Origin of the sequence: Streptomyces sp. NPDC005551, assembly GCF_042871785.1 — a bacterium.
Lineage (GTDB): Bacteria > Actinomycetota > Actinomycetes > Streptomycetales > Streptomycetaceae > Streptomyces.
In genome coordinates this window covers 574,488-680,054 of sequence record NZ_JBIAJE010000004.1, presented here as the reverse complement: position 1 = coordinate 680,054, position 105,567 = coordinate 574,488, and the positions used below count along the sequence as shown (strand labels likewise).

Here is a 105,567-nt window from a genome sequence, read left to right as displayed (position 1 = left end):
GTTTCCGACTCTATCAGACCGTTTCCGGTGCCGATTTCCTCGGTGCTTTCCAGGTTCCCGCTTTCGCGTTTCCCTTTCCGGCGGTTCCGACTCTATCAGATCCTTTCGGGCCTGATTCCCAGTCAGGGGGCTTGTCGTCCCGGCTTTTGGGCCGTTCCGACGAGTGAGACTTTAGCGGAATCTCGGCTCCCGAGCTAATCGGGCCGGCGCCCTTTCGAACGCGGATTCCTCATTTCGCAAGCACGCATGAAAACGACGCGACGACTGAACGTCGTTCGTTGGATGCTTGCTGCGGAATGGCCGTCCGGGGACCGACCGGAGTCGGCGCTCACGTCGGACAGCCCGGAGAACATTACGTACGGGGCAGGGGCGTGTCAACTCCGCCCCTGGGGGCGTCCTGGAGCCGTGCATCGTGGATCTGCACGCGCTGATCGTGGACCACGATGCGCGGAGGGGCGGGAGGTCCGGGGCCGGGGGTGGAAGGCCCCGGCTGCGGGGGCGGGGTCAGCTGTTGCCGGAGGCGAGTGCGCGGCTGCGGTCGCAGGCGGCTTCCAGCGCGGCGATGAGAGCGGCGCGCACGCCGTGGTTCTCCAGCTCGCGGATGGCGTTGATCGTGGTGCCAGCGGGGGAGGTGACGTTCTCGCGGAGCTTCACGGGGTGCTCGCCGCTGTCGCGGAGCATCACGGCTGCGCCGATCGCGGACTGGACGATGAGGTCGTGGGCCTTGTCGCGGGGCAGGCCGAGCAGGATGCCCGCGTCCGTCATGGCTTCGACCAGGTAGAAGAAGTACGCCGGTCCCGAGCCGGAGAGCGCGGTGCAGGCGTCCTGCTGGGACTCGGGGACGCGGAGCGTCTTGCCGACGGCGCCGAAGATCTCCTCGGCGTGGGCGAGGTGCTCGGCGGTGGCATGGCTGCCCGCGGAGATCACGGACATGGCCTCGTCGACGAGCGCGGGGGTGTTCGTCATGACGCGGACGACGGGAGTGCCCTCGGCGAGCCGCTCCTCGAAGTAGGAGGTGGGGATGCCCGCGGCGCCGCTGATGACGAGGCGGTCGGCGGGGACGTGCGGGGCGAGCTCGTCGAGGAGGGTGCCCATGTCCTGGGGCTTGACCGTGAGGATCAGCGTGTCGGCGGTCCTGGCGGCCTCGATGTTGCCGACCGGGGTGACTCCGTGGCGCTGGTGGAGTTCCTCGGCGCGCTCGGGGCGGCGGGCGGTGACCAGTAGGTCGGCGGGGGCCCAGCCGGCGCGGATCATGCCGCTGAGCAGGGCCTCGCCGATCTTGCCGGTACCGAGGACTGCGACTTTCTGGCTCATGTGCGGGTGCCCTCCGAGGCTGCGTCGTCCGGCGTCCATCCTCGCACCCGGGGTGCCGGAGGGGCCGTGCTGTCCGTTGGGCGGGACGGGGGCCGTCCCGCCCGCACTTCCCGGGTCGTGCGCCCGCGGCGGGTGGCGGCCTTCAGTTCGTGCGCCTGCGGAGCGTGGCCGCGCCGAGTGTCAGGACCAGGAGGGCGCAGCCCGCGACGATCAGGGCGTCGCGGACGAAGGCGGCCGTCATGTCGGGGTGCGTGAGGACCTCGTTCATGCCGTCGACGGCGTAGGACATCGGGAGGACGTCCGAGATCGCTTCGAGGACGGGGTGCATGTCGGAGCGCGGGGTGAACAGGCCGCAGAGGAGGAGCTGGGGGAAGATCACGGCCGGCATGAACTGGACCGCCTGGAACTCCGAGGCCGCGAAGGCGGAGACGAAGAGACCGAGGGCCGTGCCGAGCAGCGCGTCGAGCAGGGCGACCACCAGGAGCAGCCAGGGCGAGCCGGTGACGTCCAGTCCGAGGATCCAGACGGCGAGCCCGGTGGCGAGTGCGGACTGGACGATCGCGAGGGCACCGAAGGCGAGGGCGTAGCCGGCGATGAGGTCGCCCTTGCCCAGGGGCATGGCGAGGAGGCGTTCGAGGGTGCCGGAGGTGCGTTCGCGCAGGGTGGCGATGGAGGTGACCAGGAACATCGTGATGAGCGGGAAGATCCCGAGCAGCGAGGCGCCGATGGAGTCGAAGGTGCGCGGGCTCGCGTCGAACACGTAGCGCAGCAGCAGGAGCATCACGCACGGGATGAGGATCATCAGCGCGATGGTGCGCGGGTCGTGGCGGAGCTGGCGCAGTACGCGGGTCGCGGTGGCGGTGGTGCGGGAGAGGTTGACGGCGCTCGGGCGGGCCGCCGGGTCCGCGCCCGGGCGGGTGGCTGTGGTGGTGGTCATCGGGCGGTCTCCTTGCGGGGCCGGTCGTCGTGCGCGGCCGGGGTGCCGGTGGCGGGCGGGGTGCCTGCGGGGGTGGGGCGGCCGGCGGTGACCGCCTCGTCGACCAGGTGCAGGAAGGCGGCCTCGACGGTGTCGGAGCCGGTGCGCTCGCGCAGGGCGTCGGGGGTGCCGTCGGCGAGGATCCCGCCCTCGCGCATCAGGAGCAGCCGGTGGCAGCGCTCGGCCTCGTCCATGACGTGTGAGGACACGAGGAGGGTGGCGCCGCGGTCGGCGGCGATGGAGTGGAAGAGGCTCCACAGCTCGCGGCGCAGGACGGGGTCGAGGCCGACGGTGGGCTCGTCGAGGACGAGTAGTTCGGGGGTGCCGAGGAGGGCGACGGCGAGGGAGACGCGGCTGCGCTGGCCGCCGGAGAGGTTGCCCGCGAGGGAGTCGGCGTGGGCGGTGAGGTCGACGTCGGCGATGGCCCGGGTGACGTGCTCGTGGCGTCGGTCGGCGGCCGGCCGGCCGGGGTCGAGGATGGCGGCGAAGTAGTCGAGGTTCTGGCGGACGGACAGGTCGTCGTAGACGGAGGGGGCCTGGGTGACGTAACCGATGCGGGAGCGGAGGGCTGCGTCACCGGCGGGGCGGCCGAGGACTTCGAGGGTGCCGCTCACCCTGGCCTGGGTGCCGACGGTCGCGCGCATCAGGGTGGACTTCCCGCAGCCCGAGGGGCCGAGCAGGCCGGTGATCTGTCCACGGGGTACGGCGAAGTCGAGTCCGCGCAGGACCTGGCGGGTGCCGCGTACGACGGTGAGGCCTTCGGCGCGGACGGCGGGGGGCGCGGTGGAGTCCGGTGGCCGTCGGTTGTTATTCACCATGTGATGATTATTGCGGGCCGGAGTGCTCGCTCGTCAAGGCCTGGTTGCCGTGCCGCAGACGCCGCGCTGAACGCACGGGGTGGACGCGCGGCCTGGTCGTGGCGGCCCGGTGGGAGTGAGGCGGGGGTCGTGGGGGGGCGTCGGCCGGGGTCACGAGCGGGTGGCGACGATCAGCATGACGTCGTAGATCTCCTCGACCAGTCCGTCCGGGAAGACCTCCCGGAGGTGCGTGCGCTCCTCGGCTAGGAAGTCCGACGTCCCCTCCTCGCCGAGGACCAGGAAGAGCGAGTGGCTGCCGATGTTGGCGAGGTGGGTGTCGAGGGGGACCGTGCGGCTCCAGCGGATCCGGCGGTGTGCGAAGCCAGGGACGTGCGGGGCGCCGGTGAAGGCCGCCTGGGCGCGGGGGCCGCCGCCGCTCTTCTTGCCGATGCCCGCCCCGAAGCGGCGTTCCACCCGGCCCGCCTGGGCGGCGATCCACGGGACGTCCTGGGCGTCCATGTTCCACCACAGGGCGAGGGCGCCGCCCGGACGCAGCACCCGCATCGCCTCCGGGACCGAGCGGGCCGGGTCGGTCCAGTGCCAGGCCTGGGCGTAGGTGAGGAGGTCGGCGCGGGCGGCGGCGAGCGGGAGCGCGTCGCCGTCGCCGCGCACCAGTGGGACGCCGGGGAGGGCGCGGCGGAATTCGGCCGCCATGCCCTCGCCCGGCTCGACGGCGAGCACGTCCGCGCCCCTCGCGCGCAGCAGCGCGGTCGCGATGCCGGTGCCGGCGCCCACGTCTACGACGCGGGCGCCGGCGAGGGGGCGGCCCGCCAGGTCTTCGAGGGCGTCGAAGAGGGCGGGCGGGTAGGAGGGGCGGTTCGCGGCGTACTGCGCGGCGGCGGCGTTGAAGGAGTGGGCCCGGGTGTGGTGGGAGGAGGGGCGGGCTGTGGGGTTCGAGTCGTGGTCCGAGTCGTGTGTGGGGGCGGCCATACGGTCATCGTGGCCGGGGCGGGACGGGAGGGGCAGCTGATTTCGTGCCGACCGGTGGTGCGCCGACGGGTTTTCGTCCCCTCCGCCCCTTCCCGTCCCGAGGGTCTCGCCCCCGGCCCCGCATCGCCTGCGGACTCGCCCTCGGACGCCGGACGGGCCGAAGTGCACGCGTCGGCCGCTTCGCCGGGAGGGCTGCGGGACGCGCGCCGGCTGTGCCGCTGTCCCCGACGGGACGCGCGCCGGCTGTGCCGTTTCCTGGACGGGCTGCGGGGCGCTAGCCGTGCCGCTTCCTGGACGGGTTGCGGGTGCGGCGCTCGGTGCGGCGTTCGTACTGGGTGCGGGCCGCCTCGTACTCCCCGCGGTGGAGCTTCTCGCCCGGGGCCTCGGAGAGGGAGCGGAAGAAGTAGGCGAAGAGGGAGCCGACGAAGCCGACGGCGAGGAGTCCGCGGAGCGAGGCCTGCCGGTCGGGGTCAGGGCGCTCGCCGAAGGTCTCCCACGTGTGGCGGAAGGCGAGCGCGCTGCACACCGCGAACATCACGACGACCAACAGCGTCACGGCCCGGCCCACATCCGCGATCGCCAGGCCCTGGTAGGCGAAGCGCAGGACGAAGCAGGCGGCGACCGCGGCGGCGAGGGAGCCGGCGGCCACACCGGCCCGGCGGGCCGCGTAGCCGCCGTCGTGCCGCACCCACGTCGTGCCGAAGAAACGGATGGGCTCGGGCTGGGGGCCCGCGGGGGTACCGGTCTCGTCGCTGCTCACGCGACGATTATCGCCCCCGCGACCCGGTCCCCCCGCGAACCCCGCCCACCGGCGTTCAGCCGCAGCGCGGCGCGACGTAGCCGTCGCTGCCCGTCTTCACGTACGCGTCCGACACGTACTCGCCGCTCGCGATGTTGTCCCAGATGCTCGTCGTCCCGTACGGGCCGCTGATCGTCTCGCCCGGGCGCTGGCAGAAGATCGCCACGCGCGAGCCCTCGGGCAGGACCCGGACGATGCGGTACGAGGTGCCGGGACCGCTGCGGACGTTGACCGTCCGGCCCGGTGCGATCGCGTAGTACTGCAGCGCCGCTTCCGCGGTGCTCGCGGCCGTCGTCGTGGCCACGGCCTCGGCCGCGGCCGCGGTGCTGCGGGTTTCCGTTCTCTCGGTGCCGGTGCTCTCGATGCGGTCAACAGCCATGAAGGCCTCCCCCGTTGAATGTGACTGGATGAATGTGACTGGATGAATGTGACCGGATTGATCCGACTGGAAGTCGCGTCCGTCCCACGGACGACCGTCGACATCACGCCAAGCACAGTTGTTCGCCTGTCGCACGCGGAGGCTAGCAAGCCGCCTCTGTCTCGCACGAAGCATCGACTAGGCTCCGTGCGTCGCGCGCGGACGAACAGCACGGGGGTGGGTTCCATGGCGCCACAGCGGAACGCCGGAGCGGATGCGGAAGCGGAACTTCCCGAATACGCCGGCCGGTACCGCCTGGAGGATCGCCTCGGGTCCGGCGGGATGGGCGTCGTCCATCTCGCCCGCAGCGAATCCGGGCTGCGCCTCGCGGTGAAGGTCGTACACGCGGAATTCGCCAAGGACCCCGAGTTCAGGGGGCGGTTCCGGCAGGAGATCGCCGCCGCGCGCCGGGTGAGCGGCGCGTTCACCGCGCCCGTCGTCGACGCCGACCCCGACAGCGGGCGTCCGTGGATGGCCACGCTGTTCATCCCCGCGCCGACCCTCGCCGAGCACGTGAAGCGGAACGGGCCCATGGCCACCGGTCAGTTGCGCCGCCTGATGGCCGGACTCGCCGAGGCGCTGCGGGACATCCACCGGGTGGGGGTCGTCCACCGCGACCTCAAGCCCAGCAACGTCCTGCTCGCCGAGGACGGCCCCAAGGTCATCGACTTCGGCATCTCCCGGCCGTCGGACAGCGAACTGCACACCGAGACCGGCAAGTTGATCGGCACGCCGCCCTTCATGGCGCCCGAACAGTTCCGGCGTCCGCGGGAGGTGGGTCCTGCCGCGGACATCTTCGCCCTGGGGTCGGTGATCGTGCACGCGGCCACGGGCCGCGGCCCCTTCGACTCCGACAGCCCGTACGTCGTCGCGTACCAGGTCGTGCACGACGAGCCGGACCTGACCGGTGTGCCGGAGAACCTCGCGCCGTTGGTCACGCGCTGTCTGGCCAAGGAACCGGAGAACAGGCCCACTCCCGACGAGCTGATGCGGGAACTGCGCTCGGTGGCCGCCTCGTACGACACCCAGGCGTTCATACCGGCACAGCGGGCGGCTCTGCCTTTCGGTCCCGAGGACGCGGCCCGCGAGGGTGGCTGGGGCGGCAGTGCCGGTGATGGTGACCGTGACGGTGACGGTGACGGGCGAGGAGGGCGGGGCGGCGGCGGTCGGGAGGAGGGCGCGTCCGGCGGGAGTGGCCGGGGGGCGGACGCGCCGGGCGGCGGCGACCGAAGGGCCGACGCGGTGCGCGGCTCCGCGGGGCGGCCGCGCAACCGGCTGCTCCTCGCCGTCGGAGCGCTCGCCCTGGTCGTGGGCGGTGGACTGGCCTCGACCCAGTTGGTCTTCCAGGACCGCGGCGCTTCCCACGGTGACCGGCCGCAGCCCGCGTCGACGGTCGTCAGCACCTGGGACACCAGGCCGGCGTCCGACCCGGCGGGCCCCACCGGCACCGACGGCTCCCCAGGGACGCATTCCTCCGGAGAGGCCTTCGGGACGCCGCAGTGCGCGTACGCGGCGGACAGGCTGCTCTGCGCGCAACCCGGGCTGGTCTCCGCGCTGGACCCGGCCGACGGCACGGTGCTGTGGCGGCACACGTCCACCGAGCGGGCCGGCCCGGTCCCGTCGCCGGTCCTCTCCGGCGGCCTGGTGCACGTCGTGACCCACGAGGGGCGGCGGCTCGAGGCGCTTGATACGGCCACGGGCAAGACGCGCTGGAAGCTGGACCTGTCAGCGTACGGCGGTGTCGGGCACGCGGGCGGCACCGTGCTGCTCACCGATGCCGACGGCACCGTCACGGGCGTCGACGGCGCCTCCGGCCGGGAGCGCTGGCGCCACCGGCTGTCCGGGCACCTCTCACCGGCCGTCGTCGCCTTCCCCGGCGGCGGGCCCGCGTACGCCACGAGCCTGACGGCCGACGGGTCCGGTACGCACGTCACCGCGGTGGATCCCGGGACCGGGGCGGTGCGCTGGGACACCCGGCTGGCGGGCAGGCTGACCCCGGCCGGCACCCGGCACGACGCCCTGGTCCTCACCGCCGACGACCTGAACGGTGAGACGAACGCCCTGGTCAGGTACGACCCGCGCACGAAGACGTCGCGCCGGGCCGCGCTCCCGGTGGCGCTCCCGCAGGCCCAGGCCACCGTCCGCGGGGACACCGTCCATCTGCTGGCCACCGGTGGCGGGATGGTCGCCGTCGACCTGGACACGCTGAAGCAGCGGTGGCGGCTGGAGACATCCGTCAGCCGGGGCTCGGCACCCGTCGCCGACGCCCGGCACGTGTACTTCACCTCGGCCGACGGGCGGCTGCTCGCCGTGGACAGCCGCGTGGGCCGGCTCGTCGGCCAGACCTCGATCAGGCTCGGCGCCCGGTCCGACCGGGTCGTGGCGCAGCTCCCGGCGCCCTCGGTGGCGGGCGGACGCGTGTACGCGAGCGCCCCCGACGGAACGGTGTTCGCGGTGGCGGGGAACGACCCGGCGGGGTGGTGAGCGGGGGACGCCCGCGCCCGGGATGATCCGGTGGCGCCGGGAGCCTCCGAACACGAGCCGGGGTATGGGGTGGTGGAGCCCTGTCGGGCGGTGCTCGTGCCGTCGGGGCGGGAGCCGTGAAGGGGCCGCTCCCCCGAGGAGCGGCCCCTTCCCGTGGACCCGGTGCCGGGCGTCACCCGGGTGCGGGCGTCAGCCCAGCATCGAGACGTCCCGGACCGCGCCCTTGTCCGCGCTCGTCGCCATCGCCGCGTAGGCGCGCAGCGCGGCGGAGACCTTCCGGTCGCGGCCGACCGGCGCGTACACACCGTTCAGCGCCGCGCGGCGGGCCGCCAGGTCGGCGTCGGAGACCAGCAGTTCGATGGAGCGGTTAGGGATGTCGATCCGGATGCGGTCACCGTCCTCGACGAGGGCGATGGTGCCGCCGGACGCCGCCTCGGGCGACGCGTGGCCGATCGACAGACCCGAGGTGCCGCCGGAGAAGCGGCCGTCGGTGATCAGGGCGCAGGTCTTGCCGAGGCCGCGGCCCTTGAGGAAGGACGTCGGGTAGAGCATCTCCTGCATGCCCGGACCGCCCTTGGGGCCCTCGTAGCGGATGACGACCACGTCGCCGTCCTTGATCTGCTTGTTGAGGATCTTCTCGACGGCCTGCTCCTGGGACTCGCAGACGACCGCCGGGCCCTCGAAGGTCCAGATCGACTCGTCGACGCCGGCCGTCTTCACGACACAGCCGTCCACGGCCAGGTTCCCCTTGAGGACCGCCAGACCGCCGTCCTTGGAGTACGCGTGCTCCGCGGAACGGATGCAGCCGTTCTCGGCGTCCTCGTCGAGGGCCTCCCAGCGCTCGGACTGGGAGAAGGCCTCGGAGGAGCGGACGCAGCCGGGGGCCGCGTGCCACAGCTCGACGGCCTTCGGGGACGGGGAGCCGCCGCGCACGTCCCACGTCTTCAGCCAGTCCGACAGCGACGGGCTGTGCACCGAGTGCACGTCCTCGTTCAGCAGGCCGGCCCGGTGCAACTCGCCCAGCAGGGCCGGGATGCCGCCCGCGCGGTGCACGTCCTCCATGTAGTACGTACGGTTCTTGGCGACGTTCGGCGCGACCTTGGCGAGGCAGGGGACCCGGCGCGAGACCGCGTTGATCTCCTCCAGGCCGAAGGGAACGCCCGCCTCCTGGGCCGCGGCCAGCAGGTGCAGGATCGTGTTGGTCGAACCGCCCATCGCGATGTCCAGCGCCATGGCGTTCTCGAAGGCGGCGAGGGTGGCGACGTTGCGCGGGAGGACCGACTCGTCGTCCTGCTCGTAGTAGCGGCGCGTGACGTCCATGACCGTGCGCGCGGCGTCCTCGTACAGCCCCTTGCGGGCGGTGTGCGTGGCGAGGACCGAGCCGTTGCCCGGCAGCGACAGGCCGATGGCCTCGGTGAGGCAGTTCATCGAGTTGGCGGTGAACATGCCGGAACAGGAGCCGCAGGTCGGACAGGCGTTCTCCTCGATACGGAGGATGTCCTCGTCCGAGATCTTGTCGTTCACCGCGTCGGAGATCGCGTCGACCAGGTCGAGCGTGCGGACCGTACCGTCGACGAGGGTCGCCCGGCCGGACTCCATCGGGCCGCCGGAGACGAAGACCGCCGGGATGTTCAGCCGCAGGGCGGCCATCAGCATGCCCGGGGTGATCTTGTCGCAGTTCGAGATGCAGATCAGGGCGTCGGCGCAGTGTGCCTCCACCATGTACTCGACGCTGTCCGCGATCAGGTCGCGCGAGGGCAGGGAGTACAGCATGCCGCCGTGCCCCATCGCGATGCCGTCGTCGACCGCGATGGTGTTGAACTCGCGCGGGATGCCCCCGGCCGCCGTGATGGCCTCGCTCACGATCCGGCCGACCGGCTGGAGGTGGGTGTGGCCGGGCACGAACTCGGTGAACGAGTTGGCGACCGCGATGATCGGCTTCCGGCCGATGTCCGCGCCCGGTACACCGGAGGCGCGCATAAGGGCGCGTGCGCCCGCCATGTTGCGGCCGTGGGTGACTGTGCGGGACCTCAGCTCGGGCATCGTCGCTCGCTCCTTCGGAGAGTAATGACTGCCGTCGAGCCTACGCCGGTGCTCCAGGATCCGGACGGGGTGTCCGGAATGCGGGATGCGTGTCTCGGGTGGCGGTTCCCGGTCCGGGGCAGCGGGTGCAGGAGGCGGTCGGGGGTGGGGGCCGGTCCGGGATGCGTCAGGGGCTGGTGAGGTGGGCCTGGACGACCGGGGCGATCCGGGCGATGACCTGTTCCGGGTCCGCCGAGGCGAGCGGCTCGACCTTGATCACGTAGCGCAGCATCGCGACGCCGACCAGCTGCGCCGCCGCCAGCTCCGCGCGCAGCTCCGGGTCCGGGACGTCCAGCTGCCGGGCTATGCGGCGCATCAGCTGGGCGGCGATCATGCGGCGGAAGACGGCCGCCGCGGTCTCGTTGTTCACCGCGGAACGGACGATCGCGAGCAGGGGCGTACGGGTCGCCGGGTTCTCCCAGACGCCGAGGACGAACCGGGTCAGGCGTTCCCCGACGCCCTCCGGCGGGCCGTCCTCGACGGCGTTCGGGGCGTCCAGGGCGGGCGCGAAGGCGACCTCGACGGCCGCTTCGAAAACCTGCTCCTTCGTGCCGAAGTAGTGGTGCACCAGCGCGGAGTCCACGCCCGCCGTCCTGGCGATGCCCCGTACGGACGTCTTCTCGTAGCCCCGCGCGCTGAACTCCTCGCGGGCCGCGGCGAGGATGACCTCCCGGGTGGCCGGGGAGGCCGCCGTCTCCGTACGGGACGGGCGCCCGCGGCGGCGGGGGGCGGGGGCCGCCGCGGTCACGACCGGGGGACCCGGACGGACGAGGCGAGGTGGAGCCGGGTGAAGGCGAGGGCCTCGGCGAGGTCGGCCTCGCGCTCCGCGCTGGACATGGCGCGGCGGGTGTTGACCTCTATGACGACGTGGCCGTCGAAGCCGGTGGTCGCGAGGCGCTCCAGCACCTCCGCGCAGGGCTGGGTGCCGCGGCCCGGGACGAGGTGCTCGTCCTTGCTGGAGCCGTTGCCGTCCGCGAGGTGGACGTGTCCGAGGCGGTCGCCCATGCGGTCGATCATCCGCACGGCGTCCGTGCGGGCCGTCGCGGTGTGGCTGAGGTCGATGGTGAAGTGACGGTAGTCCTCCTTCGTCACGTCCCAGTCGGGTGCGTAGGCGAGCATCTCGCGGTCCCGGTAACGCCAGGGGTACATGTTCTCGACCGCGAACCGGACGTCCGTCTCGCCGGCCATCCGCCAGATGCCGTCGACGAAGTCCCGGGCGTACTGGCGCTGCCAGCGGAACGGGGGATGTACGACGACGGTGCCGGCGCCGAGCTTCTCCGCGGCGGCCTGGGCACGCTGGAGCTTGGTCCACGGGTCGGTGGACCACACGCGCTGCGTGATCAGGAGGCAGGGGGCGTGGACCGCGAGGATCGGCATCCGGTGGTAGTCGCTGAGTCTGCGCAGGGCCTCGATGTCCTGACTGACCGGGTCGGTCCAGACCATGACCTCGACGCCGTCGTAGCCGAGGCGCGCGGCGATTTCGAAGGCCGTCGCCGTCGACTCCGGATACACGGAGGCCGTGGACAGCGCGACCTTCGCATCCGGGATGCGCACCACTGGTTCTGCCACGAGGGACAGAGTACGGGGCGGGTGTCTGGCGGGGGCGCCTTGGGTGGGGCGCCCCGCTCCGGGGCGGGGGCGCCTTCGCTGCGGGCGTCTTCGGGGCGGGGCGGGGCGCCTTCGCTGCGGGGCGCGGGCGCCTTCGGCCGGTGGGTGGGTCGCCCACGCTGCGGTGGGTGGTCGGGGTGGGCGCCTCGGCTCCGGTGGGCGGTCGGGGCCGCGCCGGTACATCCGCCCGTCGCAGGTCGGGCGTGCACCTTGGTCACAGGGGTGGACCGGCGCTTCCTGCCCGACCTGCAACGGGCATCTGATGTACCGGCACGGCCCCTCAGGTGGGAGGGCGGGTGCGGGTCGTGCCGGGCACGGGGCCGCCGGGCGGGAGGGTGGGTGCAGGCGGGCGCGGGCGGGTGCAGGTCGTGGCGATCGCGGTGCGGGGCGGTGGGCGCAGGCGGGTGCGGGCCGCCGGCCGCGGGGGCGGCGGCCCGTTGGTGCCGGTCCGCGCCGGCGCCGGGCGGCCTACGTCGGGGGCATGTGGTCCAGGTGGCGGAGGATCACGCCCTCCCGGAGGGCCCAGGGGCAGATGTCCACCGTCTCCACGCCGAAGAGATCCATGGTGGCCTCCGCCACCAACGCCCCGGCGACCAGTTGCCCGGCCCGCCCCTCGGACACGCCGGGTAGGTCGGCCCGCTCGCCGGTGGTCATGGCGGCGAGCTTCGGTACCCACCCCTCCAGCGACTCCCGTTTCAGCTCACGCGGGACGTAGAGCCCGTCCGCGGAACGCGCGGCGCCGGCCAGCCGGGCGAGCTGCTTGAAGGTCTTCGACGTGGCGACCACGTGATCGGGAGGACCGAGGCGGGTGAACTCGCCCACGCTGCGGGCGATCTGCGCCCGCACATGGCGCCGCAGGGACTTGACGGCCCCCGGCTCCGGCGGATCCCCGGGCAGCCACCCGGCGGTCAGCCGCCCCGCCCCCAGCGGCAGCGACACCGCCGTGTCCGGCTCCTCGTCCACCCCGTAGGCGATCTCCAGGGAACCGCCGCCGATGTCCAGGACGAGCAGCTTCCCGGCCGACCAGCCGAACCAGCGGCGGGCGGCGAGGAAGGTGAGCCGGGCCTCCTCCGCTCCGGACAGGACCTGGAGCTCGACGCCGGTCGCGTCGTGCACGCGGGAGAGCACGTCGTCCGCGTTGCTGGCCTCGCGCACCGCGGAGGTCGCGAACGGCAGCAGCTCCTCCACGCCCTTGTCCTCGGCGGCCTGCATCGCCTCATGGACGACCGATATCAGCCGGTCGACGCCGTCCGGGCCGATGGCACCGTCCGGGTCGAGAAGCTGGGCGAGCCGCAACTCCACCTTGTGCGAGTGCGCGGGCAGCGGGCGCGCGCCGGGGTGCGCGTCCACCACCAGCAGATGCACCGTGTTCGAACCCACGTCGAGGACACCGAGTCTCATGTACGGAACGCTACTGCCCGCCGTGCGGATGGCAGTGCCCGGAGCGGACTCCGGCGACTTACCCTGGACGGGTGCCAAAGACGAAAAAGGCGAAGCCCGACAAATCGACCAAGGAACCTTCGCAGGCGAAGGCGTCCAGGTCCAAGAAGCTCCTGAAGGCGGACGAACAGGGGCTCGACTTCGCCCGCGCCTGGGTGGAATTCCCGGATCCGGCCGACGACGAGCAGGTGTTCCGGTGTGACCTGACATGGCTGACCTCCCGCTGGAACTGCATCTTCGGAAGCGGCTGCCAGGGCATCCAGGCGGGCCGCGCGGACGACGGCTGCTGCACGCTGGGCGCGCACTTCTCCGACGAGGACGACGAGAAGCGCGTGGCCGGGTATGTGGCGCGGCTCACGCCGGACATCTGGCAGCACCACGACATCGGCACCGCGACCGGCTGGGTGTCGGAGGACGAGGACGGCGAGCGCCAGACCCGGCCGTACAACGGGTCGTGCATCTTCCAGAACCGGCCCGGCTTCGAGGGCGGCATGGGCTGCTCGCTGCACATCCTGGCCCTGCGGGAGGGCCGCGAGCCGCTGGAGACCAAGCCCGACGTCTGCTGGCAGCTGCCCGTGCGGCGGACGTACGAGTGGATCGACCGGCCCGACGACACCCGCGTGCTCCAGGTGTCCATCGGCGAGTACGACCGCCGCGGCTGGGGTCCGGGCGGCCACGACCTGCACTGGTGGTGCACGTCGGCGACCTCGGCGCACGGCGCGGGCGACCCCGTCTACGTCTCGTACCGGCCGGAGCTGATCGAGCTGATGGGCAAGGCGGGATACGACCGGCTGGTCGAGCTCTGCGAGGAGCGGCTCGCCTCGCAGCTCCCGCTGCTCGCGCCGCATCCCGCGGACCCGGTGGGCTGAGCCCCGCCCGCTACGAGGACGGACTCGGCCCGCCGCCCGGCGGCTCCGAGCCGCCCGGGTCCGGGCTCGCCGAGTCGCTCGGCGCCGGGTCGCTCGGCCGCGGACCGGGGTCGGAGGGCGTCGGGCCGGGGTCCGAAGGGGTCGGGGTGCCGGGCCGCGGACCCGGGTCGGACGGCACCGGGTGGCTCGGCCGCGGGTCCGGGTTCGACGGTCCCGCCGTGCCGAATCCGGTGATCGTGACCACGGCTCCCGCCGGGGCGATCGCCACCCGCGCGGTCCAGGAACCGGCCGGCTCCCGCAGATGGTCGACGTACACCCTGAGCGTCAGCGACTCGCCCGGCTCGAGCGTCCCGGAGGACTGGCTCAGGTAGAGCCAGGGGGCGCCCGTGGACGCGGACCAGCGGACCGGTGAACTCCCGGTCGCGGTCAGGGTGATGAGCGTCGTGTCGCCGGTGTTCCCGGCCGTCACCCCGAGCTGTCCCGCGCTCTTCCCGCCGCCCGCCTTCGCGCTGACGACCTCCACGGAGACGTCCGACGAGCGGTCGCCCCCGGAGAAACGGCCGTCGGGCCGGGTGCTGGCGTTCCCGGCGTTCTCGTAGCCGGTCCCGTCGCCGTCGGGGCCGTGCGCCTCGTTCGCGGTGACCGGGCGGCCGTCCGTGCCCTCCCCGGTGAGGGGCGCCCCCCGGTAGGCCGCCCACAGCGCGAGGACGGGCGCGGCGACGACCGTGGCGACCACGGTGGTCGTGACGGCACGCGCGCGGAGCCGGTCCCGGCGCGCGGCGTGGTCCTTCGGGTCCATCGGGAAGCCCCGCCGGTCGAACCGCGGACCGTGACTTCGCGCGCGCGGGACCATCGCGAGGCGCAGGGCCGCGCGCGGGGCCTCGAGGACGGGGAGCGCGGCGGGCGTGACGCTGGTCCCCGGCCAGGCGCCGGGCACCGCGCGCTCGGCGGTACGGCGGCAGCGCGGGCAGTCGTCGACGTGCCGGACGAGTTCACGGCGCAGGGTGGTGCTCAGGACGAGCCGGTTGTCGCCGGTGAGGCGGGCGACGCTCGGGCAGGCGCCGGTCTCCACGACGGCGAGGGCGGCGCGCGTGCGCTCCACCTCGCAGGCGGCGGTGGCGAGCAGCTCCCGCGCGGCCGCCGGTTCCCTTCCGAGGACTGCGGCGACCTCGTGGGCGGCGAGCTGGTGGCGCACGGCCAGTTCGAGCGCCTCACGCTGCTCGGGCGTGGTGCCGGCGGCCTCCGGCCAGGCCAGCAGGGCGAGTTCGTGCCGGCGCCGCTGCTGGACCTCCTCGGGGACCGAGCGGCTCACCACCTCGGCCGCGCGCCGGTCGGCGGCCTCCTTGAGAGCGTCCTTCCCGGGGGCGCCGTCCCCGGCGGCGCCTTTCCGGGAGGCGCCGTCCCGGGGGGCGCCATCCCGGCGGGCGCCATCCCGGCGGGCGCCATCCCGTTGGGCCACGCGTCTGCCGGAGGCGTGCGCCGCCTGGCGCCGGCGCCGGGTCTCGGCGAGCTGGCGCAGACAGGCCCAGCGCGCGAGTGCGTACAGCCACGCCCTGCGGTCGCCCGCGGAGTCCGGTCCGCGCGCCCCCCGGCGCTCGGCGAGCACCAGGACGTCGCCCAGTGCCGCGGTCGCCGCGTCGTGGTCGCAGAGCACGGACAGGCAGTACGTGAACAGGCCGTCCAGATAGGGCTCGTAGCGCGCGGGAGGGCCGGGAGGGCGATGCGCCGGGGGGCGGTTCGAGGCGCCGCGGGGAGCCGTCACCCGCTTGCGAGCGTCTGGGTGCGCCCGGTGCGCGCCGGTGGTGTGCGTCGAGGTCTCCGGACTGCTGCTCTTCACCCGTGCGACCGTAGGCGCCGAGTGGTGGCCCCTTCCTCCGCCTTGAGCACATTTAATCCGTACGGGTGAAACGATCCCTCATAAGGGGACAGCGGCCCCCCATCCCGTGGCCCACACCCTCACGGGCGGCGATCACCGGCAGCCAGGCACCCGGCACCGGCCGGGGCAATGTCGGTGGCCTCGGCTACGGTTCCCCCCATGGCTGCCCGTACGAAAACCGCGAAGGACCGGCCGTCCTACCGCTGCACCGAGTGCGGCTGGCAGACGGCCAAGTGGCTCGGCCGCTGCCCCGAGTGCCAGGCATGGGGCACGGTCGAGGAGTACGGCACGCCCGCGGTCCGTACGACGGCAGCGGGCCGCGTCACCACGTCCGCGGTGCCCATCGGCCAGGTCGACGGCCGCCAGGCCACCGCGCGCAGCACCGGCGTGCCCGAGCTGGACCGTGTCCTCGGCGGCGGTCTGGTCCCCGGCGCCGTCGTCCTGGTCGCGGGCGAGCCGGGTGTCGGCAAGTCCACGCTGCTCCTGGACGTGGCGGCCAAGTCGGCGAGCGACGAGCACCGCACGCTGTACGTGACCGGTGAGGAGTCGGCGAGCCAGGTCCGGATGCGGGCCGACCGCATCAAGGCGATCGACGACCACCTGTATCTCGCCGCGGAGACCGACCTGGCGGCGGTCCTCGGCCACTTGGACGCCGTCAAGCCGTCGCTGCTGATCCTCGACTCCGTGCAGACCGTCGCCTCCCCCGAGATCGACGGCGCCCCCGGCGGCATGGCCCAGGTCCGCGAGGTGGCGGGCGCCCTGATCCGCGCCTCGAAGGACCGCGGGATGTCCACCCTGCTGGTGGGTCACGTCACCAAGGACGGCGCGATCGCGGGACCGCGCCTGCTGGAGCACCTCGTGGACGTCGTCCTCAGCTTCGAGGGCGACCGGCACGCGCGCCTGCGTCTCGTACGCGGCGTCAAGAACCGCTACGGCACGACGGACGAGGTCGGCTGCTTCGAGCTGCACGACGAGGGCATCACGGGTCTGGCCGACCCCTCCGGCCTCTTCCTCACCCGCCGCGCCGAGCCGGTCCCGGGCACCTGCCTGACGGTCACGCTGGAGGGCCGCCGCCCGCTGGTGGCCGAGGTGCAGGCGCTGACCGTCGACTCGCAGATCCCCTCTCCCCGCCGCACGACCTCGGGTCTGGAGACCTCCCGGGTGTCGATGATGCTCGCCGTTCTGGAGCAGCGCGGCCGGATCACCGCTCTCGGAAAGCGGGACATCTACTCCGCGACGGTCGGCGGCGTGAAGCTCTCGGAGCCCGCCGCGGACCTCGCGATCGCGCTCGCGCTGGCCTCCGCGGCGAGTGACACCCCGCTCCCGAAGAACCTCGTCGCGATCGGCGAGGTGGGCCTCGCGGGCGAGGTCAGAAGGGTGACGGGCGTCCAGCGCCGGCTGGCCGAAGCGCACCGCCTGGGCTTCACGCACGCCCTCGTCCCGACCGACCCGGGGAGGATCCCGCCCGGTATGAAGGTGGTCGAAGTGGCCGACATGGGCGACGCCCTGCGCGTCCTTCCGCGCTCCCGTCGGAAAGAGGCCCCACGGGAGGACGAGGAGCGCCGGTAGACTTTGCCCAGGTCTCGCCCGTCCGTACGAACCGAGGGCGACCGGAAACCCGCGACCGGAGGAGTGCAGTGGCAGCCAACGACCGGGCAGCAGCTCCCGGAAAGTCCGGTGGGAGCTCCGGTGCCGATGGCCTGATGCGCGCCTCGCTGAGCGCCGTGGCACCCGGCACGGCGCTGCGCGACGGGCTCGAGCGGATTCTCCGCGGCAACACCGGCGGACTCATCGTGCTCGGCTGGGACAAGACCGTCGAGTCGATGTGTACCGGCGGTTTCGTCCTGGACGTCGAGTTCACCGCGACCCGACTGCGCGAGCTGTGCAAGCTCGACGGCGGCATCGTCATCGACAAGGACATCACCAAGATCCTGCGGGCCGGCGTGCAGCTGGTGCCCGACCCGACCATCCCGACCGAGGAGACCGGCACCCGCCACCGCACCGCGGACCGGGTCTCCAAGCAGGTCGGATTCCCGATCGTCTCGGTCTCCCAGTCGATGCGGCTGATCGCCCTGTACGTGGACGGTCAGCGCCGTGTTCTGGAGGACTCCGCGGCGATCCTCTCCCGCGCCAACCAGGCCCTCGCCACCCTGGAGCGCTACAAGCTCCGTCTCGACGAGGTCGCGGGCACGCTGTCGGCGCTGGAGATCGAGGACCTGGTCACCGTCCGGGACGTGTCGGCGGTGGCCCAGCGGCTGGAGATGGTGCGCCGGATCGCCACCGAGATCGCCGAGTACGTGGTCGAGCTCGGCACGGACGGACGTCTTCTGGCGCTCCAGCTCGACGAGTTGATCGCGGGTGTGGAGCCGGAGCGCGAACTCGTCGTGCGGGACTACGTGCCCGAGCCGACGGCCAAGCGTTCGCGCACGGTCGACGAGGCGCTCTCCGAGCTGGACGCGCTGTCGCACGCGGAGCTGCTGGAAATGCCGACGGTGGCCCGCGCGTTGGGTTACACCGGCTCCCCGGAAGCGCTCGACTCGGCGGTCTCGCCGCGCGGCTTCCGGCTGCTGGCGAAGGTGCCGCGGCTGCCCGGCGCGATCATCGACCGGCTCGTGGAGCACTTCGGCGGCCTGCAGAAGCTGCTCGCCGCGAGCGTCGACGACCTGCAGACGGTCGACGGGGTCGGCGAGGCGCGCGCCCGCAGCGTCCGCGAGGGCCTCTCGCGCCTGGCGGAGTCGTCGATCCTCGAGCGGTACGTCTAGGGCCCGTCCGACGGTTTCGCGCCGCGGAGTTCCGCCCAGGGGGATCCGAACGACAGGCCCCAAGCGCCCCTGGGCTTCCGTCCCGTCAGTCCTTCTCCAGTACGAAGGACGTCTGCGCCTTCGCCAGGCCCGGCGCCTTCGCCTCCACCAGGTAGGTGCCGGCGGAGGCCGAACCCGCCGGAGGCGTCGCGCACTCGGGGGCGCTCGCCTTGCGGTCCCATTCCAGGGTGCGGGTCACCTGACCGTCGGCCGGGACGCGCAGGAGGAGGCTGCCGGACCCCTTGGGGCAGTCCTTCGAGGACCAGAAGGCGTCGTCGCCGCCCGCCTGAGTGATCGTCAGAACGGTGTTCTTCGGGCCGAGATCGACCTTGCAGGCGCCGGAGGCGGAGTTCTTCACGGTCAGCTCGATGGTCGGCTTCCTGCCGGGCGCGTAGGTGTTGTGGACGCTGCGCAGCGTCAACTTGACCGATCCGCCGGTGCAGTTGGCGAGTCCGGAGCCGGCCGGGAGCTGCTCGCCCGACCCGCCGTCCTTGAACCCGCTGCCGGATCCCCCCGCGGAGCCGGTGGAGCCTGCGCCGCCCCCGGTGCCCGCGCCGGCGCCGCCGCCGGCTCCGGAGCCGCCGCCCCCGTCGCCCCCGTCGCCCGAACCGCTCGACTCGTCGCGCCCGCCCGGGTGTTGACTGATGGCGGGCCCGGAGCTGGAGGGCCCCGGTGTGATCGAGGGGGCCGGGTTCTTCCCGTTGGAACCGTCCCCGTTGTTGTTGCCGCCTCCGCCGCCGGAGGCGATCACCCACAGGACGAGGAGCGCCAACAGGCCGACCACGGACAGCAGAACGGCCCTCCGTCGCCAGTAGATGGAGGAGGGAAGCGGCCCGACCGGATTGCGCAGAGATCCCACGGCGCAAACTGTACGAGAGATCGTCCCCGTACCTTGCGCCACCCGCCGCCCGAAGCGGCAACTTTTCCGGATCATCATCCCGGTCGGGCGCCGCACACCCCCACTTCCGCCGCACCGGGGCTCCGCCGGTGGCAGTGCGTGACGAGAACGGACACTCGCACACCGTCCGTGACCATCGCTTCCTCCGCGGACCGGCCGGGGCACGCCTGTGCCGATCGTCGGGTGTGACGACCCACCCCCGTGGTTGGCCGCGGCCGGGCACTCCCCCGTGGCAGGATCGGTTCCGTCATGACTGCACCCACTTTGCCCACGCCCAGCACTCCGTCCGCCGCGGCGCCCGGCGCCGCCGGTGAATCCCTGCACGAGCCGGTCATCGACTGGTTCGACGAGCACGCCCGCGATCTGCCGTGGCGGCGTCCCGACGCCGGCCCCTGGGGCGTGATGGTCAGCGAGTTCATGCTGCAGCAGACGCCGGTGAACCGGGTGCTGCCCGTCTACGAGCAGTGGCTGGCCCGCTGGCCGCGCCCCGCCGACCTGGCCGGGGAGGCACCGGGCGAGGCGGTCCGCGCCTGGGGCCGGCTCGGCTACCCCCGGCGCGCCCTGCGGCTGCACGGCGCCGCGGTCGCCATAACGGAACGGCACGGCGGCGACGTACCGGCCGAGCACGCCCAGCTGCTGGCCCTGCCGGGCATCGGCGAGTACACGGCGGCGGCCGTGGCCTCGTTCGCGTACGGGCAGCGGCACGCCGTCCTGGACACGAACGTGCGGCGCGTCCTCGCCCGCGCGGTCACCGGCACGCAGTACCCGCCGAACGCGACGACGGCCGCCGAACGCAAGCTCGCCCGTGCCCTCCTGCCCGAGGACGAGCGCACGGCGTCGCGCTGGGCCGCCGCCTCCATGGAGCTCGGCGCGCTGGTGTGCACGGCGAAGAACGAGTCGTGCCACCGTTGCCCGGTCGCCGCCCTGTGCGCCTGGCGGCTGGCCGGGAAGCCGGAGCACCAGGGACCGCCGCGGCGTGGCCAGACCTACGCGGGGACCGACCGCCAGGTCCGCGGGCGGCTCCTCGCCGTCCTGCGGGAGGCCCTCACACCGGTCCCGCAGGCGGCGCTCGACCGCGTGTGGGACGAGCCGGTGCAGCGCGCCCGCGCCCTGGACGGTCTCGTCGCCGACGGGCTGGTCGAGCCGATGCCGGGCGGTCTCTACCGGCTGCCGCTCGGCTGAGTCACAGGGACCCATGGGTCCCCGACAGGCTCCCGGCCGTCGAAATCACCTCCAAATCCGACAACTCGGCGCCTCCCCTTACCCGTCTCCTACTTCCGTTACACAACCGACGGACAGCCGAGCGCTCGCCGCAGGCTGCCTCGGACACCCCCGTGACAACCCCTCCGTAGCTTCATTCCCGTACCGCGGGGACAGCGGCACGCAGGTGACGGACAGCCGGCGGCGATCGAGGCCGGCAACGGGGATGGAGGCGGTCGGCATGGCGCAGGGAGAGGTGCTCGAGTTCGAGGAGTACGTCCGCACCCGGCAGGACGCGCTGCTGCGCAGTGCCCGCCGCCTGGTCCCCGACCCGGTCGACGCCCAGGACCTGCTGCAGACCGCGCTCGTCCGGACCTACGGCCGCTGGGACGGCATCGCGGACAAGCGGCTGGCCGACGCCTATCTGCGCCGCGTCATGATCAACACGCGGACCGAGTGGTGGCGGGCCCGCAAGCTCGAAGAGGTGCCCACCGAGCAGCTTCCGGACGCGAGCGTCGAGGACGCAACCGAGCAGCACGCGGACCGCGCCCTGCTGATGGACATCATGAAGGTGCTGGCTCCCAAGCAGCGCAGTGTCGTCGTGCTGCGACACTGGGAGCAGATGTCCACGGAGGAGACGGCCGCCGCCCTCGGCATGTCGGCCGGAACGGTCAAGAGCACGCTGCACCGCGCGCTGGCCCGGCTCCGCGAGGAGCTGGAGAGCCGGGACCGGGAAGAGCGCACCGCCCGTGCGCTCGAACGTGAGGAGCGGGAGCGTTGCGCGGCCTAGATTCAGGGGCCACCGGGCCCGGTGGGGCCTCCAAGGCGGTGATCACGGCGACGGCCGTCTTCGCCGCCCTCACCCTTTTCGCCTCGGCGTGCGCCACCGGCGGCACCGGCGCCCGGGACGAGGGCCCGGCGGGCGCCGACTCGGTCGCGGGCGCCACGACCCCGGTCTCCACGCCGAGCGGGCGGGCCGGCCGCGTCGACGCCGTCGAACTCGTCAAGGACGACCCGAAGGTCAGTACGGCGGTCAAGCGCGATCTGAAGCCGTGCGTCGCCGACGAGTACCCGGTCGACGTGTCCTACGGGAACCTGACCGGAGGATCCGCGGACGACATCGTGGTGAACGTGATGACCTGCGGCGATGCCGTCGGCATCGGTGCGTACGTGTACCGCGCGCAGGACGGCGGCTACCGGAACGTCTTCAAGGCCGAGGCGCCCCCGGTCTACGCGGAGATCGACCGGGGCGACCTGGTGGTCACGCAGCAGCTGTACGGGAAGGACGACCCGGTCTCGTATCCGTCCAGCGAAGAGGTGATCACCTACGGCTGGTCCGCGGGCCGCTTCGCCGTGCAGTCCCGGATCCACAACGACTACAGCAACGCGGTGGGCGGCACCGACTCGCCCGCCCCCGACGCGAACTGAGAGCAGAGGGATGGCAGAGCAGACCCACGTCCTGTTCGTCGAGGACGACGACGTCATCCGCGAGGCGACCCAGCTCGCCCTGGAACGCGACGGGTTCGCGGTCACCGCCATGCCCGACGGGCTCTCGGGCCTGGCGGCGTTCCGCGCCGACCGCCCCGACATCGCGCTGCTGGACGTGATGGTGCCCGGGCTGGACGGGGTCAGCCTGTGCCGCCGTATCCGCGACGAGTCCACCGTCCCCGTGATCATGCTGTCGGCGCGCGCCGACTCCATCGACGTGGTGCTGGGCCTGGAGGCGGGCGCCGACGACTACGTCACGAAGCCGTTCGACGGCGCCGTCCTGGTCGCCCGGATCCGCGCGGTGCTCCGGCGTTTCGGGCACGCGAGCGGACCTGCGGGGCCCGTGACCGCTGAGGCGGACGAGCTCGACGGCGGTGTGCTGTCCTTCGGCGACCTGGAGATCGACACCGAGGGCATGGAGGTACGGCGGGACGGGCGGCCGGTGTCGCTCACCCCCACCGAGATGCGGCTGCTGCTGGAGTTCTCGGCCGCGCCCGGCACGGTCCTGTCCCGCGACAAGCTCCTGGAGCGCGTGTGGGACTACGGGTGGGGCGGTGACACGCGGGTCGTCGACGTCCATGTGCAGCGGCTGCGTACGAAAATCGGCCAGGACCGGATCGAGACGGTCCGCGGTTTCGGCTACAAGTTGAAGGCCTGAGCAGCGGTATGCGGGGGACATTTCGGCGCCTGGTCCTGGCCGGCACGGCGGTCGGCGGGGACAGAGGCATCCGCACGGGCATCAGGTGGAAGCTCAGCGCGGCGATCGCGCTGGTCGGCGCGCTGGTGGCGATCGCGCTCAGCCTGGTCGTGCACAACGCGGCCCGGGTCTCGATGCTCGACAACTCGCGCGACCTCGCGGACGAGCGCATCCAGGTGGCGCAGCGCATGTACGAGTCCGGCCGCACGCAGTCCTTCGGGGTGGAGGTCGACGACCCGACCATCCCGCGGGACCTGCTGGTGAAGGTCGCGCAGGGGCGCCGCGCCACCTACGTGGCCGAGGGGCCGGGCGGGGTGCCCGACATCTGGGCCGCCGTGCCCCTCAAGGACGGCCGGGTGCTGTCGCTGCACACGCGGTTCACCGACCGCAGCGCGACCGTGATGAAGGACCTCGACCAGGCGCTGCTCATCGGCTCGATCGCGGTCGTCTTCGGCGGCTGCGCGCTCGGTGTGCTCATCGGTGGCCAGCTGTCGCGCCGGCTGCGCAAGGCGGCGGCGGCCGCGAACCAGGTCGCCAGGGGTGACACGGACGTACGGGTGCGGGACGCCATCGGCGGTGTCGTACGCGACGAGACCGACGATCTCGCGCGGGCGGTGGACGCCATGGCGGACGCGCTCCAGCAGCGGATCGAGGCCGAGCGCCGGGTGACCGCGGACATCGCGCACGAGCTGCGCACCCCGGTGACCGGGCTGCTGACGGCCGCGGAGCTGCTGCCCCCGGGCCGTCCGACGGAGCTGGTGCGGGACCGGGCGCAGGCCATGCGCACCCTCGTCGAGGACGTCCTGGAGGTGGCGCGGCTCGACGGGGCGTCCGAGCGGGCCGAGCTGCAGGACATCACGCTGGGCGAGTTCGTGTCCCGGCGGGTGGCCGCGAAGGACCCGGACATCGAGGTGCGCGTGGTGCACGAGTCGGTGGTCACCACGGATCCGCGCCGCCTCGAACGCGTGCTGTTCAACCTGCTGGCCAACGCCGCGCGGCACGGCAGGCCGCCGATCGAGGTGTCCGTCGAGGGCCGGGTCATCCGCGTCCGCGACCACGGCCCCGGCTTCCCCGAGAAGCTCCTTCAGGAGGGCCCGAGCCGTTTCCGCACCGGCAGCGCCGACCGGGCGGGCCGCGGCCACGGCCTTGGCCTGACCATCGCGGCCGGCCAGGCCCGTGTGCTGGGCGCCCGCCTCACCTTCCGCAACGTGCGCCCCGCCGGAGCTCCGCCCGAGGTACCCGCCGAGGGAGCGGTGGCGGTCCTGTGGCTGCCCGAACACGCCCCCACGAACACGGGGAGTTTCCCGATGCTGCCCGTGTCCGGCACACGGGACTCGTGAGCGGGATCCAGGTCCCGGCGGCACCGCCGCTGAAGTACGGGGACGGGGACGTGCCCGGCATCCGTCCCGTGGTGCGTCCGGGGGTGCGTGGCCGGGGAGCCCGGGACGCGGCAGGGCCCCCGGGGCGGACAACGCCGGGGGCCCTTCCCACCGAGGTGGACTCCGGCCGGGTCAGACGGCCTCGGGAACCGCGGGCTTCGCGTCCCCGCCCGGCTTCGCCGGCCCCGCCCCCTTGAGCGGGACCTCCTTCACGAACACCGAGGCGGCCAGCGCGACCACCGCGACGACCGACCCGAGCAGGAACGCGGAGTGCGTACCGGAAGCCACCGCGTGCTGGTAGGCCTCGCGGGCCACGGCCGGCAGCTTGGCGAGGCCGGCCGCGTCCAGCTGCGCGGACCGCTCGGTCACGCTGGAGCCGATGGCACCGGCCCGCTCGGTCATCACGTCCTGCACCCGGTGGTTGAACAGCGCGCCCATGATCGCCACACCGAACGACGAGCCGAGCGTACGGAACAGGGTGGTCGTCGAGGACGCGACGCCCATGTCCTTCATCTCGACGCTGTTCTGCGCGACCAGCATGGTGATCTGCATCAGGCAGCCCATGCCGGCGCCGAGCACCGCCATGTACAGCCCGGAGGTGAGGCGGCTCGTGCCGGTGTCCATCTGCGCGAGCAGGAAGAGACCGAGCGTCATCAGCACACTGCCGGCGACCGGGAACACCTTGTACTTGCCGCTGTTGGTGGTGACCCGTCCGGCGATCATCGAGACGACGAGCATCGCGCCGAGCATCGGCAGGAGCAGCAGCCCGGAGTTGGTCGCGGACGCGCCCTGCACCGACTGCTGGTACAGCGGCAGGAAGAGCACGGCACCGAACATCACGAAGCCGGTGATGAAGCCGATGACGGACATCAGCGTGAAGTTGCGGCTGCGGAAGATGTGCAGCGGCATGATCGGCGCGGCGGCCTTGGTCTGCACGAAGAGGAAGCCGACGAGCGCGGCGACGCCTATGCCGATCAGTTCCATGATCCGGGCCGAGCCCCAGGCGTACTCGCTGCCGCCCCAGGTGGTGACGAGCACGATGGCCGTGATGCCGAGCGCCAGCAGCCCGGCGCCCAGGTAGTCGATCCGGCTGTCGACCCGCTTCTTCGGCAGGTGCAGCACGACACTGACGGCGATCAGCGCGACGACGCCGAGCGGCAGGTTGATGTAGAAGGACCAGCGCCAGCCCCAGTGGTCGGTGATGGTGCCGCCGACGAGGGGTCCGGCGATCATGGCGAGTGCCATCACGCCGGCGATCATGCCCTGGTACTTGCCGCGCTCGCGCGGCGGGATCAGGTCGCCGATGATCGCCATGACGCCGACCATCAGTCCGCCGGCGCCGAGTCCCTGGATCGCCCGGAAGCCGATCAGCTCCCCCATGCCCTGGGCCATGCCGCTGAGCGCCGACCCGATCAGGAAGACCACGATCGAGGTCATGAAGACGCCCTTGCGCCCGTACATGTCGCCGAGCTTGCCCCAGATCGGGGTGGAGGCGGCGGTGGCGAGGGTGTACCCGGTGACGACCCACGACAGGTGTTCGAGGCCGCCCAGGTCGCCCACGATCGTCGGCATCGCCGTACCGACGATCATGTTGTCGAGCATCGCGAGCATCATCGCGATCAGCAGCGCGCCGAGGACGACCCGCACGCTGCGGGGCTGCGGTCCGCTCTGCGCGGCCTCCTGCGCCGGCCGTCCGGCCGTCGCCGCGGCGTCCTCTGGTCGTTCGTCGGTCTGTGCGACCGCATCTGTCGTGTCCGCCATCGTTCCCACTCCCCTGGAACGGCCACCCCATGGTTCCGGCCGATCCCGCTCGGTCTACTTACTTGCCGCCCGGCAAGTTCACTACACTCAGGAACGTAGACGGCTAACTAGCCGGGCGTCAAGTAAGTTTCCGGTGGCTTTACCAGCCGGTCGTCAAGTAAGTTTTCAAGGAGCGCAAGGAGTACGAGGATGGGCGGCACCATGGACGGCACCAAGCGACAGCGCCGCGGCGACACCCGCCAGCGCATCCAGGACGTGGCCCTCGAACTCTTCTCCGAGCAGGGCTACGAGAAGACCTCTCTGCGCGAGATCGCCGAGCACCTCGACGTGACGAAGGCGGCGCTCTACTACCACTTCAAGACCAAGGAAGAGATCCTCATCAGCCTCTTCGAGGATCTGACGAGGCCCCTGGACGAGCTGATCGACTGGGGCAGGCGGCAGCCGCACTCCCTGGACACCAAGCAGGAGGTGCTGCGCCGCTACAGCCAGGCCCTCACCGGCGCGTCCCCGCTCTTCCGCTTCATGCAGGAGAACCAGGCGACGGTACGCGAGCTGAGCATCGGCGAGACCTTCAAGGACCGCATGCTGTCCATGCTCGACATCATCAAGGAGCCCGAGGCGGCGCTGCCCGACCAGGTCCGCTGCATCAGCGCGCTCTTCACGATGCACGCCGGGATGTTCGTCCTCAAGGACGTCGAAGGCGACCCCGAGGAGAAGCGCAAGGCCGTCCTCGAGGTCGCCATCGATCTGGTGACGCGGGCGCACGGCGCCGCCACGTCGTAGCCACCGGCACCCCGCGGTGCCGCGTGGCCCTTCGGTGCCGTCCGTCAGACGGTGACGCCCTGGGCGCGCAGGAAGCTGACGGGGTCGATCGCGGTCCCGTAGTTCGCGGTCGTACGGATCTCGAAGTGCAGGTGGGGGCCGCTGGAGTTCCCGGTGTTGCCGGAGAGCGCTATGTGCTGGCCGGTGGAGACGACCTGCCCGACCCTCACGTCGACCCGGGACAGGTGCGCGTACTGCGAGTAGGTGCCGTTGCCGTGCTTGACGACGACGGCGTTGCCGTACGCGGGACCGTCGCCGGCGCCGTTGCCGCCGGTCTTCACGACGGTGCCGCCGTGCGCGGCGACGACCTCGGTGCCCTGCGGCACGGCGTAGTCCTGGCCGGAGTGCTTGTGCGACCACATGCCGCCGGCCTGGTTGAAGCTGGCGGAGAGCTTGTACTTCTTCACCGGGTCGACCCAGGAGGTGACCTTCTTGGCGGCGGCCTTCTTCGCCGCTGCCTTCTTCGCCGCGGCCTGCTTGGCCGTCTCGGCGGCCTTCTTGGTCTTCGCGGCGGTGTCGGCGGCGGCCTTGGCCTGAGCCGCGGCCTGGTTCTGCACCGCACTGGCCGTGGTGCTGGAGGCGGCGACGTTCAGCGTGGTGTCGGCGGCCGCGACCCCGGCGCCCAGCGCGACCGAGGCACCCAGCCCGGCGGCCAGGACGGCTGCCCGCATACGGAGCTGGGACACACGGGAGTGACGGGGCGAGACGCGCTTCGACATGGATACCTCTTCAAGACGGGGACGGGGGCACACAGGACCACCCGGCGCACAGGCACCTGCCGGATGGACCATCCCTTGGTAACCCGCGTCCTCCCGAAGCCCCAAACCGCCTATCTACGAAGCAATGCCGTAGTTCGCCTCAAAACTTTCGACTCCTTGACAGACCCGCCGTGATGCAGTGATTCCAGCCCGTTTCGGTCACAAGTGGAGGTTTAGCCCCACTTCGAGGCCTTCCTTCCACGGGAAAACCGCCCTGGACGCCTCACCTTCGCCGACCCCGTGCCCTCGGTCCCGACCCACGGGCCAAAGGTCCTTTTTGTCCGTTCCTGCCTGTCCACTAATCCGCCTAGTAACGGACAAATCGCCTGTGCGTCATGTCACCGGCGGGCATGATCCAGGCCGCTGAGGATGTGACGGGGGCTACCTCGCCGACCCCCGTACGCGCACACGAAAACAGGGGCTGCCCCGGGACCGAAGTCCCGGGGCAGCCCCTGTGAAGCGAACCCGGAGGTTACGCGTCCTTGCTCAGGTTCGGACCGGCGCCGCCGGCCGCCTGCTCGATCGGCGGGACGTCGGGAAGCGACGACTTCTCCTCACCCCGGAAGGTGAAGGTCTTCGTCTCTCCCTCGCCCTCCGTATCCACGACCACGATGTGGCCCGGACGCAGCTCGCCGAAGAGGATCTTCTCGGACAGCGTGTCCTCGACCTCGCGCTGGATCGTGCGACGCAGCGGACGCGCGCCGAGCACCGGGTCGTAGCCCTTCTTGGCGAGGAGCTCCTTCGCGGACTGGGAGAGCTCGATGCCCATGTCCCGGTCCTTGAGGCGCTCGTCCACCTTGCTCACCATCAGGTCGACGATCTGGAGGATGTCGTCCTGGGTCAGCTGCGGGAAGACGACGACGTCGTCGACACGGTTGAGGAACTCGGGCCGGAAGTGCTGCTTGAGCTCGTCCGAGACCTTGTTCTTCATGCGCTCGTAGTTGGTCTTCGTGTCACCCTGCGCCGCGAAGCCCAGGTTGAAGCCCTTCGAGATGTCCCGCGTGCCGAGGTTGGTCGTCATGATGATGACCGTGTTCTTGAAGTCCACGACCCGGCCCTGGGAGTCGGTCAGGCGACCGTCCTCCAGGATCTGCAGCAGCGAGTTGAAGATGTCCGGGTGGGCCTTCTCGACCTCGTCGAACAGGACGACGGAGAACGGCTTGCGGCGGACCTTCTCGGTCAGCTGACCGCCCTCTTCGTAACCCACGTAGCCGGGGGGCGAACCGAAGAGACGCGAGACCGTGTGCTTCTCGCTGAACTCCGACATGTCGAGGGAGATCAGCGCGTCCTCGTCACCGAAGAGGAACTCGGCGAGTGCCTTGGACAGCTCGGTCTTACCGACACCGGACGGACCGGCGAAGATGAACGAACCACCCGGACGCTTCGGGTCCTTCAGACCGGCGCGCGTACGGCGGATCGCCTTCGAGAGCGCCTTGACGGCGTCCTTCTGGCCGATGACCCGCTTGTGGAGCTCGTCCTCCATGCGCAGCAGACGCGAGGACTCCTCCTCCGTCAGCTTGAAGACCGGGATACCGGTGGCGGTCGCGAGGACCTCGGCGATCAGCTCGCCGTCGACCTCGGCGACGACGTCCATGTCGCCGGCCTTCCACTCCTTCTCGCGCTTGGCCTTCGCGGCGAGGAGCTGCTTCTCCTTGTCACGCAGGGAGGCGGCCTTCTCGAAGTCCTGCGAGTCGATCGCGGACTCCTTGTCGCGGCGCACGCCCGCGATCTTCTCGTCGAACTCGCGCAGGTCCGGCGGCGCCGTCATCCGACGGATGCGCATCCGGGAGCCCGCCTCGTCGATCAGGTCGATCGCCTTGTCGGGAAGGAACCGGTCGGAGATGTAGCGGTCCGCGAGCGTCGCGGCCTGGACCAGGGCCTCGTCCGTGATCGACACACGGTGGTGCGCCTCGTAGCGGTCGCGCAGACCCTTGAGGATCTCGATCGTGTGCGGGAGGGAGGGCTCCGCCACCTGGATCGGCTGGAAGCGGCGCTCGAGGGCCGCGTCCTTCTCGAGGTGCTTGCGGTACTCGTCGAGCGTCGTGGCGCCGATGGTCTGCAGCTCACCGCGGGCCAGCATCGGCTTCAGGATCGAAGCGGCGTCGATGGCGCCCTCGGCGGCACCCGCGCCGACGAGCGTGTGCAGCTCGTCGATGAACAGGATGATGTCGCCGCGGGTGCGGATCTCCTTGAGGACCTTCTTCAGGCGCTCCTCGAAGTCACCGCGGTAGCGGGAGCCGGCGACCAGCGCGCCGAGGTCCAGGGTGTAGAGGTGCTTGTCCTTGAGGGTCTCGGGCACCTCGCCCTTGACGATGGCCTGCGCGAGGCCTTCGACGACGGCGGTCTTGCCGACGCCGGGCTCGCCGATGAGGACCGGGTTGTTCTTCGTGCGGCGGGACAGCACCTGCATGACCCGCTCGATCTCCTTCTCGCGCCCGATGACCGGGTCGAGCTTGGACTCACGAGCGGCCTGGGTGAGGTTCCGGCCGAACTGGTCGAGGACCAGGGACGTCGAGGGGGTGCCCTCGGCAGGCCCGCCACTGGCGCCGGCGGTCTCCTTGCCCTGGTAACCGGAGAGCAGCTGGATCACCTGCTGCCGCACACGGTTGAGGTCGGCGCCCAGCTTGACCAGGACCTGGGCGGCGACGCCCTCGCCCTCACGGATCAGGCCGAGCAGGATGTGCTCCGTGCCGATGTAGTTGTGGCCCAGCTGAAGGGCCTCGCGGAGCGACAGCTCCAGGACCTTCTTGGCACGGGGGGTGAAGGGGATGTGCCCGGACGGGGCCTGCTGGCCCTGACCGATGATCTCCTCCACCTGCTGGCGGACCGCCTCGAGCGAAATCCCGAGGCTCTCCAGGGCCTTAGCGGCGACACCCTCACCCTCGTGGATCAGGCCCAGGAGGATGTGCTCGGTGCCGATGTAGTTGTGGTTGAGCATCCGGGCTTCTTCCTGAGCCAGGACGACAACCCGCCGCGCGCGGTCGGTGAACCTCTCGAACATCGTTAATCGCTCCTCAGAGCGGTCAGGCAGTAAGGGGACGCTCCCCTCCCTGTCCTTCCGCAGCTTAGTCCCGCAAGCGGGGACCGCTCATTCCAACTGCCGACACCGTCCTTGGCCTCCTGACCCCGAACGCCGACATCTGCTCCAACCCGATGGTGCGAGACGATGTTCCCGCAGGCCAGGCAGTTACCCCCACCATCAGTACGCCGATGGCGAACGTGAGACCGCCCTGCCTTGCGTGTCGCCCCCTCCCACTAGGGATGTCTTACCCGTACGCACCGACACTCCATGCCGTGCGCGGCGGTTCCCCCTCCGCTATGGGCGAACACCCTCGCGCCGGGCAGGGCTCCCGCACGCCCCCTCCTTCGCCACGCTGCGCATTCATAGAAACACCCAGCGTAACTCCGGGGCACTTTGGACGGTTGCTCCTGTCATGGTTCCCACCGTTCCCCCTCCGCGTCGGCCGCTCGGGTTCCGCACGTCCGGCGACACCACGGATCCGGTGCGCCGCTGGTACGAGAACGAACTGGGCTGGCCAACCGTGCCCGGACCGCCGGCGGGGTTGCTCACGGGTCTGCGCTTCGACGTCCTGGACGTGCCCGCGGAGGCCGGGGTCGCGGCGCTGCGGCACCTGGGCCCGGCGTCTCCGGTGGCGCTTCAGGGCGACCGGATGCTGCTGCTCGTGGCCGAGGGCGGCGCCGACGAACTGCCGGGGCTGCTGGACTGGCTGGAATGGGGGACCCTGCCGCTGGATCTCCACGCGGTCGGCGCGGGCGGGCGCATCGAGGCGCCGGTGCCGCCGGGAGCGGCCGGTGCAGGGGGTCCGCAGGGGGCCGCCGTCTGGCTGCGGCCCCCCGAGCCGGGGTGCGAGGTCGAGCCCCTGCTGCCGACCCTGTCGGCCGTGGGGGGCGGTGGGGTCGCCCCCGATCTCGTACGGGTGGTGGACACGATGGCAACGCACTGCCACCGTGTCCGGCTGCGGCGCGCGAGCGCTCAGCCGTTGGCCTTCTCGTAGGCCTCGCGAATGGACGCGGGAACGCGGCCACGGTCGTTGACCTCGTAACCGTTCTCCTTGGCCCACGCGCGGATCTGCGCCGTGTCCTGGCTGCCGCCGGAAGCGGCGCGCGTCTTTCCGCGGCCACCCGCGGCGCGGCCTCCGGTGCGACGACCACCCTTCACGTAGGGGTCGAGAAGGCCGCGAAGCTTGTCGGCATTGGCAGTCGTGAGGTCGATCTCGTACGTCTTGCCGTCCAACGCGAACGTCACGGTCTCGTCCGCCTCGCCACCGTCGAGGTCGTCGACAAGAAGGACCTGAACCTTCTGTGCCACGGGATTTCCTTTCATCGATAACCGTGGGGCGGAGGGCCGGCGGCGTGCGCCGCTGTTTCGCGTCCCCTTGTTATATGCAGTACTGCAGTACGTCGGAAAGCAAACCGCTTTTGCCGGAAAAACACAAACCCCTGGCGAGGACTCACGGCCCGCGAGCAGACCGGAAACATGCGCGTTTCGGACATAGGGAACCCAGGCATGCCTCCCCGCCGGAATAGTCGGCGGCGATCACAGATGCAGAAGCATCCGACTGTTGCCCAAGGTGTTCGGTTTCACTCGTTCGAGACCGAGGAACTCCGCCACGCCCTCGTCATAGGAACGCAGCAGCTCGGCGTAGACATCGGTGTCAACGGGTGTCTCGCCGATCTCGGTGAAGCCGTGCTTCGCGAAGAAGTCGACTTCGAAGGTCAGACAGAAAACCCGGCGAACGCCGAGCCAGCGAGCGGTCTGCAGCAACTTGCCGAGCAGCTGATGACCGACGCCCGCGCCTCTGACCGTGGGGTTCACCGCGAGGGTGCGTACTTCCGCGAGGTCTTCCCACATCACGTGCAGCGCGCCGCAGCCCACCACCTCGGCGTTGTCGTCGCGTTCGGCGACCCAGAACTCCTGGATGTCCTCGTAAAGCGTCACCGTCGCTTTGTCGAGCAGGATGCGATGCTCCACGTACGAGTCGAGGAGGCGGCGCACCGCCGGGACATCGCCCGTCCTCGCCCGGCGGACGGTGATGGCTTTTGCGGTGGGTTCGGGATGCTCCGCGGGATGCTCTGCTGGCATGGGCGGACGCTATCGCCCGGGGTCGTCCCGAGTCGCGGCGGGGTTCTGGGTCGCGGTGGGGTTCTCGTCGGGGCGGTCGCGGGTTTCATCCGGGGTTTCGGGCGTTTCCGGGCCCTGGACGATGGCTACCGCGTTGCGCAGCGCGAGACGCTGTTCCTCGCTCATCATCCCGAAGAAGGCCACGAGAGCGGCTGCCGGGTTGTCGCTCTGGGACCAGGCCTCGTTCATCAGGGCGGCGGCGTAGGCGGCCCGGGTGGAGACCGCTTCATATCGATAGGCCCGGCCTTCGGCCTCGCGGCGCACCCAGCCCTTCTGATGGAGATTGTCCAAAACGGTCATCACCGTGGTGTACGCGATGGACCGTTCCTGCTGAAGATCTTCCAGGACTTCTCGAACGGTCACCGGGCGGTTCCACTTCCACACCCGCGTCATGACCGCGTCTTCGAGTTCTCCCAATGGGCGAGGCACAGCCAGAACAATAGTGGGAGAAGACGCCGATGGCGTGCCGGACGGGCACTTTCAGTGACAAACGGCAACAAAAAGGGCGTACGACTCGAAAATCAGATGAGTCGTACGCCCAGGGGAACGGAGAGGTGAAGGGGCCGGCCGCGTCCGCGCGGCCGGGCCTCAGGCGTCGGTGTCCCGGGAGGTCTGGCGGGCGCCCTCGGCGCGTGCGAGCGCGGCGTCGACGACGGCGTCCTCCTTGGCCTTGTTGGCCCCGCCCTGGGTCTTCACGATCGTCACGATCAGCCCGATGAAGAACACGGCCATCACGACGGGGGGCACGAGCGCGGAGACGTAGTCCATGCCTCCAGAGTAGCTAGCCCGCCGCCAGTTCCCGATGCGGGTCCGCCGCCGGCGGGCCGCCCGGTTTGCGCTTCGGCGGGAAGACCTCGCCGGGCGTGGGGATGGGACGGTCCGGGCGGGGGCTCTTCACCGGGGGCTGCGGTTGCGGCCGCGGCTCCGCGGGCCGCTCGCCGGGCCGCTTGGCGGGCTCCTCGGCGGCCTCGCGGACGCGCGGGGCGTGTGGGGAGCCCTGGGCGGACAGGCCGCCCGGGAGGGCCAGGAGGCGGGTGCGGCAGGCCGGCACGGTGGGGGTGGTGGCGGGCGTGGCACGGCCCGCCAGGCGGGCGCGGATGTCCTGCTCGGCGAGGACGCGGCAGCGGGCCAGGAGGGCGGCCGCGGTGGGATTGCCGCGCAGGGCGCGCAGGGCGGCGAGGTCGTCGGGGACGGGGCGGTAGCCGGCGCCGAGGACGTCCTCGAGGAGGGCGAGGTAGCCGGTGACGGTGCCGGGCAGGGCGGCGCGGTAGCGCGCGAGGTCGGCCAGCATGAAGGCCCGGAGTCTTTCTCCCTCGCGGGTCGCCTCGTCCAGGGACTCGGCGAGCCCGAGACAGGCCTGGACGTCCTCGGCCGAGGCGGGGCTGGGGTGGAGGGCGAGGGCGAGAGCACGGCGGAGCACACGCAGCTCCTCCGCGCCGAACGCCATGCCGCCGCGGGATCCATATGGCGTGGGCATGCGGCGACGATACGCGCTAATCAGACAAAATCCGCATAACGGGGTGTTGTGGCGCGGTCCGGGCGGCGTCTTTCGCCCGGTGGGTGGGTCGCCCGCGCTGCGGTGGGTGGTCGGGGTGGGCGCCTCGGCTCCGGTGGGTGGGTGGTCGGGGAGGCCACCTCGACTCCGGTGGGTGGTCGGGGAGGGCGCCTCGGCTCCGGTGGGTGGTCGGGGCCGCGCCGGTACATCCGCCCGTCGCAGGTCGGGCGTGCACCTTGGTCACAGGGGTGGACCGGCGCTTCCTGCCCGACCTGCAACGGGCATCCGATGTACCGGCACGGCCCCTTCCGTGGGAGGGCGGGTGCCGGCCGTCCTCGCTGCGGCCCACCGTGCCGGGGTACAGCGTGGACCTGCCTGCCCGGGAGCGGATCTACGTGCGGGAGACGTTTCGTTCGTAGACCAGGCGGAGGCCGATCAGGGTGAGCCAGGGCTCGTGCTCGTCGATGACGGAGGACTCGCCCAGCACCATGGGCGCCAGCCCGCCCGTCGCGATGACCGTGACGTCGTCCGGGTCGTCGGCCAGCTCGCGCGCCATGCGCTCGACGACGCCGTCGACCTGGCCCGCGAACCCGTAGATGATCCCGGACTGCATGGCCTCGACCGTGTTCTTGCCGATCACCGCGCGCGGCCTGGCCACCTCGATCTTGCGGAGCTGGGCGCCCTTGACCCCGAGCGCGTCGACGGAGATCTCGATGCCGGGGGCGATGACACCGCCGACGTACTCCCCGCGCGCGCTGACCGCGTCGAACGTCGTCGCCGTACCGAAGTCGACGACGATCGCCGGACCGCCGTAGAGCTCGACGGCGGCGACCGCGTTGATGATGCGGTCCGCGCCGACCTCCTTGGGGTGGTCCGTGAGGATCGGCACGCCGGTCTTGACGCCCGGCTCGACGAGGACCGCGGGCACGTCGCCGTAGTACCGGCGGGTCACCTCGCGCAGCTCGTGCAGGACCGAGGGGACGGTGGCGCAGATGGCGATGCCGTCGATGCCGTCGCCGAGCTCCACGCCGAGCAGCGGGTGCATGCCCATGAGCCCCTGGAGGAGCACGGCGAGCTCGTCGGCCGTGCGGCGGGCGTCCGTCGAGATGCGCCAGTGCTCGACGATCTCCTCGCCGTCGAAGAGGCCGAGGACGGTGTGGGTGTTGCCGACGTCGATCGTGAGCAGCATCGGTCCTACTCCGCCTCGTCCGTCGACGCCTCGCGCAGGTCGAGGCCGATGTCCAGGATGGGCGCGGAGTGCGTGAGGGCGCCCACCGCCAGGTAGTCGACGCCCGTCTTCGCGTAGCGCTCCGCGTTGCCGAGGGTGAGGCGGCCCGACGCCTCCAGGAGCGCGCGGCCGCCGACGAGCGCCACGGCCTCCTCGCACTCGGCGGGCGTGAAGTTGTCCAGGAGGATCAGGTCGGCGCCCGCGTCCACGACCTCGCGCAGCTGGTCCAGGGTGTCGACCTCGACCTCGATGGGCAGCTCGGGGAAAGCCTCCCGGACGGCCTCGAAGGCCTGCGCCACACCGCCCGCGGCGACCACGTGGTTGTCCTTGACGAGGGCGGCGTCCGAGAGCGACATGCGGTGGTTGACGCCGCCGCCCATGCGCACCGCGAACTTCTCCAGGGAGCGCAGTCCGGGCGTCGTCTTGCGGGTGTCGCGCACCCGTGCGCCGGTACCCTCCAGGGCGTCGGCCCACGCGCGCGTGGCGGTCGCGATGCCGGACAGCCGGCACAGGAGGTTGAGCGCGCTGCGCTCGGCGGTCAGCAGGTCCCGGGTGCGGGTGGTGACGCTGAGGAGTTTCTGGCCCGCCTCGACGCGGTCGCCGTCCAGGACGTGCCGCTCCACCTCGAACTCGTCGGTGCAGACCACCGAGACGACGGCCTCCGCGACCCGCAGGCCCGCGACGACGCCCGCCTCGCGTGCGGTGAAGTCGGCGGTGGAGACGGCGTCCTCGGGGATGGTCGCGACGGTCGTCACGTCCACGCCGTGGTCGAGGTCCTCCTCGATGGCCAGGTGCGCGATGTCCTCGACCTCCACGGGGTCGAGCCCCGCGTCGGCCAGGAGCTGCGCGAGCGCGGGATCGAGCCCGCACTCCAGGTACTCCTCGTCCGTGTCGGCGGCGCAGCCGCAGCCGTCGCCACAGCCGCCGCTCTGGGCGAGGGGAAGGTCGGGGGTGCTCACTTGGGTCACTGCTCCTGGGGACGGGGCGACGGCTGGGGCATGGAGATCCCTCCGGTCCGGGCTGGGCCGGGAGCCTCGGGGAGGGTCGTCGGGGGGAAGTCTGCTGTCTCGGTGGTGCGCAGGGCGAGGGTCCGGTCGGGATTCAGCCGTACGACGATGTGGCGCCGCCAGGCGGTGTCGTCCCGGTCGGCGTGGTCCTCGCGCCAGTGGCAGCCGCGGGTCTCCTCACGCAGCAGGGCGGCGGCGACCAGGACCCGGGCCACGCACATGAGGTTGGTGGACTCCCAGGTGTCGACGCCGGGCTCGGACGTCTTGCCGTTCTCGTCGAGGGCGTCGCGGGCGTCGGCGTGCAGGCGCTGGAGGCGGTCGGCCGCCGCGGCCAGGGAATCCGCCGAGCGCAGGACGCCCGCGCCGTCGGTCATGATCCGCTGGATGGCGAACCGGGCCTCGGGGGCGAGCAGCGGGTGCGCGGGCTTCTCGGGGTGCGGGACGGGCGCCGGCACGCGCGCGTGGAGGGGGTCCTCCTCGTGGCGGGCGGCGATGTCGGCGGCGATGCGCTCGGCGTAGACCAGTCCCTCCAGGAGGGAGTTGGAGGCGAGCCGGTTCGCGCCGTGGACGCCGGTGCAGGCGACCTCGCCGCACGCGTACAGGCCGGGGACCGTCGTACGGCCGTGGTGGTCGGTGCGGACGCCCCCGGACGCGTAGTGGGCGGCCGGGGCGACGGGGACGGGCTCGGTGACCGGGTCGATGCCGTGCGCGCGGCAGGCGGCGAGGATGGTCGGGAAGCGGTGCTCCCACATGTCGGCGCCGAAGTGGCGGGCGTCGAGGAACATGTGCTCGGCGTCCTGCTCCAGCATGCGGCGCATGATGCCCTTGGCGACGATGTCCCGGGGCGCCAGTTCGGCCAGTTCGTGCTGTCCCACCATGAAGCGCACGCCGGCCGCGTCGACCAGGTGGGCGCCCTCGCCTCGTACCGCCTCGGAGACCAGCGGCTGCTGGCCCTCCGCGTCCGCTCCGAGGAAGAGCACCGTCGGGTGGAACTGGACGAACTCCAGATCGCTGACCTCGGCGCCCGCGCGCAGGGCGAGCGCCACGCCGTCCCCGGTGGACACGGACGGGTTGGTGGTGGCCGAGAAGACCTGGCCCATGCCGCCGGTCGCGAGGACCACGGCGGGCGCGTGGACGGCGCCCACGCCGTCGTGCTGGCCCTCCCCCATGACGTGCAGGGTGACCCCGGCGGTGCGGCCGTCGGCGTCCGTGAGGAGGTCCAGGACCAGCGCGTTCTCGACGGTGCGCAGGCCGCGCGCGCGGACCGCGTCGACGAGCGCGCGGGAAATCTCGGCGCCGGTCGCGTCGCCGCCGGCATGGGCGATGCGGCGGCGGTGGTGGCCGCCCTCGCGGGTCAGCTCCAGGGCGCCCTCGGCGGACTCGTCGAAGTGCGCGCCGGTCGCGATCAGCCGCCGTACGGCGTCCGGGCCCTCGGTGACGAGGATGCGGACGGCTTCCTCGTCGCACAGGCCGGCGCCGGCGACGAGGGTGTCCTCCAGGTGCTGTTCGGGGGTGTCGCCCTCGCCGAGGGCCGCGGCGATGCCGCCCTGCGCCCAGCGTGTGGAGCCGTCGTCCAGGCGGGCCTTGGTGACGACGACCGTCCGCAGGCCCGCGGCTTCGCAGCGCAGGGCCGCGGTGAGCCCCGCGACACCGGAGCCCACCACCACGACGTCGGCCTCGACGGACCAGCCGGGGGCGGGGGCGTGCAGGCGTATGCCGGTACCTGTGCCGGTCACGTGGCGGCTCCGAAGGTGAGGGGGATGTTGTCGATCAGCCGGGTCGTGCCGACCCGGGCGGCGACGGCGAGGACCGCCTCGCCGGTGAAGTCGTCCGCGATCTCGGTGAAGTCCGCCGGATCGACCAGTGCCAGATAGTCCAGGGCCAGCGCCGGTTCCAGGCGGGCCGCGTCGTCCAGGACGAGCCGGGCGGCGGCGCGCACGGCGGCCGGGCCCGAGGCGGCCGCGGGGGCGGCCTTGGCGACGGCGTGCGCGTCGGCGGCGGCGCGGGACTCCCCTATGGCGCTGAGGGCCTCGGCACGCGCACGCGTGGCGGGGACCTCCCGGGCCCGCGCGCGCAGTGCCTCCTGCGCGGCGTGCCGGTCGCGGCCCGCGAACAGGGACTGGGACAGCGCGAGCGCGGTACGGCGCTCCTCGGCGGAGAGGTAGCGGTTGCGGCTGGACAGGGCGAGCCCGTCCTCCTCGCGCACGGTGGGTACGCCGACGATCTCGATGCCGAAGTTCAGGTCGCGCACCATGCGGCGGATCAGGGCGAGCTGCTGGGCGTCCTTCTGCCCGTACAGCGCCACGTCGGGGCGGGTGAGGTGCAGCAGCTTGGCGACGACGGTGAGCATGCCGTCGAAGTGCCCGGGGCGCACGGCGCCCTCCAGGCGGCCGCCCATGGGGCCGGCGCTGACCCGGACCTGGGGTTCGCCGCCGGGGTAGACCTCGTCCACGGAGGGGGCGAACACGACGTCCGCGCCGGACGCCTCGGCGATTGCGAGGTCGGCGTCGAGGGTGCGCGGGTAGCGGTCGAGGTCCTCGCCCTTGCCGAACTGGAGCGGGTTCACGAAGACGGTGACGACCACTTCGCCGCCGGGGCCGGCGAGGTCCCGGGCGGCGCGGACCAGCGTGGCGTGGCCCTCGTGCAGGGCGCCCATCGTCATCACGACGGCGCGCCTGCCGTGCCGTGCGCGCGCGTGCAGTTCGTCCGCGGTGCGCAGCAGTGCGGTGCTCATCGGTGGCTCCCGTCGGTGCGCGGGACAGGCGTGGTCATCGGTCGCTCCCGTCGTCGGGCAGGGCCGCGCCGTCGGCGAGTACCCCGAGGAGGTCCTCGGCGAGTTCCGGCTTCAGCAGTCCGTGGGCGAGGGCGCGGTCGGCGGTCGCGCGGGCCATCGCCAGATAGCCGGGGACGGTCTGCGGGGCGTGCCTGCGCAGTTCGGCGACGTGCGCGGCGACCGTGCCGGCGTCGCCGCGCGCCACGGGGCCGGTGAGGGCCGCGTCGCCGGACCTGAGGGCGTTGTCCAGGGCGGCGCCGAGCAGCGGGCCGAGCATGCGGTCGGGGGCCTCGACGCCCGCGGCGCGCAGCAGCTCCATGGACTCGGCGACCAGGGTCACCAGGTGGTTCGCGCCGAGCGCGAGGGCCGCGTGGTAGAGCGGGCGGCTCTCCTCGGCGATCCACTCCGGCTCGCCGCCCATCTCGATGACCAGGGCCTCGGCGGCCAGGCGCAGCTCGTCGGGGGCGGTGACCCCGAAGGAGCAGCCGGCCAGCCGCTGGACGTCCACCGGGGTGCCGGTGAAGGTCATCGCGGGGTGCAGCGCGAGGGGCAGCGCGCCCGCCCGCAGCGCCGGGTCGAGCACCCGCGTGCCGTACCGCCCGGAGGTGTGGACGAGGAGCTGGCCCGGCCGGACGGCTCCGGTCTCCGCGAGTCCCTCGACGAGGCCGGGCAGGGCGTCGTCGGGGACGGTCAGCAGGACCAGGTCGGCGCGCTCCATGACCTCGGCCGGGGTCACCAGCGGCACGTCGGGCAGCATCCGCGCGGCGCGGCGCACGGAGGCGTCGGAGACCCCGGAGACGGCCACCGGACGGTGTCCCGCCAGCTGGAGCGACGCGGCGAGCGCCGGACCGACGCGACCGGCGCCGACGACGCCGACGGTCAGCCGCGCGGGGCGGTCCTTGGGCTCTGGCTGTTGGAATGTACTCACTCGACGGCGGCCTTCCCGTTCCAGTCCGCTCGGGGTACCGGACGATTTCTCGTCATGTTAACGCGATTGGTTCGAGGGCCGTCCGGTTGTCCACAGGCTGTGGGTTCCCGCGGGCCCTGCGGAGCACGCACGCGGGTGCCGGTGCGGGCCGCCCCGGGGGATGATCCGGGGATGAGCGAAACGGCGGAGCAGGGCGAGGACCGGGCGGCGCGGGACGGCGAGCGGGCGGCCGCGCCGGGGTCCGGCGGCGGAGCGGGCGGGGCGCCCTCGGAGCAGCGGCGGCGCGAGCGCCGGACGGCCGCCTACCGGGGTGCCCGGCGTCTGCTGGCCCGCGCCGGCCACCGGGCCACGCTCCGGGAGCGGCTGGCGGTCCTGGACGACGCGGCGCGCCTGTACGACCTGGACGCGTCCGTGGACGTCTACGGGAACGGGATCGTCGAGGCCCTGGAGGAGCGGGTCGCCGGACTGCTGGGCACGGAGGCCGCCGCCTATTTCCCCACCGGCACGATGGCCCAGCAGGTGGCCCTGCGCTGCTGGGCCGCCCGCACCGGGAACCCGACGGTCGCCCTGCACGCGCTGTCCCACCCCGAGGTGCACGAACGGAACGCGTTCAGCACGGTCAGCGGGCTGCGCCCGGTCCGGGTGACGGACCAGCCTCGGCTGCCGACCGCCCAGGAGATACGCGACTTCAAGGAGCCCTTCGGGGCGCTGATGCTCGAACTGCCCCTCCGGGAAGCCGGTTTCGTCCTGCCCACCTGGGAGGAGCTGTCCGCGGTGGTGGAGGCCGCGCGGGAACGCGACGCGGTGGTCCACTTCGACGGGGCACGCCTGTGGGAGTGCACCCCGCACTTCGGGCGGCCCCTGGCCGAGATCGCGGGCCTCGCGGACAGCGTCTACGTGTCGTTCTACAAGTCGCTCGACGGGTACAGCGGGGCGGCGCTGGCCGGGCCGCGGACCCTCGTCGAGGAGGCGAAGGCCTGGCGGCACCGGTACGGCGGCCTGATCGTCCAGCAGTTTCCCGCGGTGCTGTCCGCGCTCGCCGGTCTGGAGCGGGAGCTGCCCCGGCTGCCGGAGTACGTGGCCCACGCGCGTGTGGTCGCCGCCGCGCTGCGCGAGGGGTTCGCCGCCGCCGGGGTGCCGTGGGGGCGCGTCCACCCGGAGGAGCCGCACACCCACGACTTCCAGGTATGGCTGCCGTACGACCCCGAGGTGCTGGAGGACGCGGCCGTCGCCCAGGCCGAGGACACCGGGACGTACCTGTTCACCGGCGCGTGGGCCCGTGGCGGGCCGGGGGTGTCGTGGACCGAGGTGTCCGTGCGGTCCGCGGGGCTGGAGTGGACGGCCGACGAGGTGCGGGCGGCCGTCCGGGACTTCGCCGCGCGGCTGCCGGCCGCGGGCTAGCCGGGTTCCGGGGCGGGCGGCCGGAGGGCCGGCGCGCCGGCCTGGTTCCGCCAGGGCCGCTCGGGTCCCCGGCCGGGCCGCCGGGGGCAGGGGGCGACGGCCGGGTCCCGCCAGCGCCGCTCGGGTTCCGGGGCGGGCCGCCGGGGTCGTCGCCCGGCCGGGTCCGCCAGGGCCGCTCGGGCACGCACCCTGGCCCGGGCGGTGGGTGTCAGCGGCTCACGTGCCGCCGGGCGCGCAGCCACCGGCCGGCGGCCTCCCGGATCCGCCCGCGGGCCGGCCGGCCCGCCAAGACGGCGCGGAAGCGCCGGACGTCGCGCAGTTCCCGTGCCGTCCGCCGGTCCTGGGCGCCCGGCGCGGGCGGGGGCGGCTCGCCGAGCTGCCGGGCCCGGTAGGTGTCCAGGAGGTACTGCTGGGTGATGCTCATGGCGGTTCGCCTCTTCGTGACGGAGAACGGTCGGGATCCGGTGTGGGCCCGCGGTGGCGCGGTGCTCCCAGCCTGCGCCCGCACCCGGCGTCCGTCCTGCCGGCGGGCAGCCGGTGTCGGTCGGCGGCGGCGTTGTCGGCGGGGCGGTGCACCATGAGGGCATGAGCGTGAGCATCGACGTCACCGGGCTGCGGCGGGAGCGGGTCGCCGTCGTGCCGTCCCCGCTGGCCGAGCTGGGGATGGCGCTGCACGCGCTGTCCGAGCCGGGGCACCATCCGGGGCTGCAGGGCTGGGCGACCACGGTGACCGCGGGCCTCGACCCGCATCTCGCCGACCGGATGTGCGAGGCCGACTTCCTGTGGCGCACGACGTTCTCGGACCTCTTCCTGCCCGCCGCGGGCATCCCCGGCGGATCCACGCTGCCGGGGGCCACGCTCGCCGAGGACCTGGACCTGCTGGACAAGCTGACGGACGAGCAGTTCGTCGCGGCGGCGCTCGAGTTCACGTGCGCGCTGTCGTACGACGCGCCCGGCCCCGACACGCTGTCCGACCCGCGGCTGCGCGCGCGTGCCCTGGAGCTGGCGGCCTCGCGCGGGCCGCACCAGGTGCGGTTCGCCCGGCGGCTGCTGGAGGACCCGCCGGGTGTGCGGGCGTGGCTGCGGCAGTTCGCGCAGGACTGTGACGAGGCGTTCTTCGCGGAGGCGTGGTCGCGGCTGCGGCACCAGCTCGCGGCGGACGCCCGGCACAAGACGGACCTGTTCCGCCGCAAGGGCCTCGCCGGGGCGCTGGCCTCGGTCTCCTCTTCCGTGACACTGGACGAGTCCGCCGGACGGATCGTCGTGGACAAGCTGGCCGACGGTCACACCGCCACGGCGGACGGCGGACTGCTGCTGGTGCCGACCGCGCTCGGCCGGCCGCACCTGATGGTCCTCCACCGCTACGGATGGCAGCCGGTCCTGCACTACCCGGTCGGGTCGCCGGAGCCGGCCGTCCCGCCCTCGGTCGAGCAGCTGGCCCTGCGGATGACGGCGCTGTCCCACCCGGTCCGGATGCGGATCTGCCGTCATCTGGCCCGCAGCGCGTACACCACGGGGGAGCTGGCGCAGGTGCACGGCATGACGGCCCCCGAGATATCCCGGCACCTCGGCGTCCTCAAGAAGGCGGGTCTGCTCACCACCCGCCGTCGCGGCCGGTACGTCCTGCACCAGCTGGACGTCACCGTGGTGGCCCGCCTCGGCAGCGACTTCCTGGAGGGCATCCTGCGCTGAGGCCTGCCCGGCCGGACGTCTCCTCGAAGCAGCGGGGCTCGGTGACCGTCACGGGGGCGACGCGGTCACGACACCGTCGCGCCGGGCGAGCTCGCCGGTGCGCCCGGGTCGCCCGCCGGTCGCGTCCCCGGTCAGCCGTGGCCGCCCGCCCGCACCAGGCCCGTCTCGTAGGCGAGGACGACCACCTGGACACGGTCGCGCAGTCCCAGCTTGGTGAGGATGCGGCCCACGTGGGTCTTGACGGTGGCCTCGGACAGGACCAGCCGGGCGGCGATCTCGCCGTTCGACAGTCCCTGCGCGACCAGCACCATGACCTCGCGCTCGCGGCCGGTGAGCCGTTCCAGCTCCGCGTGCTGGGGCTGCTTGCCGGCAGTGGGCAGCATCGGGGCGAACCGGTCGAGCAGGCGCCGGGTCGTGGAGGGCGCGACGACGGCGTCACCGCTGTGCACGGAGCGGATCGCGGTCAGCAGCTCGCCCGGCGGCACGTCCTTGAGCATGAATCCGGAGGCGCCCGCCTTCAGCCCGGAGAACGCGTACTCGTCGAGGTCGAACGTGGTCAGGATCAGCACCTTCGGCGGCTCGGTGTCCGAGCAGATGCGACGGGTGGTCTCGACGCCGTCCAGTTTCGGCATGCGGACGTCCATCAGCACCACGTCGACGTCGGTCCCCCGCAGCACCTGGAGGGCCTCGACGCCGTCGCCCGCCTCGGCCACGACCTCCATGTCCGGCTGGGCGTCGAGCACCATCCGGAAGCCGGTGCGCAGCAACACCTGGTCGTCGACGAGCATCACGCGGATCGCCATCGGGGTCCTTTCAGAGACGTACGGGGGTCAGCGGGTCGGGCGCCTACGAGGCCGGGTGGGTCCCGGACACCAGCATCGCGTACGGATCGGGCACGATACGTACAGGTGTGCGGCGAACGTATGTACAGGTGTCAGTGGGCGGCCTTGAGCGGCAGCAGGGCGCTGATGCGGAAGCCTCCGCCGGGGCGCGGCCCGGCGTCCAGGGTGCCGCCGACCATGCCCACCCGCTCGCGCATGCCGATCAGGCCGTGGCCCCGGCCGTCGGCGCCCCCTTCCTCGTACAGCTCGTGCGGTGCGCCCTTGCCGTCGTCCTCGACCAGCAGCCCGAGGCCGTCGTCGAAGTACACCAGCCGCACGCTGGCGCCCGCGTTCGGGCCGCCGTGCTTGCGGGTGTTGGTCAGGGCCTCCTGCACGATGCGGTACGCGGTCAGCTCGACACCGCTGGGCAGCGGGCGCGGGGTGCCCTCGACCTTGTAGTCGACGGGCAGACCGGCGGTGCGCACCTGCTCGATGAGGTCGTCGAGCTGCTCCACGTCGGGCTGCGGGACGTACTCACCGCCCTCCTGGTGCTCGCCGGTGCGCAGCACGCCGAGCAGGCGGCGCATCTCGGCGAGCGCCTGCCGACCGGTCCCCGAGATGGTCTCCAGGGCCTTCTTGGCCTGGTCGGGGGCGGTGTCGAGGACGTAGGCGGCGCCGTCGGCCTGGACCACCATGACGGAGACGTTGTGCGCGACGACGTCGTGCAGTTCGCGGGCGATCCGGGCGCGTTCGGCGGCGACGGCGACCTTCGACTGCGCCTCGCGTTCCTTCTCCAGGCGGGCGGCACGCTCCTCCAGCTGCGCGAGGTAGGCGCGGCGGGTGCGGATGGAGTCGCCGAGCACCCACGCGAGCGCGAAGGGCACCGTCTGGAAGACCGCTATCAGGACGATGCCCGGGGTGCCCGTCGCCTCCTGCGGCCAGCGCAGCTGGGACAGGGCCGCCGCGCAGAGCCCGCCGACCAGGGCGAATCTGGAGGCCCAGCGGGCGCCGTCCGCGGCGACGGTGTAGATGATCACCAGCAGCGCGAAGTCCGCGGGCGACACCCCCACGTCCAGGACGAGTTGCGCCACGCCGGTGGCCGCCGCCAGCACGAGCATCTTCTCGGGCATCCGGCGGCGCAGCGCGATCACGAGACACAGGACGGCGGCGACCGGGAGCGCCACGGCGAGCGGCCCCCGGTGCTCCGACGCCCCGCTGACACTGCGAAGACTCACGCCGGTGATCCCGAACAGGACGACGGCCCAGAAGCAGTCGACCCACGTGGGGTACCTGCGGAGAAAGTCATAGAGGCGCTGCACGTAACCCAGAGTAGGTAGGCGCGGTGTGTGCAGGGGTCAACCGGAGGATCGATCCGCAACCCGTACGCGTACTCCCCAAGGTGGAGGGCCCGCAGTCCTCTGCGGCTACCGGGCTCCCCGGGACGGGGTCGGCCGGGGAGCCGGGAGGGCTCTAGCCTGGGCCGGTGACGGATGAGGCGGCGGACGGCCGGGGTGTACGGCGGGAGACGGCCGACGGCCGGCGCGGGTGGCGTGCGGCGGCCGAGGAGGCGCTGTACGGGCCCCACGGCTTCTATCTGCGCCCGGAGGGGCCCGCGGGGCACTTCCGCACGTCGGTCCATGCCTCCCCGCTCTTCGCGCGGGCCGTGGCACGGCTGCTGTGCCGCGTGGACGAGGTGCTGGGACGCCCGGCGGATCTGGCCTTCGTCGACATGGCGGCGGGCCGGGGCGAACTCGTGACCGGTGTCCTCGCGGTCCTGCCCGGCGACGTCGCCGCCCGCGTGCGCGGGTACGCGGTCGAGCGGGCCGGGCGCCCCGCCGGTCTCGATCACCGGATCGAGTGGCTGCCGGAGCCCCCGGAGGGGATCACCGGTCTGCTGTTCGCCAACGAGTGGCTCGACAACGTCCCCGTGGAGGTGGCCGAGGCGGACGCGGAGGGCGTACCCCGGCTGGTCCTCGTACACCGGGACGGGACGGAGCGGCTCGGGCCGCCCGTCGCCGGGGCGGACGCCGAGTGGCTCGCGCGCTGGTGGCCGACGCCGTCCGCGGGCATGCGGGCCGAGATCGGCCTCCCGAGGGACGCCGCCTGGGCCCGCGCCGTCGCCGCCCTCGACCGGGGCCTCGCCGTCGCCGTGGACTACGCGCACTTCGCGGGCGCGCGGCCCCCCTTCGGGACGCTCACCGGTTTCCGCGCGGGCCGCGAGATCCCGCCCGTGCCCGACGGGTCGTGCGACCTCACGGCGCACGTGGCGCTGGACGCGTGCGCGCTGCCCGGCGGGCGCATGGTGACGCAGCGGGCGGCCCTGCGCGCGCTCGGCGTGCGGGGCGACCGCCCGCCGCTGTCCCTGGCGACCACGGACCCCGCGGCGTACGTACGGGCCCTCGCGGACGCGGGCGCCGCCGCCGAGCTCACCGCCGCGGGCGGACTCGGCGACTTCGGCTGGCTGCTCCAGCCCGTCGGCGTACCCGCGGACCTACTTGTCGATGTCCCCGACCACGAAGAACAGTGACCCCAGGATCGCCACCATGTCGGCCACCAGCGTGCCCGGCAGCAGTTCGGCCAGCGCCTGGATGTTGTTGTACGAGGCGGAGCGCAGCTTCAGCCGGTACGGGGTCTTCTCGCCCTTGCTGACCAGGTAGTAGCCGTTGATGCCCAGCGGGTTCTCGGTCCACGCGTACGTGTGTCCCTCGGGGGCCTTCAGGACCTTGGGGAGCCGCTGGTTGACCGGGCCCGGCGCCAGGTCCGCGAGGCGGTCGAGGCAGGCGTCGGCGAGCGCCAGGGCGACGTGCGTCTGCTCCAGCAGGCACTCGAAGCGGGCGAGGCAGTCGCCCTCCCGGCGCGTGACCACCTTCAGCGTGTCCTGGAGTTCCGGGTAGGCGAGGTACGGCTCGTCGCGGCGCAGGTCGAAGTCGACCCCGGAGGCGCGCGCGATCGGCCCGCTCACCCCGTACGCGTGCACGGCCTCGGGCGACAGCACACCGACACCGCGCGTGCGGCCCCGGAAGATCTCGTTGCCGAGCACCAGGTCGTCGTACACGCTCATCCGCGAGCGGACGGAGGCGACGGCCTCACGCGCGCGCGTGGCCCAGCCGGCCGGCAGGTCCTCCTTGAGGCCGCCGACGCGGTTGAACATGTAGTGCATGCGCCCGCCGGAGATCTCCTCCATGACGTTCTGGAGTTCCTCGCGCTCCCGGAAGGCGTAGAAGACCGGGGTGATCCCGCCCAGCTCCAGGGGGTACGACCCGAGGAACATCAGGTGGTTGAGGACGCGGTTCAGCTCCGCCAGGAGCGTGCGCATCCACACCGCGCGCTCGGGGACCTCCATGCCGAGCATCCGCTCCACGGCGAGGACCACGCCCAGCTCGTTCGAGAAGGCGGAGAGCCAGTCGTGGCGGTTGGCGAGCATGATGATCTGGCGGTAGTCGCGGGCCTCGAAGAGCTTCTCCGCGCCGCGGTGCATGTAGCCGATGACCGGCTCCGCGTGCTGGATCCGCTCGCCGTCGAGGACGAGCCGCAGCCTGAGCACGCCGTGTGTGGACGGGTGCTGTGGCCCGATGTTGAGCACCATGTCGGTGCTCTCCGCGGCGCCGCCGATACCGACCATGGTCTCCGTCGTGGGAGTCATGGGGACAGTCTCTCGTACGTACCCTTGCGGCATGGAGACGGGGACCACACAGAACGCGGCGGGCGAGCCCGTCTGGACCGGCCTGCCGCCGGGCCTGCTCCGGATGCGACGGCTGCTGCTGGTGGTGTGGGCGGGGCTCGCGGCGATCACCGTAGGGCTCGGCCTCGGGTTGCTCGCCGGGCCCGGCTGGGCGGCCTTCGCGCTGCTCCCCCTCGGTCTGGCCCTGTGGGGCTGGCCGGTGCTGGGGCGCAACTGGCGCTCCTGGCGGTACGCCGAGCGCGCGGACGACCTGCTGATCAGCCGGGGTGTGCTGTGGCGCGAGGAGACCGTCGTGCCGTACGGGCGCATGCAGCTGGTCGAGGTGACCTCGGGGCCCGTGGAGCGGTACTTCGGGCTGGCGAGCGTGCAGCTGCACACGGCGGCGGCGGCGACCGACGCCCGCATTCCGGGCCTCGACCCGGCGGAGGCCGAGCGGCTGCGGGACCGGCTCACGGAACTCGGCGAGGCCCGATCGGCGGGCCTGTGACCCCGCCCCCGCCGCCGGTCCCCTCCGAACCGGCACCTGCGGACCTGCCACTGCCGGGGACCGCGGGCGCTTCGGACACGTCGACGCCGGAGACGACAGGGGTTCCGGGCACATCGGCGCCGGGGCCCGCGGAGGCGGACACGTCGGCGCCGGGGGCCGCACAGGTACCGGACACGTCGGCACCGGGGGCCGCGGGCGTTCCCGGCGCCGATGGCGCGGTGGCGCCGGCGGAGGCGTCCGCGCTCGTCGAGCAGCGCCTGCACCCCGTGACTCCGCTGCGCCGGGCCTGGGCGCCCGTCGCCGTGCTGGCCGGCTGGGCGGTGCACGACCCCGGCCAGGCGCAGGCGCAGCTGACCCGGCTGACGACGACCACGCTGCTCGTCGGGCTGGCCGTGTTCGTCCCGGCTGCCGCCCTCTACGGTTTCCTGACCTGGTGGTTCACCCACTACGCGGTGACCCCGACCGAACTGCGCATCCGTACCGGCCTGATGTTCCGCCGCACCGCGCACATCCGGCTCGACCGGCTCCAGGCCGTCGACATCACCCAGCCGCTGCTGGCCCGCGTCGCCGGGGTCACCAAGCTCAAACTCGACGTCATAGGGACCGACAAGAAGGACGAACTCGCCTACCTCGGTGAGGGTGAGGCCCGTGCCCTGCGTGCCGAACTCCTCGCGCGCGCCGCCGGTTTCGCGCCCGAGACGGCTCACGAGGTCGGCGAGGCACCGGTGCGGAGGCTGCTGCACGTGCCCGCGGGCGTCCTCGCCGTCTCCCTGGTCCTGACCGGCGCCACCTGGGGAACCCTGACCGCCGCGCTCGTCGTGCCGTCGCTGCTCTGGTTCTTCACCCACAGCGTGTGGACGGTTCTCGCGACGGGCCTGCCGCTGCTCGGCGCGGCGGGCGCGAGCAGCGTGGGACGCTTCGTCGCCGAGTACGACTGGACGGTGGGCGAGTCCCCGGACGGCCTGCGGATCGACCACGGCCTCCTCGACCGTACGCACGAGACGGTGCCGCCCGGCCGGGTGCAGACCGTGCGGATCGTCGAGCCGCTGCTGTGGCGGCGGCGCGGGTGGGTCCGTGTCGAGCTGGACGTGGCCGGATCGTCCAACTCCGTGCTCGTGCCGGTCGCTCCGCGCGAGATCGCCGACGCGGTGATCGCCCGGGTGCTGCCGGGCGTGGTCGTGCCGGGCGCGCTGTCGCGTCCGCCGCGCCGGGCCGGCTGGTGTCTTCCCTTCTGGTGGCGGGGCTACGGACTCGCCGTCACTGACACCGCGTTCGTGGCGCGCCACGGGCTGCTGCGTCGCAGCCTCGCCCTCGTACCGCACGCGAAGGTGCAGAGCGTGCGGTTCGAACAGGGGCCCTGGGCCCGCTTCAAGGGGCTCGCGGACGTCCATGTGGACACCGGCGCCAACAGGACGGTGACGGCGCGGCTGCGGGACGCCGGGGAGGCGGCGGCACTCCTCCAGTCCCAGGCCGACCGCTCACGCACGGGGCGCGGACAGGCCCGCCCGGACCGCTGGATGGCCTGAAGCACGACGGGCGGCCCGCAGAGCCGGGGCCGCAGGCCCGGGGACCGCAGCGCCCGGGGACCGCAGCGCCCGGGGACCGCAGCGCCGGAGGCCGCAGCGCCCGGGGGCCGGAGGCCGACGCGGGCGCTTGCGGACGGCCGGAAGACGCGCGGTGCGGTCCCGGCCCGGTACGACGTGAGGGCACCGGCGACAGTGCCGGTGCCCTCACACGAAACCCGTGGACGTCCTGCCTCAGCGGCCTTCCTGTCTCAGGAGACCGCGCTCCGCAGTCCCGCCAGGTCGATCCGCTCCGTCTCGTCGTGCGCGGTCAGGTCGATGACCTGGCCCACTCCGCGGGACTCCTCGTCCGCGGGCTTGAACTGGACGGCCTCAGACTCGGCCTTGTGCAGCGCGAGCGCCTCCTGGCCGACGACGTCCGCGAGGTCCTCGTTCTGCACGGCCTCCAGCGCGTCGGGCGACGTGCCCTGCTGCGTACCGAAGAAGTCGAAACCGCCCTCGACCCGTCGGCGCCGCCGGGGCGCGTTCGGTACGACCGCCACGGCCGTCGGCACGGTGAAGTGCCCGGAGGGCCGGATCGACTTGACGGGCTTCGTGGGCTTCACGGGGGTGACAGCCGCGGACGCCTCGTCGGCGGAAGCCTGCGGTGCGACGGCCTCCGGAGCGGCAGCGCCGGGCGGGCGGGCGGGTGCGGGCCGGGTGGACGGCGGTCGCACGGGGACCGGCCGGACGGTCGCGGAGGCGGTTTCCCCTGCCGAGGGCGCGGCGGCCGCGCGCCGGTGCCCGTCGGCCGCCTCGGACTTCCCCTCCGCCTCGTCCTCCTGAACCTGCGCCGGCCCGGACGCGGCCTGCGCCGGGTCGTCCTTCACCGGACCGCGCCGCGCGGACGTGTCCCCGGCCGGGCCCTCCGCGACGGGGGACTGCGGGCCGGAACCGCCCTCGGTTGAGGGGCCTTTCGCGCGTCCACCGGGGCCGGGACCGTCCGTGCCGGGACCCGGCTCGCGCTCAGCGTCAGCCTCAGCGTCGTGGTCGTTGTCGGCGTCGGCCTCGGCGCCGGCGTCGGCGTCGGCGTCGGCGTCCGCGTCGACCTGGAGTTCGGGTTCGGCTGCGGACCCCGAGCCGGGCTCGGGCTCGGACTCCGGCTCCGGACCGGGGCCGGTTCCTGAGTCGGGCTCGGATCCGGCGTCGGGGTTCGCCGCCCGCTCGACCACGATCCGGTCCAGTGCCGAGTTGGCGCGCAGGAACAGCGAGGAACCCGTCGGGGAGAAGGGCTTCGAGGAGTCGACGCCCGACTCGTCGCCCTCCGGGCCGGTTCCGTCCTCCGGGCCGGGCGGGCCCTTCAGGTCGGTGCCGGTGCGCCCGGACGCCGGAGTGGGCGACGGCACCGGAAGCGTACGAGCCGCCTCCATGGCCGACGCGGACACCGGACCCGCCGACGGAACGGCGGCACCGGACGCGGCGGCACCGGACGCCCCCGGGGACGCCACGGCCCCGGGCGCCTGCGCTGTCCGGTCGGCCGAGGCCGCGGTCAGCGCCCGTGCGGGAACCGCCGTCTCTATCGCGAGCACACGACGGCTCTCCAGCGCGGTCGCGCGCTCCGTCTCCGCCGTGGCGTACCGCCGCAGCAGCGCCGCGTGTTCGTTGCGCAGGCCCGCCAGTTCCGTCCGCTTGGCACGCAGCCGGTGCTCCAGCTTGCTGCGCAGCTCGCGCGACTCCTCCAGGTCGGTCTCCAGTTCGGCGACCCGCTCCTCGTAGCGCCACTCGTCGCTCGCACGCGCGCGCGTGAGTTCCGCGACGCGCTTGCCCGCCGCCGTGTCCCAGCGGCGCATGACGACCGAGCCCACCACGGTCGTCAGCGCGGCAGCCGCGGCCAGCCCACGGAGCACCGAGGGATCCGTGAACAGCCAGGGCCCGACGGCGCAGAGAAGCGAGACGCCGGCGATCGCCGAAGGAGGCAGCAGCCTGTGCAAGGGCGGGGAATGACGATGACGTCCACGTGGCATGGCCAGAAACTTACCGCGCGTAGGCGAATCATGGTGCCCCGCGAGGTAAAAACACGGCCACCCCGCAGCCTTCACACGCCCCGGGCACGAACACGACGACCGCATCACCTCGCGAAAGCGCCACAACCTCAGGGCGAAACCCCTCCCACGTCTTCGCAAAGACGTTGCAGGGGCCGCCACTTCGGTCCGCGGGGGGCCCGTCACTTCACTCCCGCGAAGAGCGCATTCCGCCGGAGAGGCGGGGCGGCTACTTCTTGATCAGCCCCTTCGACTCCAGATACTCCTTCGCCACATCGGCTTCCTTCTGGCGCTCCTCGTCGACCTTGCGGTTGAGTTCCACAAGATCATCCGTGGTGAGCGTTTCCGTCAACTTCCCCAGGGTGTCGGCTATCGCCCGGTCGCCGGCGTCCTTCGCGTTCACCACCGGAAGCACGTTGTCCGCGTTCTGCAGCTTCTTGTCGTCCTCAAGGAGCACGAGGTCGAAGTTCTTCAGCGTCGCGTCCGTGGTCGTGGTGAGGACCAGCTGGTCCGTGCCGTTGCTGACCGCCTGCTTCGACTGCGTCGTACCGACGCCCTTGGGGTCGATTCCGGAGACGTCGATGCCGTACGTCTTCTTCAGACCCGGCGCGCAGAAGGGCCGCGTCTCGCATTCGTCACCGGCCGCGATCTTGACCTTGACGCCCGACCTGCCGAGGTCCGAAAGGGTCTTGAGGTCGTGCTTCTCGGCGAATTCGGTGCTGACCGCGAACGCGTTCTGGTCGACCGCCGCACCGGCCGGCAGCACCTTGAGGCCCCTCGGCCCGGCGAGCTTCTCCAGTGCGGCGACCGTGGCGCCGACATCGGCGGAGGCGACGGGCTTCGCCTTCGGGCCGTTCTCCTTCACGTTGAGGAATTCCGCGAGGGTCGCCGCGTAATCGGGGACGATGTCGATCGCCCCCTTCTCCAGCTGGGGTTCGTAGATCTCGCGGTTCTCGACGGTCTTGACCGAGACGCTGTAACCCGCATTGTCGAGCACCTGCTTGTAGAGCTCGCCGAGGACCTTCGCCTCGGTGAACCCGGCCGCGCCGACCACGAGCTTGCCCTTGCCGCCGCCCGACGCCTTGTCGGGGCCGTCGTCCTCCAGGCTGTCCCCGCCGCACCCGGTGAGCCCCGCGGTCAGCGCGCCGACGGCCACCGCCGCGACCGCCATCCGACGCGTTCTGCTGTTCATCGTTACCCCTCTTCGGAAGTCGTACGTCATCACGGTGCGCCCGGAACCGGGAGGTCACCGCGTATCGAGAAGCCGGATGTCACCGGGCGGTGCCCTGGCGCCCGCGCATCGGGTCGAAGACCCGTCCCGCCATCACCAGCGCGCCCTCGACCAGCAGCGCGAGCACGGCGACGAGGAACGCGCCGGCCACCACCTGCGGGGTGTCCTGCAGGCTGAATCCGGCGGTGATGATCCGGCCCAGTCCGCCCTCGCCGGCCGCCGCGGCGAGCGTCGCCGTGGCGATGATCTGCACCGTCGCGGACCGCACCCCGGTCATGATCAGCGGATACGCCAGCGGCAGTTCGACCTGGCGGAACACCTGGCCACCGCTCATGCCCATCCCGCGGGCCGCCTCCACGACGGACCGGTCCACCTCGCTCATGCCGATGTACGCGTTCGTCAGCAGCGGCGGCACGGCGAACAGCACCAGCGCGATGAGCGTGGGCAGGTCCCCGTGCCGGCCGAGCGGGGTGAGGGTGAGCAGGACGAGCACGGCGAGCGTGGGCACCGCCCGCCCCACGTTGGAGAGGTTCACGGCCAGCGCGCCCCCCTTGCCGATGTGCCCGAGCCACAGCGCGAGCGGCAGCGCGACGAGACAGGAGACGGCGAGCGTGACCCCGCTGAAGTACAGATGCTCGGTGAGCCGGTGCCAGACGCCCTTGTCGCCCTGCCAGTTCGCACCGGTCGTCAGCCAGTCGTACGCACCCGATACCGCGTTCACGCCGCTTCAGCCACCTTCGCCGGGGCCGCACGCCGCCGTATTCGGGGGGCGCGGGTCACCCGCGCCCAGGGGGTGAGCAGCCGCTGGAGCCCGAGCAGCAGCAGATCGGCGGCCAGGGCCAGCAGCACGCAGATCACGGACGCGGTGAGCACCTGCGCCTTGAAGTCGCTGTGGAGGCCGCTGACGATGAGCGTGCCGAGGCCGCCGTAGTCCACGATGTACCCGACGGTCGTCAGGGCCACGGTCGAGACGGTGGCGATGCGGATCCCGGCGAGGACCGAGGGCAGCGCCAGCGGCAGTTCGACCTCCCAGAGCAGCCGCGCGGATCCGTAGCCCAGACCTCGGGCGGCCTCGCGGGCCTCCTCCGGGACGGCGTGCAGCCCGGCGAGGATGTTCCGTACGAGGATCGTCAGGGAGTACAGGACGAGTCCCGTGACGACCAGGGAGGCCGAGAGGCCGAACAGGGGCAGCAGCAGCGAGAACATTGCGAGTGAGGGGACCGAGTACAGGACGGTCGTCAGACCGAGGATCGGTCCGGCGAAGGCGCGGAACCGGCGGGCCAGCAGCGCCAGCGGGAAGGCCACGACGACACCGATCGCCACGGAGACCACGGTGATCCACACGTGCTGCACCGTCGCGTCGGTGAGCTCCTGGCTGCGGGAGCGGACGTACTCCCCGCAGATCCAGTCGTTGGCCACCAGGCAGTTCTGCTCGCTCACTCCGTCCCACCTCCCCCACATCATCGAACGTATGTCAGTGGACCGCACGCCCGCACATCGTTTTGACTTGCTGGCGACCCTAACGCCGACCACTGACAATGGCCGAGAGTCGCCGTACGAGCGAAACACCGTCTTCACACAACGTCCGCCGTCCGCGGCCACAATGGGGAGCCATGATCCGGTTCGAGAACGTCACCAAGCGGTACGCGGACGGCACCACGGCCGTCGACGACCTGTCCTTCGAGGTCGCCGAGGGGGAGCTGGTCACGCTGGTCGGCCCCTCGGGCTGCGGCAAGACCACCACGATGAAGATGGTGAACCGGCTCATCGAACCGTCGAGCGGCCGGATATATCTGGACGGCGAGGACATATCCACCGTCGACCCCGTCCGGCTCCGCCGCCGTATCGGCTACGTCATCCAGCAGGTCGGCCTCTTCCCGCACAAGACGGTGCTGGACAACACGGCGACCGTCCCGCACCTGCTCGGCGTCAAGCGGGCCAAGGCCCGCGAGCGCGCGGCCGAGCTGCTCGACCTGGTCGGTCTCGACCCGTCCGTCTACGGCGGCCGGTACCCCGAGCAGCTGTCCGGCGGCCAGCGCCAGCGCGTCGGCGTGGCCCGCGCCCTGGCCGCCGACCCGCCCGTACTGCTCATGGACGAGCCGTTCGGCGCGGTCGACCCGGTGGTGCGCGAGCACCTGCAGAACGAGTTCCTGAGGCTCCAGCAGTCCGTGCGCAAGACGGTCCTGTTCGTCACGCACGACATCGAGGAGGCCGTACGCCTCGGCGACCGCATCGCCGTCTACGGCGCCGGCCGCATCGAGCAGTTCGACACCCCGTCCGCCGTCCTGGGCGCCCCGGCGACCGGCTACGTGGCGGACTTCGTGGGCGCGGACCGGGGCCTGAAGCGGCTCTCGGTGACGCCCATCGAGGAGAGCGACCTCGACCAGCCGCCCGTGGTGCGCCTCGACGATCCGCTGCCCGCCGGGCTCGACGCGCCCTGGGCGGTCGTCCTGGACGCGAACGGCGACCTGCACGGCTGGATCTCCGCCGACCACGCGCGCGGGCGGACCGGCACGGTCAGGGAGCACGCCCGCCGCATGGAGGCCTGGCTGCCGGTGGGCGCGTCCCTGAAGCAGGCGTTCTCGACGATGCTCCAGCACGACGCCGGCTGGATCGCCGTCATCGACGAGAACAGCGAGGGCCGCTTCCTGGGCGTCCTCACCCCCGCCCGGCTGCACGAGGCCCTGCGCCGCTCGACGGCCGCGGACGCCCGGGACATCGCCCGCGCGGACGTTGATCTGGAGACGGTCAGCGGCTCCTGAGGCCGCCGGCCGCCCGAGCCGCGGGCCCTTCGCCGTTGGCCCTTCGCCGTGGGCGTCCCGGGCCCCGCGGTGCTCAGCGGTCGCTCAGCCGTCCGCTGATCCACTGGAGGGTCCCGGGGATCTCGCGCCGCCAGGTGTTGAAGTTGTGTCCGCCGCTGTCGAGGATGACCGACGCGATCCGGGTCGGCGGCCTCGACTTCACCAGCTCTATGAACTTCAGCGTGTCCCGGTAGTTCGCCTCCCCCTGTCTGCTGCTGGTGACGAGCAGTGAGGTGTCGGGCGCTGGCCGGTGCCTGAGGTACCACCACAGGTCGGCGTGGTCGCGCAGCGCGTCGTCCCCGTGGAAGAGGTCGCCCGTCGTGGGGTCGGTGGGCGCCCGGTAGTACGGCGAGAGTCCCGCCCCCGCGGCGTACGTCCCGGGGTGGTGGACGGCGAGTTTCAGCGCGCAGTACCCGCCCGTGGAGTCACCCACGACACCCCAGCTGCCGGGCTTCCTGCCCACCCGGTAGTGGGCCGCCACGGCGTCGGGGAGGTCCTTGGCGAAGAAGGACTCGGCCTGCGGGCCGCCGGGTACGTCGACGCACTCGGTGTCCCGCGGCGGCGCCACGGTCGGCCGCAGCATGACCAGGATCATCGGCTGGATCTTCCCGTCCTTGGCCATCGCGTGCGCCGTCTGCGGGTAGTGCAGCCCCTTGATGAGCGCCTCGGCGGTGCCCGGGTAGCCGGTGAGGACGGTGACGGCCGGGAACGTGCGGGTGCGGTAGCGCGGCTGGAAGTACTCCGGCGGCAGGTACACGTACGCGGGCGTGGCGATGTGGGTCGTACGGCCGACCACGTCGACCTTCTGGATCTGGCCGCCGACCTGCGGACGCGCCCCGCCCGACACGTTCACCCGCTGGGTGGCGACCACCTGGAGGGGGCCGCCGCCCGCCCCGCCGGGGCCGTGGTCGACGACCACGCCCTGACCGCTCTCCCGGCCGAACAGATCCGCCCAACTGGCGTAGAAGCCGAAGGCCTGGTTGGCGCAGAGCCCGACGGCGGAGAAGACCGCGACCTGGGTGGCCAGCAGCAGCCCGACCCGGCCGCTGACGGCCCGCCAGGTGTGCCGCGCCAGCCGCGGCCACAGCCACACCGTGCCGACGAACAGCAGCACGGCGGCCACGACCGCCAGTACCAGCACCTTGTTGCTCGTGAGACCCATGGGCTCTTCCTGCCTGCGCTTTCCGGTCCCGGGCGCGCGCCACGCCTCTTCGCGGACGCTTGCCCGGGACTTTCCCTGCCTTTTGAAACGGCTTTCCGGAAGGGAGTGAACCTGTCTCCCCAAGACACCGTCCTAGAGGGCGCAATGTCGCCGGATGCCGGATTGGCACCGGATTCACGGTCTCTCGCGGAACTACGGGATGCGATGTCTGTCAGGATAGATGGGGAAATGTCCGGCACGGTTCCGGACCGGCCGCACAAGACGCGGCGACTGCTCCGCGGCCCGAGCGCCGAGGCCGCCCCCACGCTGGTCGCCCGGGCCTGCGCCCTCGTAGGACTCCTGGACATCTCCGCCGGTGTCTTCCCGCGCTTCCGGCACAGCCGCATGCACACGCTGGCCGAGGTACTGCCGGGCGCGCTGGGCCCGTTCGCCGCCGCGCTGTCGCTCAGTGCCGGCGTGCTCCTGCTGCTCCTGGCGCACGGGCTGCGCCGTCACAAGCGCCGGGCGTGGCGGGCCGCCGTCGTCCTGCTGCCGGCCGGTGCCGTGGCCCAGTTCGCGTACCGGCACTCCCTCATCGGCGTCGCCATCTCCCTCGCGCTGCTCGTGCCGCTGCTGCGCCACCGCGACGAGTTCGCCGCCCTGCCCGACCCGCGCAGCCGGTGGCGGGCCCTCGCCAACTTCGTCCTGATGGGCGCCGGTTCACTCGCCCTCGGACTGGTCATCGTCAGCGTCCACTCCGACCGGATGACCGGGGACCCCAGCCTCGCCGACCGCATCCAGCACGTGCTGTTCGGCCTCTTCGGCTTCTCCGGTCCCGTCGACTACACGGGACCCACCTCCTGGACGGTCGCCTTCTCCCTCGGCGCGCTCGGCCTCCTGACCGCCGTCACCACGATCCACCTCGCCTTCCGCCCCGAACACCCCGCCGCGCGGCTCACCCCGGACGACGAGAGCCGGCTGCGCGCCCTGCTGGAACGGCACGGCGGCCGCGACTCCCTCGGCCACTTCGCGCTCCGCCGCGACAAGGCCGTCGTCTTCTCCCCCAGCGGCAAGGCCGCGGTCACCTACCGCGTCGTGTCGGGTGTGATGCTCGCGAGCGGCGACCCGATCGGCGATGTGGAGGCCTGGCCCGGCGCCATCGAGCGCTTCATGGACGAGGCGCGAGCCCACTCCTGGACGCCCGCCGTCATGGGCTGTTCGGAGACGGGCGGTGAGGTGTGGACGCGCGAGACCGGGCTGGACGCCCTCGAACTGGGCGACGAGGCGGTGGTGGACGTCGCGGATTTCAGCCTGTCCGGGCGCGCGATGCGCAATGTGCGCCAGATGGTGAAGCGCATCGAGCGGGCCGGTTACGAAACCCGCGTCCGGCGCGTCCGTGACCTCGGCGAGGGCGAACTCGACCGGATACGCCGGGCGGCCGAGGACTGGCGCGGCACCGACACCGAACGCGGCTTCTCCATGGCGCTGGGCCGCATCGGCGACCCCGCGGACGGTGACTGCCTGATCGCCACCGCACACAAGGCCGACGCCCGGCCGGGCCCGTACGGCGATCTCAAGGCCGTCCTGCACTTCGTCCCGTGGGGTGCCGACGGCGTCTCGCTCGACCTCATGCGCCGCGACCGCGCGGCCGACCCCGGCATGAACGAACTCCTCATCGTGGCCGCCCTGCAGGCGGCCCCCCGCCTTGGCATCGCACACGTGTCCCTGAACTTCGCGATGTTCCGCGCGGCGCTGGCCCGTGGCGAGAAGATCGGGGCGGGGCCGGTGCTGCGCGCCTGGCGGGGCCTGCTGGTCTTCCTGTCCCGCTGGTTCCAGATCGAGTCCCTGTACAAGTTCAACGCCAAGTTCCGGCCCCGCTGGGAGCCCCGCTTCGTCGTCTACCGCTCCTCCGGCGAACTCCCGCGGATCGGCCTCGCGGCCATGCAGGCGGAAGGTTTCGTGAACCTGGCCCTGCCCCGGCTGCTGCGCCGCCGTACGCCGGTACCCCGCCTCCCCTGCGCACACGGCGTCACGGAGCGGGAGATCCGCCCGGCGTGAGCCCCGGGGACGTGCCGGGGCGGGAGGCCTCCCGGGGGCCCCGCCGTCCGCAGGGCCCGCCGACGGCGGGGACGGGCCGGGGAAGCGGCCCGCCCCCGGAGGCCTAGGGCTTGTCTGACAATTCCCGTCTGCCTCGCGACGCCATGCACGCCTCTCGCCGCACCGGGCGCAGACCCAAGTACGTCCAGTACGAGGCTCTACGCCCGGCACGCCGAGAGCACGCACCTGACGCCGCGAGGCCGCCCTCCGGGCGACGACGGGAATTGTCAGACAAGCCCTAGGCTGGACGTATGAGCACCAAGAGCGGGCGCGGCGAAGTCGCGGGGCTGCCGGTATGGGACCGCTGCGCGGTCATGGGCGTCGTCAACGTGACGCCCGACTCCTTCTCCGACGGGGGCCGCTGGTTCGACACGACGGCCGCCGTCAAGCACGGCCTGGGTCTGGTCGCCGAGGGCGCCGACCTGGTGGACGTCGGCGGTGAGTCGACCCGTCCCGGGGCCACCCGCGTCGACGAGGCCGAGGAACTGCGGCGCGTCGTCCCCGTCGTGCGGGGACTGGCCTCGGAGGGCGTGACCGTCTCGGTCGACACCATGCGCGCCTCGGTCGCCGAGCAGTCCCTCGCCGCCGGGGCCGCCCTCGTCAACGACGTCAGCGGCGGCCTCGCCGACCCCGCGATGATCCCGGTCGTCGCCGCCGCAGGCGCCCCCTTCGTGGTCATGCACTGGCGCGGCTTCCTCTCGGGCGGGAACGTCGAGGGCTCGTACGAGGACGTCGTCTCCGAAGTCGTCGACGAACTCCACGCGCGCGTGGAGGCCGTTCTGGCGGGCGGTGTCGCCCCCGACCGGATCGTCCTGGACCCCGGCCTCGGCTTCTCCAAGGAGGCCGGCCACGATCTGTCCCTGCTGGCCCACCTGGACCGGCTGCTGGCCCTCGGCCACCCGCTGCTCGTCGCGGCCTCCCGCAAACGTTTCCTCGGTCGTGTCCTGGCGGGCCCCGGGGGCGCCCCGCCGCCCGCCCGCGAACGGGACGCCGCCACCGCCGCCGTCTCCGCGCTCGCCGCCCAGCAGGGCGCCTGGGCCGTCCGCGTCCACGAGGTGCGGGCCACCGCCGACGCCGTCCGGGTCGCCCGTGCCGTGGAGGGTGCCCGCGCCGACACGCCCGACCGGGCCGCGGGCACCGTCCCCGGCACCGCGGTCCGGGACGCCGGCCCGCACGAGCCGGGCGGAGCGGGAGACCGGTGAGCGCGCCCCACACCGACGTCGAGCAGGTGGAGCTCGCCAACACCGCCTACTACGAGGCGATGGAGCGGGGCGACTTCGACGAAGTGTCCTCCCTCTGGATCACACCGTCGGATCTCGGCCACGATGAAGACGTCCACGACCCGGCGGACGCCGCCGTGATCTCCTGCGTCCACCCCGGCTGGCCCGTGCTGTTCGGCCGCGGCGAGGTCCTCAGGTCGTACGCGCTGATCATGGCGAACACCGAGTACATCCAGTTCTTCCTGACCGACGTCCACGTCTCCGTCACCGGCGACACCGCCCTGGTGACCTGCACCGAGAACATCCTGAGCGGCGGTCCGCCGCCGGCCGACGGCGACGAGCTGGGCCCGCTCGTGGGCCAGCTCGTCGTCGCCACCAACGTGTTCCACCGCACACCGGACGGCTGGAAGCTCTGGTCGCACCACGCCTCGCCCGTACTGGCCGAATCCGATGCCGAGGACGACGAGGACACACCCGGTTGAGTGGGTAGGCGCGCAACAGCGGTTCGAACCACGGGGCCCTGGGTAGGGGCGGCTACCAACCCGTGAGCCGCCGTGTTCCCCATGGGAAACGCCCGGTGCGGCCCCGGCGGCCTCGCACCGGGCACCCCACCCGTGGCCGAGCACCGTCAGTGCCCGCAGGTAGATTCCCCTGAGGCTGGTGCGCCGACCGCACTCGGTACGCACCCGCCGCCACCGACGATTGCAGGAGTGATTCGCGTGGATCGTGTCGCGCTGCGCGGCCTGAAGGCCCGTGGGCACCACGGCGTCTTCCCCAGGGAGCGCGAGGAGGGCCAGACCTTCATCGTGGACCTGGCGCTGGGCCTGGACACCCGACCGGCCGCGGCCGACGACGACCTGACGAAGACCGTGCACTACGGCATCGTGGCCGAGGAGGTCGTGGCGGTCGTCGAGGGCGAGCCCGTCGATCTCATCGAGACGCTCGCCGAGCGCATCGCCCAGACCTGTCTGAAGCACGAGGGGGTCCTGGAGGTCGAGGTCTGCGTCCACAAACCGGACGCGCCGATCACGGTCCCCTTCGACGACGTGACCGTCACCATCACCCGGAGCCGAGTATGACCGCCTTCTTCACCGGGGGTCAGAGCGACCCGACCGTCCAGCCGGTGCCGCCCTCCGTGGTCGAGCGGGTCGACGCCGCCGACATCACCCTGAACAACCCGAAGCGCGCGGTGATCTCCCTCGGGTCGAACCTGGGCAACCGCCTGGAGACCCTCCAGGGGGCCGTCGACGCCCTGGAGGACACCCCAGGCGTCCGCGTCAAGGCCGTCTCCCCCGTCTACGAGACCGAGCCCTGGGGCGTGTCCCCGGACAGCCAGCCCGCCTACTTCAACGCGGTCGTGGTCCTCAAGACCACCCTTCCGCCCTCGTCCCTGCTGGAGCGGGCGCACGCGGTGGAGGAGGCCTTCAACCGCGTCCGCGACGAGCGCTGGGGCCCCCGCACGATCGACGTGGACATCATCGCCTACGACGGTGTCGTCTCCGACGAGCCCGAGCTGACGCTGCCCCACCCGCGCGCACACGAACGCGCGTTCGTCCTCGCGCCCTGGCACGATGTGGACCCCGAGGCCCAGTTGCCCGGGCACGGCTCCGTGGCCGGTCTCCTCGGCTCCCTCAGCCGGGACGGTGTCACGCCCCGAGCCGACCTGGAACTCCGGCTGCCCGAGTAGTCGTTAAGGTCAGGACGACCGACCAAGGCCGGCTTACCGAAGGGGCAACGTGAAAGAGCTGCGCATCAGGACGCTGGCTGCCGTGTTCGTCGTGGCCGGCGTCCTGTCCTGGGCGGGCGCCCGCCTGTGGAACGCGGTGGGGACCCTCCCCCGGGTCCCGCTGGCCGCCCCCGTCGTCCTCGCCCTGATCGCCGTCGTCCTGCTCGCCACGGCGCTCTCGCTGCGCGCCCGCCTCCGGGCCCAGCGCGAGCGCCGGCCGGGTGCCAAGGGCGTCGACCCGCTGATGGCCGCCCGCGCCGTCGTCTTCGGCCAGGCCAGCGCCCTCGTCGCCGCCCTGGTCTCCGGTATGTACGGCGGCACGGGCGCCTTCCTGCTGGAGTCCCTGGAGGTCCCCGCCCGCCGCGACCAGGCCGTCTACGCGGGCTTCTCGGTCCTCGCCGGCATCGGCGTCATCGCCGCCGCCTTCTTCCTGGAGCGCGTCTGCAAGCTCCCGGAGGACGACGACGAGAACGACGGGACGGCCGCGGCGGCCTAGGCACGCCGCGCGGGCATCCCTGGAGCCGCCATCGCGCGGGGCCCGGGGCCCGGACGCGGGTCAGTACCGAAGCGGGCCCCGACGTCGGTCAGCGGGCCATGATCAGGCTCATCGCCTCGTTGCGGGTGGCCGGGTCGCGCAGCTGCCCGCGCACCGCCGACGTGATGGTCTTGGCCCCCGGCTTGCGCACACCCCGCATGGACATGCACATGTGCTCGCACTCCACGACGACGATCACCCCACGCGGCTCCAGGATCGCCATCAGCGAGTCGGCGACCTGCGTCGTCAGCCGCTCCTGCACCTGGGGGCGGCGGGCGTAGACGTCCACCAGACGGGCCAGCTTCGACAGACCCGTGATCTTGCCGTCGACGGACGGGATGTACCCGACGTGGGCCACCCCGACGAACGGCACGAGGTGGTGCTCGCAGGAGCTGAGGACCTCGATGTCCTTCACCAGGACCATCTCGTCGTGCCCGATGTCGAACGTCGTCGTGAGCACGTCCTCGGGCTTCTGCCACAGCCCCGCGAATATCTCCCGGTACGCCCGGGCGACCCGCCCCGGCGTCTCGCGCAGGCCCTCGCGGTCCGGGTCCTCGCCGACCGCGATGAGCAGCTCGCGCACGGCGTTCTCGGCACGCTTCTCGTCGAACACGCCGATCGTGCCCTCGCCGTCCAGCGTCACGGGGTCGGTCATCTGTTCCTCGTTCCTTGGCCTCTCACGCGTGTGACTCGACGCGTGATCACTCCGGGCATCAGAAATGCCGCATCCCCCAGGCTAGAACCTGGGGGATGCGGCATCCATTCCGGGCCTGGTGAGGCCGCCGGGAGCCGGGACATCAGCTCTCGGGGCGCTCCTCCGGGGCGGTCTCCGTCGAGGGGACGGACTCCGTCGCGCCGGCGATGGCGGCGGAGGTGCCGTTCGCCCCGTTCGTCAGCGACAGCTCCTTGGGGGAGAGCACCGGCGGGCGGGTGGACGGCGTGCGCCGGGAGGAACCGGTCCACGCGGGGCGGGCCGGGCGCTTGACGATGGGAGTGAAGATCTCGGCGATCTGCTCCTTGCCCAGCGTCTCCTTCTCCAGCAGCTGAAGCACCAGGTTGTCGAGGACGTCGCGGTTCTCGACCAGGATCTCCCAGGCCTCGTTGTGCGCGTTCTCGATGAGCTTCTTGACCTCTTCGTCGACGAGCGCGGCGACCTCTTCCGAGTAGTCGCGCTGGTGCGCCATCTCCCGGCCGAGGAACGGCTCGGTGTTGTCGCCGCCGAACTTGATCGCGCCGAGGCGCTCGGTCATGCCGTACTGCGTGACCATCGCGCGGGCCGTCGCCGTGGCCTTCTCGATGTCGTTCGCGGCACCCGTGGTCGGGTCGTGGAAGACGAGTTCCTCGGCAGCGCGGCCGCCCAGCATGTACGCGAGCTGGTCCAGCATCTCGTTGCGCGTGGTCGAGTACTTGTCCTCGTCCGGCAGGACCATCGTGTAACCGAGGGCCCGGCCGCGCGACAGGATCGTGATCTTGTGCACCGGGTCGGAGTTCGGGGACGCCGCCGCGACCAGGGCGTGACCGCCCTCGTGGTACGCGGTGATCTTCTTCTCCTTGTCCGACATGATCCGGGTCCGCTTCTGCGGGCCCGCGACCACACGGTCGATCGCCTCGTCGAGCATGTTGTTGTCGATGAGCTTCTGGTTGCTGCGCGCCGTGAGGAGCGCGGCTTCGTTCAGCACGTTCGCCAGGTCCGCACCGGTGAAACCCGGGGTGCGGCGCGCGACGGCGGACAGATCGACGTCCGGGGCGACCGGCTTGCCCTTCTGGTGGACCTTGAGGATCTCCAGACGGCCCTGCATGTCCGGGCGGTCGACCGCGATCTGGCGGTCGAAGCGGCCGGGGCGCAGCAGCGCCGGGTCGAGGATGTCGGGCCGGTTCGTGGCGGCGATGAGGATCACGCCGCCCTTCACGTCGAAGCCGTCCATCTCGACGAGCAGCTGGTTCAGGGTCTGCTCGCGCTCGTCGTGACCGCCGCCGAGGCCGGCACCACGATGACGGCCGACCGCGTCGATCTCGTCGACGAAGACGATCGCCGGAGCGTTCGCCTTGGCCTGCTCGAACAGGTCACGGACCCGGGAGGCACCGACACCGACGAACATCTCGACGAAGTCGGAACCGGAGATCGAGTAGAAGGGAACACCCGCCTCACCCGCGACGGCGCGGGCGAGCAGCGTCTTGCCGGTGCCGGGCGGGCCGTAGAGGAGCACACCCTTGGGGATCTTCGCCCCGACGGCCTGGAACTTCGCCGGCTCCTGCAGGAACTCCTTGATCTCGTGGAGTTCCTCGACCGCCTCGTCCGAGCCCGCGACGTCCGAGAACGTCGTCTTCGGGGTGTCCTTGGTGATGAGCTTCGCCTTGGACTTCCCGAAGTTCATGACCCGGGAGCCGCCGCCCTGCATCTGATTCATCAGGAACAGGAAGACGACGACGATGAGGACGAAGGGAAGCAGGGACAGCAGGATGCCCACGAACGGGTTCTGCTTGGACGGCGAAACGGTGTAGCCGTCCGAAATCTGCTTGTTCTGGTATTTGTCCTGGAGGGTGGTGGCGAGGGCCACACCCTGGTCGCCGATGTAGCTCGCCTGGATCTTCGAGCTGCCGTCGACCTTCTCACCGTCCTTGAGCGAGGCCTTGATGACCTGCTCGTCGCCGGTGGTGATCTTGGCCGACTCGACCTTGTTGTCATTGATCGCCTGGACGACCTGGCCGGTGTCCACTGTCTTGTAGCCGCCGGACGAGCCGACGACCTGCATCAACACGACCACGGCAAGGACGGCCAGCACGATCCACATGACCGGCCCACGGAAGTATCGCTTCACGTCCATCCATACGGAGCGGAGCCGCCCCGTCCCTCCTGCCATAGTGAGTTTGACAAAGACTTGTAAAGACTGTTCTTCGGACGGTACCCCAGCATTGTCACCCGAAGTCGCAGGGGACGACTGTCAATCCCGCCCACGCATGCTCCAACGGCGCGGAACCCGCTGGGGTTCCCGATCGTCCTGTGAAGAACGGCACCGTGCCCGTCAGCCGCCGTAGACGTGGGGCGCGAGCGTACCGACGAACGGGAGGTTGCGGTACTTCTCGGCGTAGTCGAGGCCGTAGCCGATGACGAACTCGTTCGGGATGTCGAAGCCGACCCACTCCACGTCGATCGCGACCTTGGCCGCCTCCGGCTTGCGCAGCAGCGTGCACACCTTGAGGGAGGCCGGCTCGCGGGAGCCGAGGTTGGAGATCAGCCAGGACAGGGTCAGACCCGAGTCGATGATGTCCTCGACGATCAGGACGTGCTTGCCCTTGATGTCGGTGTCGAGGTCCTTGAGGATCCGCACCACGCCGGAGGACTGGGTGCCCGCGCCGTACGAGGACACGGCCATCCAGTCCATCGTGACGGGGGTGGACAGCGCACGTGCCAGGTCCGCCATGACCATCACCGCGCCCTTGAGGACACCGACGATCAGCAGGTCCTTGCCCGCGTACTCCGCGTCGATCTTCGCGGCCAGCTCGGCCAGCTTCGCGTCGATCTCTTCCTTGGTGATGAGCACCGACTTGAGGTCGGTGCCCATGTCTTTCGCGTCCACCCGCATCACTTTCGGTCGTCCGTCCCAACGGCCGCTCGGACCGCCCTCACCCCGCGTAAGCGGTCCCCGGGAGCCACGCGAGCGGCTCCGGCGGAGGGTCCGGTTCAGCCTTGCCGGATCACCAGTCTGCCACCCTGCCGCCGGGCGACGACTTTGCCCGGGAGATTGAGGGCTCCCTGGCCGCGCCATCCGGTGATCAGCCGGTCCATCTCCTGGACGTGCCGGGCGAACAGCGAGCCGGCCGGTGCGCCCGCCTCGATGGCCGCGCGGCGCAGGATGCGGCGGCGCACGGCGGGTGGCAGGGCGTAGAGCTTGGCGCACTCCAGGAGGCCGGCGGGGTCGCGCACGGACGTCTCCGCCTGCCGGGCCCAGGCGTCGAGGGCATCCGCGTCGTCGCGTGAGAGCTGGGCCGTACGGGCGAGTGCCTCGACGACTCCTTTGCCGAGCGCCTTCTCCAGCGCGGGCAGCCCCTCGTGGCGCAGCCGGGAGCGGGTGTAGGCCGGGTCGGCGTTGTGCGGGTCGTCCCAGACGGGGAGCGACTGGGCCATGCAGGCCTTGCGGGCGGTCTGCCGGTCCAGGTGCAGGAACGGGCGCCGGTAGCGGCCGTCGGCCCCCGAGACCGCGGCCATTCCGGACAGGGAGCGGATGCCGGAGCCGCGGGCCAGGCCGAGCAGGACGGTTTCCGCTTGGTCGTCGCGGGTGTGGCCGAGCAGGACCGCGGCGGCTCCGTGGCGTTCGGCGGCGGCGTCCAGGGCGGCGTAGCGGGCGTCGCGGGCGGCGGCTTCGGGCCCGCCGTCGCGGCCGACGGTGACGGCGACGGACTCGGCGGGCCCCAGCCCCAGCTCGGTCAGGCGCAGGACGACCTCGTCGGCGCGCAGGCCGGAGCCGGGCTGCAGGCCGTGGTCGACGGTGATGCCGCCGGCCCGGATGCCGAGTTTGGGGGCCTCGAAGGCGAGGGCGGAGGCGAGCGCCATGGAGTCGGCGCCGCCGGAGCACGCCACGAGCACGAGCGGCGGGGGCTGTTCGTGCGGGGTGTCCGCGGACGCGGCGGTGCCGCGGGCGCGCCGGCCGGCCGGGGCCGGGACGCGTTCGCCGCTGCCGAGGGCCGCGGGGCGTACGGCGGTGGTGGAGGGCGCGCACCCGGCGCAGGAGGCGGGCGTGCGCCCGGCGTCCGGGGAGGGTGCGTGCTCGGTGAGGATGTCGTGGAGTACGCGGCGAACCGCCAGGCGTATCGCCGCGACCGCAGGATGGGGACCCATGTCCGGTTCCCTTCATGAAGTTTTCGGGGGGTGAACCCGGTGTCGGTCACTCAGAGTGTGTAGATGGTGACAGAACCGGGCCGTTCCCCGAGCATTGCACGCCTACTCCTGGCTCACGGTCCCTCGGACGGGTGATTGAAGGGGCGTTCGCCTGCCGTCGGCCGGATTCGTTTCATGCCCCCCGCGGGCAGCTTCACGACTCCGCCGTGCGGTGCACCCGGGTGACCCAGTCCGCCGGTTTGGCGATCTCCGCCTTGGTCGGGAGCGTGTTCGGGGAGGTCCAGACGCGGTTGAAGCCGTCCATGCCGACCTGTTCGACGACCGCGCGGACGAACCGCTCGCCGTCCCGGTACTGCCTGAGCTTGGCGTCGAGGCCGAGCAGCTTGCGCAGGGCGAGGTCCAGGCGGGAGGCGCCCGCGGCGCGGCGCTGCTGGAACTTCTCGCGGATCTCGGCGACGGACGGGACGACGGCGGGGCCGACGCCGTCCATCACGAAGTCGGCATGCCCTTCGAGCAGGGACATGACGGCGGTGAGGCGGCCGAGGATCTCGCGCTGGGCGGGCGTCTGCACCAGTTCGACGAGGGACCGGCCGCCGTCCTCGCCCTCCTCGCCCTCGGGGCGGCCGCCGACGAGGGACTGCGCGGCTTCCCTGATCCGCTCCAGGACGGTCATCGGGTCGACGTCGGTCTCCGCCAGGAAAGACTGGATTTCGCCCTCGAGGTGGTCACGCAGCCAGGGCACGGCCGTGAACTGGGTGCGGTGCGTCTCCTCGTGCAGGCAGACCCAGAGGCGGAAGTCGTGGGGCTGGACGTCGAGTTCGCGCTCCACGTGCACGATGTTCGGGGCGACCAGGAGGAGCCTGCCGCCGCCGTTCGCACCGGCCGGAAGGTCGCGGGTGGCGGGGGCGAAGGTCTCGTACTGCCCGAGGACCCGCGACGACAGGAACGACAGGAGCATGCCCAGCTCGACGCCGGTGACCTTGCCGCCGACGGCTCCGAAGACGGCTCCGCCGGCGCCGTTGCCGCGCCGTTCCTGCATCTTGTCCAAAAGCGGCTTGAGGAGTTCCCGGAACCCGGCGACGTTCGCCCGGACCCAGCCGGGGCGGTCGACGACGAGGACGGGGGTGTCGTGCACGCCGTCCACACCCAACCGGGTGAAGCCGCGGACGTGTTCCTCCGAGGCCTTCGCGTGCCGCCGCAGCTCCGCGACGACGGCCCTGGCCTCGTCGCGGCTCACCTCGGGGCCCGGCCTCACGAGCCGGGTCGCGGTCGCCACCGCGAGATTCCAGTCGACCATCTGGGCACCACCGATGCTCGTCATGCGTCAACCGTACGTGAGGGCGTCCGGGTGCGGTGAGGGGTGCGCCGCCGGGCGTGCGCCCGCCCCGTGGTCCCGGGCCCCCGCGAGGGCCCCCGGTGCCTCGGGGCGGCCGGGGCGCTGCCGCTACCGGCAGCCGCAGGCCGCCAGGGCCGACGCCGAGCGGTCCAGGGCCGATTGGGCGCTCGTGCGGTCCGTGGTCCCGGAGGCGAGGAACGCGAAGGCCAGCAGGCGTCCCTCGGTGTCGACCACCGTGCCGGCCAGCGCGTTGACCCCCGTCAGGGTGCCGGTCTTGGCGCGTACGACTCCGGTGGCCGGGCGGTCCGCGCCGTCCGCGTAGCGCTGGCTGAGGGTGCCCGTGAAGCCTGCCACCGGCAGCCCGGTGAGGGCGGGGCGCAGCTCCGGGCGGGCGGGGTCACCGGCCTTCGCGAGCAGGGCGGTCAGCAGTTCGGCAGACAGCCTGTCCGAACGATTCAGGCCACTTCCGTCCGCGAAAACGGCGCCGTGCAGGGGCATGTCCAGTTTCTTCAGCTGGGCGCGGATCGCGGTCCCGCCGCCCTTGAAGCTCGCCGGTTCGCCGGAGGCGAGGGCGGTCTGCCGGGCGAGGGCCTCGGCGATGTCGTTGTCGCTGTTGGTGAGCATCCGCTCGACGAGGGCGGACAACGGCGGGGAGGCGACCTCGGCGAGGGTGCTGGAGCGGCCGGTCGCCTTGGAGGGGCCGGGCGCGGTCGTCTCGATGCCCTCGGCCTCCAGGAGTTCGGCGAACTTGCGCGCCGCGTCCGCCGCCGGGTCGGGGCTGCGTCCCGCCGCGCCGCTGGAGGAGTCGTCGAGGCGGCCCTCGTCGACCATCAGCGGCGTGACCTGGGCGAGATTGCCCTCGACCCCGCTGGGGGGCTGACCCGAGCCCGCGTACAGCGAGGTGTCGTACGAGAGCGTCACCTTCTCCCGCTTGCGGGCCTTGAGCGTGCGGGCGGTGTCGGCGGCCAGGGTGCGCAGGCTCGCCCAGCCCCCGTCGGTCTTCTTCCGGGCGGTCAGGGTCGGGTCGCCGCCGCCGACCAGCACGACCTCTCCGGTGTCGGGCTCCAGGGCGGCGCGGGTCGTGATGCGGTGGTCGGCGCCTGCCGCGGTGAGCGCGGCGACGGCGGTGGCGATCTTCGTGGTGGATGCGGGAGTCAGTGCCTCGCCCGCGCCCGTGCCGTACAGCCGCCGGCCGGTCGCGACGTCGACGACGACGGCCGAGCGCCGCGTACCGAGGGAAGGATTCTGCAGAAGCGGGTCGAGGACGCCGGCGAGGGCCCTCTCGGCGGGCGGACGCGCCGGACCGGTGGCACCGCTCAGGGCGGCCAGGACGGACGCGGCGCTGGGCGCGGGCCGGGGTCCGCCGGGCGCCGCACCGGGGTCGCGGCCGTGATCTGTGCCACCCTGCCGGTTCAGCGCTGCGGCCCGGTCGCGCTCCGCCGTACGCTGACCCGAGGAGTCCCAGGGACCGGCCGCGGTCGCCAGCCCGGCCGCGAGCGCGAGGCCCACGGTGGCGGCTACGGCCGTGAGCTGCACGGTCGTGACCTTCACGGGGCGCGGCCGGACGGCTCGGGTGACCCGCACGACGTGCGGTGCCACGGTTCGCGCGACCCGCGCCACATGCGGTCTCGCGGCCCGCCAAGCCCTCAGCTCTGGCACGATCACCAGCCCCTTTCGCGATCACACACCTGCGTGAGGGACACTTAACCACCAGAACTATGTGCTGATCATGGAGGAGCCACCGGTGGAGTTCGACGTCACGATCGAGATTCCGAAGGGTTCGCGGAACAAGTACGAGGTGGACCACGAGACCGGTCGGATCCGCCTGGACCGTCGACTCTTCACTTCGACCAGTTACCCGGCCGACTACGGCTTCGTCGAGAACACCCTCGGCGAGGACGGCGACCCGCTGGACGCGCTGGTCATCCTGGACGAGCCGACCTTCCCCGGTTGCCTCATCCAGTGCCGCACGATCGGCATGTTCCGCATGACCGACGAGGCGGGCGGCGACGACAAGCTGCTGTGCGTCCCGGCGCACGACCCGCGGGTGGAGCACCTGCGCGACATCCACCACGTCTCCGAGTTCGACCGCCTGGAGATCCAGCACTTCTTCGAGGTCTACAAGGACCTGGAGCCCGGCAAGTCCGTCGAGGGCGCCAACTGGGTGGGCCGCACCGAGGCCGAGGCCGAGATCGAGCGTTCCTACAAGCGCTTCAAGGAGTCCGGCGGTCACTGACCTGCCACTTCTTCCCGAGCGGGCCGTGCGACCCTGAGAGGGCCGCGCGGCCCGTTCGCGTTTCCGTACGCATACTGAGGCGTACGGAAGGTACGGGTGAAGCCGTACGGAAAGTACGCGTGAGGCGTACGCGCACATGCACGAGAGGCAAGGCAGGGGCTGGTGACGGACCCGCAGGCGGAAGACCGCACACCGCAGTCGGACGACGCGAGGAGTGCGTTCGCCCCACCGGCCGGTGTGGTGGCGCCGCAGGCCCCGGTGGCCGAGGACGAGTCGTCCACGACGTCGGAGTTCGCACTGCCCAAGGGTCTCGACGTCCCGCACGCGGTCCCCGGCGACACCGAGGGATCGGCGTTCAACACCCCGCGCACCTACAGCGCGAAGCACGCGCCGCCCGCCTTCACCCCGGCGGCCGGCCTGCCCGTGGTCAGGCTGACCAAGGACGCGCCCTGGCAGGACCGGATGCGCACCATGCTGCGCATGCCGGTGACCGAACGTCCGGCGCCGGAACCGGTGTCCAAGGAGGACGACTCGGGGCCGGCCGTCCCGCGCGTGCTGGACCTGACGCTGCGTATCGGCGAGCTGCTGCTGGCGGGCGGCGAGGGCGCCGAGGACGTGGAGGCGGCGATGTTCGCCGTCTGCCGCTCCTACGGCCTGGACCGCTGCGAACCGAACGTCACGTTCACCCTGCTGTCGATCTCGCACCAGCCGTCCCTCGTCGACGACCCGGTGACGGCCTCCCGGACGGTGCGGCGCCGCGGCACCGACTACACCCGGCTCGCGGCCGTGTACCGGCTCGTGGACGACCTCAGCGACGCGGAGACCGCGATCTCCCTGGAGGAGGCCTACGGCCGCCTCGCGGAGATCCGCCGCAATCGCCACCCGTACCCCGGCTGGGTGCTGACCGCGGCGGGCGGGCTGCTCGCGGGAGCGGCCTCGGTGCTCGTCGGCGGTGACGTCTTCGTGTTCGTCGCCGCGGCGCTGGGCGCGATGCTGGGCGACCGGCTGGCGTGGCTCTGCGCGGGGCGCGGACTGCCGGAGTTCTACCAGTTCACGGTGGCCGCGATGCCACCGGCGGCGATCGGGGTCGCCCTCCAGCTGTCGGGGGCGGGCGTGAAGGCGTCCGCGGTGATCACCGGTGGGCTCTTCGCGCTGCTGCCGGGAAGAGCGCTGGTCGCGGGCGTCCAGGACGGCCTCACCGGTTTCTACATCACCGCGTCCGCGCGCCTGCTGGAGGTCATGTACTTCTTCGTCGGCATCGTCACGGGCGTGCTGCTGGTCCTGTACTTCGGCGTGAAGCTGGGCGCCGAGCTGAATCCGGACCAGGCCCTCGGCGTGTCCGAGCGGCCGGTGCTCCAGCTCGTCGCGTCGATGCTGCTGTCGCTCACCTTCGCGGTGCTGCTCCAGCAGGAGCGCTCCACCGTGCTGGCGGTGACCCTCAACGGCGGTGTGGCCTGGGCGGTGTACGGCGCTATGCACTACGTGGGTGACATCTCACCGGTCGCCTCCACCGCGGTGGCCGCCGGTCTGGTGGGCCTGTTCGGGCAGCTGCTGTCCCGCTACCGGTTCGCGTCGGCGCTGCCGTACACGACGGCCGCGATCGGCCCCCTGCTGCCCGGTTCGGCCACGTACTTCGGGCTGCTGGCCATCGCGCAGAACGACGTCGACAAGGGTCTGGTGTCCCTGACCAAGGCGGCCGCCCTGGCGATGGCCATCGCCATCGGGGTGAACCTCGGCTCCGAGATCTCCCGCCTCTTCCTGCGGGTGCCGGGCGGGGACGCCGCGAGCCGCCGCGCCGCCAAGCGGACGCGTGGCTTCTGAGTCCGTACTGCGGCGGAGCGGTCCCCGGGCGTCCCGGCGGCGTCCCGGGGCGGGCGTTCAGCGCTTGGCGTGGCGGCCGCGCGGGCTCTGCGGAGCCTGGGCCGGAGCGGCCGAGGCGGCGGCCTTCCTGCCCTTGCCGCGGGCCCGCAGGTACTCGATGGCGATCGGGACCACCGAGACGAGGACGATCAGGATCAGGATCGCCTCGATGTTCTTGTGCACGAACTCGATGTTGCCGAGCCAGTAGCCGAGCAGCGTCACCCCCGCGCCCCACAGGACGCCACCGATGATGTTGAAGGTGATGAACGAGCGGTACCGCATGCCGCTGACGCCGGCGATGATCGGGGTGAACGTGCGCACGATGGGCACGAAGCGGGCCAGGACCAGGGACTTGGGGCCGTACTTCTCGAAGAACTCGTGGGCCTTGACCACGTTCTCCTGCTTGAAGAGGCGGGAGTCCGGGCGGGTGAAGAGCGAGGGGCCGACCTTCTTGCCGAAGAGATAGCCGGCCTGGTCGCCGGCGATCGCGGCGAGGCAGATCAGCGCGACGGCCGCCCACAGGGGGAAGTCCAGCTGCTTCGACGCGATCAGCAGACCGCAGGTGAACAGCAGCGAGTCGCCCGGCAGGAAGAAGCCGATGAGCAGACCCGACTCCGCGAAGACGATGAGCAGCAGGCCCCAGATACCGAAACTGTCCAGGAGGGTGTTCGGATCCAGCCAGCTTGGTCCAAGGGCAAGCGTCGTCACGGTTCCGGGCTCCTGAGGGTGAAGGATGGGTACGGCGGTGAGGTTCGGCCGTCCCAAAGCTATCAACGTCGGGTTTCCCCGCCAGGTTCCACGGGTGCCTCCAGGATGCACTGTGCCCCTACTGGGACAAAGCTGTGAGGCATGGGAATCGAAGACTACGGCGGCGGCATCGGCCCCCAGTCCGACGTACTGGTCGTGACGACGAACGATGTGCCGGGCCATCGCGTCGAGCAGGTCATCGGGGAGGTGTTCGGTCTCACCGTGCGCTCACGGCACCTGGGCAGCCAGATCGGGGCGGGCCTGAAGTCGATGATCGGCGGCGAGCTGAAAGGCCTCACCAAGACGCTCGTGGAGACCCGCAACCAGGCCATGGAGCGACTCGTCGACCAGGCACGCGCGCGGGGCGCCAACGGCGTGCTGATGTTCCGCTTCGACGTGTCGGAGGCCGCCGACGTCGGCACGGAGGTGTGCGCGTACGGGACGGCGGTGGTCCTGGCCCGGGAGTGACCCCGGGCCGGGCCGTGGCCCGGGAGTGACCCCGGGCCGGGCCGTCAGGCGTGCCGTTCGGCGTTCGCCGTGATCGCGTCCCGCAGGTGCTCGGCGAGCCCCGGCCGCACGGAGTCGTAGAACTCCTTGAACCGCTCGTCGGAGACGTACATCTCACCGAGCCCCCGGTGGATCTCGTACGAGCACGTGTAGAACCACCGGGTGATGTGCCGGCGGTGCTCCTCGGCCAGGTCCATGGCCCGCTCGCCGGCCGGGGGCTCGCCCGCCGCCATGACGGCGTCGTAGCGCGCGCCCCAGGCGGCGACCTCGGCCTGCATCCGCTTCCAGTCGTCCTTGGTGTAGCGGGCGGTCCTGCGCTGCGACTCGGCGTACGCCTCCGTGCCGCCCCAGCGCCGCTCGGCCTCCTCCGCGTGCGCGGCGGGGTCCTTGTCCCCGAAGACCTCGAACTTCTCCTCGGGCGTGAGATCGATGCCCATCGTGTGTGCCTCCATGGCGTGCTCCACGGCCGCGGCCATCCGCCGCAGCTTCTCGATCCGGGCGGTCAGCAGCTCGTGCTGGCGGCGCAGATGCGCGCGCGGGTCCGCTTTTCCGGTGGCCTGCTCGTCGAGCAGGGCCGCGACCCGGTCCAGCGGAAAGCCGAGCTCCCGGTAGAACAGGATCTGCTGCAGCCGGTCGAGGTCGGCGTCGCCGTAGCGCCGGTGTCCCGCGTGGCTGCGCTCGCTCGGTGCGAGCAGGCCGATCTCGTCGTAGTGGTGCAGCGTGCGCACCGTGACCCCGGCGAAACCGGCGACCTGGCCCACTGAGTAACTCACTTCCGCTCCTTCTCCGGTACGCCTCCAGGCTGGCGCCTCACGTCGCGTGAGGTGCAAGCCGGAATTCCCCCGGATGTTATGAGGCTTTTGCCCGCTTAAGGTGTGGATCGTGAGCACCGAAGCCCCGGCGGCGCCGGGCCGGACCCCCGTCCGGCGTCTGCTGCCGCTGATCGTGCCCTCCGTCGTCGTCGGCGCCGCCGCGGCGCTGGTCCTGCTGGCCGTGAGCGCGGTCGCCGGACAGCTCCAGGACGTCCTGTGGGAGACCCTCCCGGACGCCCTCGGCGTCGGCCGCTACTCCGCGTTCTGGATGCTCGTGGTGCTCACCGCGACCGGTGTCGCCGTGGGGCTGGCCGTGTGGAAGGTGCCGGGGCACGCGGGTCCCGACCCGGCGGCCAGCGGCCTGGTCGACCCGCCGCTGCCGCCCGGCGTGCTGCCCGGGCTGCTCCTCGTCACCGTCCTGGCCCTGGCGGGCGGGGTCAGTCTCGGCCCCGAGAACCCGATCACGGCCGCCAACATCGCCCTGGCGTGCTGGCTGGGCACCCGGGTCGCTCCCGGCTCCCCCGCCCTGCTGTGGATGTCGCTGGCGGCCGCGGGCACGGTCGGCGCGCTGTTCGGCACCCCGGTGGCGGCCGCGCTGATCTTCTCCGAGGTGCTGGCCGGGCGGCCGGGACCCGGCGCCCTGTGGGACCGGCTGCTGCCACCGCTGCTCGCCGGCGGCACGGGCGCGGTGACCGTGACCCTGCTCGCCCACCCGAGCTTCGACCTGTCCCTGCCCGACTACCCGGGCCCGCACTGGGGCGACCTGCCGGGCGCCTTCCTCGTCGCCTCGGCCGCGGCGGTGGTCGGCATGGCCGCGGTGTACGCCCTCCCGTACGTCCACGGCGCCTTCGCGCGGCTCCGGCGTCCGTGGCTGGCGATTCCCCTGGGCGGGCTGGTGCTCGGCCTGCTGGGCGCGCTGGGCGGGCATCTGACGCTCTTCAAGGGCCTGGACGAGGTGAAGGTGCTGGCCGCGGACCCCGACGGCTGGTCGGCGGGCGGGTTCGCGCTGATGACCGTGGTGAAACTGGCCGCGCTGCTCGTCGCCACCTCGTGCGGGTTCCGCGGCGGCCGGATCTTCCCGTCGGTCTTCGCCGGGGTGGCCCTCGGCCTGTGCGCCCACGCACTGGTGCCCCAGGTGCAGGTCACGCTCGCCGTGGTCTGCGCCGTCCTCGGGATCCTGCTCGCCGTCACCCGGCAGGGCTGGATCAGCCTGTTCACCGCGGCCGTCCTGGCCGCCGACACGACCGTACTGCCGCTGCTGGCGCTGGCGTCCGTACCGGCCTGGCTGCTGGTGACGGGCCGGCCGCAGATGCAGCTGCACGACGACGGGACCGCGCTCCGCTGACCCGCTCCCCCGACCTCGACCGCACCCCATCCGCAACCTCATCCGCACGGAGGCGACATGGCGCTCCACAAAGGCCCCGGACAGTCCGAGTCCAACGACCGTCCCCTGTACGTCAACCCCTTCTACGGGCAGACCAACCCGGTCAGCGGGATGGCCGAGGCCCCGCCCAAGCACCGGCTCCCGGACGGCCCGCTGCCGCCCACCACGGCGTACCAGCTCGTCCACGACGAGCTCATGCTGGACGGGAACTCCCGGCTCAACCTCGCCACCTTCGTCACCACCTGGATGGAACCCCAGGCCGGGGTGCTGATGGCGGACTGCCGCGACAAGAACATGATCGACAAGGACGAGTACCCGCGCACCGCCGAGCTGGAGCGGCGCTGCGTGGCGATGCTGGCCGACCTGTGGCACGCGCCCGACCCGGCCGCCGCCGTGGGCTGTTCGACGACCGGGTCGAGCGAGGCGTGCATGCTCGCCGGGATGGCGCTCAAGCGGCGCTGGGCCCGGCGGAACGCGGACCGGTACCCCGGGGCCCGCCCGAACCTGGTGATGGGCGTGAACGTCCAGGTCTGCTGGGACAAGTTCTGCAACTTCTGGGAGGTCGAGGCGCGGCAGGTGCCCATGGAGGGCGACCGCTTCCACCTCGACCCGAAGGCCGCCGCCGAGCTGTGCGACGAGAACACCATCGGGGTGGTGGGCGTCCTCGGCTCCACCTTCGACGGGTCGTACGAGCCGATCGCCGACCTGTGCGCGGCACTCGACGAGCTCCAGGAGCGCACGGGCCTGGACGTCCCCGTCCATGTGGACGGCGCCTCCGGGGCGATGGTGGCGCCCTTCCTCGACGAGGACGTGGTGTGGGACTTCCGGCTGCCGCGGGTGTCGTCCATCAACACCTCGGGGCACAAGTACGGGCTGGTCTACCCCGGGGTCGGCTGGGCGCTGTGGCGGGACAAGGAGACGCTGCCCGAGGAGCTCGTCTTCCGGGTCAACTACCTGGGCGGTGACATGCCGACCTTCGCCCTGAACTTCTCCCGGCCGGGCGCGCAGGTCGTGGCGCAGTACTACACGTTCCTGCGGCTGGGCCGCGAGGGCTACCGGGCCGTGCAGCAGACGACCCGGGACGTGGCCCGCGAACTCGCCGGGCGCGTCGAGGCCCTGGACGACTTCCGGCTGCTCACCCGGGGCGACGAGCTGCCGGTCTTCGCCTTCACGACGGCGCCCGGGGTGACGGCGTACGACGTCTTCGACGTGTCCCGGCGGCTGCGGGAGCGCGGCTGGCTGGTGCCCGCGTACACCTTCCCGCCGAACCGGGAGGACCTGTCCGTACTGCGCGTGGTGTGCCGCAACGGCTTCTCGATGGACCTCGCCGAGCTCTTCGTGGACGACCTGAGCCGGCTCCTGCCCGAACTGCGCCGGCAGCCGCGTCCGTCCACCCACGACAAGGAAGCGGCCACCGGCTTCCACCACTGAGGCCCCCTCAGGACACCGTCAGCGGCTGAGGCGGGCGAACCTCCGCACCGCCAGCGGGAAGAACACCGCGAGCAGGGCGAGCGGCCAGGCGACAGCCGCCCAGACGTGGCCCGGCTCGCCGCCCGGGCCGCCGAGGAGGTCCCGTACCGCCGTCGCCGTCCGGGACATCGGGTTCCACTCGACCGCCGTGCCCAGCCAGCCGGGCATGGCGTCCGGGGTGGCGAACGCGTTGGAGAGGAAGCCGACCGGCCACACCAGGATCTGGACGGCCTGCACCATCTCGGGCCGTCCGGCCACCATCGCCAGCTGGATGCCGATCCACAGCATCGCGAACCGGAAGAGCAGCAGCAGGCCCATGGCCCCGAGGAAGGCGTCCGGGCCGCCGTGCGCGCGCCAGCCGATCGCGTACGCGACGCCGGTCAGCACGAGCAGGGCCAGCGCCGACTGGAGCATGTCGGCGGCCGAACGGCCCACGAGCACGGCGCCGTCGGTCATCGGCATCGAACGGAACCGGTCGATGACCCCCTTGTTGAGGTCCTGGGTGACGGCGAGCATCGTGCCTTCCAGGCCGAAGGCCATGGTGAGCGCGAGCATGCCCGGGACCAGATAGTCGACGTAGTCGCCCGCCACCTCGCGGCCGCCGCCGACCAGGTAGCCGAACATCAGCAGCAGCATCACCGGGAAGACCAGGCCGACGAGCACCTGCACCGGCTGCCGTGCCCAGTGGGCGAGTTCGCGGCGGGTCATGGTCCAGCAGTCGGTCAGGACGTGGGATCCCGCGCGGCCCCGGCCGGTCTCGTACGCCGTGCTCACGCGGCCTCCTTCGCGCGGTAACCGCCGGCGGTGAGGTGCAGGAACACCTCGTCCAGCGTCGGCCGCCGCAGGGCGATGTCCTCGGCCACGATCCCCGCCTCCTCCAGGGCGCGTACGACGCCCGCGAGCGCCGCCATCCGGTCGGTGACCGGCGCGCTCAGCAGGCGCCGGTCCGTGTCCACCGAGACACCCTCGGCGGGTACGGGCAACAGGGCGACGGCAGCGCCCAGTTGGCCTGCGTCGCGCAGCACCACGTCGATGCGGTCGCCGCCGGTGCGGGCCTTCAGCTCGTCCGCCGTGCCGTCCGCGACCACCCGGCCCCGGTCGACGACGGAGACGCGGTCGGCGAGCTGGTCCGCCTCCTCCAGGTACTGCGTGGTGAGCAGGACCGTGGTGCCGCCGCCGACCAGGGACCGTACGGCCGCCCACACCTCGGCGCGTCCGCGCGGGTCGAGTCCGGTCGTCGGCTCGTCGAGGAACAGCACCTCCGGCTCGGTGATCAGGGACGCCGCCAGGTCGAGCCGGCGGCGCATGCCGCCGCTGTACCGCTTGACGGCCTTGCGTCCGGTGTCCGCGAGTCCGAAGCGCTCCAGCAGCTCGCCGGAGCGCACGCGAGCCCGGCGGGCGCCCAGGTGGTGGAGCCGCCCGAACAGCTCCAGGTTCTGCCCGCCACCGAGCTCCTCGTCGAGCGCGGCGTGCTGGCCGAGCAGGCCGATACGGCGCCGCACCTCTGCGGCCTCGCGCACCACGTCGCACCCGGCGACCGCCGCGCGCCCCCCGTCGGGCCGCAGCAGGGTGGTGAGCACCCGCACCGCGGTGGTCTTGCCCGCGCCGTTCGGGCCCAGCAGGCCGTGCACGGTGCCCCTGCGGACCGTCAGGTCCAGGCCGTCCAGCGCCGCCCTGTCCCCGTACCGCTTCCGTAGGCCCTCGACTGCGATCGCGTCGGTCATCCGGCTCCCTCCACCCCAAGTAGTCAAACTTGACCACCTGAGGAAAGGTAACGCGGGGAGCTGCGTTCGTCAAACTTGACTAGCCGTGGTCCCCGGGGTGCGGGGTCCCCGTCGCGTACGGGTTCTCCTCACCCTCCGCCAGCACCCCGACGAAGGTTTCGCCCTCGCCCGCGAAGGTGTACGCCCCGCCCTCGACCCGCTCGATCAGCCCACGCGTCCACTCGGCGTCGGCGTCGGCGGTGGAGACCCAGAGGTTCATGATCTCGCCGATGTGGCCGAGCTGTCCGGGGCCGCCCTCGGGCACGTAGTGCTCGGTGACCGCGGAACGCCACGCCTCGATCCGGTGGATGCGCTCCTTCAGAAGCCCCACCGCCTCGTCCCGCGGCAGTTCGACCAGGAAACCGACCGCCGCCGACTTCACGTCCATCTTCTGGTCGTACGACGTCAGGGACTCCCGCAGGAGCCGCAGGAACTCCTCCGTGCCGCGGTCCGTGATCTCGTACTCGGTGCGCGGCGGGCCGCCCGCCGTGGAGGGCGCGACCTCGTGGGCGTGCAGCAGCCCCTGCTTCGCCATCTGCTTGAGGGCGTGATAGATCGAGCCGGGCTTGGCGTTGGACCACTCGTGCGCGCCCCAGTACTCCAGGTCGTTGCGCACCTGGTAGCCGTGGGCCCGCCCGTGCTGACGCACCGCGCCGAGCACGAGGAGACGGATCGCTGACATGGGGTCCAGGTTAGGACCCCGCTCTCCACCCGCCCGAGTCCGGGCCGCTCAGCCCCGGCCGCCGCCCCGAGTCCGGGCCGCTCAGCCCCGGCCGCCGCCCCGTTCCTCGGTGACCAGCTCGAACGCCGCCCTTCCGTCCAGGGACTCCCTGATGATGTCGGCATGGCCGGCGTGCCGGGCCGTCTCGGAGATCAGCCGCAGCATCACCCAGCGCATGGAGACCCGCTCGTCCGGCGGGAACCAGGGGTCGTTCGGCAGCGGGAAGGTGTCGTCGAGGCTCGGCACCGAGCGGATGAACGCCTCGGTCCCGGCCGCGACCTCCTTCCAGTACTGGAGCACCGACTCGATGGTCTCGTCCCCGGCCAGTGCGAAGCACTCGTGCCAGTTCGACTCGTCCCGCCGGACGGCCGGCGGCTCGCCCTTGGCGCGGGCGATCCAGCCCTGCTCGACCTCGGCGAGGTGCTTGGCCAGCCCGGCGAGGGACAGTTCGCTCGCGCTCGGCCTGCTCGTGGCCTGCTCCGCGGTGAGCCCGAGCAGGGCCCGCCTGATGCCGCCGCGCTCGCCCTCCAGGAAGGAGAGCAGCGCGCCGCGCTCGTCGCCGTGTGCCTCCGCCGACACGTGAGTGACCATGACGGGCCGCCTTTCGTGGATGCCGTTGCCGTTCTTTCCGACACCCCGAACGTACGGGCCCTTGCGGACACCTGCTGTCCGCAAGGCCCGGCGCGGGCGGGAGGAACCGGAACGGATCAGAACGGGAAGAAGCTGCGCCCGTGCTGCACGGAGATCCACTTCTGCGTGGTGAAGGCCTCGACGGTCGCCTCGCCGTTCAGGCGGCCGACGCCGGACTGCTTCTCGCCGCCGAAGGCGACCAGCGGCTCGTCGTGGACGGTGCCGTCGTTCACGTGGAACATGCCGGTGTCGATCTGCTTGGCGAAGGCGACACCGCGCTCCACGTCCGCCGTGTGCACCGCGCCGCTGAGGCCGTAGGGGGTGTCGTTCACGATGCGCACGGCCTCCTCCTCGCCCTCGAAGGGGACGAGCAGTGCCACCGGACCGAAGATCTCCTGGCGGAGGATGCCGGAGTCGGCGGGCAGGCCGGTCAGCACGGTCGGCTCGACGAGGTTGCCGGTGGTGGCGCCGCGCAGGAGCGCGGTGGCGCCCTCGGCGAGCGCCTGGTCCACGACTCCCGTGAGCGCGTCCGCCTGCGAGGAGTTGATGACCGGGCCGATGACCGTCTGCGGGTCGCTCGGGTCGCCGGCCTTCAGCCCCCTGACCTTGGTGACGAACTTCTCGGTGAACTCGGCCTCCACCGAACGGTCCACCAGGACGCGGTTGGCCGCCATGCAGACCTGGCCCTGATGCACGTACCGGCTGAAGACCGCCGCGTCCACGGCGTAGTCGATGTCCGCGTCGTCGAGCACCACCAGCGCGCTGTTGCCGCCGAGTTCGAGCACCGAGCGCTTGAACTGCGCGGCGCAGACGGTGGCGACGTGGCGGCCCACCTGGTCCGAGCCGGTGAAGGAGATGACCTTGGGGACCGGGTGCTCCAGGAAGGCGTCACCGATCTCGGCGATGTCGGTGATCACCACGTTCAGCAGGCCGCCGGGCAGCCCCGCGTCCTCGAAGATCCTGGCGATCAGCGAACCGCCGACGACCGGGGTGTTCTGGTGCGGCTTGAGGACGACGCCGTTGCCGAGCGCGAGGGCCGGCGCGACGGACTTCAGCGACAGCAGGAAGGGGAAGTTGAAGGGGCTGATCACGCCGACGACGCCGACCGGGACGCGGTAGACGCGGTTCTCCTTGCCGTCGACCGGGGAGGGCAGGATGCGTCCCTCGGGCCGCAGCGCGAGCTGGATCGACTCGCGCAGGAACTCCTTGGCGAGGTGCAGCTCGAAGCCGGCCTTGAGGTGGGTGCCGCCCAGCTCCGCGATGATCGCCTCGGTGATCTCCGGCTCGCGCTCCTCGATGAGCCGCAGGGCGCGCTCGAAGACGGCACGGCGCGCGTACGGGTTGGTCGCGGCCCACTCCTTCTGGGCACGCTGGGCCGCGCGGTACGCGTCGTCGACCTCGTCGACCGTGGCTATCGTGATCGACGCCAGCTTCTCGCCGTTGTACGGGTTGAAGTCGATGATGTCCCAGGAGCCGGTACCCGGGCGCCACTCGCCGTCGATGTACTGCTGTGCCAGGTCGGTGAAGTAGGACGACATGTGATCCCTCAATCCCAGGGCTGCCGAGGCAGGCATCCGATCAACGTCTGATCACACGTCATCGTACTGGTGAGTCAAGGGAGTTGAGGGACCCTCGGGACAGTCCGCGGGGGACTTCGGGGGACCTCGCGGACGGCTCCGCCGACCGGGTCAGGAGAGCTGGAGGAGTCCCCTGAGCAGGTCGCGGCTCTCGGACGGTCCCGGGCTGTCCTGCTGGAGCTCCTTGAGCGCGCCCTCGTACTGGGTGACGTCCTCGCGCTTGTCGAGGTACAGGGCGCTGGTGAGCTGTTCCAGGTAGACGACGTCCGACAGGTCGGACTCCGGGAAACTCAGGATGGTGAAGGAGCCGCTCTCGCCCGCGTGGCCACCGAAGCTGAACGGCATGACGTGGATCTTGACGTTCGGCCGTTCCGACAGGTCGATCAGGTGCTGGAGCTGGCCGCGCATCACCTCGCGGTCGCCGTACGGGCGGCGCAGCGCGGCCTCGTCCAGGACGCAGTGGAACTCGGGGGCGCGCCCGGAGACGAGGTGCTTCTGGCGCTCCATGCGCAGGGCGACCCGCCGGTCGACGTCGGCGGCGCTCGCGCCCTTCATGCCGCGCCGGACGACCGCGTGCGCGTACGCCTCGGTCTGCAACAGGCCGTGCACGAACTGGACTTCGTAGGAGCGGATGACGTGTGCCGCGCCCTCCAGGCCGACGTACGTCGGGAACCAGCTGGGGAGCACGTCCGAGTAACTGTGCCACCACCCCGCGACGTTGGCCTCCTTCGCGAGGGAGATGAGGGACGTGCGCTCTGCCTCGTCGGTGATGCCGTAGAGCGTCAGCAGGTCCTCGACGTCACGCGTCTTGAAGCTCACCCGTCCCAACTCCATGCGGCTGATCTTCGATTCGGAGGCGCGGATCGAGTAACCGGCCGCTTCCCGGGTGATCCCGCGCGCCTCCCGCAGACGCCTCAGGTGCGACCCCAGCAGCATCCGCCGCACGACCGAGCCGCTCGATTCACCAGCGCTCACGTTCGTCCGCCTCCCCAACCGTTCCAGGAGCCGCAGTCTGCCACTAAAACACTTCGAGCTGTACTCGCCCGGTTACAGAAACGGAAAGTAACCGAAGGAGCCGGGCCGAAAAGATCAGCGAAGGACAGACAAGAGCGAATAAGAGAGGAGAAGAATTACCCAGAAAGTCGTACGGATCGTACTAATTCGCGCGCGTGCACGTGCATCTGCCCTTGCATCTGCTGAACGCTTTCGGAACCATGGCTCCCGCGCCACCGCTGCATCGCCACGACCGCGAACCCCGGGAGTGCCTCGCATGGGGACGAATGGATCGACCATGCTCGAGCCGTTACGGCAGGGGCTTCCGCCGCTCGACCCCACGGCCGTGTCCGACGCCGCCTCGTGCGCTCTGCCCGCCCGCTACGAAGCGGTGCGCGAGGCACGGCAGTTCACCCGCAGGACGCTCGACCAGTGGGACATCGGCGACCGCTTCGACGACGTCTGTCTGGTGGTCTCCGAACTGGTCACCAACGCGTTGCGGCACGCGCTGCCCGCGGAGACGCCGCGCGCCGGCGAGCAGGATCCGCCCGTGCGGCTGCATCTGATGCGGTGGACCACGCGTCTGGTGTGCGCCGTGCGCGACCCCAGCAGCGAGAGTCCCGCCGCGCGCGACTCGGACGACTCGGCGGAATCGGGACGCGGCCTGTTCCTGGTCGACTCGTTCGCCGACGGCTGGGGCTGGCATCCGCTCGCGGGCAGACTCAGCGGCAAGGTCGTGTGGGCGCTGTTCCGGCTGCCACCCGCCGGGGCCACGACGGAGTGAGGGACCGCGGCGCTTTTCGGCGCCGCGGTTCTACGCGCGTCACCATACGTGACTCAACCGTCACGGAAAGTTGTACGGGTGGATGGGCTCGGGGTGGCAGGCGGCTTCAGGCCGGCCGTGCGGGCATGACCTTCAGGCGCCCGCTACCAGGTGATCGAACTCGCCGTCCTTGACGCCCAGCAGCATGGCCTCGATCTCGGCGCGCGTGTAGACGAGCGCGGGCCCCTCGGGAAAGCGCGAGTTGCGCACCGCCACCTCACCGCCGGGCAGCCGCGCGAACTCCACGCAGGAGCCCTGCGAGTTGCTGTGCCTGCTCTTCTGCCAGTTCACCCCATGCAGCGCCGTGGCCGCCATGCCGTTGTACACGTCGTCCACGTCGCACACGTCGTGGTCCACAGGTCGCTCCCCGAGTGGTGCATTGGCTGATGTGGCCATTGATGCAGTGGTCAACTGTTCCGGATCATAGCTCTGTTCATGTGCAGATGCATGGGCAGATGCACGTGCACGCGGGGTGTTCCCCCGGTTACAGCTTTTACCGGTTCTTGACTACTGCGCGCTGTCCCGCCGACTACAGCCGGTCCAGCTCCCGCCCGAAGGACGCGGCACCCGCGACCGCCGGCCCCCGCCCGTGATCTTCCACGCCGTCGTCCGCGCGGGGTCGTCCGGGTCGAATCCCTCGTGCACTAGGAAGAGACGCGTGCCGCGTCGTTCCTGTTCCACTGTCCGCGTGAAGGTCCGGTCCGCGGGACCGGCGGGGACCGGACCCGGCCCGCTCGACGCACGGCGTCGGCCGCTCACCCGTGCGAGAACGTGCACGTCGGCCACGCCGCAGATGTCGGCGTTCGGCCCCGGGACGGAGGTCAGGGGCACCGGGGCAAGGCCTCCGGCCGAAAGTTTTCGGAGCCCGGCGGGTGATCCGCGCGGTACGACCACCCGCGGGCCGAACCGTGGACGAGCGCCCCCGCTGCTGTCCGCGCGCCTCCGGGCTCTTTCGGGTCGACCCGCGTGAGCAAGCGCACGCCGGTCTTCTCCCCGGGGTCCGCACGTCCTCCTGGTAGCTTGCTGCGGTCGTTCCGGCGACCTCAGTGATCATCTTGATCATCCGCCCACCCATGGGGGACTTCCAGTGACTTCGGCGACCTTCTCGCGCCAGCGGGTACGGAGCGCGGCCGCGGCCGCGGGACTGGCGGCCGCACTCGTGCTGACCGCCTGCAGCAGTGACGGCGACGGCGGTTCCAAGAAGGACTCCGCCACCTCCGCGAGTCCGTCCTCGACCACCGGTGCGGACGGGGACACCGGGGGCTCCGGGAGTACCTCCTCCGCGGGGAAGCTGGAGGGCAGCTGGCTGGCCACGACGGACGGCAAGGCGGTGGCCCTGGTCGTGCACGGCAAGGAGGCCGGGCTGTTCGCCACCGGCGGCACCATGTGCACCGGCACAGCGGGCAAGGAGGCTGGCATGCGGATGATCCACCTGAAGTGCCCGGACGGCTCCGCCGACCGCTCCGACGGCATGGTCGAGTCCGTCGGCTCCACGACCATGAAGGTCAAGTGGGAGGGCGGCCTCCAGGAGACCTACCGCAAGGCCGAGGGCGCAAAGCTGCCCACCGCTCTGCCGACGGCGAGCGGCTCCTGAGCTTCGCCGGACGGCGGGCACGGGGAGGCTTCCGGACAGACGGCAGACGACGGGCCGGTCCTGGTCGCGGGGCCGGTCACGGTCGCGGGGCCGGTCACGGTCGCGGGGCCGGTCACGGTCGCGGGTTCGCGGCACTCCTCGGGGTGCCGCGGCCCGTCGCCGTTCCCGGGAGAACGGCGTGACAGGCCGCGACACGGACGCCGAACGGACCCTCGTAACGGCGGGGGCGCGAAGCGGACGTGGAGCGGGTTGCGTGATGATCCATGTGCACCGTCACGACTTCAAGGGGAACCCATGCGCGCCCTTCCGATCGCCGTCACCGTTCTCGCGGCGGCACTCACGCTGACCGCCTGCGACGACAGCGGCACCGACGACGCCGACACCAAGCCCTCCGCGGCCTCCGGCGCCTGCACCGCCGACCAGGTTCGTGTGGAGGTCGGCCCCGGCAACGCCGCCCCCGCCGCGGGGGACACCGGCAACATCCCGGTCACCGTCACCAACCAGGGCTCCGGCGACTGCTCCGTGCGGGGCTTCCCGGAGGTCGGCCTGCACAACGGCTCCGACTCCTGGACCGTCGCCCCGCAGGAGGGAGCGAACCCGGTGAAGGTGAAGCTGAAGGCGGACGAGGCCGCGACCTTCACGATCACGTACGTACGGGGGCCGGAGGGCGACTCCGCGAAGAGTGCCGACGTGAAGACCGTCAAGATCGGTCTGCCGGGCGCGACGGCCGCGAAGTCCTTCCCGTGGGAGTACGGGCCGGTCGCCCTCCGCGGCAAGAGCGAGCCGGACACCTCGGTCAGCCCGTTCCAGACGGCGGGCGACTGAGTCCGGGCCCGGGGCCGTCCGGACCGGGCGCGGCGGTGCCGACGTCGTTCCGGTCGGCCACCGCGGTGGCGGGACCGGGTCCCGACGAGGGCCGGTTCACTCCTGACGCGGCCGGCCCCGGTCGGCCCTCGGTCCGGCTCACCCCAGCCGAGGCCGGGCCCTGACCTGGGCCTCGTCCGCCGCGGCGGACCCCTCGTGCCAGCCGGCGGCGTCGGTGACGCCGCGCAGACGGGTGGTGACCGTACGCGGGAACATGTCGTCCACACGGTCCGCGACCGCGACGTCGCGGGCCGCGAGGACCGGCAGCAGCTCCCCCGCCGAGTCGGCCACCTGCCCCTCGGCGGCCGCCGCGAGCCGGTCGCCGATCCGGTGCGCGTACGCGGCGAGGAAGGACTGCCGGAAGGTCTTCGTGCGCTTGCGTCCCCCCGCCCGCTGGGCCGCCTCCGCCCTGGTCATGGCTGTCGTGGCCTGCACGAGCAGGGAGGTGTGGAGCAGCTCGACCGCTTCCAGGTCGGCCTCGAAACCGACGACGGTGGAGAAGCCGAGGTCGTCGTTCCACACCGCGCGGCAGCGGTTCGCCCGGGCCACCGCGTCCAGCAGCACCGCCTTGGCCGTCTCGTACGGCGCCTCGATCCCGATCCGGCAGGCGCCCGGCGCGTCCTTGGCGTGCGTACGGGCGGCGAGCAGCGCCTCGTCGATGCTGTGCCGCGCCATCAGCTCCTGCGCCTTGGCGCTCAGAGCCTCCGCCTCCTCCGGGAACCCGGTCGCCTCCGCCTTCGCGAGCAGCGCGCGGATCCGACCAAGCATGCGGGAGTCCTGTGAGGCCCGCCCGGCGTCCCTGGGGGCGCCCTCCCTCGGTGCGTCGAGCGGCTCGATGGACGGAAGCCTCAGCAGCAGCCGGTACAGCTCCAGCACGGCGGTCGCGCAGGAGAAGCGGTCGGTGCGCGGGGCACGCGCCTCGTCCGCGAGGTCGTCGAGCTGTGCCTCCCACCGCGGTCCCCGGCCGGCCTCCTCCCGCCGCTTCGACTGCGCCACGATCAGCTCCGCCACCAGGCGCACGTGCACGTCGTCCAGCCGGCGGCGCACCATGCGTACGACGTCCGCGGGCTGCCAGCCGCGACGCCAGGCGGCGGCGACGAACTCCTCGCCCCGCCGGGTGAGTTCGGCATCACAGGCGGGGTCGGCCGCGAGCAGCGAGGCCCCGGTGTCGAGGGCGGCGTCGGTGTCGGCGTAGAGGGCCTCGAAGGCGCGCTCCACGGTGCCGGGCGTACTGCTGGTCATGCACCGATCGTGCCACGGCCGGCGGGAGGGGCCCGCCCTGGCCTGCGAGGACGGTCCTGGCCTGGGGTAGGCCCGGCCCCACCCCGGGGACGCCCGCTGGTGGTCGTGTGCGCGGGCCCGGCGGACGGTTCGCTGGGAGGCATGACCACCACAGCCGTACGTATCCGATCCCTGCGCCGCCGCTACGGCGCCGTCACCGCCCTGGACGGGGTGGACCTCGACTTCGCCGCCGGGACCTTCACCGCCGTGATGGGGCCGTCGGGGTCGGGCAAGTCGACCCTGCTGCACTGCGCGGCGGGCCTGGACCGGCCGACCTCCGGGACGGTGACCGTGGCCGGGGTGGAGCTGGCGGCGCTGAGCGAACGGCGGCGGACACTGCTGCGGCGGGAGCGGATCGGGTTCGTGTTCCAGTCCTTCAATCTGCTGCCGTCCCTGACCGCCGCGCAGAACGTGGCGCTGCCGCTCCGGCTGGCCGGGCGCCGCCCGTCGCGGAGTGCGGTGCGCGAGGCGCTGGACCGGGTGGGGCTGGCGGAGCGGGCCGGGCACCGTCCGTCGCAGCTGTCGGGCGGCCAGCAGCAGCGGGTGGCCCTCGCGCGGGCGCTGATCACCCGCCCCGACGTCCTCTTCGGTGACGAGCCGACGGGCGCCCTGGACACCACGACCGGCCGCCAGGTCATGCTGCTCCTGCGGGAGTTGGTGGACCGTGAGGGACAGACGACCGTGCTGGTCACCCACGACCCGGTGGCCGCCTCGTACGCCGACCGGGTGGTGTTCCTGGTCGACGGCCGGGTGAGCGGCGAGCTGTCGGCGCCCTCGGCGGGCGACGTCGCCGCGCGTCTGGCGCGGCTGGAAGGCGTACGCGGCGCGGCGACCGCACCGTCGGGTGCACCGTGCTGACCTGGTCGTCCCTGCGCGTGCGCGGGGTGTCGCTGTTCGGTTCCTTCGTCGCCGTGGCGCTCGGGGTCGGGGTGATGGCGGCGATGTGCCTCGGTCTGGCCGCGACGCTGGACGCCCCGGCACGCGAGCCGGAGCGCTTCGCCGGGTCACCCGTCGTGGTCATGGGGCAGGACACGCTCACGGTGGAGGTGCGGCGCGGACCGGGCACCGCGTCCGTGTCGAGGAGGCTGGCGCATCCACACCCTGTGGACGGCGAACTGCTGCGCCGCCTGCGCGCGTTGGGGACCGTCCTGACCGACGGCGCGGCCCGGGACGCGGTGGGCGTCGACGCGCCCGCCGCCGCCGTGCGCGCGGTCGTTCGCGAGGCCGCGTCGCCGGACGGGGCCTCAGCCGGGGCCGGGTCCGGCCGGGTGCGGGTACTGACGGGTGACGACCGCCGACTGGCCGATCCCGCGACGGCACGGGACACCGAGGCACTCGTCGCGGTCAACGCGCTGCTCGGGACGGCCGCCGGGGTCACGGTGTTCGTCTCGGTCTTCGTGACGGCGTCCACGTTCGCCCTCGTCGCGGCGCTGCGGCGGCGGGAGTTCGGGCTGCTGCGGCTGGCCGGGGCGACACCGGGAAGGGTGCACCGGCTGCTGCTCGGCGAGGCGCTCGCGGTCGGCGTCGCGGCCTCGGCGGCGGGGTGCGCGCTGGGGGCGTGGGGGGCACCGCGGCTGGTGCGGGCGCTGGTGGAGGGCGGGATGGCGCCGCCGTGGTTCGCGCTGCGGGGGACGACGTACTGGCCGTACGAAGTCGCATGCTGCACCGGGCTGTTGGTGGCCGTCACCGGTGCGTGGGCCGCCTCCCGCCGGGCGGGCCTGACCTCTCCCCTGGAGGCGTTGCGCGAGGCGGCGGTGGACCCGGGGGCACTGCCGTGGCCGCGGCGGGTGCTCGGCCTCGCCCTGCTGGCGTGCGGACTCGGCCTGCTGGCCTGGAAGCTCGGCTCCGGCCCGGCCGAGCTGCTGAAGCGCAAGACGTACACGACCCAGCCGATGATCCTGGTCACCGCGGTGGCCGCGCTGGCACCCGTGCTGGTCCGCCCGCTCGCGGGTCTGGCCCGGCTGCCCGGCGCGTGCGGCCTGCTGATCCGCGAGAACGCGCGCGCCTCCCTGCGGCGGACGTCGGCCGTGGCCGCTCCGGTCCTGGTGACCGTCGCGCTGGCGGGCTGCCTGCTCGGATCGGCACAGACCGTCACGGCGGCGAAGGCGCGGGAGGCCGGCCGGGGGACGAGTGCCCGATTCGTCGTGACCGGCGACGACTTGACCCCGGTCCGGGTCGCGGGGGCGACGGTGTCGGGCACCGCGTCAACGGCGGTGTTCGTACGGGAGGAGGGCACCTCGCTGATCCGGTCGGACGCGCGGGCGGTGACGGACGTGCGCGCCTTCGCGTCCGTCGCGCGGCCGCCGGTGGTGGCGGGGGACGTACGCGATCTCGACGACCGCTCCATCGTCGTGAACGAGGAGTGGGAGCGGCACGAAGTGGGTTCCGTGGTCCGGGTGTGGCTCGGCGACGGGCGGCCGGCCCGGCTGCGTGTCGCCGCGGTGCTCGCGCGGGGCACGGGGAACAACGGCGCCTACGTGACCAGGGCGAACGCTCCGCGGGCCGCCGTCGACCGGCTCGATGTGCGGGTCGATCGCGGCGCGGATCCGGCGGCGGTCGTGGCTGCCCTGCGGGCGTCCGGCTGCGGCGGACAGGTGCGCACCACGGCGGCCTGGCTGGCCGCCGCCCATCCGCGCACCAGCCCGCAGACCCGGCTCGGACTGCTCGTCGTGCTCGGTATCGCCCTCGTGTACGCGGGCATCTCACTCGCCGGCACCCTGCTGATGGCGACCTGTGCCCGAGGCCCCGAGCTGCGCTCACGCGGCTTGCGGGAGCCACCCGGGCGCAGGTGCTGCGGGTGGTGGCGGGTGAGTCGGCGCTGGGAATCGCCGTGGGCGCCGTCCTCGGCCTGGCCGTCACCGCCGTGACCCTCACCGGACTGGCCGCTGCCCTGGGCCGCCTGTCGGCACCGGTGGTGGTCGCGGTCCCGTGGGACCTGCTGGGCGGGTGCGCGGGGGCGTGCCTGGTGGTCGCGGTGGGGGTGTCGGCGGCCGGGGCGATGGTGGTGGGGCGGAGGTAGCGGGGCGTCGGTAGTGGGGTGTCGGCAACGGGGCGTCGGCAAGGGGGCTGGGGACGAGCGCCGGGGTATGAGCGCCGCGCGTTCCGCGCGGAATGCCGATGTCAGACCCCCCTGCGACACTCGCAGACATGACGGACCGGTGGGCTCTCGCGCCGGCCGAGGACGGCGGCGTCGAAGTCGTCGGCCTCGGCCGGGACGGGCTGCCCGCGGGCCCGGTCCGCCGGGAGGCGGACCTCGTCGAGGCCGTGCGCGCACGGCCGGACGTGGTCCGCTGGGTGTGGCGGTCGACGGCCGAGGTGTACCCGCGTCTGCTCGCCACGGGGGTGCGAGTCGAGCGGTGCTACGACATCGAGGCCGCCGAGACCCTGCTGCTCGGCCACGAGGGTCGCCTCGGTGAACCCCGGTCGGCGGCCGCCGCACTGGCCCGGCTGCGCGGCGGCCCCGTGCCACGGGACCCTCCGCAGCGCTCCGCCGAGCCGGGCGCGCAGTCGTCCCTCTTCGAACCGCGTCGTGCGCACGTACCCCTTGGGGACCTCCTGGAGGTCTACGCGGACCAGCAGCGGCGCCACGACGCGGCGGAGCACCCGGAGCGGATGCGGCTGCTGACCGCCGCCGAGTCGGCGGGGATGCTGGTGGCCGCCGAGATGAACGGGGCGGGGCTCCCGTGGAGCGCGGACGTCCACCGCGAGGTACTGCACGAACTGCTCGGCGAGCGGTACGCGGGCGGCGGCGAGCCCCGCCGCCTGGCCGAGCTCGCGGACGAGGTGTCGGCCGCGTTCGGCCGCCGGGTCCGCCCCGATCTGCCGGCGGACGTCGTCAAGGCCTTCGCCCAGGCCGGGATCAAGGTCAGATCCACCCGACGGTGGGAGATCGAGTCCCTCGACCACCCGGCGGTGAAGCCGCTCCTCGAGTACAAGAAGCTGTACCGCATCTGGGTCGCCCACGGCTGGTCCTGGCTCCAGGACTGGGTCAGGGACGGCCGCTTCCGGCCCGAGTACCTGCCGGGCGGCACGGTCACCGGCCGCTGGGTGACCAACGGCGGCGGTGCCCTGCAGATCCCCAAGGTGATCCGCCGCGCGGTCGTCGCCGACCCGGGGTGGCGGCTCGTCGTGGCCGACGCCGACCAGATGGAACCGCGCGTGCTGGCGGCGATCTCCCGCGACCCCGGCCTGATGGAGGTCGCGGGCCGCGAGAGCGACCTGTACCAGTCGGTGTCCGACCGCGCCTTCGCCGGCGACCGCGCCCAGGCCAAACTCGCCGTACTGGGCGCGGTGTACGGACAGACGTCCGGTGACGGCCTGAAGAACCTCGCCCTGCTGCGCCGCCGCTTCCCCAAGGCCGTCGCGTACGTCGACGACGCGGCGCGGGCGGGCGAGGAGGGGCGCCTGGTGCGTACCTGGCTGGGGCGGACGTGTCCCCCGGCCGCCGGATCCGGCGAGGACTCCGCGGAGGAGGCCGGCATCCCGCAGGACGACCCGGCGGACCCCGCCGACACCGCCAGGAGCACCACCGACCAGGCCTGGGTCCCGGGTTACGCGTCCAGCGACTCCCGCGCCCGCGGCCGGTTCGCGCGCAACTTCGTCGTCCAGGGCAGCGCCGCCGACTGGGCCCTGCTGGTGCTCGCCGCCCTCCGCCGCACGTGCGCCGGCCTGGCGGCCGAGCTCGTCTTCTTCCAGCACGACGAGGTGATCGTGCACTGTCCCGCCGAGGAGGCCGACACGGTGGTCACCGCGATCCGCGAAGCGGCGGAACTGGCGGGCAGGCTCACGTTCGGGGAGACCCCGGTCCGCTTCCCGTTCACCACGGCGGTGGTGGAGTGCTACGCGGACGCGAAGTGACGCGCCCGCGCCCGCGCCAGAACCTTCGACAGCCTCAGCTGATCGGGCCCGCCGAAGCCGAATGGGGACGGGCCCGTCACGACGACGGTCAGATGACGGGCGGCCGTCCCAGCCGCGTGAGCCGCCAGACCGTACGCCAACGCATGGGCCGCCGCTCCCCGCCCGACGCCCGGAACCCCTCGACGAACCCGCCGAACCAGGCACGCAACCCGCCCACGGACCGCGTCCGGGCGAGCGTGAGGAGCACCCAGATGCCCAAGTGGACGGGGATGAGCGGAAGGGGAAGCCGCCGCCGGACGAGCCAGACGCGGTTGCGGGCGGTGACGCGGTAGTAGATGGCGTGCCGCGCGGGCGAGGTCTTCGGGTGCTGGAGGAGCAGTCCGGGTTCGTACAGGACGGTCCACCCGGCGTCGACGGCGCGCCAGGCGACGTCGGTCTCCTCGTGGGCGAAGAAGAACTCGGCCGGCCAGTCCCCGATCTCGTCGAGCATGCGCATGGAGAAGGCGTGCCCGCCGCCGAGGAAGCCGGTCACGGGTCCGCCCCGCATGGGATCGCGGGCGCCGACACGGGGCACGTGCCGCCGCTGGGTCTCCCCGTGCTCGTCGGCGATGCGGAACCCGACGATGCCGAGCCGCGGGTCACCGGCGAACAGGTCGCGCACCTTGCGCAGCACGTCGGCGTCGACGAGGAACCCGTCGTCGTCCAACTCGACGACGACATCGACGTCCCCGAACTCCCGCAGCCTGCTGAGCGCCACGTTGCGCCCGCCCGGACACCCGAGGTTCTCGTCCACCTCGATCGGGGTGACCTCGCCGGGCAGTCCGAGCCGCTCGGCGAAGTCGGGCAGGGGGCAGCCGTTCCCGACGATCACGATCCGCGCGGGCGCGACGTCCTGCTTGGCGACGGACGCCAGCAGCGCGTCGACCTCGGCGGGCCGGTTCCCCATGGTCACCACGGCAACAGCGATCCGCGGCTCTGCCACCACGACACCCACCTCATCCCGGCCGACGACTGCCCGCGATGCTAGCCGTTCACCGCCCCTTCCCCCGCCGTACGGCCCATGTCCGCGCTCCTGCCGCCCGTTCCCCCGCCGTACGGCCCATGTCCGCGTTCCTACCGCCCGTTCGCCCGCCTGACGCGGTCCCGATCAGCGGGAGACGGCCGCGGACGACGCGCATCCCCCTCGGCCTCGCTCCCGCGCCGAACCCGGTCGCCTACGTGGACAACCCCTTCGGCGGGTCCGACCCGCTGGGCCTCATGCCCGAGTACACGAAGGAGGAGAGGCGGCGCCGGAGGCGGCAAGGTGATCACGGCCTACGGTCCGTCACAAGGGCGACTCCGGAGCGCAGGCGCTGGGCGGCCTGCGCGCGCACGCACCCCGGCGGGCCGATCACCCACGCCGACGTGGCGAAGGGCAGGATTCCGTCCAGGACGGCTACATGTACATGGCTAAGGCGGAGCAGATCAAACGAGGCGGCACCGACCATGAGACTGACCATCGGCGACGACTGGCACAGCGTGACCGACGCCCCGCTCGCCGTCTCCCCCCGCTTCACGGGCAACTCCGTGGACCTCGCGCCCTACACGAGCGGCGAGGAACGCGAGCGGTTCCTGGCGGCCACCTTCGGCAGCCAGGACTGGCTGTGGGACACCCCGGACGTGCTCCGGTTCGACCCGGACAGCCGGGAGCTGGTGGCGGCCGAGTTCCTTCTGCCGTACGTCTCGTCCTACGCCGAGACCACCGCGCGCGTCCCCGCCCTGCCCCCGCTGCGCCCGGGCGGCCTCCGCGCGGAGGAGGTGAAGGACGTCCGGCTGGAGATGTGCACGGTGCTGTGCCGCGTGCCGGGGGACGCGGTGCTGACCTGTCTGCGCGACTCCGACGTCCTCGACGCGCCGCTGGACGCCCGCGTCGGGATCGCCCCGGACCTGGCGCTCCTGGTCCAGCACGGCACGGTCGCCGGCTGGAGTCTCACCGACCCCGCGCGCCATCTGACCGGCGTCCACAGCACGCCCGAGACCGCCCCGCCGTCCCCGGCCACCCGTCGGCTGCTCAGCGCCTGCATGGACCTGGTCTCCGAGCCGCTCCTCGAGGCGGTGCAGGACCGCGAGCCCTCCGCCCTGGCCCGCCTCCGCGAGGTCCACCGGGCCCTGCGGACCCAGCCGGAGGACCGCCCCCGGGCCGACGCGCTCCTGGCACTCATCGGCAACCTGGCCGAGGACTACGCGGACGGCCCGACGGGACAACACCCGTGACCCCGGGCGGCCGCCGATCCCACACAACAGCAGAAGCCCCAGGTGTCCCGGTTGACCAGGTCCGGGGGCGAGCATGGCCTTGGGATCGCGACGCGTGAAGCCTTTCCGCCGCGGACTGACCTTCACCGCACCGGCGCCGAACCGGCTGTGGATCGCCGACCCGACGATGGGGGCGCGGCCCGTGGCGTACGCGCCGAATGGGCCAGGCCCAGGGCAAGCAGACAGTCGGAGCACGAGAGTTGGCCGAGATCGTCACCGCCCCAGTCGTCACGCCATCCCTCGCCGGCGCCGACGGGCGGAACCTGCTCGATGTCGATGAGGCCGACGGTGCGGCGTACTCGACGGGACGGCGGCCGTGTCGATCCCGGGACCTGACTCGGATTCCTGGACACGGATTACGCGTCTGGCTTCCTACCCGCGCCGCTCGTACACCGTCACCCGCCGACCACGGACCTGCTCGTCCGCCACCACCGTGAAGGACTTCTTCAGCACGGCGGTCTTCGCCTTGTCCCGCTCCGCCGACACCGTCCGGGCAACCTTGGACGCGTCAGTGACCAGCAGTATGCGCTGGTGCGCCAGCATCGCGGTCCGTATCCGGTGCGGGCCGGCCTCCTCACCCTTCAGCGTCCCGGACTCCTCGGGGCTCCTCACCAGCGCGATGTCCCGCAGGCCGGTGAAGGCGTCGGGGGAGACCAGTGCGGTGTCGCGCCGGGCGGCCGGTATGAAGAGCACCGCGTCCCCGGCCCTTTTCAACTGCCGCACATCCGCTGCCACCGCCAGGACGTCGTCCACCCGGCTCGACGGGGACCGCTTGGCCAGCGACTGCGGCAACAGCCCCACCCCGGCCGCGACGACCACCGTCGGGACGAGCCACCGCGACGCCTTCGGGAACCCCGGTCCGGTCGCCCGCACCACCGTACCCAGCGCCGCGCCGATCAGCAGGGCCAGACCCACCATGCTGAACAGCACGTAGCGGTCCAGGAAAAGTGGCTGGATCAAGGAGAGGCCGATCAGGCCGAGCTGTGGCACCGCCAGCAACGGCAGAGCGACGGCCGCCAGCGACAGTCGGCCCGCTCGCGGCCGATCGAGCAGGGCCCCGAGAGTGCCGATGGCCAGCAGGACTGCCGGGCCGATCAGCATGTGCCCTGTCAGCGGCGGGATCCAGGACACCTGATCGGACTGGGTCCGGCTGAAAAGGATCAACGGCAGTGCGGCCGCCACGGCGGCCATCGCGGCCATCACCCAGGATGTCCACATCCTGCGCCCGGCCTTCGTCCAGATCAGGGTCGCCAGGTGTGCGGGCAGGAGCAGCAGCGACAGCCAGTTCAGCAGCGCGCACGCCAGAACCGTTCCTCCGTATGCCGCCCAGTGCACCGTCCGGCCACGTCCCTGCAACACGGTCACCAGCAGCAGTGTCGAGATGCCGGCCCCCGCCGCGACCAGGGCGTACGGACGCCCCTCCTGGAGGTAGAACTGCACGGCCGGCATCAGCCCGAACGCCAGTCCTCCCCCCAGGCCCGCCCATACCCCGACCAGCCGGTGGCCGATGATCGTCACACAGGCCGCCGCGACCGCCATGGCCAGCACGGAGGGCAGGCGTAGGGTCGTGGTACTGGGCCCGAAGCATGTGAACAGTCCGTGCATCAGCAGGTAGTAGAGCCCGTGCACGGCATCGACCTGCCCGAGCATGTGCCAGATGTCGGCGCCGGACCGTTGGGCCACCTGCCAGGTCGCGGCCTCGTCCCGCCACACGCTGTGCTGGCGGGACAGCCCCCACAGGCCGAGGGCGAGGGTCCACAGCAGTGGGATCAGCCAGACGGGCAACCGGTGCCGGAGAACGGTTATGTGGCAAGTCATGCAGGCGTTCGGGTCCTTGGAGTGGCGGTGCGGACCGGAGTTGGCCTCGGGCTTGCGTGAGGAGCACCGTCCAGCGCCGGCCGTGCGCGAGGAAAGTTCCTCGGTCGGGCAGGAATGAGGATCACGGGCATCCTCGTTCCCGCGCCGGTCAGAGGCACTTTTCGGGTGATGAGGCTTGTCTGGTCGCCCCTGAGCGTCCGCGACGAGGCTGTGCTCAAGCGGCGAGAGACTTCTCATGGACGGCGAAGACGGCGTCGCATCGGTCGCGGACGCGGTCATCATGGGTGGCGATGACAACGGCGCATCCGGCATCGGTCATCTCACGGAGAATGTCGATGACTGCTGTGGCATTGGCATGGTCGAGGGCGCCGGTTGGCTCGTCGGCGAGTACCAGGGCCGGTTGCTTGACCATGAGTCGGGCGAGCGACACACGCTGCTGCTCTCCGCCGCTGAGGTGATGGATCTTCTCTTCCTCCCGCCCTGCCAGGCCGACGCGGTCGAGGGCTTCGGCGATCGTCACGCTGGTTCTGTCCCGCAGCAGGGTCCGCTGCGGCTTGAGAGCGACCTCAAGATTGACGGCAACGGTGGCGTTTTCGATCAGGGCGTAGTTCTGGAAGAGGTAGCCGAGAACGTCGCGGCGGAACCGTCGGATCTCGCGTCGCCCCCACCTGATCATGTCGTTTCCTTCATAACGGATCTCTCCCGCGTTCGGCTTGTCGAGGAGGCCGATGCAGTTGAGGAGGGTGGATTTTCCCGATCCGCTGGGGCCGACGAGGGCGAGCATCTCGCCGCGGTTCACGGTGGTGGTGACATCGGACCACACGGTCCGGGTGCCAAATGTCTTCGTCAGATTGACAACGTCGATCACGACTCTGCTCCTGCTGAGTGGAGGAAATCCGTTTGTTCGGGGCTCACGTATCGGCCGCCCCCTCCTTGACGATGCGCCGATGGAACATGGCAAGAGCGAGGAGAACAGCGCAGAATTCAACGGTGACGAGGCCGGCGATAGCGCCGAGGTCCAGTGCGGTGATCTGGACGGGCGGGAAGGGAGCAGGGATTCCCTGGGAGGTGAGCTCCTCGAGGTCCCGGTTCTGCTGCCACACCTGGATAGGCACCCACCAGGCAAGAAATGCCGCAAGGAGCCCCTCTACAGCGAGGATGAAGCGGTGGGTTGCAATGAATCTCCAGCCGCTGATGTGCTGTGCGAAAACGGCCTGGGCATGCTTGCGCGAGTGGATCATACAGACGCCGACCCCGGTGATGAGGAGCACGGCCACGGCTGCGATGAGGTTGAAGAGCAGTAGCCGGAAGTCGTTGACGGCTTCCCTCAGCCTCAATGCCGCGTTCTGGCCCACTGGATTTACTGCTGCTACATAGGTCTGCAGTCCGTGCTCGTTTGCCGCAAGGGGTTTTAGGACGTCGCCGGGATCAGGAAAGACAATCCCGTCCTGAGTGGCGAACGTGGTGTAGGCATCATTGGTGAGGAAATTCGAACCATTAGGGACCACGACAAGGACCGGGTCGCGCACCAGAGACCGGTCATCGTCCGGAGTGTAGGCGCCATTGGGGCTTCGATCGCCGGAGTTGTAGCCGAAGACACGCTGCCCGCCCTTCGCCTGGAGTGTCTCCACCTTGAGACGCCGACGGACATCCGGTTCCAGTCTGCCGAATACGTCAGGGATCGTTGCCCTGATGTCCGATGCGTGGCGGACAAGAGATTCGGGGATGACCAGCCGCACCGAATCGGCTCCTCGGTTGCGCGGCAGGGGGGAGTACCGCCGTCCCTTCAGGTCAAGGACCGACTGTTTGCCGAGGAAGGTCTCGTTGACGATGAGCATCTCGCCCTGTGGCAGGCGGGTGTTCGAGGAGACGTTCTGAAGATCCTTGCGCCCGGCAACAATGATCTCGCCTGCCGCGTCGGCCTGGCGCAGCCACCGGCCCACGTGCGTGACCACCGTCCTCGAATCGCCCCCCCAGCTCCCGTTGAGGCGGATGGTGACGGCATCACCCGCTGTGGCGTAGGTGTCCTGGTTGTCCTGACGCACCATCACGTGCTGGCTCGCCAGGGTGACGTCCATGGCGAAGCCAAGGGCGAGCAGCACCGCGGGAACGCGCACCAGGTACGCAGAGACAAACGCCGCCCTGGCAGGCAGCTCGCCCTTGAGGGCTCGCAGTACCTCGACCTTGAAGGTGAGGCCGAGCGCGGCGGCATGGGCTGCCAGCACCAACAGGACGAGCATGCCGGCGAGGCACGCGGCCACCAGAGCGAACAGGCCGAGCCAAGCGAGACCGTTGTAGAGGCCGAGGAAGACCAGTACAGCAGCCGCCACAGTGCCGGCTGCCAGGGACCAGAACATCGCCAGCTGCTTGAGATCACGAGCAAGCAGGCCCATGAAGGACTTGCCCTGCAGGCGTAGTACCCCATAGGTCTTCGCGCTCAGCAGCACACCTGCGCCAGTCATCGTCACCGCGGCGAGAGCGACCACCCAGAAGGACCAGAGCAGATCGTCACCCGAGAAGAGAAGGGCCAGCTCGCTGTACGCGAGGGGGTGCTGCACGCTTGCGCGCAGGCCGAGATCGGCGAGCTCAGCCACCAGCGCATCCGCGGCCCTGGGCGATCCGAAGACGTAGTAGAAGCCCCGTGGGTCACGCTGTCCGATCTCGACGATCGGGTGCACGTCAGTAGTGACATGCCTGCTGAACGCCGGGTAGCCGTCGTTCAGCCATGACGCCGCATCGGAGTTCGGGTTCCCCGACGCCAGATACAGGTGCCGGAGGCCGTCGGGATTCTTCACGTCGGGCAGCTCGCGAGCCACTGCGACCCCGTGGTCATCCGAGAACGCGGCGATCGCACGGGCAACCTGAGCTCCACTCGCCGAATCGTCGGATTCGGACACCCAGACCTGAGCCGAACTACCCAGCACCAACTGCTCGTCCAGCCCCCGCACGAACAGAAAGGACATCATCGCCGAGAAGGCCAACACGGCGGCATGGACGAACTTGATACCTCGGTGGAGCATCGGTTACCTAGGTTCGGGCACTCGGGAGCGCGCATCTCATAAGAATTGACTGGAAAAACCTGGCTGCGGGGCGGAAGTAAATGCCCCGCAGCCAGGGGCGGCGACTCAGGATTCAGAGCCGTGCACGCCAGGTGTCAGCACGCGGGGTCGTAGTACGCCTTGCTGACCGTGTAAGCCTTCTCCGCCGAGGCCTTGGACCAGACCTTTTCCTTGGTGCAGCCGCTCTTCGCCCAGTACCTTCCTTCGACGGACGACGCGTGATAATTGTCCTTGTGGTAGTAGTTCGAGTACACGTAATCACCACCCACGGCATGGCTCCACCTACCGCCGCCGGCGTCTTCCGTGACGGCCAGCGCAGGAGCGGCAGCGGCGACAATTATGGCACCGGCCGCAGCAGCGACCTTGAGCCCGTTTCTCATATTCATGATTGACTCTTTCATTTGCGATACGACTGGCATGTTGATCCTAGGGTGCACCACAGGCATGATTCATTCATTTTCATGAGACCTGAACCATGCCTTCCGTCAAGCTCCTGACAGCGCAGACAGGACCTTTCGGAATTAACCGTACCGACTCTTTCCGGGAAAAGCAGCCGGACTTTCGTGTGATGTGCGGCGGTTCAGCCACTGAGGTTCTGCCGCCGAATTGGCGCGCAAGAGAACCAGCTAGGAAGCGATCCATGGAACACGACAGATGTGAGGCGCCATGCCCTCCGGGCACAAAGCCTTGATCACGGCCTTACGGATTGCCCGCCATGTCCTCAAGGAGCACACCAAATAGACGCACAGCTCAACCGGCTGTCGCGCACCGCTGCTCTGGCCAGGATGCTCACAGGCCCACTGTTCCGCCAGAAATTCATACACGTCGGCAGTCGTCAGTTCGCTCCCGAAGACCGTGTGCGCGACGGTCTCCCTGACGATCTGGGCGCTGTGGGAACCCACGGCCTCCTCGACAAGCTGTCTGGCCCATGCCAGCCCCTGCTCGTCGGCGTACAGGCCGAAGCTCAGGCTGCGCGTCCTCATTGCATCAGCCCCTCACGATCGTCTTCTTGGTGCAGTGCTTCGCACGGTAGCCCTGGGGCATCTGGTCGTTGGCGTCCTTGATGGCCGCCTTCCAGGCGTCCGGCTGCGTCCTGGCCCAGCCGTGCCCGTTGAAATACCCATGGCCGGAGCTGTCCGAGATGCGCCACTTGGTGCACTGCACGGTCGCATTCCACCCGTTCGCCGCCTGCGCGGGCGCAGCGACGCCCAAGGAGAGCACAGCCGCTACGACAGTGGTGACGAGAGGGGAGGCGGCAAGCAACTTGCGCATGAACGTTTCTCCAGGGGGTCGATGTGCCACACGGCAGGGGGCAGGTCGTCGGCACTGCGGGCCACACTTGCACTGCTGCCGCCGGGCACGTCAGAGAACGCCTCGGCCGCACGGGCCAGACGAAGTCCGAGTGTTGGTCCCCTACCCCCTGAGTGCCACCCGTCGCCGGAGGTCAACCGGCCGGGTGAGCATGCCAAAACCTACCGGACGGGAACGGTTCCTGACGTGCGATAAAGGCATGAGCACAATCACGGCCATCGCAATGAACCTTGAGCGAGCCGCACTGCCAAAAGAGTCCCGTTTGCCGGAAATTGACGGATCGTCACTCTCTCAGGCCTCCGCTCGGACGGGGTTCCGGCAGGGCGAAACTTTGGGACTCCGCCGGCCGTACGCCGACCTTGAAGCGGGGCTGTTCCACCCCCGGTGGCAGCTCCAGCGGCACGCGGGCATCTGCCCCGAGCGCAAGGGCGGCGGTCTGGTCTTCACCCGGCCCAGGACCGAGAAGAGCACGAATACCGTGCCGCTCCCGCCCGCGTTCATCCCCTACCCGCTCGCGCACCAGGCGCAGCAGGACGAACTGCGCGAGGCGGCCGGCGAACTCCGGCAGGAGCACCAAGCCGTACTCACCCGACCCGACGGACGCCCCATCGACCCAGGCGACGACTGGGAGGTGTTCGAGGAGCTCCTTGCGGAGGCGGGCATCGCCGACCGTCGCCTCTGCGACGGGAGCCGCCATACGGTCGGCACGATCCTGAACGAGCTGGGCGGGGGCATGCCCACCATCAGGAGATCCTGCGGCACACCCAGATCAGTCAGCCGCGCCGCTACGTCAGGGGCCGCTCGCACCTCTCCAAGGACGCCATGCGCCGGATGGGAGACGTTTTCCTGCCCGCCCCGGCGCTACGGTCCGAGTCCGCGATTGAGACTGGAGCTGAGACTGGGGACCGTCGCGCGGCCCGCGCGCGGCGGCGCCGCCGTATCCGGTAAAAGCAGAAGCCCCAGGTCACGGCGAGTGAGTCCTGAGGCTTCGCAGAGCCGCCTTCGGGATTCGAACCCGAGACCTACGCATTACGAGTGCGTTGCTCTGGCCATCTGAGCTAAGGCGGCGCGCTGTCCGCACCATGGTGCGATCAGCAACGTCGGTAAGTCTACACAGTTTCGCAGGGTGCTCCGCACACGCCCCGGGGCCCGGGACACCGGGGCGTGCGGCGGGGTCACGAGCAGCGCTTCCCCTTGCCGGGGGCGGCGCCCTGGAGGAGGTAGCGGTTGATCGCGGAGTCGATGCAGGCGCTGCCGCGGCCGTACGCGGTATGGCCGTCGCCGTCGTAGGTGAGCAGCGTCCCGGACGCGAGCTGGTCGGCGAGGGCCTCGGCCCAGGCGTAGGGGGTGGCCGGGTCGCGGGTCGTGCCGACCACGAGGATCGGGGCGGCGCCCTTCGCCTCGATGCGGTGCGGCTCCCCGGTGGGCCGGACCGGCCAGTACGCGCAGTTCAAGGAGGTCCAGGCCAGGCCCTCACCGAACACCGGGGACGCCTTCTCGAAGGCCGGGAGCGCCTTCTCCACCTCGTCGGGGCCCGAGAAGGCCGCCGGCAGGTCCACGCAGTTCACCGCCGCGTTGGCGAACATCAGGTTCGTGTACTTGCCGTTCTCATCGCGCTCGTAATAGCTGTCCGCGAGGACGAGCAGACCCGCCCCGTCCTTGTCCTTCATCGCCGACGTGAGCGCCTCGCGCAGCTGCGGCCAGGCCGTCTCGTCGTACATCGCCGCGATCACGCCCGTGGTGGCCAGCGCCTCTCCGAGCTTCCGGCCGTCCGCGTCGCCCACCGGGACGGGTGCCCTGTCGAGCCCGTCGAAGAACGCCCGCAGGTTCCTGCCCGCCTCGGCCGCGCTCGTGCCCGCTCCGCCGAGCGGGCAGTCACTCTGTCCCACGCAGTCCTTCGCGAAAGCCTGGAACGCCGTCTCGAAGCCCGCCGTCTGGTCCTCGTTCAGCCTGCGGGCGGACAGCGAGGGGTCCATCGCGCCGTCCAGCACCAGCCTGCCCACCCGGCCCGGGTACAGCCCCGCGTACGTCGCCCCCAGGAACGTCCCGTACGAGGCTCCCACGTAGTGCAGCTTCGAATCGCCGAGCACGGCGCGCAGCACGTCCATGTCGCGGGCCGCCTCGACCGTCGACACATGCCGCAGCAGACGGGGCGAGTCCCGGCCGCAGCCCTCGGTGAACTCCTTGTGGGCGGCGACCAGTTCTCCCTTCTCCTTCTCGTCGTCCGGGGTGACGTCCGTCCGCGTGTACGCGTCCATGCGGGGGCCGGTGAGGCATTCGACGGGTTCGCTGCGTGCCACGCCCCGCGGGTCGACCGCCACCATGTCGTAGCGCGCCCGGACCTCGGCCGGGTAGCCGATGCCCGCGTACGACTGCAGGTAGCCGATGGCCGAACCGCCCGGTCCGCCCGGGTTGACCAGCAGCGAGCCGATGCGCTTGCCCGGGCCCGTGGCCTTCTTGCGGGCCACGGCCAGCTTGACGGTGCCCGACGCCGGCTTCGCGTAGTCGAGCGGTGCCTTCATCGTGGCGCACTCGAAGCCGGGGACACCGCACGGGCGCCAGGTCAGCTTCTGCTCGTAGTACGGGGAGAGCGCCGACGGCGTGGCCCGGGGCAGCGCGGCCAGGGCGGCATCCGCCGTCGACACCGTGGATGCCGTCGTCGAACTGCCCGGGGAGCAGGCGGACACCAGGAGTGCCGCGGCGGCGAGCAGCATGCCGACTGCGCGCGGAGGACGCGGCAGTCCCGCCGTCCGGACACGGCGGGGTGACTGGGGACGGAGGGCCCGGGCGGGCCGGAGAGACCACGACGGCCGCAGGGAGCGCCTGATGTGCATCCCGCGAGCGTAACCTTGCGCAACCACTTGGTCACCATCGGTGGCGAATCCGGCACGTACGAGTGACCGGGTCAACGGGTTCGTCCTTGCGGTGCTGCCCAAATCCCCCTCGAAGCCGGGGCAGCCGTCAACCCGCTCTGAGCGTCACCGTCATCGCCTCCACCGCGAGCAGCGGGGCCACGTTGCGGTCGAGGGCCTCGCGGCACGCGGCGATGGCGTCGATACGGCGGAGCGTGGCCTCCGGGGAGCTGCCGCGCGCTATGCGCTCCAGGCTGTCCTGCACCTCGGCGTTGGCGATGGCCACGCCGGACCCCAGCTGCAGGGCGAGCACGTCGCGGTAGAACCCGGTGAGGTCGATCAGGGCGAGGTCGAGGCTGTCGCGCTGCGTGCGCGTTCTCCGGCGCTTCTGCCTGTCCTCCAGGTCCTTCATGACGCCCGCTGTGCCGCGCGGCATCCGACCGCCCTGGCTCGCGCCGAGGGCCGTCTTCAGGTCGTCGGTCTCCTTCACGTCGACCTCTTCGGCGAGCTGCTTGGCGTCCTCCGCCGCTGTGTCGATCAGCTCCTGGGCCGCTCTGAGGCAGCCGCCGATGTCGTCGATGCGCAGCGGGAGCTTGAGGACGGCGGCGCGGCGCGCGCGGGCCCTCTCGTCCGTGGCCAGCCGGCGGGCCCGGCCGATGTGGCCCTGGGTGGCGCGGGCGACGGCTGCGGCGACCGCCGGCTCGATGCCGTCGCGGCGTACGAGGATGTCGGCGACCGCGTCCACCGGCGGGGTGCGCAGGGTGAGGAGGCGGCAGCGGGAGCGGATGGTGGGCAGGACGTCCTCGATGGAGGGGGCGCACAGAAGCCAGACCGTGCGGGGCGCCGGCTCCTCGACCGCTTTCAGGATGACGTTGCCCGCGCCCTCCGTGAGGCGGTCGGCGTCTTCCAGGACGATGACCTGCCAGCGGCCCGTCGCCGGGGACATCTGGGCGCGGCGGACCAGGTCGCGTGTCTCCTTCACGCCGATGGAGAGCAGGTCGGTGCGGACGATCTGCACGTCGGCGTGCGTGCCCACCAGGCTCGTATGACAGCCGTCGCAGAACCCGCAGCCGGGGACTCCGCCGAGGGCCCGGTCGGGGCTCACGCACTGGAGCGCGGCGGCGAACGCCCGCGCGGCCGTGGAACGGCCCGAGCCGGGCGGGCCCGTGAACAGCCAGGCGTGCGTCATCTTCGTCGCCTCGGGGGGCGCGGTGTCCGTGGCGATCGCCGTCACTAGCGCGTCGGCGTCACGGGCGGCACCGGCGAGCTGCGCGCTCACCTTCTCCTGGCCCACCAGGTCGTCCCACACGGGCATGGGGCACCGCCCTTCCGTCGCACTTCGCCCTACCGCGTCCCATTGTGCGGGAGGGCTCTGACAATCCCGCCGGGCGCCGGGGATCGACCGCCGGACGCGGTCCGCCGGCCCCGACAACGCCAGGGGCGGGGCGCCCGGTCCGGGCACCCCGCCCCCACCACGATTCGGCGGCACTCGGCTCGTCGGCGTGGCTGCCGAAGCCGCCGCTCTGCCGGTGCC

The 105,567-nt window shown here is 72.0% G+C and carries 92 protein-coding genes, 1 tRNA gene and 4 pseudogenes; 37 read left to right on the top strand and 60 right to left on the bottom strand.

The genetic code is table 11. From position 1 onward, the window contains the following. Nucleotides 1-504: 504 nt before the first annotated feature. From proC to ACFYP4_RS15385, 6 genes are all read right to left on the bottom strand, one after another. The gene (gene proC / locus ACFYP4_RS15410) at nucleotides 505-1,314 is read right to left on the bottom strand and encodes a pyrroline-5-carboxylate reductase (RefSeq protein ID WP_358854868.1); all 810 of its coding nucleotides are present in this window, start codon (nucleotides 1,312-1,314) and stop codon (nucleotides 505-507) included. Between the two features lie 142 nt (nucleotides 1,315-1,456). Then, nucleotides 1,457-2,251 (bottom strand): ABC transporter permease, encoded by a 795-nt coding sequence (locus tag ACFYP4_RS15405; RefSeq protein ID WP_358854867.1) that lies wholly within the window; start codon nucleotides 2,249-2,251, stop codon nucleotides 1,457-1,459. Next, nucleotides 2,248-3,108 (bottom strand): ABC transporter ATP-binding protein, encoded by an 861-nt coding sequence (locus ACFYP4_RS15400; RefSeq protein ID WP_358854866.1) that lies wholly within the window; start codon nucleotides 3,106-3,108, stop codon nucleotides 2,248-2,250. Before ACFYP4_RS15400 ends, ACFYP4_RS15405 begins: the two co-directional genes overlap by 4 nt. A 150-nt stretch (nucleotides 3,109-3,258) precedes the next feature. Further along, nucleotides 3,259-4,077, bottom strand: coding sequence for a methyltransferase domain-containing protein (locus ACFYP4_RS15395; protein ID WP_358854865.1), 819 nt, complete (start codon nucleotides 4,075-4,077; stop codon nucleotides 3,259-3,261). A gap of 274 nt (nucleotides 4,078-4,351) precedes the next feature. Further along, nucleotides 4,352-4,837, bottom strand: coding sequence for an EamA/RhaT family transporter (locus ACFYP4_RS15390; protein WP_358854864.1), 486 nt, complete (start codon nucleotides 4,835-4,837; stop codon nucleotides 4,352-4,354). Between the two features lie 55 nt (nucleotides 4,838-4,892). Continuing rightward, complete coding sequence (locus ACFYP4_RS15385) at nucleotides 4,893-5,255, bottom strand: SH3 domain-containing protein (protein ID WP_358854863.1); 363 nt, start codon at nucleotides 5,253-5,255, stop codon at nucleotides 4,893-4,895. Between the two features lie 225 nt (nucleotides 5,256-5,480). Here ACFYP4_RS15385 and ACFYP4_RS15380 point away from each other — a divergent pair, with 225 nt between their 5' ends. Then, entirely contained in the window at nucleotides 5,481-7,778 is a 2,298-nt protein-coding gene (locus ACFYP4_RS15380; RefSeq protein ID WP_388785672.1) for a serine/threonine-protein kinase, read from the top strand. 189 nt (nucleotides 7,779-7,967) lie between these two features. Here ACFYP4_RS15380 and ilvD read toward each other — a convergent pair whose 3' ends face one another. The 4 genes from ilvD to ACFYP4_RS15360 form a co-directional block, all read right to left on the bottom strand. Beyond that, on the bottom strand, nucleotides 7,968-9,821 hold the full coding sequence (gene ilvD, locus ACFYP4_RS15375; RefSeq protein WP_388785670.1) for a dihydroxy-acid dehydratase: 1,854 nt from the start codon (nucleotides 9,819-9,821) through the stop codon (nucleotides 7,968-7,970). A gap of 166 nt (nucleotides 9,822-9,987) precedes the next feature. Further along, nucleotides 9,988-10,608 (bottom strand): TetR family transcriptional regulator, encoded by a 621-nt coding sequence (locus ACFYP4_RS15370; RefSeq protein ID WP_358854860.1) that lies wholly within the window; start codon nucleotides 10,606-10,608, stop codon nucleotides 9,988-9,990. Then, nucleotides 10,605-11,429 (bottom strand): sugar phosphate isomerase/epimerase, encoded by an 825-nt coding sequence (locus tag ACFYP4_RS15365; protein WP_358854859.1) that lies wholly within the window; start codon nucleotides 11,427-11,429, stop codon nucleotides 10,605-10,607. The genes ACFYP4_RS15370 and ACFYP4_RS15365 overlap by 4 nt, the downstream gene beginning before the upstream one ends. Before the next feature lie 507 nt (nucleotides 11,430-11,936). Beyond that, the gene (locus tag ACFYP4_RS15360) at nucleotides 11,937-12,869 is read right to left on the bottom strand and encodes a Ppx/GppA phosphatase family protein (RefSeq protein WP_358854858.1); all 933 of its coding nucleotides are present in this window, start codon (nucleotides 12,867-12,869) and stop codon (nucleotides 11,937-11,939) included. Between the two features lie 71 nt (nucleotides 12,870-12,940). Here ACFYP4_RS15360 and ACFYP4_RS15355 point away from each other — a divergent pair, with 71 nt between their 5' ends. Then, nucleotides 12,941-13,777: a hypothetical protein gene (locus ACFYP4_RS15355; RefSeq protein ID WP_358854857.1), complete on the top strand. Its 837-nt coding sequence runs from the start codon at nucleotides 12,941-12,943 to the stop codon at nucleotides 13,775-13,777. Between the two features lie 10 nt (nucleotides 13,778-13,787). Here the strand turns inward: ACFYP4_RS15355 and ACFYP4_RS15350 are convergent, their stop codons facing one another. Then, the gene (locus tag ACFYP4_RS15350; protein ID WP_388785667.1) at nucleotides 13,788-15,614 is read right to left on the bottom strand and encodes a hypothetical protein; all 1,827 of its coding nucleotides are present in this window, start codon (nucleotides 15,612-15,614) and stop codon (nucleotides 13,788-13,790) included. A gap of 198 nt (nucleotides 15,615-15,812) precedes the next feature. On the opposite strand from ACFYP4_RS15350, the gene radA reads away from it, so the two are divergent. Together radA and disA are read left to right on the top strand one after the other, a co-directional pair. Beyond that, nucleotides 15,813-17,222, top strand: coding sequence for a DNA repair protein RadA (gene radA / locus ACFYP4_RS15345; protein ID WP_358854855.1), 1,410 nt, complete (start codon nucleotides 15,813-15,815; stop codon nucleotides 17,220-17,222). Between the two features lie 68 nt (nucleotides 17,223-17,290). After that, entirely contained in the window at nucleotides 17,291-18,415 is a 1,125-nt protein-coding gene (gene disA, locus ACFYP4_RS15340; protein WP_358854854.1) for a DNA integrity scanning diadenylate cyclase DisA, read from the top strand. 85 nt (nucleotides 18,416-18,500) lie between these two features. Here disA and ACFYP4_RS15335 read toward each other — a convergent pair whose 3' ends face one another. Further along, a complete protein-coding gene (locus ACFYP4_RS15335) occupies nucleotides 18,501-19,313 on the bottom strand; it encodes a hypothetical protein (protein ID WP_358854853.1) in 813 nt (270 codons plus the stop codon). Nucleotides 19,314-19,601: 288 nt separating this feature from the next. Between ACFYP4_RS15335 and ACFYP4_RS15330 the strand changes: the two genes are divergently transcribed. The 5 genes from ACFYP4_RS15330 (at nucleotide 19,602) to cseC (ending at nucleotide 24,077) form a co-directional block, all read left to right on the top strand. Further along, complete coding sequence (locus ACFYP4_RS15330) at nucleotides 19,602-20,534, top strand: A/G-specific adenine glycosylase (RefSeq protein WP_388785664.1); 933 nt, start codon at nucleotides 19,602-19,604, stop codon at nucleotides 20,532-20,534. A gap of 259 nt (nucleotides 20,535-20,793) precedes the next feature. Beyond that, a complete protein-coding gene (locus ACFYP4_RS15325; RefSeq protein WP_358854851.1) occupies nucleotides 20,794-21,342 on the top strand; it encodes a SigE family RNA polymerase sigma factor in 549 nt (182 codons plus the stop codon). Further along, nucleotides 21,330-21,980 carry a hypothetical protein gene (locus tag ACFYP4_RS15320; protein WP_388785662.1) on the top strand — a complete coding sequence of 217 codons (651 nt, stop codon included), beginning with the start codon at nucleotides 21,330-21,332 and terminating at the stop codon, nucleotides 21,978-21,980. Before ACFYP4_RS15325 ends, ACFYP4_RS15320 begins: the two co-directional genes overlap by 13 nt. A gap of 10 nt (nucleotides 21,981-21,990) precedes the next feature. Further along, nucleotides 21,991-22,698 carry a two-component system response regulator CseB gene (cseB, locus tag ACFYP4_RS15315; RefSeq protein WP_358854849.1) on the top strand — a complete coding sequence of 236 codons (708 nt, stop codon included), beginning with the start codon at nucleotides 21,991-21,993 and terminating at the stop codon, nucleotides 22,696-22,698. A gap of 8 nt (nucleotides 22,699-22,706) precedes the next feature. Next, entirely contained in the window at nucleotides 22,707-24,077 is a 1,371-nt protein-coding gene (gene cseC, locus ACFYP4_RS15310) for a two-component system sensor histidine kinase CseC (protein ID WP_358854848.1), read from the top strand. Nucleotides 24,078-24,248: 171 nt separating this feature from the next. On the opposite strand, the gene ACFYP4_RS15305 is transcribed toward cseC, so the two are convergent. Continuing rightward, nucleotides 24,249-25,877, bottom strand: coding sequence for an MDR family MFS transporter (locus ACFYP4_RS15305; protein ID WP_388785659.1), 1,629 nt, complete (start codon nucleotides 25,875-25,877; stop codon nucleotides 24,249-24,251). Nucleotides 25,878-26,066: 189 nt separating this feature from the next. Here ACFYP4_RS15305 and ACFYP4_RS15300 point away from each other — a divergent pair, with 189 nt between their 5' ends. Further along, nucleotides 26,067-26,660 carry a TetR/AcrR family transcriptional regulator gene (locus ACFYP4_RS15300; RefSeq protein WP_358854846.1) on the top strand — a complete coding sequence of 198 codons (594 nt, stop codon included), beginning with the start codon at nucleotides 26,067-26,069 and terminating at the stop codon, nucleotides 26,658-26,660. A 44-nt stretch (nucleotides 26,661-26,704) separates the two neighbouring features. Here the strand turns inward: ACFYP4_RS15300 and ACFYP4_RS15295 are convergent, their stop codons facing one another. Beyond that, entirely contained in the window at nucleotides 26,705-27,418 is a 714-nt protein-coding gene (locus ACFYP4_RS15295; protein ID WP_388785657.1) for a M23 family metallopeptidase, read from the bottom strand. Nucleotides 27,419-27,929: 511 nt separating this feature from the next. Beyond that, complete coding sequence (locus ACFYP4_RS15290; RefSeq protein WP_358854844.1) at nucleotides 27,930-30,458, bottom strand: ATP-dependent Clp protease ATP-binding subunit; 2,529 nt, start codon at nucleotides 30,456-30,458, stop codon at nucleotides 27,930-27,932. A gap of 433 nt (nucleotides 30,459-30,891) precedes the next feature. On the opposite strand from ACFYP4_RS15290, the gene ACFYP4_RS15285 reads away from it, so the two are divergent. After that, nucleotides 30,892-31,473, top strand: coding sequence for an SCO3374 family protein (locus tag ACFYP4_RS15285; RefSeq protein ID WP_358854843.1), 582 nt, complete (start codon nucleotides 30,892-30,894; stop codon nucleotides 31,471-31,473). On the opposite strand, the gene ACFYP4_RS15280 is transcribed toward ACFYP4_RS15285, so the two are convergent. From ACFYP4_RS15280 to ACFYP4_RS15235, 10 genes are all read right to left on the bottom strand, one after another. Then, complete coding sequence (locus ACFYP4_RS15280; protein WP_310763325.1) at nucleotides 31,452-31,787, bottom strand: Lsr2 family protein; 336 nt, start codon at nucleotides 31,785-31,787, stop codon at nucleotides 31,452-31,454. The genes ACFYP4_RS15285 and ACFYP4_RS15280 overlap by 22 nt on opposite strands. 228 nt (nucleotides 31,788-32,015) lie before the next feature. After that, nucleotides 32,016-32,561 (bottom strand): amino-acid N-acetyltransferase, encoded by a 546-nt coding sequence (locus ACFYP4_RS15275; RefSeq protein WP_358854842.1) that lies wholly within the window; start codon nucleotides 32,559-32,561, stop codon nucleotides 32,016-32,018. Nucleotides 32,562-32,570: 9 nt separating this feature from the next. After that, nucleotides 32,571-32,993 carry a BlaI/MecI/CopY family transcriptional regulator gene (locus ACFYP4_RS15270; RefSeq protein WP_358854841.1) on the bottom strand — a complete coding sequence of 141 codons (423 nt, stop codon included), beginning with the start codon at nucleotides 32,991-32,993 and terminating at the stop codon, nucleotides 32,571-32,573. Nucleotides 32,994-33,188: 195 nt separating this feature from the next. Beyond that, nucleotides 33,189-33,368: a hypothetical protein gene (locus ACFYP4_RS15265; protein WP_358854840.1), complete on the bottom strand. Its 180-nt coding sequence runs from the start codon at nucleotides 33,366-33,368 to the stop codon at nucleotides 33,189-33,191. Between the two features lie 13 nt (nucleotides 33,369-33,381). Beyond that, entirely contained in the window at nucleotides 33,382-34,047 is a 666-nt protein-coding gene (locus ACFYP4_RS15260) for a hypothetical protein (protein WP_358854869.1), read from the bottom strand. 439 nt (nucleotides 34,048-34,486) lie between these two features. Further along, nucleotides 34,487-35,284 (bottom strand): type III pantothenate kinase, encoded by a 798-nt coding sequence (locus tag ACFYP4_RS15255; RefSeq protein ID WP_358855783.1) that lies wholly within the window; start codon nucleotides 35,282-35,284, stop codon nucleotides 34,487-34,489. A 5-nt stretch (nucleotides 35,285-35,289) separates the two neighbouring features. Then, nucleotides 35,290-36,282 carry a carboxylating nicotinate-nucleotide diphosphorylase gene (gene nadC / locus ACFYP4_RS15250; protein ID WP_358855782.1) on the bottom strand — a complete coding sequence of 331 codons (993 nt, stop codon included), beginning with the start codon at nucleotides 36,280-36,282 and terminating at the stop codon, nucleotides 35,290-35,292. 5 nt (nucleotides 36,283-36,287) lie between these two features. Further along, entirely contained in the window at nucleotides 36,288-38,066 is a 1,779-nt protein-coding gene (locus tag ACFYP4_RS15245; protein ID WP_388785653.1) for an L-aspartate oxidase, read from the bottom strand. Further along, the gene (gene panC / locus ACFYP4_RS15240; RefSeq protein ID WP_358855780.1) at nucleotides 38,063-39,064 is read right to left on the bottom strand and encodes a pantoate--beta-alanine ligase; all 1,002 of its coding nucleotides are present in this window, start codon (nucleotides 39,062-39,064) and stop codon (nucleotides 38,063-38,065) included. Before panC ends, ACFYP4_RS15245 begins: the two co-directional genes overlap by 4 nt. A gap of 34 nt (nucleotides 39,065-39,098) precedes the next feature. Beyond that, nucleotides 39,099-40,031, bottom strand: a complete 933-nt coding sequence (locus ACFYP4_RS15235) for a Rossmann-like and DUF2520 domain-containing protein (RefSeq protein ID WP_388785651.1) — start codon at nucleotides 40,029-40,031, stop codon at nucleotides 39,099-39,101. A 171-nt stretch (nucleotides 40,032-40,202) separates the two neighbouring features. Between ACFYP4_RS15235 and ACFYP4_RS15230 the strand changes: the two genes are divergently transcribed. Next, nucleotides 40,203-41,432 carry a threonine aldolase family protein gene (locus ACFYP4_RS15230; protein ID WP_388785649.1) on the top strand — a complete coding sequence of 410 codons (1,230 nt, stop codon included), beginning with the start codon at nucleotides 40,203-40,205 and terminating at the stop codon, nucleotides 41,430-41,432. A 208-nt stretch (nucleotides 41,433-41,640) separates the two neighbouring features. Here the strand turns inward: ACFYP4_RS15230 and ACFYP4_RS15225 are convergent, their stop codons facing one another. Further along, a complete protein-coding gene (locus ACFYP4_RS15225; protein ID WP_388785647.1) occupies nucleotides 41,641-41,856 on the bottom strand; it encodes a hypothetical protein in 216 nt (71 codons plus the stop codon). 161 nt (nucleotides 41,857-42,017) lie between these two features. Here ACFYP4_RS15225 and ACFYP4_RS15220 point away from each other — a divergent pair, with 161 nt between their 5' ends. Beyond that, nucleotides 42,018-43,124, top strand: a complete 1,107-nt coding sequence (locus ACFYP4_RS15220) for a DUF5937 family protein (protein ID WP_388785645.1) — start codon at nucleotides 42,018-42,020, stop codon at nucleotides 43,122-43,124. A 131-nt stretch (nucleotides 43,125-43,255) separates the two neighbouring features. On the opposite strand, the gene ACFYP4_RS15215 is transcribed toward ACFYP4_RS15220, so the two are convergent. Together ACFYP4_RS15215 and ACFYP4_RS15210 are read right to left on the bottom strand one after the other, a co-directional pair. Further along, nucleotides 43,256-43,927, bottom strand: a complete 672-nt coding sequence (locus tag ACFYP4_RS15215) for a response regulator transcription factor (RefSeq protein WP_358855775.1) — start codon at nucleotides 43,925-43,927, stop codon at nucleotides 43,256-43,258. A 131-nt stretch (nucleotides 43,928-44,058) separates the two neighbouring features. Continuing rightward, complete coding sequence (locus tag ACFYP4_RS15210; RefSeq protein WP_358855774.1) at nucleotides 44,059-45,264, bottom strand: sensor histidine kinase; 1,206 nt, start codon at nucleotides 45,262-45,264, stop codon at nucleotides 44,059-44,061. A gap of 164 nt (nucleotides 45,265-45,428) precedes the next feature. Here ACFYP4_RS15210 and ACFYP4_RS15205 point away from each other — a divergent pair, with 164 nt between their 5' ends. Then, nucleotides 45,429-46,472, top strand: a complete 1,044-nt coding sequence (locus ACFYP4_RS15205) for an SAM-dependent methyltransferase (RefSeq protein WP_388785642.1) — start codon at nucleotides 45,429-45,431, stop codon at nucleotides 46,470-46,472. Here ACFYP4_RS15205 and ACFYP4_RS15200 read toward each other — a convergent pair. Beyond that, complete coding sequence (locus ACFYP4_RS15200; protein ID WP_358855772.1) at nucleotides 46,437-47,588, bottom strand: NADH-quinone oxidoreductase subunit D; 1,152 nt, start codon at nucleotides 47,586-47,588, stop codon at nucleotides 46,437-46,439. The genes ACFYP4_RS15205 and ACFYP4_RS15200 overlap by 36 nt on opposite strands. Nucleotides 47,589-47,619: 31 nt before the next feature. Between ACFYP4_RS15200 and ACFYP4_RS15195 the strand changes: the two genes are divergently transcribed. Together ACFYP4_RS15195 and ACFYP4_RS15190 are read left to right on the top strand one after the other, a co-directional pair. Further along, on the top strand, nucleotides 47,620-48,114 hold the full coding sequence (locus tag ACFYP4_RS15195) for a PH domain-containing protein (RefSeq protein ID WP_388785640.1): 495 nt from the start codon (nucleotides 47,620-47,622) through the stop codon (nucleotides 48,112-48,114). A 218-nt stretch (nucleotides 48,115-48,332) separates the two neighbouring features. Next, on the top strand, nucleotides 48,333-49,640 hold the full coding sequence (locus ACFYP4_RS15190; RefSeq protein ID WP_358854745.1) for a PH domain-containing protein: 1,308 nt from the start codon (nucleotides 48,333-48,335) through the stop codon (nucleotides 49,638-49,640). A gap of 248 nt (nucleotides 49,641-49,888) precedes the next feature. On the opposite strand, the gene ACFYP4_RS15185 is transcribed toward ACFYP4_RS15190, so the two are convergent. The 4 genes from ACFYP4_RS15185 to ACFYP4_RS15170 form a co-directional block, all read right to left on the bottom strand. After that, nucleotides 49,889-51,640, bottom strand: a complete 1,752-nt coding sequence (locus ACFYP4_RS15185; RefSeq protein WP_388785638.1) for a hypothetical protein — start codon at nucleotides 51,638-51,640, stop codon at nucleotides 49,889-49,891. A 247-nt stretch (nucleotides 51,641-51,887) separates the two neighbouring features. Continuing rightward, nucleotides 51,888-52,850: an ABC transporter substrate-binding protein gene (locus ACFYP4_RS15180; RefSeq protein WP_388785636.1), complete on the bottom strand. Its 963-nt coding sequence runs from the start codon at nucleotides 52,848-52,850 to the stop codon at nucleotides 51,888-51,890. A 79-nt stretch (nucleotides 52,851-52,929) separates the two neighbouring features. Further along, nucleotides 52,930-53,610: an ABC transporter permease gene (locus ACFYP4_RS15175; RefSeq protein ID WP_358854742.1), complete on the bottom strand. Its 681-nt coding sequence runs from the start codon at nucleotides 53,608-53,610 to the stop codon at nucleotides 52,930-52,932. Further along, the gene (locus ACFYP4_RS15170; RefSeq protein ID WP_358854741.1) at nucleotides 53,607-54,329 is read right to left on the bottom strand and encodes an ABC transporter permease; all 723 of its coding nucleotides are present in this window, start codon (nucleotides 54,327-54,329) and stop codon (nucleotides 53,607-53,609) included. The genes ACFYP4_RS15175 and ACFYP4_RS15170 overlap by 4 nt, the downstream gene beginning before the upstream one ends. A 173-nt stretch (nucleotides 54,330-54,502) precedes the next feature. Here ACFYP4_RS15170 and ACFYP4_RS15165 point away from each other — a divergent pair, with 173 nt between their 5' ends. Beyond that, on the top strand, nucleotides 54,503-55,651 hold the full coding sequence (locus tag ACFYP4_RS15165) for a betaine/proline/choline family ABC transporter ATP-binding protein (RefSeq protein ID WP_358854740.1): 1,149 nt from the start codon (nucleotides 54,503-54,505) through the stop codon (nucleotides 55,649-55,651). Nucleotides 55,652-55,724: 73 nt separating this feature from the next. Here the strand turns inward: ACFYP4_RS15165 and ACFYP4_RS15160 are convergent, their stop codons facing one another. Next, a complete protein-coding gene (locus ACFYP4_RS15160; protein WP_388785633.1) occupies nucleotides 55,725-56,852 on the bottom strand; it encodes an alpha/beta hydrolase in 1,128 nt (375 codons plus the stop codon). A 228-nt stretch (nucleotides 56,853-57,080) separates the two neighbouring features. Between ACFYP4_RS15160 and ACFYP4_RS15155 the strand changes: the two genes are divergently transcribed. From ACFYP4_RS15155 to ACFYP4_RS15130, 6 genes are all read left to right on the top strand, one after another. Further along, on the top strand, nucleotides 57,081-58,889 hold the full coding sequence (locus tag ACFYP4_RS15155) for a phosphatidylglycerol lysyltransferase domain-containing protein (RefSeq protein ID WP_358854738.1): 1,809 nt from the start codon (nucleotides 57,081-57,083) through the stop codon (nucleotides 58,887-58,889). A 290-nt stretch (nucleotides 58,890-59,179) separates the two neighbouring features. Further along, nucleotides 59,180-60,130 carry a dihydropteroate synthase gene (gene folP, locus ACFYP4_RS15150; RefSeq protein ID WP_388785631.1) on the top strand — a complete coding sequence of 317 codons (951 nt, stop codon included), beginning with the start codon at nucleotides 59,180-59,182 and terminating at the stop codon, nucleotides 60,128-60,130. Beyond that, nucleotides 60,127-60,630, top strand: a complete 504-nt coding sequence (locus ACFYP4_RS15145) for a nuclear transport factor 2 family protein (protein ID WP_358854736.1) — start codon at nucleotides 60,127-60,129, stop codon at nucleotides 60,628-60,630. Before folP ends, ACFYP4_RS15145 begins: the two co-directional genes overlap by 4 nt. Before the next feature lie 237 nt (nucleotides 60,631-60,867). Continuing rightward, nucleotides 60,868-61,227, top strand: coding sequence for a dihydroneopterin aldolase (gene folB / locus ACFYP4_RS15140; RefSeq protein ID WP_358854735.1), 360 nt, complete (start codon nucleotides 60,868-60,870; stop codon nucleotides 61,225-61,227). Next, nucleotides 61,224-61,835 (top strand): 2-amino-4-hydroxy-6-hydroxymethyldihydropteridine diphosphokinase, encoded by a 612-nt coding sequence (gene folK, locus ACFYP4_RS15135; protein ID WP_358854734.1) that lies wholly within the window; start codon nucleotides 61,224-61,226, stop codon nucleotides 61,833-61,835. Before folB ends, folK begins: the two co-directional genes overlap by 4 nt. A 49-nt stretch (nucleotides 61,836-61,884) precedes the next feature. Next, nucleotides 61,885-62,370: a DUF3180 domain-containing protein gene (locus ACFYP4_RS15130; protein ID WP_358854733.1), complete on the top strand. Its 486-nt coding sequence runs from the start codon at nucleotides 61,885-61,887 to the stop codon at nucleotides 62,368-62,370. An 88-nt stretch (nucleotides 62,371-62,458) separates the two neighbouring features. Here ACFYP4_RS15130 and folE read toward each other — a convergent pair whose 3' ends face one another. The 6 genes from folE to dacB form a co-directional block, all read right to left on the bottom strand. Then, nucleotides 62,459-63,064 (bottom strand): GTP cyclohydrolase I FolE, encoded by a 606-nt coding sequence (gene folE, locus ACFYP4_RS15125; protein ID WP_358854732.1) that lies wholly within the window; start codon nucleotides 63,062-63,064, stop codon nucleotides 62,459-62,461. 142 nt (nucleotides 63,065-63,206) lie between these two features. Further along, a complete protein-coding gene (ftsH, locus tag ACFYP4_RS15120; protein ID WP_388785627.1) occupies nucleotides 63,207-65,234 on the bottom strand; it encodes an ATP-dependent zinc metalloprotease FtsH in 2,028 nt (675 codons plus the stop codon). 198 nt (nucleotides 65,235-65,432) lie between these two features. Continuing rightward, nucleotides 65,433-65,993, bottom strand: coding sequence for a hypoxanthine phosphoribosyltransferase (gene hpt / locus ACFYP4_RS15115; RefSeq protein ID WP_010986089.1), 561 nt, complete (start codon nucleotides 65,991-65,993; stop codon nucleotides 65,433-65,435). Between the two features lie 98 nt (nucleotides 65,994-66,091). Next, a complete protein-coding gene (tilS, locus tag ACFYP4_RS15110; protein WP_388785625.1) occupies nucleotides 66,092-67,246 on the bottom strand; it encodes a tRNA lysidine(34) synthetase TilS in 1,155 nt (384 codons plus the stop codon). A gap of 193 nt (nucleotides 67,247-67,439) precedes the next feature. Beyond that, nucleotides 67,440-68,567, bottom strand: a complete 1,128-nt coding sequence (locus ACFYP4_RS15105; RefSeq protein WP_358854729.1) for a zinc-dependent metalloprotease — start codon at nucleotides 68,565-68,567, stop codon at nucleotides 67,440-67,442. 123 nt (nucleotides 68,568-68,690) lie between these two features. Next, a complete protein-coding gene (dacB, locus tag ACFYP4_RS15100; RefSeq protein ID WP_358854728.1) occupies nucleotides 68,691-70,247 on the bottom strand; it encodes a D-alanyl-D-alanine carboxypeptidase/D-alanyl-D-alanine-endopeptidase in 1,557 nt (518 codons plus the stop codon). 79 nt (nucleotides 70,248-70,326) lie between these two features. Here dacB and ACFYP4_RS15095 point away from each other — a divergent pair, with 79 nt between their 5' ends. Then, a complete protein-coding gene (locus tag ACFYP4_RS15095; RefSeq protein ID WP_121406362.1) occupies nucleotides 70,327-70,818 on the top strand; it encodes an inorganic diphosphatase in 492 nt (163 codons plus the stop codon). A gap of 162 nt (nucleotides 70,819-70,980) precedes the next feature. Beyond that, a complete protein-coding gene (locus tag ACFYP4_RS15090) occupies nucleotides 70,981-72,639 on the top strand; it encodes a threonine/serine exporter family protein (RefSeq protein ID WP_358854727.1) in 1,659 nt (552 codons plus the stop codon). Between the two features lie 119 nt (nucleotides 72,640-72,758). Here the strand turns inward: ACFYP4_RS15090 and ACFYP4_RS15085 are convergent. Continuing rightward, a pseudogene (locus ACFYP4_RS15085) lies at nucleotides 72,759-73,386 on the bottom strand (DedA family protein); the annotation flags it as partial. 141 nt (nucleotides 73,387-73,527) lie between these two features. Between ACFYP4_RS15085 and ACFYP4_RS15080 the strand changes: the two are divergent. Then, nucleotides 73,528-73,893, top strand: coding sequence for a YbjQ family protein (locus tag ACFYP4_RS15080; RefSeq protein ID WP_358854726.1), 366 nt, complete (start codon nucleotides 73,528-73,530; stop codon nucleotides 73,891-73,893). 44 nt (nucleotides 73,894-73,937) lie between these two features. Here ACFYP4_RS15080 and ACFYP4_RS15075 read toward each other — a convergent pair whose 3' ends face one another. Beyond that, on the bottom strand, nucleotides 73,938-74,705 hold the full coding sequence (locus tag ACFYP4_RS15075) for a MerR family transcriptional regulator (protein WP_388785622.1): 768 nt from the start codon (nucleotides 74,703-74,705) through the stop codon (nucleotides 73,938-73,940). A gap of 109 nt (nucleotides 74,706-74,814) precedes the next feature. Between ACFYP4_RS15075 and ACFYP4_RS15070 the strand changes: the two genes are divergently transcribed. Continuing rightward, nucleotides 74,815-76,089: an ion channel protein gene (locus tag ACFYP4_RS15070; RefSeq protein ID WP_388785620.1), complete on the top strand. Its 1,275-nt coding sequence runs from the start codon at nucleotides 74,815-74,817 to the stop codon at nucleotides 76,087-76,089. A gap of 57 nt (nucleotides 76,090-76,146) precedes the next feature. Further along, entirely contained in the window at nucleotides 76,147-77,559 is a 1,413-nt protein-coding gene (locus ACFYP4_RS15065) for a glutamate decarboxylase (RefSeq protein WP_388785618.1), read from the top strand. An 18-nt stretch (nucleotides 77,560-77,577) separates the two neighbouring features. Here ACFYP4_RS15065 and ACFYP4_RS15060 read toward each other — a convergent pair whose 3' ends face one another. The 6 genes from ACFYP4_RS15060 to ACFYP4_RS15035 form a co-directional block, all read right to left on the bottom strand. Continuing rightward, the gene (locus ACFYP4_RS15060) at nucleotides 77,578-78,306 is read right to left on the bottom strand and encodes an ABC transporter permease (RefSeq protein ID WP_358854747.1); all 729 of its coding nucleotides are present in this window, start codon (nucleotides 78,304-78,306) and stop codon (nucleotides 77,578-77,580) included. A 62-nt stretch (nucleotides 78,307-78,368) separates the two neighbouring features. Then, nucleotides 78,369-79,322 carry an ATP-binding cassette domain-containing protein gene (locus tag ACFYP4_RS15055; RefSeq protein ID WP_388785616.1) on the bottom strand — a complete coding sequence of 318 codons (954 nt, stop codon included), beginning with the start codon at nucleotides 79,320-79,322 and terminating at the stop codon, nucleotides 78,369-78,371. A gap of 79 nt (nucleotides 79,323-79,401) precedes the next feature. After that, complete coding sequence (locus ACFYP4_RS15050) at nucleotides 79,402-80,043, bottom strand: PadR family transcriptional regulator (protein WP_388785614.1); 642 nt, start codon at nucleotides 80,041-80,043, stop codon at nucleotides 79,402-79,404. 81 nt (nucleotides 80,044-80,124) lie between these two features. Further along, nucleotides 80,125-80,673 (bottom strand): DinB family protein, encoded by a 549-nt coding sequence (locus ACFYP4_RS15045; RefSeq protein WP_388785612.1) that lies wholly within the window; start codon nucleotides 80,671-80,673, stop codon nucleotides 80,125-80,127. A 116-nt stretch (nucleotides 80,674-80,789) separates the two neighbouring features. Then, nucleotides 80,790-82,250, bottom strand: coding sequence for an aldehyde dehydrogenase family protein (locus tag ACFYP4_RS15040; RefSeq protein ID WP_358854720.1), 1,461 nt, complete (start codon nucleotides 82,248-82,250; stop codon nucleotides 80,790-80,792). 150 nt (nucleotides 82,251-82,400) lie between these two features. Next, a complete protein-coding gene (locus ACFYP4_RS15035) occupies nucleotides 82,401-83,225 on the bottom strand; it encodes a helix-turn-helix domain-containing protein (protein ID WP_388785711.1) in 825 nt (274 codons plus the stop codon). Between the two features lie 355 nt (nucleotides 83,226-83,580). On the opposite strand from ACFYP4_RS15035, the gene ACFYP4_RS15030 reads away from it, so the two are divergent. Continuing rightward, nucleotides 83,581-84,066, top strand: coding sequence for an ATP-binding protein (locus ACFYP4_RS15030; protein WP_358854719.1), 486 nt, complete (start codon nucleotides 83,581-83,583; stop codon nucleotides 84,064-84,066). A 132-nt stretch (nucleotides 84,067-84,198) separates the two neighbouring features. Here ACFYP4_RS15030 and ACFYP4_RS15025 read toward each other — a convergent pair whose 3' ends face one another. Beyond that, complete coding sequence (locus ACFYP4_RS15025) at nucleotides 84,199-84,462, bottom strand: DUF397 domain-containing protein (RefSeq protein ID WP_358854718.1); 264 nt, start codon at nucleotides 84,460-84,462, stop codon at nucleotides 84,199-84,201. 551 nt (nucleotides 84,463-85,013) lie between these two features. Between ACFYP4_RS15025 and ACFYP4_RS15020 the strand changes: the two are divergent. From ACFYP4_RS15020 to ACFYP4_RS15010, 3 genes and pseudogenes are all read left to right on the top strand, one after another. Beyond that, nucleotides 85,014-85,124 (top strand): annotated as a pseudogene (locus tag ACFYP4_RS15020) (30S ribosomal protein S14); the annotation flags it as partial. 68 nt (nucleotides 85,125-85,192) lie between these two features. After that, nucleotides 85,193-85,699, top strand: a complete 507-nt coding sequence (locus tag ACFYP4_RS15015; protein WP_358854717.1) for a hypothetical protein — start codon at nucleotides 85,193-85,195, stop codon at nucleotides 85,697-85,699. Between the two features lie 294 nt (nucleotides 85,700-85,993). Further along, entirely contained in the window at nucleotides 85,994-86,524 is a 531-nt protein-coding gene (locus tag ACFYP4_RS15010) for a DUF4232 domain-containing protein (protein WP_358854716.1), read from the top strand. A 138-nt stretch (nucleotides 86,525-86,662) separates the two neighbouring features. Here ACFYP4_RS15010 and ACFYP4_RS15005 read toward each other — a convergent pair whose 3' ends face one another. After that, nucleotides 86,663-87,805: a DUF2786 domain-containing protein gene (locus ACFYP4_RS15005; RefSeq protein WP_388785609.1), complete on the bottom strand. Its 1,143-nt coding sequence runs from the start codon at nucleotides 87,803-87,805 to the stop codon at nucleotides 86,663-86,665. Nucleotides 87,806-87,946: 141 nt separating this feature from the next. Here ACFYP4_RS15005 and ACFYP4_RS15000 point away from each other — a divergent pair, with 141 nt between their 5' ends. The 3 genes and pseudogenes from ACFYP4_RS15000 to ACFYP4_RS14990 all read left to right on the top strand — a co-directional run bounded on the left by ACFYP4_RS15000 (nucleotide 87,947) and on the right by ACFYP4_RS14990 (nucleotide 92,701). Then, the gene (locus ACFYP4_RS15000) at nucleotides 87,947-88,702 is read left to right on the top strand and encodes an ABC transporter ATP-binding protein (protein ID WP_358855108.1); all 756 of its coding nucleotides are present in this window, start codon (nucleotides 87,947-87,949) and stop codon (nucleotides 88,700-88,702) included. Then, a pseudogene (locus ACFYP4_RS14995) lies at nucleotides 88,696-90,863 on the top strand (FtsX-like permease family protein). The gene ACFYP4_RS15000 and the pseudogene ACFYP4_RS14995 overlap by 7 nt, the downstream one beginning before the upstream one ends. Nucleotides 90,864-90,991: 128 nt before the next feature. Then, nucleotides 90,992-92,701, top strand: coding sequence for a bifunctional 3'-5' exonuclease/DNA polymerase (locus ACFYP4_RS14990; protein ID WP_388785607.1), 1,710 nt, complete (start codon nucleotides 90,992-90,994; stop codon nucleotides 92,699-92,701). An 88-nt stretch (nucleotides 92,702-92,789) separates the two neighbouring features. On the opposite strand, the gene ACFYP4_RS14985 is transcribed toward ACFYP4_RS14990, so the two are convergent. Beyond that, nucleotides 92,790-93,683: a glycosyltransferase family 2 protein gene (locus ACFYP4_RS14985; protein WP_388785709.1), complete on the bottom strand. Its 894-nt coding sequence runs from the start codon at nucleotides 93,681-93,683 to the stop codon at nucleotides 92,790-92,792. A gap of 503 nt (nucleotides 93,684-94,186) precedes the next feature. On the opposite strand from ACFYP4_RS14985, the gene ACFYP4_RS14980 reads away from it, so the two are divergent. After that, the gene (locus tag ACFYP4_RS14980; RefSeq protein ID WP_388785605.1) at nucleotides 94,187-94,954 is read left to right on the top strand and encodes a hypothetical protein; all 768 of its coding nucleotides are present in this window, start codon (nucleotides 94,187-94,189) and stop codon (nucleotides 94,952-94,954) included. Nucleotides 94,955-95,365: 411 nt separating this feature from the next. Here ACFYP4_RS14980 and ACFYP4_RS14975 read toward each other — a convergent pair whose 3' ends face one another. The 6 genes from ACFYP4_RS14975 to ACFYP4_RS14950 form a co-directional block, all read right to left on the bottom strand. Further along, on the bottom strand, nucleotides 95,366-96,811 hold the full coding sequence (locus tag ACFYP4_RS14975; RefSeq protein WP_358855112.1) for a glycosyltransferase family 39 protein: 1,446 nt from the start codon (nucleotides 96,809-96,811) through the stop codon (nucleotides 95,366-95,368). Nucleotides 96,812-97,025: 214 nt separating this feature from the next. Continuing rightward, nucleotides 97,026-97,679 (bottom strand): ATP-binding cassette domain-containing protein, encoded by a 654-nt coding sequence (locus ACFYP4_RS14970; RefSeq protein WP_358855113.1) that lies wholly within the window; start codon nucleotides 97,677-97,679, stop codon nucleotides 97,026-97,028. 43 nt (nucleotides 97,680-97,722) lie between these two features. Beyond that, entirely contained in the window at nucleotides 97,723-99,795 is a 2,073-nt protein-coding gene (locus tag ACFYP4_RS14965) for a hypothetical protein (RefSeq protein WP_388785602.1), read from the bottom strand. Between the two features lie 170 nt (nucleotides 99,796-99,965). Then, on the bottom strand, nucleotides 99,966-100,250 hold the full coding sequence (locus tag ACFYP4_RS14960; protein ID WP_388785707.1) for a lactococcin 972 family bacteriocin: 285 nt from the start codon (nucleotides 100,248-100,250) through the stop codon (nucleotides 99,966-99,968). Nucleotides 100,251-100,496: 246 nt separating this feature from the next. Continuing rightward, entirely contained in the window at nucleotides 100,497-100,853 is a 357-nt protein-coding gene (locus ACFYP4_RS14955; protein WP_358855116.1) for a hypothetical protein, read from the bottom strand. Between the two features lie 4 nt (nucleotides 100,854-100,857). Continuing rightward, nucleotides 100,858-101,142 carry a hypothetical protein gene (locus tag ACFYP4_RS14950; protein ID WP_358855117.1) on the bottom strand — a complete coding sequence of 95 codons (285 nt, stop codon included), beginning with the start codon at nucleotides 101,140-101,142 and terminating at the stop codon, nucleotides 100,858-100,860. Nucleotides 101,143-101,491: 349 nt separating this feature from the next. Here ACFYP4_RS14950 and ACFYP4_RS14945 point away from each other — a divergent pair. Continuing rightward, nucleotides 101,492-102,129, top strand: a pseudogene (locus tag ACFYP4_RS14945) (tyrosine-type recombinase/integrase); the annotation flags it as partial. Between the two features lie 46 nt (nucleotides 102,130-102,175). Here ACFYP4_RS14945 and ACFYP4_RS14940 read toward each other — a convergent pair. The 3 genes from ACFYP4_RS14940 to ACFYP4_RS14930 all read right to left on the bottom strand — a co-directional run bounded on the left by ACFYP4_RS14940 (nucleotide 102,176) and on the right by ACFYP4_RS14930 (nucleotide 105,348). Next, nucleotides 102,176-102,249: transfer RNA gene (locus tag ACFYP4_RS14940), tRNA-Thr, on the bottom strand. Between the two features lie 107 nt (nucleotides 102,250-102,356). Beyond that, on the bottom strand, nucleotides 102,357-103,895 hold the full coding sequence (locus tag ACFYP4_RS14935) for an alpha/beta hydrolase (protein WP_388785599.1): 1,539 nt from the start codon (nucleotides 103,893-103,895) through the stop codon (nucleotides 102,357-102,359). Nucleotides 103,896-104,142: 247 nt separating this feature from the next. Beyond that, nucleotides 104,143-105,348 carry a DNA polymerase III subunit delta' gene (locus tag ACFYP4_RS14930; protein ID WP_358855119.1) on the bottom strand — a complete coding sequence of 402 codons (1,206 nt, stop codon included), beginning with the start codon at nucleotides 105,346-105,348 and terminating at the stop codon, nucleotides 104,143-104,145. Nucleotides 105,349-105,567: the final 219 nt, after the last annotated feature.

Excerpts from the sequence above, each read along its gene's own strand:
- proC (WP_358854868.1), bottom strand. The coding sequence starts at position 1,314 with ATGAGCCAGAAAGTCGCAGTCCTCGGTACCGGCAAGATCGGCGAGGCC.
- ACFYP4_RS15405 (WP_358854867.1), bottom strand. The coding sequence starts at position 2,251 with ATGACCACCACCACAGCCACCCGCCCGGGCGCGGACCCGGCGGCCCGC.
- ACFYP4_RS15400 (WP_358854866.1), bottom strand. The coding sequence starts at position 3,108 with ATGGTGAATAACAACCGACGGCCACCGGACTCCACCGCGCCCCCCGCC.
- ACFYP4_RS15395 (WP_358854865.1), bottom strand. The coding sequence starts at position 4,077 with ATGGCCGCCCCCACACACGACTCGGACCACGACTCGAACCCCACAGCC.
- ACFYP4_RS15385 (WP_358854863.1), bottom strand. The coding sequence starts at position 5,255 with ATGGCTGTTGACCGCATCGAGAGCACCGGCACCGAGAGAACGGAAACC.
- ACFYP4_RS15380 (WP_388785672.1), top strand. The coding sequence starts at position 5,481 with ATGGCGCCACAGCGGAACGCCGGAGCGGATGCGGAAGCGGAACTTCCC.
- ilvD (WP_388785670.1), bottom strand. The coding sequence starts at position 9,821 with ATGCCCGAGCTGAGGTCCCGCACAGTCACCCACGGCCGCAACATGGCG.
- ACFYP4_RS15360 (WP_358854858.1), bottom strand. The coding sequence starts at position 12,869 with ATGAGACTCGGTGTCCTCGACGTGGGTTCGAACACGGTGCATCTGCTG.
- radA (WP_358854855.1), top strand. The coding sequence starts at position 15,813 with ATGGCTGCCCGTACGAAAACCGCGAAGGACCGGCCGTCCTACCGCTGC.
- ACFYP4_RS15330 (WP_388785664.1), top strand. The coding sequence starts at position 19,602 with ATGACTGCACCCACTTTGCCCACGCCCAGCACTCCGTCCGCCGCGGCG.
- ACFYP4_RS15325 (WP_358854851.1), top strand. The coding sequence starts at position 20,794 with ATGGCGCAGGGAGAGGTGCTCGAGTTCGAGGAGTACGTCCGCACCCGG.
- cseB (WP_358854849.1), top strand. The coding sequence starts at position 21,991 with ATGGCAGAGCAGACCCACGTCCTGTTCGTCGAGGACGACGACGTCATC.
- cseC (WP_358854848.1), top strand. The coding sequence starts at position 22,707 with ATGCGGGGGACATTTCGGCGCCTGGTCCTGGCCGGCACGGCGGTCGGC.
- ACFYP4_RS15305 (WP_388785659.1), bottom strand. The coding sequence starts at position 25,877 with ATGGCGGACACGACAGATGCGGTCGCACAGACCGACGAACGACCAGAG.
- ACFYP4_RS15300 (WP_358854846.1), top strand. The coding sequence starts at position 26,067 with ATGGGCGGCACCATGGACGGCACCAAGCGACAGCGCCGCGGCGACACC.
- ACFYP4_RS15295 (WP_388785657.1), bottom strand. The coding sequence starts at position 27,418 with ATGTCGAAGCGCGTCTCGCCCCGTCACTCCCGTGTGTCCCAGCTCCGT.
- ACFYP4_RS15290 (WP_358854844.1), bottom strand. The coding sequence starts at position 30,458 with ATGTTCGAGAGGTTCACCGACCGCGCGCGGCGGGTTGTCGTCCTGGCT.
- ACFYP4_RS15285 (WP_358854843.1), top strand. The coding sequence starts at position 30,892 with ATGGTTCCCACCGTTCCCCCTCCGCGTCGGCCGCTCGGGTTCCGCACG.
- ACFYP4_RS15275 (WP_358854842.1), bottom strand. The coding sequence starts at position 32,561 with ATGCCAGCAGAGCATCCCGCGGAGCATCCCGAACCCACCGCAAAAGCC.
- ACFYP4_RS15270 (WP_358854841.1), bottom strand. The coding sequence starts at position 32,993 with ATGACGCGGGTGTGGAAGTGGAACCGCCCGGTGACCGTTCGAGAAGTC.
- ACFYP4_RS15265 (WP_358854840.1), bottom strand. The coding sequence starts at position 33,368 with ATGGACTACGTCTCCGCGCTCGTGCCCCCCGTCGTGATGGCCGTGTTC.
- ACFYP4_RS15260 (WP_358854869.1), bottom strand. The coding sequence starts at position 34,047 with ATGGCGTTCGGCGCGGAGGAGCTGCGTGTGCTCCGCCGTGCTCTCGCC.
- ACFYP4_RS15255 (WP_358855783.1), bottom strand. The coding sequence starts at position 35,284 with ATGCTGCTCACGATCGACGTCGGCAACACCCACACCGTCCTCGGCCTC.
- panC (WP_358855780.1), bottom strand. The coding sequence starts at position 39,064 with ATGAGCACCGCACTGCTGCGCACCGCGGACGAACTGCACGCGCGCGCA.
- ACFYP4_RS15230 (WP_388785649.1), top strand. The coding sequence starts at position 40,203 with ATGAGCGAAACGGCGGAGCAGGGCGAGGACCGGGCGGCGCGGGACGGC.
- ACFYP4_RS15225 (WP_388785647.1), bottom strand. The coding sequence starts at position 41,856 with ATGAGCATCACCCAGCAGTACCTCCTGGACACCTACCGGGCCCGGCAG.
- ACFYP4_RS15220 (WP_388785645.1), top strand. The coding sequence starts at position 42,018 with ATGAGCGTGAGCATCGACGTCACCGGGCTGCGGCGGGAGCGGGTCGCC.
- ACFYP4_RS15215 (WP_358855775.1), bottom strand. The coding sequence starts at position 43,927 with ATGGCGATCCGCGTGATGCTCGTCGACGACCAGGTGTTGCTGCGCACC.
- ACFYP4_RS15200 (WP_358855772.1), bottom strand. The coding sequence starts at position 47,588 with ATGACTCCCACGACGGAGACCATGGTCGGTATCGGCGGCGCCGCGGAG.
- ACFYP4_RS15195 (WP_388785640.1), top strand. The coding sequence starts at position 47,620 with ATGGAGACGGGGACCACACAGAACGCGGCGGGCGAGCCCGTCTGGACC.
- ACFYP4_RS15185 (WP_388785638.1), bottom strand. The coding sequence starts at position 51,640 with ATGCCACGTGGACGTCATCGTCATTCCCCGCCCTTGCACAGGCTGCTG.
- ACFYP4_RS15180 (WP_388785636.1), bottom strand. The coding sequence starts at position 52,850 with ATGAACAGCAGAACGCGTCGGATGGCGGTCGCGGCGGTGGCCGTCGGC.
- ACFYP4_RS15165 (WP_358854740.1), top strand. The coding sequence starts at position 54,503 with ATGATCCGGTTCGAGAACGTCACCAAGCGGTACGCGGACGGCACCACG.
- ACFYP4_RS15160 (WP_388785633.1), bottom strand. The coding sequence starts at position 56,852 with ATGGGTCTCACGAGCAACAAGGTGCTGGTACTGGCGGTCGTGGCCGCC.
- ACFYP4_RS15155 (WP_358854738.1), top strand. The coding sequence starts at position 57,081 with ATGTCCGGCACGGTTCCGGACCGGCCGCACAAGACGCGGCGACTGCTC.
- folP (WP_388785631.1), top strand. The coding sequence starts at position 59,180 with ATGAGCACCAAGAGCGGGCGCGGCGAAGTCGCGGGGCTGCCGGTATGG.
- folK (WP_358854734.1), top strand. The coding sequence starts at position 61,224 with ATGACCGCCTTCTTCACCGGGGGTCAGAGCGACCCGACCGTCCAGCCG.
- folE (WP_358854732.1), bottom strand. The coding sequence starts at position 63,064 with ATGACCGACCCCGTGACGCTGGACGGCGAGGGCACGATCGGCGTGTTC.
- ftsH (WP_388785627.1), bottom strand. The coding sequence starts at position 65,234 with ATGGACGTGAAGCGATACTTCCGTGGGCCGGTCATGTGGATCGTGCTG.
- hpt (WP_010986089.1), bottom strand. The coding sequence starts at position 65,993 with ATGCGGGTGGACGCGAAAGACATGGGCACCGACCTCAAGTCGGTGCTC.
- tilS (WP_388785625.1), bottom strand. The coding sequence starts at position 67,246 with ATGGGTCCCCATCCTGCGGTCGCGGCGATACGCCTGGCGGTTCGCCGC.
- ACFYP4_RS15105 (WP_358854729.1), bottom strand. The coding sequence starts at position 68,567 with ATGACGAGCATCGGTGGTGCCCAGATGGTCGACTGGAATCTCGCGGTG.
- ACFYP4_RS15080 (WP_358854726.1), top strand. The coding sequence starts at position 73,528 with ATGGGAATCGAAGACTACGGCGGCGGCATCGGCCCCCAGTCCGACGTA.
- ACFYP4_RS15065 (WP_388785618.1), top strand. The coding sequence starts at position 76,147 with ATGGCGCTCCACAAAGGCCCCGGACAGTCCGAGTCCAACGACCGTCCC.
- ACFYP4_RS15060 (WP_358854747.1), bottom strand. The coding sequence starts at position 78,306 with ATGACCCGCCGCGAACTCGCCCACTGGGCACGGCAGCCGGTGCAGGTG.
- ACFYP4_RS15055 (WP_388785616.1), bottom strand. The coding sequence starts at position 79,322 with ATGACCGACGCGATCGCAGTCGAGGGCCTACGGAAGCGGTACGGGGAC.
- ACFYP4_RS15050 (WP_388785614.1), bottom strand. The coding sequence starts at position 80,043 with ATGTCAGCGATCCGTCTCCTCGTGCTCGGCGCGGTGCGTCAGCACGGG.
- ACFYP4_RS15045 (WP_388785612.1), bottom strand. The coding sequence starts at position 80,673 with ATGGTCACTCACGTGTCGGCGGAGGCACACGGCGACGAGCGCGGCGCG.
- ACFYP4_RS15040 (WP_358854720.1), bottom strand. The coding sequence starts at position 82,250 with ATGTCGTCCTACTTCACCGACCTGGCACAGCAGTACATCGACGGCGAG.
- ACFYP4_RS15035 (WP_388785711.1), bottom strand. The coding sequence starts at position 83,225 with ATGCTGCTGGGGTCGCACCTGAGGCGTCTGCGGGAGGCGCGCGGGATC.
- ACFYP4_RS15030 (WP_358854719.1), top strand. The coding sequence starts at position 83,581 with ATGCTCGAGCCGTTACGGCAGGGGCTTCCGCCGCTCGACCCCACGGCC.
- ACFYP4_RS15010 (WP_358854716.1), top strand. The coding sequence starts at position 85,994 with ATGCGCGCCCTTCCGATCGCCGTCACCGTTCTCGCGGCGGCACTCACG.
- ACFYP4_RS15005 (WP_388785609.1), bottom strand. The coding sequence starts at position 87,805 with ATGACCAGCAGTACGCCCGGCACCGTGGAGCGCGCCTTCGAGGCCCTC.
- ACFYP4_RS15000 (WP_358855108.1), top strand. The coding sequence starts at position 87,947 with ATGACCACCACAGCCGTACGTATCCGATCCCTGCGCCGCCGCTACGGC.
- ACFYP4_RS14990 (WP_388785607.1), top strand. The coding sequence starts at position 90,992 with ATGACGGACCGGTGGGCTCTCGCGCCGGCCGAGGACGGCGGCGTCGAA.
- ACFYP4_RS14980 (WP_388785605.1), top strand. The coding sequence starts at position 94,187 with ATGAGACTGACCATCGGCGACGACTGGCACAGCGTGACCGACGCCCCG.
- ACFYP4_RS14975 (WP_358855112.1), bottom strand. The coding sequence starts at position 96,811 with ATGACTTGCCACATAACCGTTCTCCGGCACCGGTTGCCCGTCTGGCTG.
- ACFYP4_RS14960 (WP_388785707.1), bottom strand. The coding sequence starts at position 100,250 with ATGAGAAACGGGCTCAAGGTCGCTGCTGCGGCCGGTGCCATAATTGTC.
- ACFYP4_RS14955 (WP_358855116.1), bottom strand. The coding sequence starts at position 100,853 with ATGAGGACGCGCAGCCTGAGCTTCGGCCTGTACGCCGACGAGCAGGGG.
- ACFYP4_RS14950 (WP_358855117.1), bottom strand. The coding sequence starts at position 101,142 with ATGCGCAAGTTGCTTGCCGCCTCCCCTCTCGTCACCACTGTCGTAGCG.
- ACFYP4_RS14935 (WP_388785599.1), bottom strand. The coding sequence starts at position 103,895 with ATGCTGCTCGCCGCCGCGGCACTCCTGGTGTCCGCCTGCTCCCCGGGC.
- ACFYP4_RS14930 (WP_358855119.1), bottom strand. The coding sequence starts at position 105,348 with ATGCCCGTGTGGGACGACCTGGTGGGCCAGGAGAAGGTGAGCGCGCAG.